Below are 115,343 nucleotides of genomic sequence, written 5' to 3'. Positions count from 1 at the left end.
CTAATGGGTTAAAACCTTGAACGATATAACCATTCATTTTTCCATCGATCATCAATTGGGTCTGCGCCATGATGTCATAGCTTTTATCCCATTTTGGTAACCAGTGATAACCCCATTCGTTTTGTGCCGTTGCGTGCTCACCCCAGAAGCTTTTTAGTAAGCTAATAAAGAAATCAGGGGTTCTTTTCCAGTAGTTAACTTGGTCTGCAACCACGGTTTTCGGTGTTACCTGAGATAAATAAGTTTCTAATGATGTTTGTTTTTCATTAGGCAGGGGCATATAGCCTGGTAGATTTAATGATAATAAACCCAGATCACTATAACCTTGAATATTCGAGTGCCCACGTAACGCATTCACACCACCACCTGGCATCCCCACGTTACCTAATAATAACTGGATCATACCTGCTGCACGGATAGTTTGAGCGCCACCGGTATGGTGTGTCCAACCGAGGGCATACAAAATAGTTGAGGTTCTGTCTTTTACACTGGTAGACGCAAGCGCTTCACAGATATAGGTGAAATCTTCTAAAGGCGTGCCACAAAGAGTGGTAACAATTTCAGGGGTATAACGTGAAACGTGCTGTTTTAAAAGATTCCACACACAACGAGGATGTTGCAGTGAATTATCTCTTAATGCTAAACCATTCTCATCAAGTTCATAGTGCCATGAGGTTTTATCATAGCTTTGGTTTTCTTTATCAAATCCACTGAAAAGACCTTCATCAAAGCTAAAATCTTCACGAACAATCAAAGAAGCATTGGTATAGGCTTTCACATATTCATGCTGAATTTTATTGTGTTCAATAAGGTAATGAATAACACCTAATAAGAACGCAGTATCAGAGCCTGCACGAATAGGAGAGTAGAGATCGGCAACCGCAGCACTACGGTTAAAACGAGGATCGACAACGATAACCTTCGCATTGTTCTTAATTTTAGCTTCGATAACCCATTTAAAACCGACAGGGTGCGCTTCAGCAGGGTTACCGCCCATGATCAGCACAACGTTAGCGTTTTTAATATCAACCCAGTTATTGGTCATTGCACCACGACCAAAAGTTGGAGCTAATGCTGCAACGGTTGGCGCATGGCAAAGTCTTGCCTGACAATCGATAGCAATCATGCCTAATGAACGAGAAAATTTATTATCTAAAATTCCGGTTTCATTACTGGCGGCAGAAGAACAAAGCATACCGGTGGTGAGCCAGCGGTTAACTTCCTGCCCTTTTTCATTATGAGTAACAAAGTTTTCATCACGATCTTTTTTCATCAGACGGGCGATTTTATCAATCGCTTCATTCCATGAAATGCGCTCCCACTTATCAGAGCCAGGTCTACGATATTCAGGATATTTCAGGCGATTTTCACTGTGAATATAATCGACAAGCCCAGCACCTTTCGGGCATAAAGAGCCACGGCTAACAGGATGATCAGGGTCGCCTTCAATGTGATAAATACTTTTATCGACATTCTTTGCACCATCCCCAAGGCTATACATCAAAATACCGCAACCTACAGAGCAATAAGTGCAGTTATTACGAGTTTCAACGGAACGTAATAATTTATATTGGCGAGTGTTCGCAATAGATACTTCAGGTGTCAAGCCTAGTAATGCAGCAGATGTACCAGCCATACCGCCTGCACAGATCTTAAAGAAAGACCTACGACTGATTTGCATCAGTGTCTCCTTGATAAATTGATAAATAACATCCGTACCGGGCGTTTAAAAAACGTCCAGTAAAGATACGATTTCATTTTTCAATCATTCAAGACAGACCTGAGTATCGTTTTGTGAACTCAATGTGATGAACTACTACTTAAAATGACGTTGGTGATTATAACGAGGAAAAAAAATAAATCCATGCTAACAATGCGGATACAAAATATATTAAAAAATAACAATTTAGTTTGATTTCCATCATGTTAAATAACCAATTTTTCAATTAACACACAAGGTAAAAATGAGGATGTAATCTATTAAAAAGGCGCTTGAAATAAAACTCCATTTTTACCTGTGTCATAAAAATTTTTTACTGTAAAAAAAGTAACATTATATTCTGCATAAAATCTCAATAATAATTTATTGAGACTGTCTTTTATTCTATTGTCAGATTTTTATTCCTAAATTTGATTTAAAGAAAGTTGTAAAAATATAAGATTAAAAAATAGACATTTTGATCGCCTTCACAATTCAGAAAAGATCAATTTGAAGTTTAACTCCGAAAATAATTATATATTGGAGTGATATTTAAGATACAAGAAAAACCCCTACTTGATGACAATAATAAGAGCTAATAAGTATGAACAGAATAAAGAAAATATCTTACTCCTGTCTTTCTGTAATGCTAATGTCGGCAATATTCACGTCTACTAGTTTTGCAGAAAAGCTGCCTAATTTACCAGTAACATTTAAAAGTGGTGCTGGAACAATTAGCGAAAATATTATTTATGTTGGTTTAGGTACAGCGGGAAAATCATGGTATAAGCTTGACCTGAATAGTTCGAAAAAACAATGGGAAAGAATAGCAGACTTTCCTGGAACACCAAGAGATCAAGCTATTGCTCTAGAGCTAAATAATGATATTTATATTTTTGGTGGAGCAGGAAAAGAAAATGAAAATAGCGAAACAATTAGTGCGCTGACAGATGTTTATCGCTATTCACCAAAAGAAAATAAATGGGAAAAGATCAACACTCGAGCACCTTACGGATTGGTTGGGCATACAGGAGTTAGTATTAACAATGATCAAGCTATTATTCTTGGTGGTGTTAATCAACAAATCTTTGACGGTTATTTCGTTGATTTAAACCGTACTAAATCGAATGAATCTGAAAATAAAAAAATTATTAGTGATTATTTTAATAAGCCTGCTGAAGGTTATTTTTTTAATCGAAATATAATGGAATATAATGCTGAAAATAATCAATGGAGATTATTAGGTATTACGCCATTTAATGGAACAGCAGGCTCTGCATTAGCTTATGATGGCAATAAAATCACTTTAATCAATGGTGAAATAAAACCAGGGTTACGCACCAGTGAAGTGCAAACTGCCACATTAAAAAATACTCAATTACAATGGGGGTCTGTTGCTCAGAAATTACCCGACCCTACGCCTAATCAGCCACAAGACGGTTTGGCTGGTGCATTTTCCGGTTACAGTATGCACACTTTACTTGTTGCTGGCGGGGCAAATTTCCCGGGAGCACAGGCAAACTATGCACAGCAACATTACTTTGCGCATCAAGGATTAGAAAAGACATGGCATAAAGAAATTTATGGTTTTATTAATAATCAATGGAAAGTCATTGGTGAATTACCTCTTCCTCTTGGCTATGGTGTTACTGTTTCATATGATAATTCACTTTATTTAATTGGAGGCGAAACAAATAAAGGTGAAGCTGTTAATTCAGTTATTACTTTAACAATGAAAGATAAACAATTAATTATTGAATAATCTCTTCCTAAATATAAATTAAAATAATTCATCAAGATCTCCTTTGTTAATTCAGGGGATCTCACCTTTTTGGAAAAATATTATGCTAAATAAAAAGAAGAAACTTTTATTGTCATGCTGTACTTTATTAATGTCATCTCAATTATATGCGACTACATTAGACTTTCGTCATGAATATGCAGACTCTACTCGAATTAATAAAGATAGAGTTGCATTTATTCACTCTTTTTCAAATGGTGTTGGTTTCTATATTGATGCTAGCGTTAAATCGGGTGGTGTTGATGGTGATAAAGATAAACTATTCAGTGATGTTGTTAATAATGCTATTGAAATGGGATTAAGTTATAACTATAAACTAAATAACTATATTACATTACAGCCTGGTCTTATTTTTGAAACCGTAACAGATACTTCTATATATAAACCTTATTTAAAAGCACAATATAACTTTGATAATGGTTTATATATTGCAGGACGTTATCGTTTTGATTATGCCCGTAAAACAAAACAAGGTGTTGATGATGAAAAAACAAATCGTCTTGATGGTTTTATAGGTTATAAATATAACAAATTTAAAGTGGAATATGATTATACTCAAATGTATAGCGACGCCATAAAATATGATAATAAAAAACGCAATTATGAGCATAACGTCGCTTTCTCTTATCAAATCAACAGTACTTTCACACCTTATATTGAAGTTGGCAATATGGCTGTAAGCCCTCTCAGTGATGATCGTCAGACACGTTATCGAGTCGGGTTGCAGTTTCATTTTTAATTTAAGTTAAGTAACACGGAATAAAAAAGAGGAAGAGTGGTGGAAACATCACTCTACTTTTTATTTTGTTTATTTATCAGTGTGTTAGAAGATATTGATTATTGTTTGATCTTCTTCACAAATTACTGTTTTTTTGATTGAGAAATTAAACTCCGTAAAATATTATAATTTGGAGTTACATTTCAAAAAAGAGAGCAGTGAGTCAAAATGGCGCTAATTGAAAAGATGACTAAAGATATTCAACAAAAAGGCGGACTGATTGTGTCTTGCCAGCCTGTTGATAATAGCCCAATGGATAAGCCAGAGATTGTTGCTGCAATGGCTCAAGCAGCGGTAAATGCAGGAGCAATCGCTGTGCGTATTGAGGGAATTGATAATTTAAGAGCAACTCGTCCTCTTATTGATGTGCCGATTATTGGTATTGTGAAGCGTGATTTACCTGATAGCCCAGTAAGGATCACTCCGTGGCTTAGTGATGTTGATGACTTAGCTAAAGCGGGCGCCGATATTATTGCTTTTGATGGTACTGATCGTGTGCGTCCTATACCAGTGAAAACACTATTAGCTCATATTCATCGTTTAGGAAGATTGGCGATGGCAGATTGTGCCACCTTTGACGAAGGTATGTATTGCCAAGAGTTAGGCACTGAATTTATTGGCTCAACGATGTCGGGTTATACCGGTGGTGAGATACCAAAACTACCTGATTTACAACTTGTCACCGCATTGGCCGAAAAGGGATGCCGAGTGATTGCCGAAGGGCGTTATAACACACCAATGATTGCCGCAAGAGGAATGCAAGCTGGTGCTTGGGCTGTCACAGTAGGCTCTGCATTGACGCGTCTTGAGCATGTCTGTGATTGGTTTACTCAGGCATTAAAGTGGCAGCAGGAGTTAGATAAATGAATACATTAGCAATTGATATTGGAGGAACAAAAATCTCGGCGGCACTAATCAGTCGAGATAACCAATTGACACAACATACTCAGATAGCCACACCCGCAAGTGCATCACCAACGCAACTTTATGAAGCTTTAGTTGCTATTACTACACCACTAAAAAGCGATGCAGATAGAGTTGCTGTCGCATCAACAGGGATTATTTGTAATGGCATTTTGACCGCATTGAATCCGGGTAATTTAGGTGGACTAAAAGACTTTCCTTTAAAAGAAACACTCGTCGCACTTACAGGATTGCCTTGTTGGCTACTCAATGATGCTCAAGCAGCCACATGGGCTGAATATGATCATCGTCGTGAAACTATTTCCGATATGGCATTTATCACCGTATCGACAGGTGTTGGCGGTGGCGTAATTCAACAAGGACAACTCTTTACAGGAAAGCGAGGTATTGCAGGTCATTTAGGTCACACGCTTGCCGATCCTCATGGCCCACTTTGTGGTTGTGGTCGCTATGGTTGTGTTGAAGCAATCGCTTCTGGTCGTGCAATTGCATCACAAGCGACACGGGAGCTTGCTGGAAAAGATGCAAAAGCGATTTTTGCTGCCTTTCATCAGGGAAACTTACAAGCAAAATCAATTATCGAACGTTCAGCAAACATCATTGCAAATTTGGTGACCGATATTAAAGCAACAACAGATGCTGATTGTGTCGTTCTTGGAGGAAGTGTTGGGCTGGCAAAGGGATATATCGAACTCGTTCAAGCAGCCCAGATAAAGCAACCAGTTGCATTACAAGTGCCGATATTATCGGCTCACTATCATCATGATGCCGGGCTCTGGGGTGCTGTCCTTTGGGCTAGAGAGCAATAAAAAACTGTCGTAAAACTTACCTTTTACCCTACATATGGCAGGACTAAAAAATGCAATTACATGATTTTGGTTTTATTAACTATGCAGTGCTGTTTGGTTATTTAGCTGCAATGTTACTCGTGGGTGTTTATTTCTCTAAACGCCAAAAAACAGCGGATGATTATTTTCGTGGAGGAGGCCGGGTTCCTGGGTGGGCCGCAGGGGTTTCTGTTTTTGCGACTACTTTAAGTTCTATTACTTTTATGTCGATCCCAGCAAAGGCCTATACTTCCGACTGGACTTTTATTATCGGGCAATATTTAGCTATCGCTATTTTGCCATTAGTTTTTTATTTTTATATTCCTTTCTTTAGAAAATTAAAAATCACTTCGGCTTATGAATATTTAGAAGCACGTTTTGATATACGCAGTCGTTTATTTGCCAGCCTTTCATTTATGTTATTCCATATTGGTCGGATTGCCATTATTACTTATTTAACTGTACTTGCTTTACGCCCTTTTATGGGTATTGACCCTGTTGTTTTAATCGTACTGATTAGCTTGCTCTGTATTATTTATACTTGGATGGGCGGAATTGAAGGTGTTATTTGGACGGACGTTATCCAAGGGTTATTGCTTTCAGGTGGTGCAGTTCTTATTTTTATTATGATCTGCTTTAAAGTTGATGGCGGAATTAGTGAAATTTTCACAGCAACATCACAAGCTGATAAATTCTTTCCTACGACTCAATTTCGTTGGAGTTGGACGGATAGCACTATTCCTGTTTTGATGATTGGATTTTTATTCGCTAACATTCAACAGTTTACAGCAAGTCAGGATGTCGTACAGCGTTATATCGTGACGGATTCTATTGAAGAAACAAAACGTACACTAATAACAAATGCGAAATTAGTTGCCATTATTCCTATCTTCTTCTTTGCTATTGGATCTGCTTTGTTTGTGTATTACAAACAGAATCCTAATTTCTTACCTGAAGGCTTTAATACAGGAGGTATTCTGCCTCTGTTTATTGTGACTGAAATGCCTGTTGGTATTGCTGGATTAATTATTGCAGCTATTTTTGCTGCGGCTCAATCCAGCATTTCGAGTAGCTTAAACAGTATCTCAAGCTGTTTTAATTCTGATATCTACACTCGTTTAAGCAAATCTGAACGCAGCGCTGAACAAAAAATGAAAGTCGCAAGATTAGTCATTATTGTTGCTGGTGTCTTCAGTAGTTTAGCTGCAATTTGGTTAGTTTTATCTGATGAATCTGAAATTTGGGATGCCTTTAATAGTCTGATTGGTTTAATGGGTGGCCCAATGACCGGTTTGTTTATGCTGGGTATTTTTGTCAAACGTGCTAATGCAGGTAGTGCAGTTGTCGGGATCATTGTCAGTATTATTGCTGTATTAGCTGCACGTTATGGCAGTGATCTTAATTTCTTCTTCTACGGAGTGATTGGTGCGATGTCTGTTGTTATCGCAGGAACAATTACAGCACCGCTTTTCGCATCAGCAAAACAAATTTCATTAGATGATAGTGAAACATCAGGAAACTAATAGGGAATAATCTATGTTATTTGGACACATATCAGATTTGGCTACAATGCCAGAAATGAATCCCGCGTTGCGTGACGCGATGGAAAAAGCATTAGCACTTGATCCTGCTTCACTTGCTCCGGGTAGTTATAAGATTGACGGTGAAACGCTATTTATGAATGTTATGACGTTTGATACACAGCCTCGTGAACAGAAGCGAGCTGAGTTACACCAGCGTTATATTGATATTCAAATATTGCTTAGTGGCGAAGAAATTATTGATTTTGGTATACAAGGCTCAGCACAAGACGTGGCGCCTTATAATGAGGCTGATGATTACCAACTAACCGACACAATAATAGGTCAACAGACCTTAACACTTTCATCAAGCATGTTTGCTGTTTTTATGCCTTATGAACCTCATAAACCGGGCATTTCGGCTGAAAATGGTGCAAACACACTGAAAAAAGTCGTTGTTAAGTTAGATGTCACCGCATTGACCGACTAATAATTACTATTTTTATTAAGCGCTTTATTTCTGATGTATCAGTAAGTTGTATTCTGATGCTATTAAGGAATAAAGCGTTTTTTATTATCATATTATTGTATGAGCAAGGCTTTTTTTAACCTGTTGGAATTGGTACTCTTGTTGGCAGAATTTTTTTCCGTGTATCTTCTGCAACCAAGGATAATCTCCATGACAGAACAGGCAACGACTCGATTAAAGCCGGGTAAAATACTTGATACGCTAGGCGCAATGAAAAATAGTCTAACGCGAGTATCACAGCGCATTGCAGACTATATCCTGTTCCATCCTACAGAAGTTACTCAGCTCTCTATTGCTCAACTTTCACAAGCAACAAAAGCGGGTGAAGCGACGGTTGTGCGTTTTTGCCGTACATTGGGTTATAAAGGGTTTCAAGATTTTAAAATGGATTTGGCGATTGAAATGGCGACCTCTGATAATGAAGAGTCACCTATTCTTGATGCAGAAGTGACCCATCAAGACGATATCCATACCATTGGTTTAAAACTTCAAGCAACGATTAATAACGTATTATCAGAGACATTAAATCTGCTCGATATGAAGCAAGTTCAAGGTGCTGTAAATGCTTTATTATCAGCAAATTATATTTTTATTTGTGGTGTTGGCTCTTCAGGAATTACAGCAGAAGATTTAAAAAATAAACTTATGCGAATTGGCTATCGTGTTGATGCTGTTACAAATAACCACTTTATGTATATGCAAGCCTCTCTATTAAAACCAGGCGATGTGGCTATTGGAATTAGCCATTCCGGTAATTCTCCTGAAACGGTCCATGCTCTTAAATTAGCTAAAGAAGCAGGAGCCAGCACGATCGCATTGACTCATAATTTAGGCTCACAAATTATGGAGTATGCTGATCATCATTTAATTAATGGTAACCGACAAGGGAAACTGCAAGGTGACTCTATTGGTACAAAAACCGCACAACTCTTTGTATTAGATCTTCTTTATACGCTATTAGTGCAAGCTCAGCCTGATATGGTTAAAGAGCAAAAACTGCGAACATTGAATGCGCTAAAACAGACTCATTCCGCATAAGTTTATCTCTACATTGTGTGATTTTTAGTGAAAATTGGCTAAAGATCACACTTTCATTTTTCTCTTCCTTTAATGCTCATTTCGTTATTGCGTTCTGAAGTATTGCTCCCTAATATAGAGTTAAGCTCCATAAAATTAATAGAAAAGAAATTAACCTCCAAAGGAAGTTATCATGAACAAACTCTCTGGACTGATTGCCGCACCTCATACTCCTTTTGCAACTGATGGTAGCGTTAATTATCCTGTCATTGATGAAATAGCTAAACACCTAATTGCAAGTGGTGTGACAGGTGCTTATGTATTAGGAACAACAGGCGAAGGTATTCATTGTTCTGTTGAAGAACGTAAGAAAGTGGCTGAACACTGGGTTAGTGCCAGTCAGGGTAAGCTTGATCTTATTATTCATACAGGTGCATTAAGTATTGCTGATACGCTAGAACTTGCTCGCCATGCCGAAACCTTAGATATCAAAGCAACATCCGTTATTGGCCCTTGTTTTTTTAAACCAGGCAATGTTGATGATCTCGTTGAATATTGTCGTTTAGCGGCTGCAAGTGCGCCATCTAAAGGTTTTTACTATTATCACTCCACCATGTCAGGCTTAAGTATTGATATGGAGAAATTCTTACAAGTAGCGGGTAAAGCAATTCCAAATTTATCTGGTATGAAATTTAATTCTCCCGATATGTATGAATTCCAGCGTTGCTTACGAGTAGATGGCGGAAAATATGATGTGCCATTTGGTGTTGATGAATTTATTCCTGCGGGATTAGCCTGTGGTGCATTAAGTGCAGTTGGTAGCACATATAACTATGCTGCACCATTATACCTTGAAATTATTGAAAAATTTAAAGCTGGTGATCATGAAGGTGTTACTGCTTGCATGGATAAAGTGATTGCTATTATTCGTGTTTTAGTTGAGTACGGCGGTGTTGCAGCAGGAAAAGTAGCAATGCAACTGCATGGTATTGATGTTGGTGACCCTCGTCGCCCATTACGTCCAATGACGGCAGAGCAAAAAGCTGATGCTTTAGCGAAGTTTAAAGCAGCTAATTTTCTGTAATCGATTTGACTTTGATTGATAATTTTATAGATAGACCCATATTTCAACATCTCCCCCTTTGATGTGACAGTGGCTTTTAGAATAAAGCCACTTTTTTATTATTGACTCTAAAACTTGATTTTAAATGCCACTCAAACCAAAGTACTAATTATTGTCTTATTTTTAATTAAGGTGTCTTGATGGCATACGAATTTCTGACACAAGCAACGCTCAAAAAATTGGCAACTGGCGAAATTTGGCAACGACAAATTAATGATGAAAGTATTATTGATGTCAGCTTAAATGCAGGGTACTTAATGATTTCTCAGCCTGAAATTGAGGAAAGCTTTATTCCCTTTAGTCAGAAGTTAATGGTTTATTGCGAACAGCTTAAGCTTAAATTTCCATTTATTGAATTTACTCAGCCCCAAGAATTTCATTCCACATTATTAACGATTTTTAATCAACAAAATGAGCAATTTAAACTACAACGGCCCGTATTATTATCGTGGTGTCATGAGATTGCAAAAATCTTTAATCAAATAAAAAGTATCGAAATTTTATTTAATGACGTTGTACTCACATCCAATGGCAGTTTGATATTAACGGGTATCTCAAAGGAATTAACACTCTTTAGGCAGCAGGTTTATCAGCAAATCCCAATTAAGAGTTCACTTCATAAAGACATTATTCATATCACACTTGGGCGATTAGGTGAAAATACGTCATCAGCAGAGATGAAGCAGCTTTATGATGAGTTAGAGCGAAACCGATCATCATTAATGCATCATGCTATTAATACCCCAATCATTATCCGACATCCCAAATTTGTGGTAAGCAAAGGTTCACTTTCATCTGAAGTACAATTGGGTTTAACGATGGAATTTAATCAGTTATGGCCATTTAGGTGTTATTAACATTAAATATTAAATGGTGATCCATCTTTTTGTGACTAAAGTGATATAGCTAATTAGTATATAATCCAACGATTCTTTTTATTCGGATTATGTGTTTGAATTATGAATGTAAAATATCGTGCTGATATCGATGGTTTAAGAGCGGTCGCTGTTATTCTGGTTATCCTGTTCCATTTGGATAATCGCTTAATTCCTTCGGGATTTATTGGTGTCGATATTTTCTTTGTGATCTCTGGTTTTTTGATCTCGTTGATAATTAAAACTTCATTGTCACAAGGTAATTTTTCATTTCGTGATTTTTATAATCGTCGATTATGGCGATTACAACCACTTTATCTTGTTGTACTAATTTCAGTTCTAGTGATATCTGGACTTTTTTATCTACCTAGTGATTATTTAGATATTACGAATAGCGAGAAATATGCCTCAGCCTTTCTCTCTAATAAATATTTTGCGAGAGCAACAACCAGCTATGCAGCGCAAGATGCACTATTTTTACCGTTATTGCATACGTGGTCTTTAGCGATAGAGTGGCAATGGTATCTTTTCTTGCCTTTTGCGCTTTATTTTCTACACAAAATTAATGTAAAAGAAAGAGTTAATCATTTTTATCCGGTGGTATTAGTCACTGTTATTTCATTTATTCTGGTGTTTTATTACCAGAAAGACCAACCGAAAAATTATTACTATTTTAGTACGCGGATCTTTGAATTTATGTTGGGAGCTTGTGTTGCCTACTTCCCAACAAAGATAAAACCTAATCGAAGAATAAATGATGTTATTAGCTTAATTGCGCTAGGTGTTATTGTTTGGGTTGCATTTCAAAACGATATTATTGCAGGTTATCCGAATCTTAATACGTTGTATGTTTGTCTTGGTGCTGCGCTAATTATTTATACTGGACAACATGGAAGTATTATTGAAAAAATACTCTCGTTAAAGCCAATCGTGATCGTTGGGTTATTATCTTATTCTCTCTATTTATGGCATTGGCCATTATTTGCTGTTGCACGCTATGTTGGTGTGTTTAATACAGAACTGCAAAAAGGATCACTGTTAGCATTAACCTTATTGCTATCAATTAGCTCTTATTTTCTGATTGAAAAACCGTTTAGAAGAAAGCGTTTAGCCTTTAAATATTCCATCACTCTCTTATTAATTGTTCCTATTTTATTCGCTTTGGGGCTAAATGCTTTGAATGAAAAATATCAAGGTATAGGAGCAAGACTTGGGCAAAATTACGTTAATTTAGAAGCAAAATTGAATCAGTTTGATTATCCCAATCGAACTAAATGTATGAATTTCGAAGCCTCTGATCCAGATAAAATGTGTCATATTGGTGAAGTAGGAAGCCAGAAAAAAGCCTTTTTATTTGGTGATTCTCATGCAAATCATTATTGGGGCTTTATGGATATTTTAGGTAAAGACGCCAAAATAGATGTATATGCACAAGCAACTTCATCGTGTATTACGCTTCCTAATATTTATCTTTATGACTGGTCTAATCATAAAAATACAGTTTATCAACGTTGTTACGATCAAACGGCGAAATATTATCAACTTATCAGGAATGGTCACTTCGATTATGTAATATTTGGGCAAGTTTGGAATAACTACGCGTCAAATCATGTCATTAATAAGATAGGTGATGTTAGAACCGTTGAAGAGTCTCGCAAACGCGTTGAGAAAGCGATGCGTGAAGCGCTTGATATAATTATTGCCACAGGGGCTAAGCCTGTTTTTATTAAAACAGTTAATTCTATGCCAAGTGGTTTTATGACCTGTTTTTATGAAAATGCAAAATTAAGAAAGGATTTTGCAGATAATAATTGTAACCCCAAAAACTATAAAGGTGAGGGAAATACATGGATGAATCAGTTATTTGTTAAGTTAAAAAAGGACTATCCAACCTTAATTATCATCGACCCTAAAGATGTGCAGTGTGATAAAAATATCTGTCTAACCGATATAGAAGGTGTGCCAGTATATCGTGATGTAGGACATATTACAGACTATGCTTCAACCATCTTTGGCATGATGTATTTAGAGCGTTTTGGTAATCCGTTAGTCGTGAAAAATCCTTAATAAGACAATTAATCGATCATCAAAATAATAAAAAAGTGCGCAGTTATCTAAGGTAGTGCGCACTTTTTACTTTTGAATATATTAATGATCTAAAGAAACAGAATGAACATGTTCAAGCTGTTTTAATGAGCAATAAAATTCGGGTAAGGTAATTTTTTGTCGGACTAACAGTTTCAAATTCACTTCAACACGCTCTTTTTTAATATCGCGAATAGTCAGATTTTCAATCACATCTTTATGGCTTTTTAAATACTCAATTAAAAGAGGAACACCGCTCTCATGGGTAAATAACATGCGTACTTTAATCTTACCTAAGCGTTGGTTTTTCATCTGAAATAGCACCACTTGTGGGCTAAGTTGAATAGCCATAAAAAAGAGAACAGTTACAATCATGGCATGCCAATAAAAACCTGAGCCACAAGCAATCCCTACACCGGCAGAAGCCCACACTATGGCTGCGGTTGTCAGGCCTGAAATGGCATCATCACGTCGATGCAATATAACGCCAGCGCCAAGAAAGCCGACACCACTGATAATTTGTGCTGCTAATCTCATGGGATCACTACGAATATTGTCTGAAATATTGGCGTAATATTCCGCAGATTGAATAGAGACAATAGTTAATAAACAACTGGCAACGGCAATAATGACACAGGTTTTAAAACCGACAGGTTTTCCCTTTGATTCACGCTCTAAGCCAATAAGGCCGCCCAAAATAAAGGCGGCCAGTAATTTAGCGATACTTGATAGTGATAAAGGGCCAATGCTGCCAACAAACTGAATTAATGCGTCCATGGTTTGCTCCTAACGTTAGCCTATTATTCTAAGACTAAGGAGTTACTGTGCCTTCTGGTACTTTCTTATCTTCGTTATTTTTCTTTTTACTCACATCATCTTTAAAGAAGAAGATAAAGAATAGGGTTACAACGGCAGCAACGATTGCTGGGTATATCCAGAATGTTGACCACTGTGGTAATGCAGCATCACCTGTTTCTGTTACGGTTGAATTAAAGATTTGACCACAAATAGTGGAAGCAAATAATAGGCCGAAACCATTAGAGACAATAAAGCGTAGGCCTTGTGCTTGAGCACGAATTTCCGGTTTGGCTTTGCGGTCAACATAGATATCACCAGCAGTAAAGAAGAAGTCCCAACATAATCCCTGTAGCATTAATCCGATAACGATAAAGTAAAACTCTGTATTTACCGCAGCATAAGAGAAGAATATTGAGCGAATGATCCAGCTAACAGCACCTAAAAGTAATGTAATTTTGAAGCCAAACTTCATTAAGAAGAATGACAATACAAACATAAACAGAACTTCGCAGGCTATACCTATTTGCATAATAGACGCTGCATTATTAAAACCTAATGCTTTAATAAAAACAGGAATATAAGCGGAGTACGCTGTTTTAGGGATCATTAAAACAAAGATACTAAACATTAAGATAGCGAAATAACGATCTTTAAATAATGAAAGCGCATCTAAACATAAAATATCACGAGTAGAGAATGGCTTACCTTTCGCTTTTGGTGGCGTGTTAGGTAAAGTAAAGCAGTAGAAACCAAGTAAAACACCTACAGCAGAAGCGATATACCAAGTCATCGTACTACCAGAGAAGCCCATTTCACCTAATATAAATCCGATAGCCATAAAACCAAACGTACCGAATACACGAATAATAGGGAAATATTTCACGCCATTAATATGGGAGAAACTAATACTATTTGAAAGCGCAGTTGTTGGATAAAACAATAATCCAATAATGAAAATTAAGAATAAAGTCATGCCACTGTTTTGTGCTTCAATAAATTGAGGAACACAAATAATGACTGCTGCATTAATTAAATGAAGGATGCCCATGACTTTTTGTGAAGCAAAGAAACGGTCAGCCACCATACCAATAAATAATGGAGAGATAATTGTAGCGACGCCTAATAAAGCGTAGGCATTACCAATAATGCTTGCCATACCATAGCTACTTAATACTAGCCCCATAGTCATATTCCACGCACCTTGCATGAAATATTGCACAAACATCATTATTAGTAAGCGAGAGGTTATTTTCATATCCATCATCGTTCTCCTCTTAATTTGTTTCTAACGTTAATCCGTCGTAGGCAACGCGGATATTATGAGGAGCACAAACAACTTCTAATTCGTGATGAAGCAATTTACCACTATGTGAAATATGCGAAACGGCAATTTGTGTATTTTGATGTAAACAATTTTGCTGTTGCAGTTTTTCTTTTGCTGCAAATACGGTTTCTAGGCTCATATGATTATCGGTACGATCTTTACCATTGAGTCCATAAGTACATTCAAAAACAACGATATCTAGTGGTTTGTTCTCTAACCATTTCCACGTTAATTCAGGGAACCAACCAGAATCATGTCCATAGAAAATAACCTTGCCATCTTTCTCAATATGATAAACATAGCAAAGTTCCCATTTCGCATGATTAGCGAGTAATGGTGTAATTTTATAGCCATTTCTTTCGACAGTAACAAAAGGAATTAAGCAGTGAAAAGCAAAACGCTCTTTACTGTAACCAGGTAAAACTTCGATGCATCCATTAATCGCGCGATCATTACCAAAAATATGAAGAGGATGGTTAATTTCAAAACCATAACCTTCCATTCGGCTAAACAGATCGCCAACATTGAAATGATCTGGATGAGTGTGAGTGAATAGAAGGCTTTCAAAATTGGTAGCATCCATTCCATCACGCATTAATTGGTAACTAAATGTAGGTGATACGTCGATTAACATAATGTCATCGACAATGGCAGAAGAGTGAGTTCTGATATCTTTCCCACCAAGTTCTCTTGCTTTCAGGCAGTGTTCACAACGGCAGAAGGGATTGGGTATGCCTTCTGAGGCAGCCGTCCCTAAAAAATGAAGTTTCATAAGAAATCCCCTTATCCTATTGTTTTATTATGATTTTATTAATTATCTGGTGTTGGCTATCTGTAAGTTATAGATTGATTTGAACGTTCCAATAATAAAATGATGAAGATTATTTGCCAATAAATGAAGATCAGATCAGTGATCTTATTCAAATTAAATTTCTTATCGTATTGATTAATATTGATATATATTTTAATTGATATTGATAATCATTTATTTGTGATAAGTAACAAGCGCTTGTTTTATAAACAAATTAAAAGTGGAACGTTCAAATCAATTAGCAGTAGTCGCGATAAATAATTCAGGTATGCTAGTGAAAGCAGAAATTGAGATGGAAAAAGGTCAATGGCAACGATTAAAGATATAGCAAAACTAGCAGGTGTCTCTCATGGAACGGTTTCTAACGTATTGAATAAACGTGGGAATGTGAGTGTTGAGAAAATTGAAGCTGTGTATCAAGCCGCCAAACAAATGGGCTATCAATTAAATACACAGGCTCAACTGTTAAGAACCAATAAAAGCCATAAAATTGCCATACTTCTACCTCAATTAGTTTCTGAAAAATATGCCGTTTTTTTTAATTCCTTAAGACAGTCTATTGCTCATTTTCCTGAGGTAACTTACGATCTTTTTTTAACCGATGATCTTGAAACCACCGAATTAGAAGCATTACAGAAAATTGCAGCAGGTGGCTATAAACAAGTGATCACCGTTAGCTGTCTTAAAGATGCAAATATTTATTTTGACACGTTAAAATTACCGCCTTCTCAAGTTGCATTTGTTTATCGTGAACCACTAAATGTTCAACGATATTTCACACTCGATTTTGCTCAAGCCGCAGAAGCTATTTGCCAACAGGTTGCAAAAACCACAGGTAAATTAGTGGGCATTTTTATGGGAAGTAGCGACTATTTAAATAATCAAAACTTTGCCAATGAATTACAAAATCGACTTTTAGAGAATGCACCCAATAAAAAAAATGTGGTGCTTTGTGCGTCAGATGAAGAAAGTTATAAAATTGCGTTTGATTTCTTTTCTATGGAGCAAATCCCAGACATATTTATTGCTCAAGATATAGAGAAAGCTCGTTATTTAACACAAGCCAGTTATTTCGGTAGCCATAATGATTGCCCTCCTATTTTTGCATTGAGCGACAATATTCCACCTGTATTAAAAGGGTTGTATTACTTTCCAATGAATTACGCTCAACTTGGATTAGAAGTCATGGATGCATTAATGCAAGAAGAGTATGAAAGTGAAATAACTGAAAAGAATGTGACTTGTGTGCGTAATCAAAGCGATCATCTTTATACATTAACGCCGGCAGTTGTCAGTGAGGATAAAGCGGATATCAGTCTTAATTTACTGATTTTACCTAGCCCTTCAACCAGTGCATTAAAAAAACTACTACCTCATTTTTATCGCCAAACAGGCATTAAAGTTAATTTAGCAATACATCCATACGATGAAGTTTATCAAATATTAAGTCAGCTACATTTACATCCATATTATGATTTATTACGTATTGATATGGCTTGTTTTCCTTGGTTTGCGGAACGAATATTACAGCCATTAGATAAAATCGGTAACGGATTAACAGATTTATTAAATAATTTTTCACTGCCTACTCAGCAGAAATTTAGTTTAGTGAATAATGTTGCTTATGCCATGCCTTTTGATGCCAGTGCGCAACTCCTATTTTATCGAAAAGATTTGTTTGAAGATCCTATTCTAAAAAGAATGTATTACGAAAAAACAGGTAATGAGTTAATTGTACCGACGACATTTGAAGAATACGATAATGTGACGCAGTTTTTTACTGAACAACATGAAGAAGGGCAATTAAGTCGCCCAATGGGAGCTTCAACAACATTGGGTAGTGCAGGATTGATCGCAACAGAATATCTATTACGTTATTACGCAAAAGGCGGGCGCTTAATAGGAAGCCATAATATTCCTAGATTAGAAATGCCTTTAGCAAGTGAAATATTAGAAGAATATTTAAAACAGTTGTCGATCACTGAGAATATTCATAATAAGTGGTGGAGTGAGTCGGTTAGACAATTTGAGCAAGGGCATCTTGCTATGCTTATCGCTTATATGAATTTATTTAACGATGTTGCTCATAGCAATATTTTACCTAAAACAGGTTTTGCACCTGTACCAGGAAGTATTCCGCAATTAGGCGGTGGCGTATTAGGGGTTTCACGTTATAGCCAAAAATCACGATATGCAGAGCAATTTTATCGTTGGCTTTATTCCCCTGTAGTTATGGATCACCTTATTTTATTAGGTGGAAACAGTAATCATCAAAATTTCAGCCATAACCAAGAAATTAGCCATCGTTACCCATGGATGACATTAGCTTATCAAGAAATTAATAAGGGAATACGAGAATCGTCAGTACCAAATGGCAAATTATTTAATTTGCGCCAAGCCGAAATTATTATCGGACAAGGTATTACTAATGTCGTTAATAATATTATGACGATAGACGAGACTATCGAATATATAAATCAGCGTTTGTTAATAGATACTCAAGGTGAGCGGTAGGGTTTACTGATTGTTATAAAAATGGCAGGGGATAATGAAATCCCCTGTATGTACACGACTACTCGCCCGCTAATGCCCTTGGAAATAATAAGTTGTTTTCTAAGCTAATATGATTCATTAAATCATCGATAAGCTCATTAATACCATTATAAAGAACTCGCCATGTGGTGCAGGCCTCAGGTGGTGGCGTGACGTTTTTGGTAATAAACTTAATCACTTCAACAATTTCACCAGCATCATCATGTTCGTGTTCCATAACACTAATGGGTGCTCCTGCTTGGCTTCCTAATCCATTTTTTATCATAGGAAAGAGAATGCGTTCCTCTTTCATCATATGGCTTGTCAGCTCATCTAATAATAGCGTTAACTGACGAGATAGCCCTTTAGGAACAGTCGGTTTTGCTTCATGAACCCGCTCTACTTTTTCTGCTTGTAGAATAAGCTCCGGTAATTGTGCTCTATGTTTGTCATGATAACGAACAATAATAAAATCAATAATTTCACTCAATGGAGCTTGTCGCCAATCTTTTTCTAATGGCTGTTCTGAAAGGGCAATTAATTTACTTTCAATTTCATCAATATTGAGTCCTGCTTTCTCTGCAGATTTGCTTAATGTTCTTTTTCCACCGCAACAAAAGTCGAGGTTATATTGACGGAATATGGCACTGGCGCCAGAAATAGATAGAGCCAGTTGGCCTAGTGGTTGATCACGTAAGTTCATAGTTTCACCTGTTTATACTCGTCATACTTCAAGTTGTAGCGTTGTTGACTGCGTTCATTCGCACTAGTCACATACTTATGTATGCTCCTAGCGACTCGCTCACTTGTCGCCTAGCTACACCTCGAATTATTTAGAGTATCTATTTGTGTCTATTCAAATTGTAGCGTTGTTGACTGCGTTCATTCGCACTAGTCACATACTTATGTATGCTCCTAGTGACTCGCTCACTTGTCGCCTAGCTACACCTAGAATTATTTAGAGTATCTATTTGTGTCTATTCAAGTTGCAGCGTTGTTTGGCGATATCACTATTAAAATTAAGCGGGCAGCGCTCTTAATAAAGCAAAGGCTTCTTTTACCTGCTCTTCTGTAACCACAAAGGCGCGTAATACATTGTTATCATCAAAGCCTTTGGCGATAACACCCGATTGTGTTGTATTAATATTCCACGTTAAGTCATTACGAGCAGTTTCACCGGCAAGATGTAGAGGCATTAACGGTGTTTTCACCCGAATAATCATTGGCGGTAAATTCAGTGGAGTATTATTTTCACCAACGAGTGATTTGGCTAAGTGCATCGCACTTAATTGTATTGGCTGCAAAAATGGTAATAAGTTACCGTCGATTTGCGCACAATCACCTAAGGCATAAATATTGCTATTACTGCTTTGCAGATATTCATTCACAACAATCCCACGATCAGTATGCAAACCCGCAAGATGAGCAAGCTCTATATTCGGCGTGAGTCCTGTTGCGGCAATAACACAATCAACAGTTAATTGATGATGTTGATTAAATGTCGCTAAAATACCGTTATCAGTTTGTGTTAATGACTGTAATGGTGATTTCAGCATTAATCGCACACCAATTTCAGTGAGGCTAGATTGCAAACGACCACTAAGATCAGACGGGATCAAGGATGATAATAATTGCCCTGAAATATCTGCAAGGATCACCTCTTTACCTGCCCGACTAAAATCCATGGCTAATTCAGTGCCAATTAAACCCGCACCTAAAATTAATACACGCTTAGCTTGGTGAATTTGAGCTTCATAAGTTCGGTACTCTTGTTGGCTATTAAGTGTAAACATTAGCTCATGGCCTGAAATAGCAGGACAATAAGTTTTGGCTCCAGTGGCTAATACCAATTTATCGTAATACCATTGCTCACCTTTGGTACTTTGAATACGTTTTTCATCCGTATTAATATCAACAATTTGCGTATAAGGATAAATGGCTAGTTGATATTGTTGTGCAAAGTCTTCAGCTGTTTGTTTTGTTAGATCATCCGCATTTTGAGCCAGACTAATAACATGGCTTAAATCCGGCTTGTTATATTCATCAATACTGTCTGATGCAATTAAAGTAATGGGAATATCTGCATTAAATTTGCGAATGTTTTTAACTAATTGGCGTGCGGCAAACCCCGCACCAATAATAACAATCCCATTATTGAGAAGGTCTGTACTCATTTTGCCTCCTTTGCAAGCGCATCAAAGACATCTTTTCCTAATGAGCATTCAGGGCATAAGAAACTATCAGGGACTTCACTCCATGGTGTATTAGGTTGAACGTTTTGTATTGGTTCACCTACTGCCGGATCGTAAATCCATTGGCATACACTACATTGCATACGTGGACCTAAGTCGATTGCTTCAATCTCTGTGATAGCTTCAGGTTGTGATGAGGTTATACAACAAGGTTGAGTTGCAGTAAGTGGCGCTAAAGCCCATTGGCGTGCAATTTCACGGCCATATTCACGACAAATCTCTTGAGCTTGCATGTCTGGACGCCATTTGGTTTTTAGCGCTAGTGCGGTTTCAAATCCAGCATCCATCAAGCGGGTTTGAATGCGGTCAACAGCACCACCATTCCAACCATAACTCCCAAAAGCAGCAGCTTTCTTATTACGAAAACGTAAGCCCGTCATCTCTTCAAGCATGGCAGCAATTTTTGGCATCATGACATTATTCATTGTTGATGAACCAACAAGTACACCTTTAGAACGAAATGCACTGGTGATAATGTCATTTTTATCACTTTTGGCGACGTTATAGCTTTTTACAAACACGTTAGGATCAATTTCATTGATACCTTGTGCAATGGCATCTGCCATCATACGGGTATTGTTCGACATGGTGTCATAGAAAATAGTGATACGATCTTCTTGGTAGTCAGCAGCCCATTTTAGATATAATTCAACGATTTGTGTTGGATTATCACGCCATACCACGCCATGAGAAGTAGCAATCATATCAACAGGTAAATTAAAGCCTAAAATTTCATTAATTTTTGGTGTCACAAGGCGACTAAATGGCGTCAAAATATTGGCATAATAGCGTTGGCATTGCTCAAATAATTCCGTTTGGTCAACTTCATCGTTAAATAAACGCTCATCACAATAGTGCTGACCAAAGGCATCATTACTAAATAAAATCGCATCACCAGTTAAATAGGTCATCATGCTGTCAGGCCAATGTAGCATTGGCGTTTCAACAAAAATTAGTTGCTTGCCATTGCCAATATCAAGGCTGTCGCCTGTTTTAACGATATTAAAATTCCATTTAGGGTGATGGTGGTGGCCATTGATTGAATCAATCGCATTTGCTGTGCAATAAATCGGGGTATTAGGAATAAAAGACATCAGCTCAGTAAGAGCGCCAGCGTGATCTTCTTCTGCATGATTAATAATAATGTAATCAATCTCTTCCAGATTAATTTGAGCTCGTAAATTTTGCACAAACTCGCGACTAAATTTATGGTCAACTGTATCAATAAGGACATTCTTTTCTTCACGTATTAGGTAACTGTTATAGCTACTTCCTAATAATGTTTTATATTCAGTGCCATGAAAATCACGAACTTCCCAGTCACGTTGTCCAACCCAATTAACATTATTTTTAACATGAATAGCCATTTTGTATTGTTCCTTCTCATTAATCTTTTCATAGGGATATGTATAGATATAATCAAGAAGCGTGCCAGTTCTTATCTTATTGTTTTAAAATGATTTTTGTTTTTGTAGTGATTTAAATATTGTCAATATGACTATCTTTATCATGTCAAAATGACCATAATAACAGTCATAATGACTATGAGGTGTTTTTATGGGCTTTTCCGTTGATGTGTTGGCTAAAATTGCCATTGAATTACAAAAAGATGTGGGTCATCAAGATAGATTTCAGCGACTGGTGACCACGCTTCGGCAAGTGCTAAATTGCGATGCAGCTGCGTTGCTTCGTTATGAGCCTCATCAATTTATTCCATTAGCCATAGATGGCCTTGTACCTGATGTTTTAGGTCGTCGATTTTTACTTGAAGGGCATCCTCGCCTTGAAACTATCGCGCGTGCAGGGGATGTGGTTCGCTTCCCTGCGGACAGTGATTTACCCGATCCTTATGATGGACTTATCCCAGATAGAGAGCATTTAAAAGTTCATGCATGTGTGGGATTACCATTATTTGCTGGGCAAGATTTAATTGGTACGTTAACACTTGATGGAATGGACCCTCATCAGTTCGATACTTTTAGTGATGAAGAATTACGTTTAATTGCGGCATTAACCTCTGGTGCATTAAATAATGCGTTATTGATTGAGCAACTCGAAAATCAAAATATGTTATTTACGCCAACCAATACGTTTAAGCCCACAGTAAAAACAGAAATTATTGGTTTATCGCCTTCGATGATGCAACTGAAAAAAGAGATAGAAATTGTTGCACCCGCAGATATGAATATCTTAGTGAGTGGTGAAACGGGAACCGGTAAAGAGCTGGTGGTAAAAGCCATTCATGAAATGTCTAATCGTGCAGATAATCCGTTAGTCTATTTAAATTGCGCGGCACTTCCTGAGAGTGTGGCAGAAAGTGAATTATTTGGGCATGTGAAGGGGGCTTTTACCGGCGCAATTAGTCATCGTAGTGGTAAATTTGAAATGGCAGATAATGGAACTTTATTTCTTGATGAGATAGGGGAGTTATCATTATCACTTCAGGCCAAATTACTGCGGGTCTTACAATATGGCGATATTCAACGTATTGGTGATGATCGTAATTTACGCGTTAATGTACGTGTATTAGCGGCAACGAATCGCGATTTATGGGAAGAGGTATTAGCGGGAAATTTCCGTGCCGATCTTTTCCATCGTTTAAGCATTTTTCCTTTGCATGTTCCGCCATTACGAGAAAGAGATGAAGATATTTTGCTATTAGTGGGTTATTTCTGCGAGCAATATCGTCAGCGTTTTAATCTCACGCAGGTGATTATTAGTCCTGAATTACGCCTTTATTTATTACACTATTCTTGGCCGGGTAATGTGCGTGAATTAGAACATACCATTCACCGAGCAATTGTGTTGGCAAGAGCTGGAAATAAAACTGATAGCCTTATTTTACAAGTTAGTCATTTTGCTTTAGGGGCTGAAAATCCAGTTCACTCTGCCTCTCAAACATTACCTTCTGAAGAAAAGAATTTAAAAGAAGCAACGGATGAATTTCAGCGGGATTTAATTAAACAAGCATTGCTACGTAATAACCAAAATTGGGCGGCAACGGCGCGAGAATTATCACTCGATCCAGCTAACTTACGCCGTTTAACAAAACGCTTAGGATTAAAGTTGTCATAATTTAAAAAGAGAATGTCTTAAACGAAAAAAGGTAATTTGGGTGCGTGGTCCAAATTACCTTAAATAATTATGTTAGGATGATAAGTTGTTAATAAATTTCTATTTTCTGAATGCGTTCACCGTGATGGTTACCAGTTCTGTTAACGTGCTATAAAATTGGCTATACCCACTCATTTTTAATTTATTTAAATAATGAGGTAGCCATGTGGTCAAATGAAGGGATAATAATTCATTAACCGCTTCTTCTCTGTTTTCCGATGCCAATACCGCTGCTTGAAATAACATCAAACCGATATGATCAACAGGCTCTGGAAAAGGCGTGTTTACTTTTAAACGTTCCCGTTTTAAAAACTCACTTAGTGCAAGGGTAGAATCCCCTTGTAATAAACCTTCAGGATCTAAATAGACTGAACCCCAAGGGGGGGCAGGTAATGCATTAGGGCCAACAAAAAGATTTTGCCATTGGATTTTTAATTGCTCTGTCTCAATAGAAACAGAATCAATTAAACGTTCACACAAGTGGCTTTCAATTTTACAAGGCCACTGTGCTGCAAAATCCCCAGTTTTAAAAAAGTTGAGTGCAGTTTTATTGGTGTCATCATCAGGTGGGAATAAATAACAAATTCCCAATAAATTAAATGCAGCCGCATAATAAGAGAGTCTGCTCATAATTTTTGATATTTCCTTAAACAAACCCCAATTAATGAGGTTTGTTTTTTATTATTTAAACCACAAGCTCAATTACAATTAGTGAATTGAGTAGAAAACATAACGCAACATAAAGTCAGCGATAATCGCGATAACGCAGCCAAGTGCAAAAATAGACTCAGTTGGTTTACCTTGATTTTTAGGGGCTAGGAATTTCACTAAACTATAGCCACAAGCCAATACTGCAAAGGTTGCTAAGATCCAGCATGTAGTACGTAACGAACCGATGGAGTAATACACTTGAACAGGTGATAACGGGAATGTCACCGATTTTTGGCTATATAACGTGCTAGTTAAATATTGCTCATAAAAAGGTTGATACAGTAATCGACCCATTAAGCTAAATGCCATTATTCCCCATAATTGCCATTTCCAGCGCATTGGGAAAGAGTCTTGTGGTATTTCAATACCTAACTTACTTCCTATACGTTGTAATACTTTGATCAGCAAAAAGAAAATAGCCGCACCAAGCGTTAGCATCGCACCGAAGAACATCACGTAAGTATTAGGATCCATCCATGTCAAAATGGAGGTATGGCGATAAATCGATGCCATGCAATAAATATCAAATAGCCCAATCAGAATACTGGTACTTAATAGAAGCATTGAGAGTTTGCGAGTGCGCCAGAGCCATAAAAAGGTTAATCCTAGGCAACCGACAAAAATAGCAGTGACGGCAACTTCACGACTTAACCAAGCAGAAAAAATATTTCTAATGGCATTAGGGGCATTTAATGGCACACCTAAGTGAGTAATTGAAGCGATAGAGCCTAAACCGGCTAATCCACAAATAATAAATAAGGCTAACAGCATAAAGTGATAGTAGCTTTCTGCATTGAGATAATGAGAAAGGCGACGAGCAAAAAGCCCTGTTGTTAGCGCAAGACCGATGGTCGAATTCATCATAAATGTGAAGATTAATAATGACCATTCATTCATTTTCTTTCTCCCTTATTATTAATTCCGTCATTATTGGCACCCTGATGTGGGTTAATAACAAGGTTTGGATGCGTTATTTCAGGGGAAGGTAAACCAGTGACATAATCTAAATCGCCATAGCGTTCACGCAATTCATCTATAGGACCAAATTGGATCGCACCTAGCGGACAAGTCGCAACACAAACGGGTTGTTCACCTTTTTGCTGTAAATCGATGCAAAAGTCGCATTTTGACATCTGTTTGGTTTCTGGATTCATTTGTGGTGCGCCATAAGGGCAAGACCACGCACAAGCACCACAACCGACACATTTGTCTGTATCTACCATGACGATGCCGTCGCCTTCACGCTTATGCATTGCTGTTGTTGGACAGTTTTTAACGCAAATTGGGTCATCACAATGATTACAAGAGATAGATAACGTGTAAGCAAAGACATTATTGACCAGCGCACCTTTAGGATTGCGGGTATAACCGCCACCAGTGATTTCATAGACACGACGAAACTTGCGTCCAACATCGAGGTTGTTTTTATCTTTACAAGCAACCTGACACGCCTTACAACCTGAACAGCGAGCGCTGTCGATATAAAACCCTAACTGTTTGTTACTCACAGCGGGATAAACGATAAATTTACTCATGCTTTTGCTACCTCGACCAATAATGTTTGGTGAGCATTGCCGTGTGCCATTGCGGTGCTACGGGATGATGTTAATACGTTGGCACATCCACCTTGATCTATGCCTTTTGCATCAGGTTGCCACCAAGCACCTGCTTGCAAGGCGACGACCCCAGGCATAATTCGTTGTGTTAATTTGACGGGAACGATCGTGATCCCACGATCGTTATACACTTTGACTTTCTCACCTTCTTTGATGTTTCTATCTTGAGCATCTAACGGGTTTAACCAGAGTTCTTGGCGCTGTACTTCTTGCAACCAAGGGTTGGCAAATTGCGTTGAGTTTGCGCGGTTACGCCCTTTCCATGTGATAAGTTGTAGCGGGAATTTATCCGTTAACGTGTCTTCAGGGCCCTCAATGGCAGGTACATAATGAGAGAGTGCAGGAATATCGACATTATTCATGTCATATAAACGCTTAGAAAAAATCTCAATTTTGCCTGATGGCGTTGGGAATGGATTATTTTCGATATCTTGGATATTTTTCTCAAACGCCACATTTTGAGTATGTGGACGATGTTTTAATAGATGTCGACGTTTAACCAACAACTCTTTAAAGGTTGGAATACCATCTTCAGGGCGTTTAATACTCGCGTCATCGACTAAATATTCAATCCAATCGCGATCAGTCTCTTTACCTTCGCTAAATTGCTCACCTACACCTAATTTATCGGCGACTTCTCGTAACCAATCGTAGTCAGTACGACGCTCAAATTCAGGCTCAATAACTTTTTCAGACAGAATAATGTAGTCGCCATAGCTCCATGTACCACCGATATTCCAGCGTTCTAAGAAGCTGGTTTCTGGCAGTAAAATATCGGCATATTTTGCACTTGGGGTTAAATAGAGATCACTACAAACGATAAATTCTACTTTTGATTCATCTTCAAGTACTTTTGCGGCATGAAGAATATCGGTATTTTGGTTTGTCATGTAGTTACCCGCCATTGAGAAAATCATCTTGATTTCAGTATCAAGTTTCTCGGCATTGAGTAACCCATTTTGTGGCGTGACTAAGTTTTTATCTTCACACGCTTGTACCCAGTTGGTGATATTGATTTTCGCTTTTACTGGGTTAGTTAATAGGCTTGGCCCTGCAATGGTTTTACGCAATTCAGAGTTTAAAGCCATACCATAGCCAGCGGCCCAACCACCACGAACACCCACATTACCAGTGATAGTCGCAAGTAATGTCGCGCCACGCGCCGTCCGTTCACCACAAATATGACGTTGAGGACCCCAACCTTGCATTAATGCAGCCGGTTTTGTCGATGCGTATTCACGAGCTAGCTGTTTAATAGTATCAGCCGGCACTTTAGTGATGGTTTCAGCCCATTCAGGGGTTTTCTTAACACCATCTTTTTTACCCATTAAATAGGCAACTAAAGACTCATTCTCACCCACACCTTCAGGCATTTGGTGTTCATCAAAGCCAACTGTGTATTTATCGATAAAGGCTTGATCGTGCAGATTTTCGCTTACGATGACATACATCATCGCATCCATCATGGCGTTATCCGTTGTTGGCAATAACGGGATCCATTGATCAGCTAAAGAAGAAGCGGTATCTGAATAACGCGGGTCAACGACAATAAATTTAGTGCCGTTTTTCTTCATTTTTTGGAAGAAATGGTTTGAATGACCAAAAATAGTTTCGTTAGGGTTATGACCCCATAAAATCACAAGAGGGGTATTTTCTAACGTATCGAGTGTGCTACCACTGGCCGCTGTGCCGTAAGTATAAGGGGTGACGGCAAGGGTATTACCGTTACTGACTGAGTGATAGTTTTCCAGAAAACCGCCTGTGAGATTAAACAGACGACGTAACATATTCGCACCAGAGAAAATACCACCAGTAACACCTGTACTTAAGCTGACAAAGCGAGATGCTGGACCATATTGCTGGTTAATACGTTGCATATTTTGCGCAATAAGAGTGGTTGCCTCTTCCCAAGTGATGCGTTCAAATTTGCCTTCGCCACGTTTACCAACGCGTTTCATTGGGTATTTTAAACGGTCTGGATGATAGACAAATTTACGATAACCACGGCCTCGTACACAGGCACGCATAATTGGCATTTCTTCATTTAAATCAGTATCTGGGCGAGTGCTAATACGGGTAACTTTGCCATCTTTTACATGGGCACGAATGTCACATTTACCGCCACAGTCAAAGCTACTACAAGTTGAAACAATGCGCTCACCATCTTCGGTTGTTATTGATTTTACTGGGATAGCGTTGTCTGTTGTCGCAGCAAAAGAGTTTGATGCGAGAAAAGGAAGGGTGACTAATGCTGAGCTCGCTTGAATAAAGTGACGGCGGCTAACATCGTTGAGAATGCTCTTTGTATCACTATCGTGATCGGACTGATTGCTCATAATGAACTCTACCTTAAACATAATAGGCGGATCCCGATATACCCGATACTTGATATAAAGAATGTGCGTGATTTTTCTAGGCTATGAATAAAGGGAATGTCTGGTATCCGCTGCATTATTATTGAATGCATAGATAATTGCAGAAGGCTCGAAATAACCTCAGCGAGAGGGATAGTAGTTGATTAATCTTTTGCCAACATTCTAAAATCAGACAACGACATTTGAATTTCAGCCTATTTACAAGAGGTGTTAAAGACTCGTTTTTTGATTGTTAATAGGGTTTGTTAAATAGATATCAAGAAGGTGAAATCTCACATAAGACATCTTCGTTGTTTATTAAAGCATATAGCGATTTTAATTATATAACTCATTATTTGTCAGTGTGTAGAGTGTGGGATAACTGTTATATTAAAAAGGACGAAAATAAAAAAGGGTAACCTAGACTGTGAGAAATGTACCGTTAAAAAGCGTTGATTCACTTGACCGAGATGTTATTGCGCTGGGTACAGACTATTTGCCCAATACATTGTTAGAAACGCATCGACATCGCCGAGCCCAATTTTTATACCCTGCCACAGGCCTAATTGAAGTGAGTACGGATGATGGTGAGTGGGTTATTCCACCGTCTTGTGGTGTGTGGATCCCGCCAGAAACAGGGCATGAAACTCGTATGTTAGATGTGAGTACTCGAAGCTTGTATATCGAGCCTTCCGCAGCCCCTCGTCATAGCAAACAATGTGAGGTTGTCAGAGTTTCCCCTCTTTTTCGTCAACTCTTGCTTGAAGCTGTAGATGTGCCTGCAGAATATGATAAAAAAGGACGAGATGGCCTTTTAATGCAGCTAATCTTATGCGAATTAGCGAAAGCAAAACCGTTACCGTTTTTTGTACCTATTCCACAAGATAGTAAATTAGCTAAATTATGTCGTGATTTTATTCGTAACCCAAAAATAGATTCTTTACCGCAACAATGGGCAGATAAATTACATAAAAGTGAGCGCTCTTTTAGCCGTTTTTTCCGCCAACAAACAGGAATGTCATTTTCACAATGGCGACAACAAGTCTGTTTATTGAATTCATTAACACAAATCTTATCAGGACGTGGTATTACTGAAGTTGCCTTTGATTTGGGTTATAACAGCGCTGGCTCATTCTCGACGATGTTTAAAAAACAGATGGGACAATCGCCTTCTCATTTTAGTATGGATGGACTGAAATTGGATCGTTTTTAATATTTAATTTCAATTATTATTCTTTTTAAGATTCTTTCCAATATTTTAAATAAAGAATAATTCTTTTTAAGATTTACCTTATATGTTAATTACGTATTTATTACTATTTCAATAAAAGAAAAGCATACTAAATTTATATTTAACTATTTGATTGATATATATAAAATAACAAACACTTTTAATATTTGTTTTATATTAATATAATTGTTGCCTGATAATGAAAAATATATCTTTTTACTTTTTATGAAGATGATTGTTATATGTATGAAATTTTAAACACTTGATTTTTTGATTCTTATCTATTGGAGTTGATCTGTTGTTGTTTATTTTCTCTAGGTTTTTAAATATTAAAAATCATTAATGTTTAAGTCATACTTTTTTCATTTATACATAATAAGTTACAATTATCGTAATAGTTTCGAGTGTGTGATTTTTATATTCCACTATACTTGTTCATTAGCTCATCATGTTAATACAGAAGTTGTTACAATAGGGTCAAGAATATGTCAAAAGGCAATTCAAATAATAATACAGGCCAGAAGATAGGACTACTTGCGTTGATTGCCATCGTAATCAGCTCAATGATAGGTAGTGGTGTTGATGGATTACCGCAAAATATGGCAGCAACATCTGAAATTGGTCCAGTCATTATTGCTTGGCTAATTTGCGGTTTTGGTATGTATTTTATTGCCCGGATCTTTATGGTGCTTTCAGATATTCGACCTGATCTTCAATCAGGTATTTATATGTATGCTCGTGAAGGATTTGGTGCTTTTGTTGCTTTTATTGTTGCTTGGGGTTATTGGTTAATGACCATTTTTAGCAATGTTGCTTTTGCTATTATGGTGATGGATACCTTAAATTATTTCTTACCTGGTGATTTTAAAGGCGGAAATAATATTCCCTCTATTATCGGTGCTTCTATTCTTATTTGGGGATTTAATTACCTTGTTTTATCCGGCACGAAATTGGCGGGTGCAATTAATATTATTGGTACGTTTGCGAAGTTAATTCCTTTAAGTATTTTCGTGTTTATACTGGTTTACTTCTTGAATTATGAAGAGTTAACTAATAATTTTTGGGGAAATTCAGCATCTATTTCAGCCGATAATTTAGGGCCTATTCCTGCACAAATTTTAGCGCCTTTAGATGTTGCTCTGTGGTGTTTTATCGGTGTCGAAGGTGCGGTTGCGTTATCTGGTCGAGCGCGCAATAAAAAAGATGTGGGCAAAGCAACATTGATAGGGTTTATTGTCTCACTGATTATTTGTATTTTTATTTCAGTATTACCTTTTGGGGTTTTACCGCAAAAAGCATTAAGCGTAATACCAACACCATCAACAGCCGGAATATTAAAAACTGTTGTTGGGGATTGGGGAGAGTGGTTAATTAATATCGGCGTATTAGTGTCCGTATTAACCAGTTGGCTAGCTTGGACGATGATTTGTGCTGAAATACCTATGGTAGCGGCTCAAAATGGTACCTTTCCTAAAGCATTTTCAGTAAAAAATAAAAATGGCGCGGCCTCTACCTCTCTGTGGGTGAGTAGCCTATTTATGCAATTGGTTGTCTTTGTTGTTTATTTTTCTAATGATGCTTGGCTAACAATGTTAGCTATTTCTGCATTAATGGTTCTACCTGCTTATTTGGCGACATCGGCTTATTTATTACAGCTTTGTTTGTCGGGTGACTTTTCAAAATATGCCAATAAAGGTAAGGCTTCTGCTTTAATTAGTGGATTTATTGGATTAATGTTCTGCTTGTTTATGTTTTATGCTTGTGAAATTAAATATTTAGCGATGGTGCCTATTTTACTGACATTAGGTATTCCCCTTTTTATTTGGTCGAGATATCAAGAGCAGAAGACACTATTTAATCCAACAGAGCGTATTTTATTTGTTTTTATTATCTTACTGGATGTATTGACGATTTTTCTATATCTCAATAATTATATTGAATTTTAATTATTGTGCATAATTATTAATTGAAATTTTTTCAATGAAATGAATCAGATAATGGCAATATCAATCAATATTGATACCTATGGAGGTGTCTATGAAGTTTAATCATCATGTATTATTTGTCTCATCTGTGGGACTAAAAGAAGATAGCCCTGCAAAACAAGCATTAGGATCATTAAAACATGCAATTACAGAGCGTGGTTTAATCGCTCAAATTGCAGATAATATTGATCATGGGATTAAATATATAAAAGAAAGCCCTAAATACAGTGCGGTAGGTATTTTCTGGGATAAAAACAATCCAAAAATGAATATAGAGAGTGAAGCCTTTATTTCATTATTTAGAAAAAGAAACCCAACGACACCTATTATTCTACTGTCTGAAGAGAATATTACCGATAGTGTTTCTATTAATATTCTTAAAGAAGTAAGTGAATATATCTATCTCTATTCAGAAACCGCAACATTTACAGCTAATCGTATTTATACTTTAATTCATCGCTATGCAGAGAGCCTTTTACCTCCATATTTTAAAACATTAAAAGATTTCACTGAGGATGGTGATTACTATTGGGATTGCCCAGGACATATGGGCGGTATGGCTTATTTGAAACATCCTATTGGTATCGAGTTCATCAATTTCTTTGGTGAAAATATGATGCGTGCTGATATTGGTGTCGCAACGGCTGAAATGGGGGATTACCTTATTCATGCGGGGCCATCAAAAACATCAGAAGAAATAGCAGCAGAACTATTTGGCGCTGATTGGACATTTTATGGTGTTTCAGGTTCATCCGGCTCCAATCGTATTGTGGCACAAGGCGCTATTGGGGCAGACGAGATTGTTGTTGTGGATAGAAACTGCCATAAATCATTGAATCATGGCTTAACACTTTCACAAGGGCGTCCAGTTTATTTAAAACCTACACGAAATGGCTACGGTTTAATTGGTCCGATCCCAACCAAACGCTTAACACAAGCCAGTATTAGCAAACTGATAAAAGAGAGTCCGCTAGCCGAAGGTGCTATCAGCCCTGAACCGACTTATGCTGTCGTGACAAACTGTACTTATGATGGTTTTTGTTACAACGTAAATGATGTGGTGACAAATTTAGCAACCAGCGTACCTCGAATTCATTTTGATGAAGCATGGTATGCTTATGCGCGTTTCCATCCTTTATATAAAAATCGTTTTACGATGGATGTATCTGAAGATATTCCTAATTGTCCTACCCTTTTTGCCGTGCAATCAACACATAAAATGTTGCCATCACTCTCTATGGCATCGATGATCCACGTGAAAAAAAGCGAACGTGCGCCGTTAAATTTTGATGACTTTAATGACTCATTTATGATGCATGGCACCACTTCGCCTTATTATCCTATTATTGCTTCTATTGATGTTGCAGTCGGAATGATGAAAGGAGAATCTGGTTATTCTTTAGTACAAGAATCGATAGAAGAAGCAATTGCATTTCGTAAGGCCGTCGTTTCTGTCAAACGCCAATTAAAAGAGCAAAATGGTGATTCTGATTGGTTCTTCGATGTATTACAGCCAACTCAAGTACGTGATCCGAAAACTGGCGAAAATTACAGCTTTGAGCAAGCACCTCTCGATTTGTTAAGCCAAGAGTCTGATTGTTGGACATTAAAAATCGGTGATAAATGGCATGGTTTTTCTGATGAAGATATTGCTGATACCGACAGTATGTTAGACCCTGTTAAAGTAACAATTACCTGCCCTGGTATTACTGCCGATGGTCAATATCAAAAGATGGGTATCCCAGGTTATATCATTACTAAATTCTTGGATGAGCGACGTATTGAAATTGCAAGAACGGGGGACTACACCGTTTTAATCCTCTTTTCTGTAGGGGTCACTAAAGGTAAGTGGGGAACGTTATTAGAAAGTTTACTGACCTTTAAAAAGCTCTATGATTCCGATGCGTTAGCGATAGATGCTATTCCCTCACTAAAAGAAATCTCTCTTCAATATGCAAAAATGACATTAAAACAACTCTGCCAATCTATGCATGAAAAGATGGATGAGCTTGATTTAATGAAACATATTAATGATGCAGTAAATAGTGATCCAGAACCTGTCATGTCACCAGCGGAGGCTTATCAAAAAGTCGTTCGCTATAAAGCTGAACATATCCCTTTAGATAATTTTTCAGGTCGTATTTCGGCGAGTATGTTAGTTCCTTATCCGCCGGGAATTCCTGTTCTTATGCCGGGGGAACGCTTACCTAAAGGAGATCAAGGTATTATTGGTTACCTAAAAGCCTTACAAATTTTTGATAAGGCATTTCCAGGGTTTGAACATGAAATACAAGGGATCAATGTCGATGAAAAGGGTGATTTTTGGGTAAGAGCGATTGTTGAAGATGAACGCATTGCGAAAGAATTACCTTCACATGTGAAATTCAAACGCCGTGTGTCAGCAATTAAAAAAGGCCGTCAGTAATTAATGACAACATTATGATGCGATGAAAATATCTGGCGTGGGATTAGGCGCCAGATATTATTATCTTAAGGTAAGAGGTTTTTATGGCAAACAAATCAGAAGCCACATCGTCAAAGAATACCACCCACGCGACGAGTGATAATGGTGCAAAGTTGGGTTTATTTGCCCTGATTGCAATTGTTGTGGGCTCTATGCTAGGCGGTGGTGTGTTTAGCTTGCCACAAAATACGGCAGCAAGTTCAGCGATAGGGCCGGTTTTGATCGCATGGATTATTGCGGGTATTGGTATTTACTTTATTGCTAATGCATTTCGCTTATTATCTGATTTACGACCTGACCTTCAAGCTGGTGTCTATATGTACGCACAAGAAGGTTTTGGGTCTTTTATTGGATTTAATGTTGCATGGGGATATTGGTTAATGACCGCATTTGGTAATGTGGCTTTTGCTGTTATCTTGATGGATGCATTCGATCAGTTTTTCCCAGGTGTATTTACCGATGGCAATAATTTAAATTCCATTATTTGTGGTTCTATTTTAATTTGGGGCTATAACTTTTTAGTATTATCAGGAACGAAAGTTGCAGGTTTTGTGAATACAATGGGTACTATAGCTAAATTAGTGCCATTGGTCTTATTTGTTATTATTCTGGGTGTGCTGAATGATTATTACCAGTTATTTAGTAACTTCTGGGGTACATCACCACAAATTATGAGTACGGTGGATAATAAGGCAGAGCCAGTGTCATTAATGTCCCAAATACTGGCACCGATGACAGTAACCCTATGGGCATTTATTGGTGTTGAAGGCGCTGTCGTTTTATCTGGTAGAGCAAAAAATAAAAAAGATGTTGGTAAGGCAACCTTATTAGGCTTTTTATTAGCATTAATTATTTATATTTTATTATCCATCTTACCTTTTGGTATTATGCCACAATCACAACTGTCTCAATTAAGTAATCCATCAACTGCGGGTGTATTAGCCAAAGTTGTTGGTAATTGGGGAGACTGGTTAATGAATGTCGGGCTGATTATTTCGGTTTTAGCAGGATGGTTAGCATGGACAATGTTATGTGCAGAAATTCCGATGGTCGCAGGGCAAAAAGGTGCATTTCCTAAAGCCTTTGCACGCACCAATAAAAACCAAGCCGCAAATACATCTCTATGGGTGAGCAGTATTGTGATGCAAGCAGCGATGTTATTGGTTTATTTCTCAAATAATGCATGGAATACCATGTATAACATTAGCGCATTAATGGTTGTTCCCGCTTACATCACTACAACGTTATATATCACTAAGATTTGTATTAACCGTCAATATGATCAATATGCAAAAACAGGAAGAGGATTAGCCTTATTAAGTGGTGTATTAGGTGTTATTTTCTGCCTCTTTATTTTGTATGCAAGCCAAATTCAATATGTTGCATTAGTCCCAATTTTATTGACATGTGGACTGCCTGTTTTTATCTGGTCACGTAAAGAGAAACACGATAATAAACCTATTTTTCAGAAAAAAGAGACGCTTTATCTCGTTATTTTATTACTACTTGATGTGATAATTATCGGTTTACTGATGAAAGGAATTATCACGCTTTAATATTCTCTTATATTGCAATCAATAACCTCACGTACCATGGTGATGCGTGAGGTTATTTATCCTATTGATCTAATAGTGAATTATGGTTAATTGTTTTTTTTCTTACAGTATGACGTAAACAATAAGGCAAAAAGAATAAACTTAATGCAGTCATAATAGCCGTGGCAATTAATACAACAAAAAAAGCATTATCAAAAGCTAAATTTGCTTGAGATATCACAAGAGAAGCCACATCATTTGGTAACTCCTCTGCCACAATCAGGGCTTCGTCTAAACTGTCATAGGCCGCATCGTTGATAGCTAATGAGTCAGGTAGTACGAGCTTTAAAGTGTACACGGTACTCATCAAACTGCCCATAAATGTCACGCCAATCACGCTCCCAAGCTCATAAGCCACGTCTTCAATGGAGGCTGCCATTCCTGCTTGTTTATCTGCCACACTCAACATAATTGAAGTTGATGCAGTGGTAAAAATAATACCTAAACCAAAGCCGATTAAGAACAAGCTACCAATTAACACCATTGGCGATGTAGTTTGGTAAACGGCAATTAACCACAGGTTTCCCACTAAAGTAAGCATAAATCCGGCAATAATTAAGCGAACTTCTCCTAAACGCACTAAGAAATAGCCAGCTAATGGAGAAGCAAGTACGGAGCCAATAGGAATAGGTAAGATCACTAATGCTGCATTAAGTGGGGTAAAACCTGCGACAAGCTGTAAGCGTTGGCTGAGCAGTAATTCAATACCTACAATGATCACCATAGAAAGCACCGCCATTAAAATACCGATACTAAAAAAGCGGTTTTTAAATAACCCAAAATCAATCATTGGGTGAGTTTGTGTACGCTGACGCAAGGTAAATAGAGTGAGAAAGATCACTGCAATCACTGTGGCAATTGTGGCTTCACTCCACTGTGTATAAGGTTTTCCTATCTCTTTTAAGGCATAAATGGCGCTGATCAAACCCACTAAAATTAGTACTGAGCTTAAATAATCAATTTTATGATCACCATGTCCTGAAAATTTAGGGATAAGCCAAAAAGAAAACGGTAGTACAAAAAGAACAATGGGAACGTTAATTAGAAAGACGGAGCCCCACCAAAAGTTATTTAATAAAATACCACCAATTAAGGGCCCTAACGCCGCACCGCCTGAGGCAACAGCAGACCAAATTCCAATCGCAATAGCACGCTCTTGTGGATCGCTAAAAACTTGGCGCACTATTGATAGTGTTGCTGGCATACTCATTGCAGCACCCACGGCTAAAAAGCCTCGAGAGGCGATTAAAGCGGTAGCCGAAGGTGAAAATGCCGCACACAATGAAGCGAGTGCAAATAGCGGTAATCCACTAATAAATAATGTTTTATGACCAATCCTATCTGTGAGCATACCTGCTGCGGGTAATAATCCAGCAACAATTAATGGATAGGCATTCATTATCCAAAGTTTTTCTGATGCACTGGCGTTTAAATCATGAGTTAAACGTGGCAATGCGGTATAAAGCACTGTGACATCAACAACAATGAGAAACAGCATGCTAGATACCAAAAGTAATACTATCCAACGTTTATAATCTTTTATCATAGAAATCTCAGTTATTTTTATGTGTATTATTTTTACTAACGGCTACAATATAAATCCATACAGCCGTATTGAAAAGAGGTTTTTTATGGGACGTCAAAGAACGATTGATAGAGAAAAATTATTAGAAGCGATCTTCGATATCGTTATGGAACAAGGTGCCGCAGCGTTAACGATTGATACCGTTGCAAAAAAAATGGGGATCTCTAAAGGGGGGGTTCAATACTGTTTTAGCAGTAAAGAGGCGATGATTGATGCTATGTTTGAACATTGGGAAGGCAGTTATGAAACTCAATTTAACGAGATAGTTAAAAATGATAATTCGCCTGACAATCGTGTTGCAGCACATATTCATGCGACTCATCATCACGATAAAGTCTCTTTTGCCAAAGGCGCGAGTTTGATGGCGGCATTGCTACAAACTCCAGAATATCTACAAAGTACTAAAGAGTGGTATCAACAACGATTAGCGGGTGTAGATACGACAACAGAAGCGGGAAAACGTGCACGATTGGCATTTTTAGCGACAGAAGGCACCTTTTTATTGCGTTATTTTGGACTAATGGGTATTGATGATAACGAATGGCAATCTATCTTTGAAGATATTGATTCAGAGTTACTTCAGCAAGGTAAAAAGCAATAAAAAAGCACGCTGTTAATGAGAAGAACAACATGCTTTTTATTGAAGATAATCGGCTAAATGGCATTAGTAATACATAGCAATTAGCTTATTATCGAGCTCTTTAACGTTAACGGGGGTGTCGAAAATATCTTCGATAATATCCGCTTTCATGATCTCTTTGGGTGAACCGTGATAATACAATTGTCCGTTACGCATGGCTAAAATATAGTCAGAGTAAACAGAGGCAAAATTGATATCATGAATAACGATAATAATGGTTTTTCCTAATTCATCTGCGGCTTTTCGCAGAAGTTTCATCATTATTACCGCATGTTTCATATCAAGATTATTCAGTGGTTCATCAAGCATGACATATTCTGTATCTTGGCATAGCACCATTGCCACATAAGTGCGTTGGCGTTGCCCGCCCGATAATTCATCGAGATAGCGATGACGAAATTCAGTGAGATTTAAAAAAGCTAATGACTCATCAATTATTTTCTTATCATCAAGCGTTAAACGTCCTTTGCTGTAGGGATAACGCCCGAAACCGACTAATTCTTCTACGGTTAAACGACTAACGAATTGATTTTCTTGGCGCAGTATTGAAAGGTTTTTTGCCAGTACGTCACTATCTGTTGCCGCAACATCCATGCCGTTAACACTGACCATGCCACTTTCAGGTATTAATAAACGTCCAATAACAGAAAGTAATGTGGATTTACCCGCGCCATTAGGGCCAATGATCGAAGTAATACCGCCACGCTGAATTGTTGTTGTTATATTATCGAGAACGGTTGTGTCTTGATAACGTTTTGATATTTTGCTGATTTCAATCATATTAAAGTCTTCTTAACACCAAATAGATAAAGAACATCCCACCAACAAACTCAATCACAACAGAAAGTGTTCCTGTCATTTTTAAGCCATACTCTAAAACCAGTTGCCCACCGATTAAAGCGATAGTACCTAGTAAGAAGGCTACAGGCATCAAGAAACGGTGCTGACTGCTGCCACTGATATGATAAGCAAGGTTAGCCACAATTAAACCCAAGAAGGTTAATGGGCCAACTAAAGCGGTAGAAACCGCAACTAAAACAGAAATCAGCAACAGGATATAAGTGGTCTGTTTGCGGTAATTAATACCAAGGTTAATGGCATTCGCTTGCCCTAATGCCATCACATCAAAGCTATAACGCATACGCCAAAGTAAAACACCAACAACTACAATAATCGCTAAGGCACAAAAGATAAGATCAGGCGTGGCACGGGTGAAGGTGGCAAACATGCGGCCTTGTAAGATGGAAAACTCATTGGGATCCATCAAGCGTTGTAATAATGTGGCGGAACTGCGAAATAGAGTCCCTAAAATAATCCCAATCATTAGGACTAAATTAATGTTAAAGCGTACAGAGCTAAACAGCCAACGGTAGAGTACAACGGAAAATAGTACAAGCAATGTCGATTCTAAGAAGAACTTTGATAGGTTCAGCATCCACGATGCAGGCATATCACCTTCAAAGAAGACAAACACGGTTTGTAGCAATACAAATAGGGCTTCTAACCCCATAAGTGAAGGTGTCAAAATGCGGTTGTTGGCAATGGTTTGAAACAGAATAGTCGAAACACCTGCGGCAAAAGCTACCACAATCATGGTGAGAATAATGTAAGCGCGGTGAGTCAGAATATAAGAGATATTGCCATTTAGGTTTATCGTCATAAATAACACAATGGATAATAACGATGCCCCTAATAATAACCAGATACGAGACATGGGGGAGAGGCGCGTTTTCTTATGTTCGACAGCGCCAGTACATTTGCTAATTATGGATGAATTAACTTTTTGCATAACGTTGCTGCTTTAGTAGTAAGAAAAGGAAAATAATGGCACCGACAGCCCCTAAAATAACACTGGCCGGAATTTCAAATGGGTAGCGAATAAGGCGACCAATCACATCACACAGTAAAACAATCCCGCCACCACTTAAGCAAACCCAAGGGATAGTTTTACGGATATTATCCCCCATCACTAAGCTCACTAAATTGGGCACAATCAAACCTAGGAAAGGCAATGCACCGACAACAGAAACCACAACACCACTGATTAGCGCGATAATCGATAACCCTATTATCATGACTTTGCGGTAATTCAGTCCCACGTTAATAGAGAACTCTCGCCCCATTCCTGCAACCGTAAAGCTATCTGCAACCCAACACGCCATGATTGCCAGCGCACCGACAAGCCATAACAGCTCATAGCGGCCTTGTAATACACTTGAAAAATCGCCACTTGTCCATGCGTCTAAAGATTGCAATAAATCGAAATAAACCGCTAAAAAGATAGTCAACGCACCGATAACAGCGCTAAGCATAATCCCCACTAAAGGCACTATTAATGTCGTTTTTAAGGTGATCCTTTGCAGAAGCAACATAAACAACAAAGTACCAAGCAGGGCAAAAACAGTGGCGACCATCATTTTGGTGAAGATGCCTGCCGCTGGAAAGAGCAACATGACGACTAATAATCCAAGACTTGCAGATTGCGTTGTTCCGGCAAGAGAAGGTTCGACAAAGCGGTTTTGGGTGAGCAGTTGCATAATCAATCCTGCAACACTAATGGCTCCACCGGCGAGTAATAATGATAGAGTTCTTGGAACACGGCTGATAAAGAAGATATCGCGCATATCGGGATCAGTAAAAAGCGAAGCAGGAGTAATATCTCCTGCGCCGACAAATAGACTGATCATTGAGAGGATAGCGATAACCCCTATCCCCAATGATAAATGGAACGTTTTCATTCAGTTACTTTATTTTTTTGATCCAAGGCCTGATTAATTGTATCCATTAAACGAGAGTAAGTTTGGATCCCGCCAGAGATATAAATGGAACTTGCATCAAGATAGATAACTTGGTCTTTATTCCAAGCATTTACTTTTCTAACTAGTGCATTATCAAGAACTTGTTGAGCTGGTTGTGAATCTTCACGACCAATTGCTGCATCACGGTCAATGACAAACAGCCAATCTGGATTAAGTTTTAACAGTAATTCAGAGTTGACAATGTTGCCGTGTGAACCTGGGCTATCAAAAACATAAGCTGGTTCAAAACCTAATACATCATAGATAAAGCCAAAGCGAGAGCTTGGGCCATAAGCCGAAATTTTACCGCCACTGACTAAAACCACCATTGCTTTACCTGCGTCTGGTGTTTTGGCTTTTACGGTATCAATTTTGCTATTGAAATCAGCCAGTAATTTTTTAGCTTGTTCTTCTTTGCCAAAAATTTGACCTAATGTTGTGGTGCGTTCAGCAAGGCTTTCAACGAAACGCTTCGGATCGATATCCATTGAAATCGCAGGTGCAATTTCACTTAATTTTGCATACGCATCACGAGCACGACTACCACTTAAAATTAAATCAGGCGCTGTTGTGCTGAGCTTTTCATAGTTTGGCTCGAATAAAGCACCTTCATTGATATAGTCGTTCGGATTGGTGTATTTCTCTAAGAATTTTGGTAAATGAACATTCGTTTGTGGAAGACCAACAATAGAAACACCTAATGCATCAATAATATCAAGGGTTTCCATATTCATCACAACCACTTTTTGCGGGTGTGCAGGGATTTCAGTTGTCCCTTGGAAATGTTCAATCGTGAGAGTTTGTTTCTCCGCTGATTGTGCTGTTGATGCGTCTTGAGCGTTATCACAACCTGCGATAACAAGTGAAGAAAGCAGTAAAAACAGTGGGCTTAATGACTTTTTAAACATTCTCTTTCCCATATTGTTGCAACACGAAATAACACGGATCTTTACAGCAGTGGCTTAAATGTCGATCCACAAAGAAGGCGATAATACCATCAAAAACATAAAGAGTAATGATACTAATTCACATTCTCATAATAATAAAGGATTAACTTGACTAAAATGGCGAAATCTTGTGAGAGATCATTAAAGGAAAATAAAGAACAAATTTTGTGACGTGAAAGAACTCTTAAGATTATTTGCTCAATTTGTGAAGAGTGTCAAAAGAGCAGGTCAAGGAGAGACAATTCTGAACCACTAAGAAATATCGTTAGCTAGTATCATTGCGTATACTTCATTCAAGCAGAAACAATCCTTATTTTAATCTTACTTCGGTTTCTGTACTGACACAGTAATGAATGCACAAGAGAAAGCCTTGTTATCTCTAGGGTAAATCGTTGCCAACTCAAGAGGGTTTTATGCAAAAGAAATATATTTACTTATTTTGTTCTGCTGGCATGTCAACATCTCTTCTCGTGACCAAAATGCGAGCACAAGCAGAAAAATATCAAGTGCCTGTGGTTATTGAAGCATTTCCTGAAACCTTAGCGGCACAAAAAGGACAGGATGCGGATCTAATTTTACTTGGTCCACAAATTAGTTGGATGTTGCCTGATATCCAAAAATTACTCCCGAATAAACCGGTCGAAGTGATCGATTCTTTGTTATACGGAAAAGTAGATGGCTTAGGTGTGTTAAAAGCCGCTGTCGCCTCTATTAAAAAAGCATCTGCAACAACAAATTAATTTTATTTTTTATTTTTTTATTATTTCTATTTCAGTCAAAGAGCGAATTTTTCAGCAAGCCGAGCAATTAGCGGCATTTTAAGGGTATTTTTCTATGAGTAAGTTTATTGGTTCACTTGAAAAGGTACTCCTTCCTTTTGCGGTTAAAATTGGAAAGCAACCTCACGTTAATGCGATTAAAAATGGTTTTATTCGTTTAATGCCGTTAACCCTTGCAGGGGCAATGTTTGTACTTATCAATAACGTTTTTCTTAGTTTTGGTGAGGGCTCCTTTTTTTATTCTTTAGGTATCCGCCTTGATGCATCAACAATAGAAACACTCAATAGTTTTAAAGCCATTGGGGGGAATGTCTATAACGGAACATTGGGTATCATGTCATTAATGACACCCTTTTTTATCGGTATGGGATTAGCCGAAGAGCGTAAGGTCGATCCTATCGCGGCTGGGTTACTCTCTATCGCTGCTTTTATGACTGTCACACCTTATAATGCTGGGGGGGCGTATGCTGTTGGCGCCAACTGGTTAGGGGGTGCGAATGTTATTTCAGGTATTATTATCGGTCTTGTTGTGGCTGAAATGTTTACCTTTATTGTGCGTCGTAATTGGGTGATCCGCTTACCTGATAGCGTGCCAGTTTCTGTTTCACGTTCATTCTCGGCCTTAATCCCTGGTTTTATTATCTTATCTGTTATGGGAATTGTTTCATGGGGATTAGGACATTATGAAACACATTTCCACCAAGTTATTTTGGACTCTATCTCAACGCCTTTAGCTTCATTAGGTTCTGTAGTGGGTTGGGCGTATGTTATCTTCACATCATTGTTATGGTTCTTTGGTATTCATGGTTCACTAGCGCTGACAGCGCTTGATAGTGGCATTATGACACCATGGGCATTAGAGAATATTGCGATTTATACAGAGTACGGTTCTGTTGAAGCTGCATTAGCGGCAGGTAAGACATTCCATCTCTGGGCCAAACCGATGTTAGACTCCTTTATCTTCTTAGGGGGGACGGGGGCAACGCTGGGGCTGATTCTGGCTATCTTTATCGCATCTCGTCGCGCCGATCATCGTCAAGTGGCAAAACTGGCATTACCAGCAGGTTTATTCCAAATTAATGAACCGATTATTTTTGGTTTGCCTATTATCATGAACCCAGTGATGTTTATTCCCTTTATTCTTATTCAGCCTATTCTTGCCGCAATTACTGTGACGGCTTATTACTTAGGGATAATCCCACCAGTAACAAATATAGCGCCATGGACGATGCCAACGGGATTAGGTGCATTCTTTAACACTAACGGCAGTATTGCAGCACTGTTATTAGCACTATTTAACTTGGGTGTTGCCACACTGATTTATCTTCCTTTCGTGATTATTTCAAATAAAGCTCAAACTGAAATTGAAAAAGAAGAAAGTGAAGAAGATATTGCCAATGCATTGAAATTTTAAGTGATAGAAAACACAAGTGCAGAGGCTTCTCTGCACTTGCCAGTGTCAAAGAGGAAATATGATGTTAGATATTGAAAATGCCGTTGATAGCAGTGCAACTGATGATGAATTTGAAGAGATCATCATGGGGCTTATCATTAATTCTGGCCAAGCCCGTAGTGTGGCTTATGGCGCATTAAAAAAAGCCAAAGAAGGTGATTTTGATGGCGCTAGAAAATTAATGGAACAGTCTCGTGAAGCATTAAATGAGGCGCATAAAATACAGACTCGTTTAATTGGTGATGACCAAGGTGTTGGCAAAACCAAAGTCAGCTTGGTATTAGTCCACGCGCAAGATCATTTAATGACATCGATGTTAGCCAGAGAGTTAGTGACAGAATTAATCGAGTTACATGAGAAGATAAAATAAGATGAATACTGTGGTGGAGTCATTGAGAGCACAAAGCGAAATACGCATGGTCTATGAAGATCAGCTATTTAATGGCAAAAACTTTCATGTCTTTATTTATAATAAAACAGAAAGTGTCAGTGGATTGCATCAACATGATTATTATGAATTCACCATTGTATTAACAGGGCGCTATTATCAAGAGATTAATGGTAAAAAGGTTTTATTAGAGCGGGGTGATTTTGTTTTTATCCCCATAGGCTCTCATCATCAAAGTTTTTATGATTTTGGGGCAACTCGCATTTTAAATGTGGGTATTAGTAAAGCCTTTTTTGATAAGCACTATCTCTCGTTATTGCCTTCTTATTTTATTGCTTCGCAAGTTTATGAATTAAAAAATGAGTTTCTTTCCTATATTGAATCGGTTATTGGCTCATTAAATTTCCGCCATACCGAATTTAATGAATTTATTGAAATTGTCACCTTTAATGTGGTGAATAGATTACGACACCATCGAGAAAATAGAACACAAGATGATATTCCTTTATGGCTAAGAGACACAGTTAGCGAGATGCATGACAAACAAAAATTTGGCGAAAATGCACTGGTTAATATGGTAATGCTATCAGGAAAATCACAAGAATATTTAACCCGAGCAACTCGGCGTTATTACGATAAAACACCAATGCAAATTATTCATGATATTCGAATTAATTTTGCGAAAAAACAATTGGAAATTACAAACTATTCGATAACAGATATTTCTTTTGATGCTGGTTACAGTAGTCCAAGTTTATTTATTAAGACATTTAAGAAAATAACTTCGTTGACGCCAAATAGTTATCGAAAAAATTTGTGCAGTATTAAAGAAACAAACTAATTCATTATTAAGCGTAAGAAATTAATCAACAATAAAGATTAATTTTATTGAAAATAGAGAGAAAGAAGAAAATAAGCTTATTTTCTTCAGGGCTCTTTACGCCTTAATTTCGCCATTAATACACAAATAACAGCACTATTACGCTGTATGGGAGTATTTTATGAGTCATAAATTAAAAGTTGTTACCATTGGTGGTGGAAGCAGTTATACGCCTGAATTATTAGAAGGTTTTATTAAGCGTTATCATGAACTACCAATCACAGAGTTATGGTTAGTGGATGTTGAAGAAGGGAAAGAGAAGCTTGATATTATTTTTGAGCTTTGCCAACGCATGGTAAAAAAAGCAGGTATTCCTTTAACCATTTATAAAACACTTAATCGCCGTGAAGCATTAAAAGATGCTGATTTTGTCACAACACAATTGCGTGTTGGTCAATTGAAAGCAAGAGAGTTTGATGAATCTATTCCTTTAAGTCATGGCTATTTAGGACAAGAAACCAATGGTGCGGGTGGTCTATTTAAAGGTTTGCGCACTATTCCTGTTATTTTCGATATTATTAAAGATGTTGAAGAAATTTGCCCTAATGCGTGGATCATTAACTTTACTAATCCAGCAGGTATGGTAACAGAAGCGGTTTATCGTCATACCAACTTTAAGAAATTTATTGGAGTTTGTAATATTCCAATCGGTATGAAGATGTTTATTACAGATGTTCTGAAGCTGACGGAAAAAGATGAACTCTCTATCGATTTGTTTGGCTTAAATCATATGGTGTTTATTAAAGATGTCATTGTAAATGGTCAATCCCGTTTTCCTGAATTATTAGACGGTGTGGCTTCAGGAACATTAACTGCAGGCTCTGTGAAAAATATTTTCGACCTACCATTTAGTGAAGGATTGATCCGCTCTCTTAATATGCTGCCATGCTCTTATTTGCTGTATTACTTCAAGCAAAAAGAGATGTTGGCGATTGAGATGGGGGAATACTATAAAGGTGGTGCTCGCGCTAAAGTGGTGCAGAAAGTCGAAAAACAACTGTTTGAATTGTATAGAGATCCTGATTTAAATATCAAACCAAAAGAGCTGGAATTACGCGGTGGTGCTTATTATTCTGACGCAGCCTGTGAAGTGATTAACGCTATTTATAATGATAAACAAGCTGAGCATTATGTGAATATTCCTCATCATGGCCATATCGATAATATTCCAGCAGATTGGTCAATTGAAGTAACGGCTATTTTAGGGCGTGATGGCGCTAAACCTCATCCACGTTTAACGCATTTTGATGAAAAAGTGATGGGATTAATTCATACCATCAAAGCTTTTGAAATCGCGGCGAGTAAAGCGGCTATTAGTGGCGAATTAAATGATGCTTTATTAGCAATGAACTTAACACCACTGGTACTTTCAGATAAAGATGCAGAAGTACTTACGCGTGAAATGTTATTAGCGCATAAGGCACATCTACCGAATTTTGCTAAAGCGATTGCTGAGTTAGAAAAAGTCTCTCATTAATTGCCGGTAGAGAAAAATAAGTAATAAGGAGACAGAATGGCTGGTTTATTAATTGTGAATGCGGATGATTTTGGGCTTAGTAAAGGCCAAAACTATGGCATTGCAGAGTGTTTTCGTCATGGTGTTGTTAGTTCAACAACGGCACTTGTCAATGCCGAAGGAATTGAACACGCAGCACAATTGCGCCATGAATTGCCCGGTTTAGGTGTTGGGCTTCATTTTACTTTGACGATGGGTAAACCGCTGTCTTCTTTACCTTCTTTAACGCGTGAAGGTGTATTAGGAAAATGGGTGTGGCAAATGGCAGAAGAGGGTGATTTACCGCTTGATGAAATTCGTATTGAGCTTAACGCACAATATCAGCGTTTTATTGAGATCTTTAGTTGTGCTCCAGACCATATTGATAGTCACCATCATGTGCATATGTTTAAGCAAATTTTCCCTATTGTGGCGGAGTTTGCCAAAGAAAAATCATTACCGATGCGAGTTGATAGGCCACTTGCACATAAAGAAGGAATTGATACTCGAGGTGTGATTAGTAGTGATGGCTTTGATAGTCAATTTTATGGAGATGAAATCACTCAAGCATTGTTTTTAAAGGTGCTTGATGAATCGAAAGCGCGTCATGAACATTCTATTGAAGTGATGACACATCCTGCTTTTGTGGATAATCCATTGCGTGCAAGTGGTTATTGTTTTCAGCGTTTAACAGAGCTTGAAGTATTAACAGATAGCGCATTAAAGCATGCGATTTTGGAAAGAGGTTATCAGCTAGGAACGTATCAAGATTTAATGTAGTGGGTTTTTAGACAATCGGTGTCTGTGTTATTACCTGGTGTGGGTCTTTGGAAATTATAATTTGAATAGTTTTTTGCCTCTGTTTTTTATTAGACAGAGGTATTTTTGTTTTTACGTGTTTTTATTAATTAATAATAATTAAGTTACTGAAAATTAATTAATTCCTTTTAATGTGAAAATAAAATAAGCACATACCATAAAATAATATGTGCTTTATATTAATTAAAAACGATAACCAATATTGGCAATAAAGCCATCTAAAATAATTTTACTATCGGCATCTTTAAATTTAAAACGGCTATTTTCATATCCAAGAGAAATAGAAACCATTTCTGCTGGGTTAACGATTAAACCTGCACCCCAACTAAATGCATTTTTCTTTAGTTTTTTTAATTCTGAACTTTCAGATTTAAATTGTATTTGGCTCATACCCGCAGCTCCATAAACACTAATAAAATCATTTAGACGTATTGTAGGGCCTGCCATAACAGAGTAATAACGTGCATTTACGTCTTTAAAGAAAGTATTAACCGGCTTATTTAAGTCGTATTCATTTTGAGCATAAGTAGCTGTTGCTAAAATACCAAATTGTGAATTGATTTCTTGGCGAATAGAAAAAACACCTCCATGCATTGGATTTTGGCCTGCCATTTTGACTTGTGCATAACCTGCTGAAAGTGTGGTTTTCTCTAATTTAAAATCGTTTTGAGCATAAACAGAGGAAGTGGCTAATAAACCAGTTATAAATAAAGTTGATAGTAATTTTCTTTTCATTAGTTATATCCCATAAGTAAAATAATAAGAACACGCTATTAAGCGGAAGGGATTATAATAATGTGTCTGTTTTTAATGGAATAAAAAAGAGCACTCTTATTGAAATAAGGCTTTTTTATTAAAGTGATCCGTTAATTATTATCAATATTATATTGTTAATTATATTATATAAATATAAATCACTATGAGAATATATAAAAGACAAGAATAAAAATAAAGAAAAGGCTCTCTAAATAATGATAGAGAGCCTTTTTAGGTTTATTTAAGCCCTAAATCACTTTGCAAACTAATTACTTGATTTTGTAAATTATCTAATTCAAGTTGCTTTTGCATGACTGATTTTGAAGGATTATTTTGCGCTGCCTTCATTTGTCTATCAATTTCATTGATCTGTTTTTGAATATCATTTTGCCCTTTCGTTTTTTGGCGAATTTGATTTAACAGATTATTCATTGATTGATTTAAAGCTTGTTGACTTGCTTGCTTACTCTTGAGAGAGGCATTAGTTTGTTGCTTTTCTTTCTCGATAGCAGCAAGAACTGCTCTAAACTCAGTATTTAATGCTTTCTCATTAGCAAGAATAGCTTGTTTTTGCTCAATACGATTGTCATAAGTCCCTGAATAATTACAATTAAACTTAGTAATTATACTAACATCACCGGTTGTTGGATCACAATCAGCGGGATTGGTGACACAACCACTTAATAGTAATGTCATACCAACAAGAGAAAGAGGTAAAAATTTCATTATCATCCTTTTTAACGTTAACTAAGTTTTATTGCTGTACGCTGAGTATAAAGGCTATCAAGTTCTTCTTGTAAAGAGGCCACTTGTTTCTTCATCCCATCAATTTGCTTATCAAGTTGAGCGGTTTTTAGGCCATCTTGGCGACTCTGTGCTGCGATATCTCGCCATTCAGCTTCGCGTTTTTTCATATCCGCTAAGCGAGAGCGCAGTGCTACAATATTGGCATCAATACCTTTCAGTTGTTTCTCAGCTGCGACTTTATTGAGACGTTGTTGCTTCATGTCTTGCTCAATTTTCGCCAGTGCTCTCTTATCGTCATTAATAACGGCTCTTGCTGTATTTGATGCTCGTTGTAGATGCTGATTTTCTTTTTTCACATCGTCTATCATCGAATTGAGCATCGATTCTTTAGAAGCATAGTTTTGGCGTTTGTTATCTAAATAGGCATTGGCACCAATACCGACACCACAACCAGCGACTGCCGCAATGAGCATACATGCGCCTTTATTGCTCGAATTTGAGACTAAACAGCCTAATGCACCGATAGCCGCCCCTCCTGCACAAGCTGTAATACCTGATTTACTGAAAAATTCCATATCGCTGTTATTTTTCAAACGGGGATCCGCCCCACTGTTACTTTGACATCCTGATAAAGCAAGTACGGCACTAATGCTAAGTACCGCCATAAGTCGTTTATTCATACACCTATCCCAAAGTCTCTGTTATTGTTTTTTGCACGCTTCAAGCCATTCGTTCCGTGAAACTTTACCGTTAGCCCAATATCCTTGGAGTCCCTGCATATATGTTGAAAGGTACGTATTTAAATTTGATTTACCTCTGGCTTCCATCAATTGGCGTACAACGTCAACTTGAGGTTTTACTAAAGAGGCATCATATGTGGTTGCCATATCCACTAATGTGTCTGCGTAATAACTCACGACAAAGTCGAGGGTTTTCTTATGTTCGTTTACTTGTTCTTGGCGTCGTTCACATGTGGCATCTTTTGTGCCCGCAGGGCAGTTTTTTTCATGCAGTGCAATTAATCGATCATAGAATTCGCCATCATCTTTTAATTTGGTACATAAAAAAGCGCCTAATTGCAGTGAAGTACGGATAGCCTGATCACGTTGCTCATCACGCAGTTGTGCATTTGCTCGAAGTGTATTTTTCAATTCAGCTAACTGTTTTTTCAGCGCTTCATCTTGTATTTGGGTTGAGAGCGTATTCAGGCTATTAATGGAGTTATCGCTATTAGTTTTTGAGTTATTGTTTGCTGGCTTCTCATTCCCTAATTGTTGCCACTCTTTTTCTATCTCTTTAATTTTGTCGCGTGATGTCAACGCAGGGGCAACAATGGCTAAACGAAAACCTGTATATTTATTTTTATTTGCACCAGTGTTGGTGTAATAAGGCTCTTCTTGACGCCATGAACTGCGCATATCGCTCTCTGGGGTGAGATAGCTACCACCACGCACAATAAAGCCACCCGCTTGTCCGTGTAAGCGGTCGAGTTTATTTAATCTAAAAGGCTCAAACATCATTTCAGCGACATTACCTAACATGTCATGTAAACCTAATGGATTGGGTGATAACAAACCGGTGAGTTGTAATGAGCCATTAGCAGATTGACTACCTGCTGACCAAATATAGTTTTTGGTACCTTCTGGCATTGGAAAACGTATATCACGAAACTCGGAGGCTGAGACTTTTAAACCGCCACGTGCCGCAAATTCCCACTCAGTTTCTGTCGGTAATCTTGCAAAACCTTTTGCGCCATCTTCAACAGGTAACGCTTCGGGATGATTGCTTCTTAGCCATTGGTTGTATTGGTCAGCAAATTGCATCGCCTCATACCAACTGATGTTCACTTTTGGTAACCGTAATTTATTTGAAGCAACGGGGCACTCTTTACCATTAATTACGCTCTGCATGGCGTTATATTGCAGATCGGTAACGGGGTATTTCGCCATAAGGTAGTAACGGCCTTTTTCTTTGCCTTTTAATGGAAAGCTACCTGCAATATGTTCTGCTCGAGATTGTTCTAAATAGCCCCATTCATCACCTTCTTGCCCTAAGGTCACACTGTAATCTTGTAATGGCTGGCTTAAGGGTATGGTGACTTGGCGAAAAACCATTGAACCTTCACAAGGGAAAGGCAAGGTAACATCATCAGGCAACGCTTTTGGATTAACGAATTTATCGTCCCATTTGGCAGATGCGGTAAAACTGCTAGATAACAGCGCGAATGATAAAGTTAGAAGCGATAAATTAAATTTCACGTAAGCTCTCCGCAGGTTCAATCGAAACGGCACGCAGTGCGCCAATACTTGCCACGACTAAGGCCACCAGTAAGGCACTGCACATGGCAATCAATAAATCCCAAAACGTTAACTGACAAACAAAGGCTTGTTCAGGTAAATGTGTGCCTAATAATGTGGTGAATAAGGTACTACCGATGCCATAAAGCCCAAGGGCTAAAATAAAGGCAACGCTCGTTAATAACAGTGCTTGCAGTACAATATATAAAGAGACTGCAAATTGACGAAAACCCAACAGGCGTAATACCGCCATATCTTTACGTTTACGGTCAATATTGGCAAGGAATGCGCCAATTAATGAGGCAATACAGCCTAACAGTGATACCCAAGCAATCACGGAAAAAATAACATTAAGCACGTAGCTGATTGCTTTTACAGAGTCTATTTGGCTTTTTTGTGTCATCACATCAATGTGTTGTTGTCTAAACCAATCATCTAGTGGTGCAATGGCATCTAAATTTTTTGCATAAAGACGAGCTTTAGCAAACTGGGTTCTTGGCTTCGCTTCAGTGCCTTCTGTTACGCCAAAAATAGGCGCTTGATAACCATCTCGGTAATCTTCCATTGCCACTAAAACATCAAGAGAAACAAAGGCTGCCGCTCTTGAGAATTTGCTATCACTGATAATGGCGCCAACAGTAAAGGTACGTTTGGCTCGTTCATTAACGCCATTAAGCTTACGGCTAATAAATAAGCGCACATTATCGCCTACATTCGCCTGTAGCTTTTGTGCTGCATTGGCAGAGAGCACTAAGGTGTCTGTATTTTGGGGAATTTCGACATCTTCTAATAAAGGATCGTTTTTTGCTGTTGGGATAATTTCTGCATTATCAATAAAACGTTGACCATCAATCACAATATCAGCTTGAGTGTTTAAGCTGCGTGTTAATGGGATAACAAATCGAACTTCATCTTTGCGTGCAATGTCATTAAACCAACTTTGTGGATAATTGCCATTGCCTAACATACGTATTTCAAGGTTACGCGGATCATTTAAGAGTTGGTTGTGAAGTTGCGTCACAATGCCGTTTTTTAGCCCAAATAGCAGTAACAGTGGAGCAATAACGGAGACTAAAGAGAACACAATACAGAGCGCAACTTTGCGATCATAAATTAAGTCTCGCCAAGCGAGTGAACTGAGTAAGCCAAGGCGATTGGGATTAATGTTATTGTTTGATAAAGACACTACCGCCCCCTTGTAGTTGTGCATGATAGTGGCTAAATCCAAAACGCTCGACTAAAGACCAATCGTGACTGACAACCAGCGCAGAGATACCGAGCTGTTTTACCATTTCAACAATCAATGCATACAACGCTTGCGCATTATGAGGATCGAGAGCGGCTGTAGGCTCATCAGCCAGTAATAAAGCGGGCTCATGAGCGATTGCACGAATAAACGCTGCGCGTTGACGTTCACCAATGGAGAGTTGGCGAGGAAGACGACTAAGTAAAGGGCGTAATTGTAAATAGTCAATGGCGTGATCAAGCCAAGCGGAGTGTGGTGTTAATCCCAGCATCTTACGAGGTAATTGAATATTTTGCATGACGGTTAAAAAGGGAAGTAATCCGCCACTTTGGAGCATAAAACCCAATTTCTCAGCACGTAATGATGCGAGTTGAGCTTGTTCATTACTGAGTACTGCTTGTGTGATAATTAAATCATCACTGAGTTGAAAATGGGTTAATTCATTTGGGTGCAAGATTAACCCTATCATTTCTAATAAGGTACTTTTACCACAACCACTTAATCCGGTTAGTGCGCCGATTTCCCCTTTTTCAAGAGTCAATGAAGGAAGCGCAACACGAAAACCATGTTGCGCATCACCACGCGTAATTGCCATGCCTTCAATCTGGATCATTAAGGCAAGTTTTCTAGTGGAACAGGGTAAACATGATCGCGAGGATCGCTTTGTGGTGCAAGGGATATCCAACGATCAACATCTTCATTATAACGTTGATAATACTGTAATTTCGTATTTAGACGACGAATAAATTTCTCTTGCGCAAGACCATCCCAGCTTTTCCATGTCTCTTCATCTAAGCCAAGCACTTCACTTAAATAAGGGAGATTCTCGACATATTCACCGAGTAAGCCCATTTCACCCAATTTGGTCGCTGAACCTTGTTTGATTTGATTTGGATCGTTACCCATAGTGGCTGCAATCGAGCGTAAATCAGCAAACATATTGTCAGGAGAGATCAAACCTTCATTAGCGGCATTAACGATTTTTTTCATCACATCACTTAAATCGCTAAGCTCACTTTTAGTCAGTAAAACCTGCACTTCTGTCGTTGGGATATTTTGCTGTAATAAATCTCGATCACTTATCCATGCTTTAAAAACAGGAGGTGCTTTTGTGCCTTGCTTCTCACCTAAATAAGCTAAACGCATTGCATAACCTAAATCGTGTGCATCACTTAGTAAGGCATCTGTTTCTTTATTTTTGCTATAGGCAGGATCGGCATTTAATGCACTACCTACGGTGGCTTCACCACGATAAGCCGTTTGAATTTGAGTGGTTACAGCGGTTGCTAAACTATCTACCATACGACCAAAACTATTTACATCCCCTGAGTTGATAGGGTAGTAAAGGGATTTGTGTAAGAATGGATTAAGCGTTAATGCTTCATATTGCGTTTGAGCAGACGCATGATTTTTTGCACCTGATGGAGTTTTTAAATGCAGAGTATAAAGTGCAACACCGCGATAAGCCGCTTCTTGGCGAATTTGTTCCGCATCGAGTTTAGTGGATGAAAGAGGATCATCTCCCGTTAATGCGCCTGCATCGGTGATTAAAATAACGTAACGCGCACCAAAGCGTGTCCAATCAACATCATCAAGAGCTTGCATTACACCAGCATAAGCATCTTCATCAAAACGACTACTTGAGACTTTAGCTTGGCGTAATTCTTTAACTTTATTTAGGAAATCAGGGCCGTCTTTTACATCATTGGGATTTACAAACATTTTGCTGTCGTATTCCAATGCAGGAACGGCTTTGATATTAGAGCGAAATGCCACTAAACCAAATTTAACCTTATCCAACATGTTGTCTTTTTCGACTTGCGCATAAACCTTTTGAATCGCTTCTTTGGTTCTATCAATGTAAGGATCCATTGATATGGTTGAGTCGATAACAAACACGACTGCGGCAGAAAAGCCTTGCATCATATTGTCAGCATCTTTGCTGTTAGGTGTTGTAGGTTTTGCACTGTTTGGCGTTGCATTCGCATTCTGTGCGTCTTTGCTGTCTTTAGTTTGAGAAGAGACAGAGGCCACATTGAGTACTCGCACTTTATAGCCTGCATCAGTAAAGATTTCATCTGAGCCTAATACAGGTAACAGATAGAAATTACTTTTCTGATCAATCATATAATCTGGCTCTTTTGCTAAAACAGCCGGATTCACTTTCTGGTTTTTGATATCTGCTAAAAAGGGTTTGTACTGTTTTTCAGGGGTTGGACTTTCAAGTAAGCTTTCAACTGTTTGCTTATCTTTGAAAAACAGCATTGGGTTACGACCCGCAGGGTTAGTAAATGCGAGTGTTAGCTGCATTTTCCACTCTGATGTGCAACTTGCATTCATCCAACCACTGATATGCCCTAAGCTATCAGGGCCAACTTGTAGCCACTCGTTGGCACCTTGTTTTTGGCGTTGATAAACATAAAAACGGCTAAATGCAGGTTGCTCTTTACCTTTTGCGCCAATAGTGTCAGCTACTTGGCAACCTGGATAAGTTAATACACGTTGATAGAGAGTCTTTTTACCCTCTTGTAGTAACGGTTTTTTCTCTTCAGCACTTGCTGGCGCTGTCAGAATTAAACCGCTAAGAATAAGAGTAAGCCAATGCGCCTTTTTCATGAGACTTTCCTATTTTTTCAAAGCTTCAAGACGCGCTTTTGCGTCACTGTTTTGTGAGTCATGATTAAGAACCGCTTCGTACCAATAAATAGCCGTTTCTTTGTCTGCACTAAAGCAACCTTGTGCCGATGCGGTTTCAGGATCATATTCACGAGCGTAATTCAGTGCGATATCAACATCACCTGATTGTGCTTTATAAGCATATAAACGCTGAGCAACATCACATTGATTGTTCTGTTTCGCTTGTTCAATAGTGGCAAGAATAGTTTTGCTATCCGGTTGGCTCTGTATGCAACTTTGTACAAAGGCTAATGCTGTACCCGATTTCATATTTTCAACACTACATACACTAGGTGTTGCGGGTTCTGGTGTTGGTTGTGGTGCAGGTTCGCCAGCAGGATTTCCTCTTAGCAAGAAGAACCATGTTAAGACACCTGCTAAAATTAAGATCAAGATAATGGCCAAAATTAAGCCAATTTTCGATTTCTTCGGTGCAGGTGGTATTGGTCGTTGTGGTGGTTCATCTGCCTTGATTTCAGGGATAATCGGCTCTATTTCTTCAGGTTCAATTTTGAGTGGCTCTGGCTCCGGCGGAGTTTCTTCAATAATAGGAGCAGGCGGAACTGGCTGATTATCTAATGTCGCCGTTGATTTTAATGCTTCACTCTGACCTTGTGCTTGTGAGGCTAATACGCCATCACGAATACGTAATCGTCCGATATCTTGTGTTTCGTTATCGTCTTTTAACGTAAATTGATACGCCATCTGTAAGTTGCTAACGAGGGGATCAACGAGCGTTTTATCAAGAACGATTTGATAACCATCATCAGCATCTTCAAGTGAAAGTTGGTGGAAAAAGGCATTACCTACCCATTCCCCTTTATCATTTAAGAAATAGCGATCTTGGTTACGCTGAATACTTAAATAAACGGGGGAAGCGTCACCTTCCCAATTACGAATACTTAATACCGCAAAGCCGGGACGAGCAGGTTGTACGGGTTTTAATTCTGGATTAAACACGAATTATGACTCCACGACGGATGATTTCATGGTTTGAATTATTTGGCCTAATAGTGCGTTTTGCTCAGCACTGATCTCTCTTCCCGCAGAATGCCCTGCATTCTCAGTAATAACCGCTGATAAAGCGATAAGCCAATCAATCACAAATAAAAGGGTATAGTTAACAGGGTTGGTCGGTAAGCGGACTAAACGCTCATCATCACCCCATTGCACGCTAGTACTATCGGGTCTTTCAAAGATCTTATGACCAGCATTGATTTTGCTATCAGGCTTCTCAACACCGTTATCTTTGAAATTAAACCAAGTAATAAAATCACCCAGCACATTATAAACTCGAGATGATTGTTGTTCAGCTAAGTCATCACGACGAGCAATGGCTTCTGTCCCTGCAAGGGTTTTTAGCATGCGTTGTTCAACACCAAGGCGGTTGATAGCAGTGATAAGTTCATCAACTAACAGCACCATAATTTCTTGATCGATGCCTAAATAGGTTAACAAAGTACTGTTATCAGGCAGGCTACGCAGATGGTTTATCCATAATGCCATCACTTTTTTAGGGTAAGTAACCTCGTTGCCGTGACCTTTAGGGGCTTCATCTTCTTCTGGTACTAGAGAGATTGGCGCATCACTAAAGAGATCAAAAGCGGGTTGTTCCATAGCTGCAAAGGCGGAAACAGGGGCTTGTGTTGCCTTCTTGTCTGAAAGTGTATCGATAACCTCTTTATCCTGCATATACAGGTCGTAGAGTGATTTGCGAGACGGTAACAGGTAATCCAGTAACGCACCTTGTAAATAAGGGCGACTTTGCATAAAGCGTAAAATAGTGGCGGCATTGCGGCGTTTTACCTGTAATTCCTCTTCACCACCTGATTGATACCATTTTTCAAGATGATGACCGATTAAATCACGCTGAATTTCTTGCAGTTGCTCACTGATACGTTCAAGTTTTAGTGGTTTTAAGGCAACGGTTTCAAGATAATCAGCAAGGCGTTGCATACCACCATCGTTAAGCGACAACATGGCATCCCATGCTTGGTCTGGTTCACGAATATAACGTTGGACAGTTTCATCTTCAGCAAAGGTTTTTTTCATCAGATGTAGCTGAGAAATACTGTCTTCATTTAGAAACGTCTCTTTGCCATTACTGATTTGAATAAACGGTGTTGGTACGCCCGGTTTACGTACTAAAAAGGTGTTATTAAACGCTTCACCGTTGATCCAATCTGATGACATCCATTCATATTGGCCAAAGCGCTCTAACATCGCCATTTTGATCATGCCACCTTTACCCCATGATTGGCGTAATAACGCTTCATTCATGGTTAAGGAGTTGGTAATACGCATATCAAACATGGTCATAGCCCAAATCAAGCCAGAAGGGCGTTTAGCACGAGTTTGTGCATCTTTACCTTGCGTGTTATTGATCCATTCTGTGAGGACTGCACCGACTTCTTTTACATCGGATTGTTTGTTTGATGCGGTACATACCACTAACACATTCATCTCTTGGTTATCGGTATAACGCTCAAATAGATAGGCGACTTTACCCCGTAGAATAAGCTGTGCCAGCGGGTTTGCACTGTCATCGTTAACCTGACGACGCACATCAGCCATAGTTTCAACCCCTAAACGACCGCGATAGCCCGGAAAATCGAGCAGTTCAACGTGTTCAAACAGGGCTTTACTTGGTGCATCTAATAACGGAACGACTAATTCAACCGTCAGCGCAGTTAACTCTGCTAATGAAAGAGTCACAGGGGCATCAATACGATCCCCATGAACAGGACAAATGCTTATCTGGCTATCATTGGCAGTATTGAGACGTTCTAACATATCTACGTTCATAATACTGTCTTTTTGTACTAACACGCCGTCTTGCTCTTTGACTAAAGAAGAGAGCGGAGCCAAAACAAGAGATGCATTACCTAAAGAGGCAAGTGTGGTGCTAAAACGTTGATAAGCGGATGTCAGCTCTGCAATATCGCCCCATAAAACAGAAAAAAGTTTAGCTCGTTGCGCAATGCTGAGATAAGGCGCTAATTCAATCGCTTTAGGCCAATAGGTTGCTGCTAATTTTTTCTGGCTTTTTTCGGCGTGACGTTGCAGATAATCCCATAATGAAACGACATCATCGTGGGTGATACCCGCAACAGCAGTGGCACTACGCTGTGAACTTAAAGAATTGATTAAACGAGAAATTTTTTCTTCATCTAATTCAAAATCAATTTTTTCCTGATTAAAGTCATACAGATAAGCATTAGCAAGAATTTTAACAATTTCAATTTCGCTAAAAAGGTGTAGCTCAACAGGAAATTCTTGCGTACCTTTTGTGGCGTTGCGACTAAAGCGAGTCACTAAGCCTGTTGCCTCTTTACCGCCACCCGGTGGGTTGATATGGTCGATAAAATCAAGGGTTTTACCTGACATACTGGTTCTTAAACGACCTTCTTGTCCTGCAGCAAGGGCTGAAATCAGGTACGATTTTCCTGCTTGAGAAAGACCAAAAAAGCCCACAGACATTGGTCGTTGTGTCGCTAAACTGAGATTTTTTGCCATGTTACGGCTACGTCGTAGACGATAGATAAGGCTATCGGCTTCGGTATTTAAACGAGGTGCATTACCTCTTACTGCCGTTACCCAATCAATGGCTTTACCCGCGCCTTGATAAATGGCATCCCATTTGGCTGTTAACTGTTTTTCATCCATCATATTCATTTACCTAATACACTCCCGCTATCCAGCCAATAGGATGTTTCACCAATTCCACTATCTGCTAACGTATTGAGTTTGAAGCTTAAACCGTTCTTATTAACGCCACCTTTGCCATTAATAAGCTCCATCTCTTCAATACGTAATTTTTCAGATTTATTGTCATCATTATGGCCAGAAGCGCCTCTTTCTTCTCCAAGCTTGATATGCAATACGCTGTCTTCTTGGCTAAGTTGCTGTGCCAATTTTGGATTTTTAATGCGTAAGGTATAAAGTGGAGATGCTGGCCAACGGGCATTATCTAATTGACGGAAGCCTAAACGGATCCCGCCTCTGACTTCAAAATAGGTATCAGGATCGGGCTCAAATTTATCCTGAATATCACGGTAGTAAACGTCATTATCAGAAATGGTGTTGTTATTATCCAACATCCCTAAATAACGTACTGTTGAGTAAGTTTTAAAGTTACCTGTCGAGAAGTAGAAGTTGAGTAAACGTGCATTTTCAGCCATTAAACACAACATTGCACCGACCGCTGCTGTTGATTTTGGATCGTCAATACGGCCTTTTTTGTTGAATGGATACCAACCACCCGTTTTGTAGCCATGTAATGGCAGAATACGAGAAGGCGGTACCGGCTGTAATACTTTTAACAGTGCTTGAATACCCGGTAAGCGAGAAGGGCGACCCGTCAGTAGTAAAACATCACAGGAGTAGTAATAAAGGACTTCACACAGGGCTTTTAAACTACGCGTGATATTAATGCGTTCACCTGAAATAAATTCGGCGTGCAATTGCGCAAAGTTAATTTGTACAGGCACATTTAAAATGGAGAAACTCTCGCCACCACCAAGCTCTTTATTGGTTGCGTCATCAATATAACGACGTACATGCTCTGTCGGTAGAACGTTAAGTAATTCACCAAAAGTGCTGTTAATGCCTTCATGTGGAATTAATGGATCGTAGTTTTCGTATTGGCTTAAAATCTTTAACCCAATCGGATTAAAAATTTGTAGGGTAAGTTGTTGGCGCAATACTTGCTGACCCGCATCTAAACCTTCACTACCAAAAAGAGACGACATCAGGGCATCGGCATCAGAAATACCCGCATCCGTTAATGCGGTGCGTAATGCTGGCAGTACACAAATTTGGATGATATCTAATAAAATATCATCACCCGCAATTTTGAATCCTTCACGGAATAATTGTGTTGGAATAATTTTGACGTTGCTACCTGTGCCCGTATCCAGTTTATAACGAGTGATAACGAGATCGGTTGTTCCACCACCAATATCAATTGAGGCAATTTTTAACGTGCTATCACCCGTTAATGCGCGGTTATCTTCACGCACTTGGCTAGCAAAGAAGGCTTCAGTACGTTCACCAAATTTAATTTGTGTTTCGTTGTAGAGGTAAACTAACTGGCCACAAGTGGCTTCATCCCACTTCACATGGATGTTTGGCATTGGGATACGACATTGCTCATCTTTGCCATCAAAACGCAGTTTTTCGTCAGTTGGATCCCAACTCATTGCTTTCCAAATGAGTCCTAATGCGTTTTCCATGCACGTTTCAAAAATGGCACGCTCTGGTTTTGGCATCGCTGGCGGAATAGTCAAAATGATATTGCGCAATTGACGAGGTGCACTTGCGTGGCTCATTTTAAGGCGTTGAGCAGGGCTGTTCATTTGCGTTAATGCCTGCGCTAACACTTCGGTTAACATCATGGTCATTAATGAACTACGGGTATAGTTTGGCGTAAATACTGGCATGCGAAAGTCAGGCTCTAAACGGAATAACGGCTCACCGTGATCGTTTAGAAGGTATGTCATCGGAACCGCGGTTGCCAGTGGCTCTCTGTCTGTCTGACCAAAAGAGCGACTAAAGCGCCAGCCCGGAGAATACGGGGAATCATCCCATAAGTAGCGTTTAGGGCTTGAAATACCCGTTGAGCCTTCAGTACCTAAGCGTTGCGCAGCCATGCGGTTGGCTTCAGGGCCAACGCGGCCAATCGTCGGCCACATAAAGGCATTATTGCGACCGCTATTTACTGAGAAATCTTGTTTACCAAATTCAGCTTGCGCAAATTCAACACGGCTTTCAAATGGCTCATTATAGATTTGATAAGGGTGGCTTAAATCACGCAGCGTCATTTCATAGAGTTGCGTTAGCCCTTTATTATCATTGATGTGATCTTCAATTAAGATCCCACAGGTGCGTGAGTTACCCACATCAAGAATAAGATCAACTTCAATCGCGGGCTCTTGCGGTTTGGTTTCGTTAATTTTGATTTCAGGTAAGCGTAACTTCTCACCTAAGATATTGAGTAAATTAAGGTAATGTGCCTGATGTTGAAACTCTTTAAGTGCATCTTCAAGTTCATCATGGTACATCTTGGTCACTGCCAGCGCTCTTTCGCTAAAGACTTCCTTTAACCAACCATCAATCCACGGTGTTTCAAGGAAGTTCTCAACTTCATAGCCCAAATAAGCCAACGCAAAAGCGACACCAGAGCGAACATCTTCTTCGTTTGGCGCCAGATAAGCTGTATTGGCGCGATTCGGTTCAATTCGAGTATCAAATGCCACAACAACGCGGTGTGTATGTCCATCTTCATCTGGCTCAGATAGTTGATGGAACATCATTCTTACCCAGTTATCAGGGCCTTGAGAGAATGCGCGTGGTGGATTAAAACGGAAGAATGGCACCGGTAGCCATGTGTCATTTAATAGGGTTAATGACTCTTCAAGGGAGAAGCTAAATTCAGCCTCTCTCGGTGTTTGAGGCTGGTTTTTAGGTGCTGGGTAAAGATAGTTATCATCTCGTTCATTATAGATGAGTCGCATTAACGGGCCGTTTTCACCTTTTTTAACAAACTCACCGTACTCTTTGCGCTGTGGTAGCGTAAAACCGAAATCCAGAAACTGAATATTGCTGTCACGGATAAGGGTAATTTTATCTTTATAATCGGTCAGTGGTGCTAACATGAATTAATTATTCTCCCGCTTCATTGATAATGGGAATGGCTGACTGTTCTCATATTTCCCTTGGCAATCAGCAATATTTTGGCTTCCTGGTTGGCAAATAATATTTGGCATCAAATAGTTTGAGCCATCACTACACAGAGCCTGACCTTGGTTATCTATATTCAGGCCACCTTGATTGACGGCTGCGTTCACAGGGGCTTTACAGGTCACGCCATCACTGCGTGTCATGACGACTTGTCCTTTACCATTATCTAATTGATAGTTCAGGCTCAGTGGTTTACCTGTTTTTTGATCTTGAATACCTGCACCTGCTTTCCATTGGCCATTAAGGAATTGGGTTGAGCCATTGGCTAACGCATTTGCAGGGATAGTCAGTGGTGTTGTGTTATCAGCCGTAGCTGGTGGCGTGACATCTGGTGGTGCATTGGGATCAACAGGAGGGTTAGCCGTGTTGTTCTCATTCCCTGCGTTTTGAGGAGTATCTGTTTTCGGTTGCTCATTTTGTGTTGCGGGATCAACAGGAGGTACATTCGGTTTTTGTGCATTGTCGGGCGTTGCGCCTTCAGGTAAAGCACCTTGGTTATTATCTATTTGAGGATCAACCACAGGTAAACCAGTATTAGGATCAATTACTGTGCCGTTCCCATCAGTGCCATTAATCACATTCCCATTGGCATCAACGGTGCCTAATGTTCCTGTGTGAACTGTACCTGTTGGTATACCAACGGTATGGTCATGAGTCACCACCGTGGGGACTTTGGGCTTTTCAAGCGTAGGTTCGGGCAATTTAGACACTTCAATATCTGGCGTTTTAATATCAACTGTAGGCAGTGCTGGCGTTGAAAAACAGCCTCTTAAGAAGAAAATTGCGAGTAGAAGTAATAATAGAGGTAACAGCCACCATAAGAAACGCCACCAAGGGCGCTTAGTGTCAGTAATAATGACTTTTTCTTGCACTGGTGGAGCTACGGTTGATGTTGGTGCGATTGGCGCTACAGCAGGTTTTAAACAAGCAACAGGATCAACCCTAAGTTGTTGATTAGCACTGACAAAACCCCAGAAGGTAATAATAGGTTGGCCATCAACAATAAAAATATGGTTTTCGTCAGGAAATTGGATAGTTTTGCTGAGCAGGGCACCAAAAAGCTGACTTTCTTTACTTCCAGCCCTTTGCTGTTCTTGTTCACTAAAGGCGATTAAATCATCTTGATTCTTTTTCAGTCGCGCATAAGCGGCGGTGCGTTCTTTTTCTGAAGCCGCAGACCAAGGAATAACAGAGCCATCAATCGGTGAATACCAGTCAATGCGCTCGCCAGTTTCATTTGGTTGAGGAATAGCAAGACATTGAGAAATATGAGCCTTTCCTCTTAAACGCAGGGTTTCACGTAGCTGCAGAGCAGAGATATAAACAGCCTGTCCATTTTCTCCCATAGGGAGGTAACTTTCTAATTTACCACTTCGTAAGAATGCTTTATTCACGACGATCATTCCGCTAGGCAAGATTATCTATGGGTAAGTTGGCTTATCCGTAAATAGGCTTTAAGGCTAAAAATAAAGATATAAAATTTATATTCATTTTATATTATCAGAAATTGGGTGTCTATCTAGCGGATTATTTAGAGTTAATTAACTGATTATTATTAAAGGATTTTTTATTTTTCTTGAGTGAAAGGGGGAATATTAAGATGACGATTATCATAATTAAATAATGACATTACAGGTTGCGCTATATTTTCTTAAATACATGGATTAAATCACCGATATATTGGCTTTTACATTAAAAAATAATGAAATAGAAGAAAAAAAAGACAAATTATAAAAGAATAAACTATTGATGATCATCTCATCGTTGTGATTATAATCACAAAATAGGTTTATTCTGAATAATGAGAGAATGAGAAAAGAAAAAAACAGGCAATTAAGGAATGGTCTTAAATAGATAAGATATAGAGTTTGTCAGTGCCAATATAATAATAAAATACACGTAATACGTGAAAAATTCACCCTCAATGTGAAACCAAAGAGGGTGAATTAAATATTAGAAACCGTAATCAATCATTATTTACAGTTCTTTGGAATATAATCTTCAATCGCTTTTCGAGTCATTAAAGTAACTTCATTAGCATTACGCGCCGTGAAGACTTTTCCACCAGTGGTACTCGCCACACAGTTACCTGCACCTGTACCTAAAATATCAACCACATTAATGACGGCACGAGGGTGAGCGCGTTTTAATGTACGTGCTGCTGCGCATGGATCTTGATCGCATGATTCTAACCCATCAGATAACAAGACAATAATCGTGTCACGATTGTTGCCCTTGATGAGAGAGCCAGCTCGTTGAATAGATTCGGCTAACGGTGTACCACTATCAGGTTCAATACGTTTAATGTAGTTAAGCAATTTTGAGCGTTCATTACCGCCATAAGCTGGACTTGATTTCACTACACCGCAGTCTGATGCCACAACCGTGGTGACCTTCATATCAGAAGGAATGCTATTAATAATTTTTGTTGCTGCATTTCTTGCCACGGTGATACGACGAGGTTCTGCATCATAGCCCGCGAACAGTTTTCCTGTGCTTGAAATAAAGTCTAAATCGTCTTCCGTTAAACTCATACTCAATGCCATTGAGCCTGAAGCATCAAAAATAATGATCACTTGAGGTGCTAACTCTGGTGGACGTTCAGCTGGGCACATTTGCTTTATTTTACTGGCTAAGCGATTTTCACAGGTTGCATTTGCTGTTTTCTCTGTCACACCCGATTTTTTCAGTTCATCTTGCACACAAGCTTCTAGTGGCGTGAGTTTTTTCACTGGCACAGGTTTAGGCGCAGGTACTGGAGCCGGTTCTGGTACAGGTTCTGGGATAGGCTCTGGCTCCGGTACAGGCTCTGGAACGGGTTCAGGAATAGGCTCTTGCTCAGGGATAGGTTCTGGTTTTGGCGGTATGACAACGGCTGGTTTCTCTTCAATCACAGGAGGAACCACTTTCGGATCAAAACAGCCTTTTAGCCAAGATGCCAGTAAGACCAAAAACAGTAAGAATAACAGCAGTAATAACCAACGTAGCCAGCGATTACGTGTTTTGGCGGGCACATCGGCAAGTGCGGCACCCGCAGCCGCGGCACTTGCACCCGCAGTAACTTGTGCAATAGGGGGGGGCAATGGTGTGGTGCGTGGCCACCATGTAATAACGGGCTGTCCATTAATAACATAGACACTCTCGCTATCAGGAAGCGTTGATGCCGTATCTAAAAGATGGCGCTCTTCATCCGTGATCCTATTTTGTGATGCTAATAGTGCCGTTTGCGTTTTAATATCGTTAAGGCGTTCATCTAAAATACGTCTTATTTCTTGTTGTTCTTGTCCTTGTAACGATGTTAAAGCGACAGGATTACCAGAAACTGGAGAATACCACTCCACCACGTCATCCGATTTTTTCTCTGGCATTGCAAATAGAGAGCGGTACTTAGTCGGAAAATGTTGAGTCAGCAATTGAAGTAATTGCTGTTGATGCGTTAAGGCAAAATCGGCGCGGGTAATATCAGCCGTTAATCGTGAGATTCGATTCATATTTTCGAGAGCCTTATGTGACGGCTATATTCGTTTAAAGAAAGAAATTTAAGATAGTAATATTATTGACTATAACGGTTTTATAAAAAAGGTGAAATTAAAGCGCTCACTTTTTTAATATAAGACAGAATTACTTTTTATTTCTAAATTCGCTCAATTTATTTCTCTATTTTAACAGGGAAAATAATCCATTTGCTTATTTATCTTTACACCCATTAGGATGACGCATTTATGTTAAAGAGGGAGATCGCAAATTGGCAGATCTTCCTTATTGAGTACTGGTGAATATTGATATAGCACATAGAGCATCTTGGGGTTACAGGGTATGTTACCCACACTAAAAAATAGCCAAATCATTCGCTTTTAGGGGAATTTATTCCTCTCTTTACGTTGATATAACAGCAGGTTTCTGATGACAAATAAAATAAATAATAACCAATTACTTAATGATGTAACTCGCTACTGGAATATCCGAGCTGAAAGTTATAGTGAGTCGAATCAACAGGAATTGCTGAGCGAGAAACAACAGAAATGGCGTCATCTATTATTGGGGCATACCAAAGTAGGTGAAACCTTAAAAGTGCTTGATATTGGAACGGGGCCTGGTTTTTTTGCCATTTTATTAGCGTTATCAGGTCATGAGGTTACGGCAATTGATGCAACGGAAGGCATGTTGCTGGAAGCCAAACAAAATGCGCAAACGCACAAAGCAAATATTCAATTTGTTCGCGGTGATGTACACCAATTGCCTTTTGCCAGTGAACAATTCGATTTAGTGGTCAGTCGTAACGTGACATGGAATTTAAAAGCACCTCAAAAAGCGTATTCGGAGTGGTTTCGAGTATTAAAACCGGGTGGTAGTTTAATTAATTTCGATGCTAACTGGTATTTACATCTCTTTGATGAAAGCTACTGGCAAGGTTTTGTGGCGGATAGAGAGCGTTCAATTGAAAAGCAAGTTGAAGATCACTACGTCAATACAGATACCAAAGAGATGGAACGAATTGCTCGCCAATTACCATTAAGTCAAATTAAACGTCCGCAATGGGATATAAACACCCTGTTAGAAATCGGTTTTAGTCGATATATGATAGATACTCGTATTGGTGATTTCGTGTGGAACGAAGAAGAAAAAATCAATTATGGTTCAACACCGATGTTTATGATCCACGCACAAAAACAAAGAATAGATAATTAAAGGAGAATAACGTGAAGCCCTTACTTTCAGTGTTCCCAACGCTATTATTAACACTGGCATGTGCTTTTCCTGCATTAGCAGACAAAAGTAATAATATGTTGGATTATGCCAGCACAAAAGATATTCGTGATATCAACCCGCATCTCTACTCTGGTGAGATGGCAGCTCAAAACATGGTATTTGAATCCCTTGTATTAAATACCGAAAAAGGCGTTGCACCTTATTTAGCGGAGCGTTGGGATATTTCTCCTGATGGAAAGAGCTACACTTTCTTTTTACGCCATGATGTGAAGTTTAGTGATGGTGAGCCCTTTAATGCTAAAGCAGTAAAACTAAACATTGAGGCGGTACTAGACAACTATGAACGTCATGCGTGGTTAGAGTTAGTTCGTCAGATTGATAGCGTTGAAATTGTTGATGAATTCACTGTTAAATTAAATCTAAAAAATCCTTACTACCCAACATTAACGGAATTAGGTTTAACTCGCCCATTCCGTTTTATTTCGCCGAATTCTTTTATTAATGGCAAAACCAAAACAGGTGTTACGAACTATGTGGGCACAGGGCCTTGGATATTAACTGAGCATAAAAAAGACCAATATGCTGAGTTTAAAGTTAATCCCAACTATTGGGGAGAGAAGCCAGTATTAAATGGTGTGATATGGAGAGTGATCCCCGATAGACAAACTATGTTACTTTCTCTGCAAAAGGGGGATATTCAGCTTATTTTTGGTGCAGATGGCGACATGTTAGATATGGATTCATTTGAAGCTCTTATGGCATCAGATAAATTCAAAACTGAAATGAGTGCACCGATCGCGTCTCGTGCCATTGTGCTCAATAGTAGCCGTGCAATGACATCCAGCCAAAAAGTACGCCAAGCATTGCAATATGCGGTCGATAAAGAAGGAATTGCACAAGGTATTTTAGCAGGTAGCGAAAAAGTTGCTGATACTTTAATGGCGCGAAGTGTGCCTTACTGTGATTTTGCTTCGCCAACCTATATTTATCGCCCTACAAAAGCGGCTGATCTATTAGAGGCTGAAGGTTGGGTATTACCAAAAGGTAAGACTATCCGTGAGAAGCAAGGTGAGAAATTACAGTTATTACTCTCTTATAATGTAAATAATGCTGTTGAGAAAGAGATAGCTGAACTTATTCAAGATGACTTTAAAAAGATTGGTGTCGGCTTAACTATTTTAGGTGAAGAAAAACAAGCCTATTTAGATAGACAAAAAAATGGTGATTTCGATTTGCAATATTCGCTCTCATGGGGAACACCTTACGATCCGGCTTCGTTTGTTTCATCATTTAGAATACCTGCTCACGCGGATTATCAAGGGCAAAAAGGATTGGCAAATAAAGCTCAATTGGATGCAATGATTGGTGAGTTATTAATTACACCTAATGAAGCACGTCGTCAGGAATTATATAAAACCTTGTTTACCTCATTAGCAGAGCAAGCAGTTTATATTCCATTAACTTATTCACGTACCAAAGCTATCCATCGTAGTGAATTAGAAAATGTGGGCTTTAATCCATCTCAATATGAAATACCGTTTGAAAAGATGCGCTTTAAGCCTTAATTAATGCATCGATGGGATTAACTAAAATAAGCATGGCTCGTAATATTAACGAGCCACGCTGATCAAACCTTATGCTACGTTATATATTCTGGAGAGTGCTGGCTATCTTCCCACTGGCACTAATGATTTCATTTATAGCCTTTATTCTGTTGGAGTTAGCCCCATCTGATCCCGCGGAAGTCGCGTTACGCGTCAATGAAATAGTACCAACACCCGAAGCCATTGAAGGTATGCGCCATGAGTTAGGGTTAGATAAACCTTTTTTCACGCGTTACTTTTTATGGTTAATGTCAGGTTTACAACTCGATTTTGGTACTTCTTTTCTTACAAGAACCCCTGTTATTCAAGAGATGCTAAGAGCATTACCGCCAACACTTTGGTTAGCCTCAACGGCGCTATTCTTTACGATTATTCTGGCATTACCTTTAGCATTATGGTGTGTGGCTAAACCTCAAAGTTTTACGGATAAATGCATTCGTTTCATTGTGTTTATTTTAACGGCAATTCCTAATTACTGGTTAGGGTTGCTTTTAATTTGGGGAGTCGCTGTTTATTTAGATTGGTTGCCTGTCAGCGGGATGTTATCGCCACAGTCTGTTATTTTGCCTGCATTGGCACTCTCTTTAGGGTATATCGGTACTTATTTACGGTTATTACGGGGTGCGATGTTAAATCAATGGCATCAGCCTTATGTCTTTTATGCCAAAGCGCGAGGATTACCCGATAACCTTATTTTACGTCGCCATATTTTGCGTAATTCGTTGTATTCTAGTTTAACGGCATTGGGAATGAGCATTCCAAAGCTTATCGCTGGTACGGTGGTGATTGAAAATATTTTTGCTTGGCCGGGAATAGGACGACTATGTATCAGTGCTATATTTGGTCGTGATTATCCGATGATACAAGCCTATATTTTATTAATGTCACTGTTATTTCTCTTTTTTAATTTTCTGATGGACGTTATTCAAATGATGACTGATCCACGGTTAAGGAGATAATGATGTGGCAACTGTTTTGGCAACGACTTACAAAAGATAAAAGCGCACAATTGTGCTTATTGGTGATTATGATTGTGGTTATTGCAGGAATATTCGCCCCTTGGTTGGCACCGCATGATCCCACATTAACCTCTATACGTTTGAAATTTAAGCCAATGAGTTTTGATTATCCGTTAGGTACGGATAATTTAGGACGCTGTATCTTTTCAAGATTATTGTTTGGTGTAAGAACAACGGTATTTTATGCCTTATTAGCCATGAGTGTGACATTAATAATTGGTTGGTTAATGGGAATGTTAGCCGGATTTTTTCATGGCAAGACAGATACATTAATTATGCGGTTATGTGATGTGGTTTTGTCATTTCCAGCAGAAATTATGATCTTAGCGTTAGTGGGAATAATGGGACCGGGTATTGGTAATATCTTAATTGCCATTATTTTAGTGAAATGGGCATGGTATGCCAGAATGATCAGAGGGGTTGTTCGTCAATATTCTCATCGTAATTACATTGCATATGCACAGGTCATTGGCGCACCATCTAGTCATATTTTACGGCGACATCTATTACCTGTTACCTTTGCTGAAACTATTGTCTTAGCATCAACGGATATTGGTAGCGTTATTTTAATGATATCTGCTCTCTCCTTTTTAGGGTTAGGTGTACAACCACCCACGCCAGAATGGGGAAATATGCTCAGTGAAGCAAAAAATGTCATGGTACTACATCCAGAGCAAATGTTACCCGCAGGGATCGCGATTACCCTTGTTGTCACCGCATTTAATTTTTGGGGTGATTTTTTACGTGATGTGTTTGATCCCGATAATCGTCAGTCAGTAGGAGAAAAGCATGAACAACTTACTGACGTTTGAGCATGTTTCTATTTTTCATCAAGAAAGTGGAAAAAAACTGATTGATGATATCTCTTTCTCGATAAAACAAGGACGTACATTAGCAATTGTCGGAGAAAGCGGTAGTGGTAAAAGTTTGATGAGTAAAGCCATTATGGGATTGCTACCTGAACAATTAGCGATGTCAGGAGAGATTTTCTTTGAAGGAAAGAAAATCAGTCATGAAGCACTTTCTCAACGTCGAGCTTTATTAGGAACATCTTTAGGTGTGATTGTGCAAAATGGTATGAGTGCCTTCGATCCCTTGATGAGAATAGAAAAGCAATTTTGCCAAACTTTAACCTACCATTTTTCCTATTCTAAAAAGCAAGCCAGAGAAGAAACTCAGTCGGCATTATCTCATGTTTTTCCTTATCAATTTCAATCTATTATGCAGGCGTTTCCTCATCAATTAAGTGGTGGACAACTGCAACGTGTGATGATTGCGATTGCGCTTGCTTTATCACCGAAGTTATTAATTGCTGATGAACCGACAACGGCGCTTGATGCACCACTTCGCCAAGATATTTTAAAATTGCTTCATCATGTCGTCACAACTCATCACTCAACACTGATTTTTATTTCTCATGACTTAGGGCTAGTTAATGAAATTGCCGACGATATAGTCGTCATGCAAAGAGGAAAAATGGTTGAATGTGGCGATAAAATAACCGTTTTATCACACCCAACACAAGAATATACGCGTTATTTAATTAATGCACGCCGGCAGCTTTCATTACGCTTTGAGCAATTGATTAATAAAAAAACAGATTAATATCATCATAATAAAAGAGGGTTTATGTTATTAAACGTTGAGAATATTAGTAAGTTTTATACTCAAAAAAATAACACACTATTTGGTGAAAAAGTGAAAGTTATCGACTCACTCTCTTTTAATATTCATTCAAGTGAAGCCTTTGGTTTAGTGGGGGAAAGTGGCAGTGGGAAAAGTACGTTAGCGCGTTTAATTTGTGGATTAGAATTACCTGATAGTGGTGCTATCGCTTTAAATAATAAGCCTGTTACAAAACGACTTCATCGCCAAGGTATAATTAGTATCGTTTTTCAAGATTATATGACTTCCGTTAATCCGACATTAACGGTAGGCGAAATTATTGCTGAGCCAATTAAAATCATTAATCCAAGTATTAGCCATCAAGCATTGAAAACACTTATTTTTGCTTTTTTAGATAAAGTAGAATTACCTAAAAGTTGCTATACACGTTATATATTTGAACTTTCTGGTGGGCAGGCTCAACGAGTCTGTTTATGTCGTGCATTAGCGTCTTATCCAAAACTTATTGTATTAGATGAAGCACTTAGCTCTTTAGATATTCCCACGCAAGTTCAAATATTAGATTTATTAAAACAGTTAAAAGAAGAGTTTACACTCTCTTATCTTTTTATTAGTCATGATATTCAAACGGTGGCTTATTTCTGCGATAAAGTGATGTTTTTTTTACAAGGTAGGAATATTGAACTATGTGAGATAAATAGTTTAGGCAATGTTTCTCATGATTATTCTAAAAAGCTTATTCAATCTGTTATCTAATTAATAAACAGCAATACTTAAAAGTATTGCTGTTTGCCGAATATAATCTATTTAGAGATTATTCATTAAATGTTCTTGAACCGCTTTTGCATCGTTTGCGGCATTGAAATCAATACCAAAATTCAGCGTACCTTCTTTAAGTTCAATACTACGAGGCGTTGCTTTAGAGCAGGTAATATTCTGTATTTTTTCTTTTACTGTTTCTTGTGCGATTTTAGAGCTTTCACAGGTATTTATTACACCTTTTAGTCCCTCACTACAATAACTATCAATCCCTGTTGTTTTTAAATCATCAGTAGTAAATGCAGACCAATCAAAAGCGACTTTTATATTGGCATCGCAGCTTTTATTTAAATCAACAACACGAGATTGAATATTATCTTCAAATTTTTGGTGTAATTCTTTTTCTGCTAATGTCGCTGAAAAAGCAGAAGAGGAAATAAACAGCAGAGAAAGACTGATAGCAATATTTTTCAACATAATTAAATGCTCCAAAAAAGAATATATAAATTTAAATTAACTTATTAAAAATAAAGTAATAACTCGCTATAGCAATAGGAATATTATTGTTTTTCCTTTTTTCATTATTTTTTGAATAATATCTCTCATTATTAGTGAGATATCTTTTTATAAAAGGATGTTTATTGTTGAGATATTAATATTTTTATAAGTGATTTTACTTATTCAATTAGTTAAATGTTCGTTAGTTTTATAACGAACATAATCGATTCAGTACACCATTTAAATAACCCACAAAGCCAAATAAATAAATATCTATTAAAAACATGCAATTACATTATCTATGTAGATCTACATCACAAACTAATCTTATTGTGATTGTTTTTTCGTCATGCTCGAATTAACTTGCTAACTCGAAGTAGCAAAAATTAGCATAGCGTTAGCAAATGATGAGGGTTCGCATGGAACAACAATATTTTATTGGCGTTGATGTTGGCTCAGCCAGTGTCCGTGCAGCGGTATTTGATAGCAATGGAAAGCGTTTGGGCTTTTCTGTTCGCCCTATTGCTCAATTCCGTCCAAAAACGGATTTCGTTGAGCAATCGTCTACCGATATTTGGCAGCAGGTTTGCACTACCGTAAAAGAGTCGGTGGCGTTATCTGCTATTGATCCTATCCATGTGAAATCTATTGGTTTTGATGCCACTTGTTCTTTGGTTGCGGTGGATAAGGACGGTAAAGGGCTTTCTGTTTCACCAAGCGGTAAAGCTGAACAAGATATCATCATGTGGATGGATCACCGTGCTGTACAAGAAACAGTCACTATCAATCTCACCAATGATCCTTCACTGCGATATGTCGGTGGTGAAGTAAGTATCGAAATGGAATTGCCAAAAATTCTGTGGTTAAAAAATAATTACCCAGAGCGTTATGAGAATGTATGGCGATTCTTTGATTTAGCTGACTTTTTAGTTTGGAAAGCAACATCAGGGGATGTCGCAAGCACTTGTACATTAACCTGTAAATGGAACTATTTAGCACATCAGGGACAATTTAGTGAGAGTTTGTTAGCCGATGTAGGTTTGGATGAATTATTAGAAAAAGTACCACAAACCATTCTTGCGTTAGGTGAACAAGCGGGTTGTTTAGATGAGTCGGTTGCCAATGCATTTGGCTTGCACACGGGGGTCATTGTTGCTTCAGGCATTATTGACGCACATGCAGGTGGCTTGGCATTAACGGCATCACAACCTGAAGGTAGTTTGGCAATTATCAGTGGTACGTCTAACTGCCACATGATTGTGAGCCAATATCCAATTATGGTACCCGGTGTTTGGGGGCCTTATTTTGGCGCGATGTTACCCGAATTATGGCTAAACGAAGGCGGTCAAAGTGCTGCGGGTGCGTTAGTTGAATGGTCTATCCGCCGTCATGGATCTTGGGCTGAATTAGAGCAAGAAGCAAATGAAAAAGGTGTTAACTACTATGCCTTATTAAACGAAGCTGTCGCCGAATTGGAAGAGAATGAACAATATCCAACAGCACAGTTTCATGTTTTAGCTGACCATCATGGCAATCGTTCTCCGCGCGCAAATCCTGCAGCCAAAGGCATGGTAAGCGGATTAACGCTGGAAAGTGGTCGAGTTGCATTGGCTCGTTATTATCTCGCGACACTGCAATCTATTGCTTATGGTACACGCCATATTATCGACACGCTTGAAGATGCTGGACATCAAATCAATCGCATCGTGATGTGTGGTGGTGCAACGAAAAATCCATTGTGGCTACGCGAATATGCCAATGCGACAGGTCGTGAAATTCATTTAGCGCAAGAAGAAGATGCAGTGAATTTAGGGGCTGCATTATTAGGTGCAGTGGCATGTAAAGCCTTTGATGATTTCTCTAAAGCTGCCAGTGCAATGGTGCGAGAAGGTGGCATTATCACACCAGATAGCGACACGTTTGCCTTCCATCAGGCCAAGTACCAAGTTTATTTGCAGATGTATCAAGATCAGCAGCGTTATAACGAAATGATGTCAGATTATTGACCACTAATTTTTCCGATTATGAACCGAGTTTACCTTACCAGGGATATCTTATGTTGAACTTAAATCTACCAAAATTACCGACAACCATCACAGCAGGTCAGAAAGAGATCCTGATGGTTACCAACGCAGACTTACGCGAGCCTGCAAACGTAACGTGCTGGCCTGTACAGAAAAAATTTGAAGATAAACTGGCAGCAGCATTAGAAGCCCAAGGTTACAAAATGAAGCGTGCTCATGAAATTAATGAAGCTCGCGGTCATGGTTTTATCAGTAGTCAGCGTGAAGGTTGCGATATGTTTGCTGCAATCGATCCTGATGCACCAGTTATCGTGTTATTAACCGCATGGCAATATTCACACCATATTGCGTCTTCATTAGCACACCATCGTGGCCCTATTTTACTGCTGGCTAACTTTGATGGTACATGGCCGGGTCTGGTGGGCATGTTGTGTTTAGCGGGCACGATGACTAGTTTAGGTAAAAATTATTCACGTTTATGGTCAGAAGAGTTTGATGATGAATTCTTTGTAGATGGTTTAGCAACTTGGTTGAAATATGGTTATGTAAATCATAAGCTTAGCTATCTTACAGATATTGCGCCAACACACAGGGTAATGGCGACAGAAGCCGGCGAAGTGGGTCGTAAAGTCGGCGAATATATAATTAAAAATAAAGAAATAATCGGTTTGTTCGATACATTCTGTATGGGAATGATTAACGGGGTCTTCCCACAACAGGCAATGATCAATATTGGTATGCCAATTGAATCCCTTTCTCAATCTGCGTTACTGGTCGAAATGGCGAAAGTACCGACAGAATTAAGAGAGGCATGTTTACAGTGGTACGAAGATAACGGGATGACGTTTATGTTTGGTCAAGATGACAAAACTGAACTCACTCGTGAACAAGTGATGGAGCAGTGCGCCATGATGATTGCTATGGCGCGTTTCGTAAAACGTTTTGGTCTAACAGCGGTGGGTGTGCAATATCAGCAGGGCTTAAAAGATTGTTGCCCAGCGTCTGACTTTGCTGAAGGTGCGATTGGTTCAACCGCGCGTTTCCCACTGCCAGATGAAAACGGTGAGATTATCTGCCCTAACACACCAATTCCTTGTATCAACGAAGTGGATATGGGTACGGCTATTCCTCAAACGATGTTATGGCGTTTATTAACATCATTAGGATTACCTGCTGAAACCACACTACATGATATTCGTTGGGGTAGTGAGTATGAAGGAACATTCTACTGGGATATGGAAATTTCAGGCTCTGTTCCTTTTGAACACCTCAAAGGTGGCCTAAAAGGTGCAACAGGTTATCGCCAACCTCCGATGTTCTTCCCTAAAGGGGGTTCAACTATCGCAGGTCAAGGTAAAGCAGGGCGCTTATTATGGGGCCGTGCACACTATGAAGGTACTGATGTAATTATGCATATTGGTACAGGTGTGGCTGTGGAGTTACCTGAAGCAGAATTTGAACGTCGCCGTAAAGCAACTAACTACGAATGGCCATTATTGAACTGTACGTTAGATGGCGTAACTCGTGATGACCTTATGGCGGGACATCAAAGTAACCACATTACTGTGGCTTATGTTGATGAAGATAAATTGGCGTTTGTGCTAAAAGCATTTGTTGCTCAAGCACTGACTCAAGGTATCCAAGTGAAAGTGGCAGGCGATGCCATTAACTTACTGTAAGGAATTGATGATGAGTCAGCAAAAATACGTCGGTATTTGGCCTGTTATGCTAACCCCTTTTGATGCCAAAGGGGAGATTGATTGGGCGTCATTAGAGCGCCTTGTAGACTGGTATATAGATTCTGGTGTACATGGACTCTTTGCCGCCTGCCAATCAAGCGAAATGTTTTATTTAAGTGATGAGGAAACTCTAGCACTCACCCGTTTTATCGTTGAAAAAGCAGATGGAAGAGTACCTGTAGTTGCTTCTGGTCATACTGCAACAGCATTAAGTCAGCAAAAAGAACAATTGCAGGCAATGGCTGGCACAGGCGTCGATGGCGTCATAATGATCAGTAATCGCTTGGCTCTAGTCGGGGAGTCGGATGATAAAGCGCTGGAAACACTGCAAGTCTTAACCAATGTGGTACCAAAAGAGATTGATTTGGGTATCTATGAATGTCCTTATCCTTACAAACGCTTGTTATCGGAAGAAATTGTAGAGTGGTGTGCTCAAAGTAATCGCTTTACCTTTATCAAAGATACGTGCTGTTCTCTTCCGATGATAGAACGTCGTTTGGCATTATCAAAAGGGACTCGCTTGCATCTTGCAAACGCCAACAGTCAAACGCTATTAGCTTCCTTCCAAGCTGGATGTCAGGCATATAGCGGTGTAATGGCAAACTTTCATCCAGAGCTTTATGTTTGGCTTTATGAGAATTGGAAGGATAAACCAGAGCAGGCTGCGGTATTAGCAGATTATTTATCAACAGCAGCGATGACCGAAACACTGGATTATCCAGCATGCGCGAAATATCATCAGCGCCTGATTGGTAACTTCAGTACGCTGGTCTGCCGTTCCCGTAACAGCAGTCAGTTTGAAAACTCATTTTTCCCTTCTGCCGTCAATAGCATGACTGCATTGGGTGAGAATATGAAGAAGTGGCTTTCGTTAGATTAATTTAGGACACAGGAGTAGGAATATGCCTTTCGTGATGAAGGAAACCCAGTTTGTGCTTGATAATGCACATTCACTTTTTAATCACTGCCATGCTTCAACGATTGTGCGTGTGCCTAACTCTGAGCGTTTGTTAACCGCTTTTTTTGCTGGCGATAAAGAAGGTAGCGGTAATACCGCTATCTGGCTGGTAATGAAAGAGGGTGATCATTGGCAACACGCTCAACCTGTTGTTAAAAATCCGGGTGTTGCGCACTGGAATCCAGTTTTACATGTTGACCCATCAACAGGTAATATCTGGCTGTTTTATAAAACGGGTCCCGACGTACATAGTTGGACAACCCAATACGTTATCTCGAAGGATGGCGGAAATAGCTGGAGTTTACCGAGTGAATTGGTTTCTGGTGATGTAGCACCTAGAGGTCCTGTGAAAAATAAAGTGTTAGTGATGTCGAATGGCGAGTGGTTGGCACCAGGATCGGTTGAGGATGACCAATTCTGGGATGCGTTTGTCGATATTTCGAGTGACAACGGTCAACACTGGTTGCGAGTAGATATTCCAATTGAACATCATAAAGGTGAGCAAGCGGAACATGAAATCTGGCAGGGTTTAAAGGACGATGCCTTATGGGAGACTGATCTACAACGCGTTTTTCAATGGGATGGCGTGATACAGCCAACACTATGGGAATCCCGGCCTGGGCATGTGCATGCCATGATGCGGAGTACGCGCGGTACTATTTATCGTAGCGATTCAACGGATTATGGGCGCAGTTGGTGTCCAGCTTATGCAACAATATTACCAAATAATAATAGCGGCATTGATGTCGTCTCCTTCGCAGATGGTCAACTGGCATTGGTGTATAACCCGAACTCAGGTAACTGGAGTCGTCGTTATCCTATCTCTGTCAGTCTTTCATCCGATAATGGCAGTACTTGGTCTGAACCATTCGATTTACTCGATGGGGAAGGCGAATTTTCATATCCGGCTATTATTGCTGAAAACAATACCCTACACGTGACCTTTACTTGGAATCGAAAAAACATTGTTTATCAGCAATTAATGGCTACTCAATAAAAATGTGGAGAAAGGGTTTTATGAAAAAGAGTCTACTCGCAGCGTTGGCGATTACGATGACACTGGGCATGGGGAACGCAGTTGCCCAACAGTTAACGTATCCTACAAAAAATATTGATGTTGTCATCCCGAAAAATCCGGGCGGTGGTACTGATACTTCAGCGCGTACTATTACTGAATTTGCAAAAGATGTGATGCCAGCCGGCCGTATTTTCGTACCAGTCAATAAACCCGCAGGTAATGGTTTAACTGGGCTGATTGAAGTTGCGAATGCACGTCCAGATGGTACTAAATTAGTGATGACTACCGTTGAATTAGCTATGTTCCCACATCAAGGTAAATCACCGGTTACTTATAAAGACTTCACTCCAATAGCAACAACAATTGCTGACCCTGTCGTATTAGTTGTTAATGCTGATTCACCTTATAAAACGTTACAAGAGTTTATTGATGGTGCTAAAGCAAACCCAGGTAAGTTAAAAGTGGGTAACTCAGGTATGGGCGCAATTTTCCATCTAGCGGGTGTGAATATTGAACGTACCACTGGCACTAAATTTAACCACATTCCTTATAACGAAGGTACAGGTCCTTCAATCGCAGCATTAGTGGGTAACCACATCGATGGCGTATTAACCACACCAGGTGCGGTTAAATCTCAAGTTGATGCGGGTATTCTACGTGTTCTTGGTGTAATGGATGAGCGTCGTTTCCCATTATTCCCAGCAGTACCTACTTTCAAAGAAGCATTAAAATTAGACACTAACGTGAAAATGCGTGCTTGGGCAGTATTAGCAACAACCGCTAATGTGCCTGATAACGTGAAGAAAGAGTTAGTTGGCGCATTCTCTGAAGTGGTTCAAAAACCTGAATATCAAGAAGCACTGAAAAAACAAGGTATTATGCCTGTATTTATCACTGGTGACGATGCTTACCAAATGATGAAAGAAGACCATGAGATGTATGCTGAGTTAATTTCAGCAACCCTGAAAAAATAACTTTTCTATTATTATAAACCACCCTACCTGTTACGGCAGGTAGGGTCGGGGAGATCCCGACATGACAAAAATCAATACAATCATCGGTGCGATTTCAGTGGCTTTCGGGGCACTAATTATCTATCTCTCCCGTGATATGAGCATGTTTGATGATTATGGTGTGCCTGGGGAGCGTTTTTGGCCTTATGGTCTTGCCATCTTATTTATTTTACTGGGGATTTTTCAATGGATTAGTATCGTGGTTGATAAAATCAAACATGTACATAAGTCTGTTGACCTGAGTTCTACTGCAGTTAAACGCGCTTATGGCTTAGGCCTCTTTATGCTGGTCTATGCCGCAGGTCTGCACTTTTTTGGCTTTATTATTCCGTCACTGCTTCTTATCCCGGTCATTATGTGGCTGATGAATGAAAGAAAACCTATTGCACTGGTTGTTATTCCGGTTGTGATGGTTGCCGCCGTTTATGTCTTCTTTGACATTATCTTTAATTCACCTCTGCCAACCTCCGTCTTTTTTGAGTAAGCGGTAAAGGAGCTTTGAGATGGAAATACTAGACGCTTTAATGGTCGTTTTCACTCTGGAAACGATAACGATGATCCTGTTAGGGGTATTCGCGGGTATTATTATCGGCGCATTACCGGGACTAACAGTGAATATGGGAATTGCATTGCTTCTCCCATTAACTTACTCCTTCCAAGGAATGACTGGGATCCTCCTGTTATTAGGAATGTATTGTGGTGCCGTTTACGGTGGCTCTATTACTGCGATATTGATTAGTACGCCGGGTACTCCCGCTTCTGCTGCAACGGTATTGGATGGTTATCCAATGGCGAAAAAAGGCGAAGCAGGACGCGCGCTGGGTTTATCTACGATGGGCTCTATGTTCGGGGGGATCTTTAGTACGATTGCCCTGATTGTGATAGCACCTCAATTAGCAAAAGTGGCAACAGGTTTCTCTGCTGCTGAATATTTTGCACTCGCGGTATTTGGCATAAGTATTATTACCAGTGTATCATCGCAATCGATTGTGAAAGGATTAATGGGGGGGGCGATAGGTTTAGCTATTGCAACAATTGGACTTGATCCAATGACATCTGGACCTCGATTCACCTTTGATACTGTGTACCTAATGGGTGGGGTTTCATTTATTCCTATCTTGGTTGGTCTGTTCGCTTTCTCTCAAGGCTTGATTAGTTTTGAAGAAGAGTACCGTGAACGTAAGCAGAAGAAGAGCGAAAAAATTAACGCGCGTATTCACCGTGTATTACCGACATGGGCTGATTTTAAACGTGTGTTACCGACTTATTTCCGTTCATCTGCTATTGGCACAACGATTGGTGCAATTCCGGGAACAGGCGGAGATATCTCATCATTTATCTCTTATAACGAAGCAAAACGTTGGTCTAAACACCCTGAAGAGTTTGGTCACGGTTCACCAGAGGGTGTTTCTGCACCAGAAGCCGGTGCAAACTCAGTAACAGGCGGAACCATGGTGCCTTTAATGACCTTAGGTATTCCGGGTGATGGTGCAACTGCCATTATCATGGGTGCATTTATGGTTCAAGGATTGGCATTAGGGCCTCAGCTTTTTACTGACAATCCAGTTGAAGTTAACAGCATCTTTATTGGCTTGATGATGGCGAATATTTTCCTCGGTATCTTAGGTTTCTTATGTATGAAACTCTTTGTTCGAGTGATGGATGTTCCGCGTCGCGTATTAGTACCAATTATCTTTGTATTATGTAGTGTAGGTGCTTATTCTGTGAACCATAGTATCATTGATGTATTCGTGATGATGGGGGCAGGGTTACTCGCTTACATTATGATTAAGCTCGATTTCTCCATGTCTCCTGTGGTTATCGGGATTATCTTAGGGCCGATGGCTGAATCAAATTTACGTCGTGCTTTAATGATGTCTCAGGGTGATTTATCGATTCTGTATACACGCCCGATTACAGCGACATTCTTAGGTATTGCGATACTGACGTTGATCCTACCTATTATTGGACCTTCGTTAAAAGCGATGTGGAAGAAATGCCGGGCTAAGCCTGCTCAGTAAAGGTTAACTGGCCCTCATCATTAAGATGAGGGCAATATCAATATGGAATATTAATGGCAAAAACAGTTGAACAGATTGCAAATGACCTGAATTTGTCTATTACCACAGTCAGATTGGTATTAAATGGCAAAGGTGATCAATACCGGATCAGTGCAAAAACACAAAAGAAGATAGCGGACTATGTTGAGGTGTTTGGTTATACCGTCAATCATGCAGCTCGAAGCTTAAAACTCAATAAAACAGATACCTACGGATTGGTTATCCCTCGTCTTTCTAACCCATTCTTCGCCGCTTTGGCTGAAAAATTAGAGATGCATTGTCACCAGATTGGTTGTCAGCTCACGATTAGCTGTACCTATGGTGATATCAAAAATGAAAATAAACTCGTTAAATCAATGGATGAGCGTAATGTTGATGGTATTTTCATTGTCTCATCAAGCCGAAAAAATCAGCTACATCATGTGAAGCATCGTCAAAAACCATTGGTTTTTTTAGATAGAGATTTCTCTGTCAGTGAGGCTATTTGTGTCGCTTCAGATAACTGTGACAGTGGTGCTCAACTGACAAGAGCGATGATAAAGCTAGATGCGCCAATTCATTTTTTTGCGGGTGATGCATTATTACCCACCATCGCAGCGCGTTTGCGCGGTTATGTGCAAGCCATAAAAGGGCATTATGGTGATGATAACCGTGTCACTGTCTCTTATGCTGAGCATAATACGACTAAAGATGGTGAGCAGATGATGAAACAGTATCTGGAGCAACATCAGCAAATACCTTCTCATTTTATTGCCTCATCATTGCCTATTCTTGAAGGTTTATTGAGTGTTATTCGTCAGCGTGAAGGAAGTATTCCGGCTCATCTTCATATTGGTACCTTCGATGATCATGTGATGCTCAGTTTTTTACCTAATAATGTGTGGTCAATGAAGCAAGACGAAGCGTTATTAGTCGAAAAAGCCTTTGAAATCATGTCTGCAAAGATAGCTGGCACCGCAGTTAAATCCCCTGCATTAATAAAAACACAACTTATCGAGCGCCTAATCTCTACTCAATGAGTCAATTAAATCTCTTATTCGCCTCACTTTGTGAGTCGATTAGTAAGATTAATTGACTCATCATTGTATAAATAAAACACAATAGGAACATTTGTCTGCTCGTTTTATTGTTATTCTTTTTTTTACTTTTATAAATGCGCGCTACTCTACTTATCTCGTTTTAACAAAAATAGGGGCTCTTGATTATCTGCAATCAGAGGCTCATAATTTAAGCGGATAGTTCCATTTTATTAATATAAAAGGATATTAAAGAAAGATGAACGATGATGTTGACCGATGTCCTGAGTGTGAAGTAAGGGCATATTATACGAATGATTTTGTTCGTGTTTATCAAGCCTATTCAAATACTATTGCTCAGAGCGCAGTCGCAAACGGAACATTTGTTTCGCCCCCTTTTAGTATGACCCGTATGACTTGGGTAAAACCTTCCTTTCTTTGGATGATGTACCGTTCTGGTTGGGGACGTAAAGACGCTAATCAAGCTTCTATTCTTGCGGTTGATATTACGCATGAAGGCTTTCAAGAGATGCTGACACAAGGTGTTGTGAGTCATTTTGATCCAGACCGCTATACTACTGCTGAAGCTTGGAAAGAAGCGTCAGAAAACAGTAATATCCGCATTCAGTGGGATCCTGAACGTGATATTTATTTGAATCGACTCAGTTATCGTACTATCCAAATTGGTTTGCGAGATCAAGCAGTTGAAAAATATTGCAAAGAGTGGATTGTGAATATTACGGATATTACCGATAAGGTACGTAAAATTGATGCTTGTATTGCTAATGGTGATCTCGACACCGCATACAGCCTATTACCAGTAGAAAAATCGTATCACTTTGGTGAGTAATTCATCAAGATGTCACCCCGCTTAGTTGGCGGGGTAATTGTAAGATTGGATCAGGCTTGCACAAGTTCAGGACGAACACCTAGCGTATGGCAAATAGCATAGGTTAATTCTGAACGATTAAGTGTATAAAAATGGAAGTCTTTGACTCCTTCACGGCTTAAAATCTTCACCATATCAATAGCAATCGAAGCACCTACCAGACTACGGGTTTCAGGATCGTTATCTAACCCATCAAACATTTTATGCATCCAACCTGGAATTTTCACATTGGTTAAACCCGCAAAGCGTTTTAGTTGTTTAAAATTCGTGACAGGTAAAATTCCTGGTACAATCTCAACATCAATACCCGTTGAAACACAGCGATCACGAAAACGTAAATAGCTTTCGACATCAAAGAAAAATTGAGTGATCGCGCGATTTGCTCCCGCATCTACTTTTCTTTTTAAGTTAATTAAATCGGCTTGTGCGCTTTTTGCTTCAGGATGCATTTCAGGATAAGCCGCAACCGAGATATCAAAATCACCCACCCCTTTGAGTAAGTGAACTAAATCTGTAGCGTACATATCAGGTTTTTGAGTGTTATCTGGCAAATCGCCTCGTAAGGCAACAATATGGCGGATGCCACTTTGCCAATAATCTTGCGCGATATGTTGTAGCTCTTCACGGCTAGCATCAACGCAAGTTAAATGCGGTGCAGCTTCTAATCCTGTGCGCTCTTTAATTCCTTTGATAATCGAGTGCGTTCTATCTCGCTCGCCTGAGTTTGCACCATAAGTCACAGAAACAAAGCTCGGTTTTAAGGTATTTAAGCGCGCAAGAGATTGCCAAAGAGTATTTTCCATCTCTTCGGTACGAGGTGGGAAAAACTCAAAGGAAACTTGGATCTGACCATCAAGTTCGGCAAGATTTTGATTTAATGCTTCATGTTGGCTTGCGTGATAAAAGCTCATACCTGTACCTCATCAATCATGTCACTGTGTTGTTATTCTTATTTAAGTATCACTACTTATTTACCCATCTAACCATTTAGACGTCTAGATGTAGATTCTCTTAATTAGGTTATTTAGTCAACAACTATTCACCCTATTTTTGATGAGGATAATTCAATAGAAATGAGAGAAAACTTCATGTTGAAGTCTTCTTTATAAAGAAAATCAACTTCACCATACATAAGCTGTATAATTTTTCTTCTATAATTAAATGAATTAACTTATTGAAGGGCGGCGAAATGATCACCTGTAAGCGTGTGTATAACGATAAAGAGGGAACCCATGAAGGTTATCGCGTATTAGTGGATAGATTGTGGCCAAGGGGCGTGAAAAAAACAGATTTTCATTATGATGAGTGGAATAAAGAAGTTGCACCTTCGACCGAATTACGAAAATGGTTTCATGCTGGTGGCGGTGATTTTACTGAATTTACCCAACGTTATATTGAAGAATTGACAGGCGCTCCTGAACATTGGCGACCTCTTCTTGTAATAGCAAAAGAGCAACCGCTAGTATTACTTTATTCAGGTAAAGATGAGCAACAAAATAATGCAACCGTGTTAAAAGCTTTTCTAGAAAAACAATTAGCTCACTGTTAATAATGAACAATTTGAGCGTTTTGGTAAAAAAAGCAAAAAAAAGTGGCGCGGTATTAGGCGCCACAAAAATTGCTAATAAAAACATCGAACAGAGTCAGAGAATATTTTTACTACTCTTATGCAGTGTGTGTATTTGCCGCTAACCATTGACTAATACGCTGTTTTTGTTCGTCATTTAGCCACATGCCGAGTTTGGTACGACGCCAAATAGCATCATCAACTTCGATAACCCACTCATGTTTCACTAAATAACGTAATTCTGCTTCATACAGATTATGACCGAAGTTTTCACCCATACCTGCTAAATCAGTAATACCTTCAAGCAGTAATTCAGTGTTGCTACCGTAAGTGCGAGCAAAACGTAGTGCCAGTGCTTCTGGTAACCAAGGGTGACGTTGACGAATTAAACGAGAATAACCATCACGATCACAACCTTCTAAATTACCACCCGGTAATTGACCATTTTTAGTCCACGGTTTACCCATGTTAGGGAAGTAGCTCACGAGTTTATCAACAGCGTGTTCACCTAATTTACGATAAGTCGTTAATTTACCACCAAATACAGATAACAATGGTGTTTGGCCATTATCATCATGAACATCTAAGGTGTAATCACGGGTGATCGCTTGTGGAGAATCTGATTCATCGTCACATAATGGGCGCACGCCAGAGTAATCCCAAACCACATCTTCTTTAGTTAACTGCTTCTTAAAGTGATCGTTATAGACTTTCAGTAAGTACTGAATTTCGTTGTCATCAATCGCGACATCTTTAGGATCACCTTTATATTCAACATCCGTAGTACCGATGATAGAGAATTCATCCATCCAAGGAATAACGAAAACAATACGGTTATCTTCGTTTTGTAAAATATAAGCTTGTGGTTCGTTATGAGCGCGAGGAATAACAATATGGCTACCTTTAATTAAGCGGATGCCATAAGGTGATTTCAGTTTTAAGCCTTCATCAAACAGCGTTTTAACCCAAGGGCCAGCGGCATTGACAAGTGCTTTTGATTGATAGAGCGATGTTTCACCCGTGCGTAAATCTTGTGCTTCTACCATCCATAAATTATTTTCACGCCAAGCGCGAGTGACTTTAGTACGGGTACGTACTTCACCACCACGACGAACAATTTCTTGTGCGTTGAGTACCACTAAACGTGCATCATCAACCCAACAGTCTGAGTATTCAAAACCGCGTGTTAATTCTGGTTTTAAAACAGAGTTTGCACCGAATTTAATACCTTTACTGCTTGGTAGGCTGACACGTTTTCCTAAATGATCATAAAGGAATAGGCCAATACGGATCATCCAAGCTGGGCGTAAGTGTGCTTGATGTGGCAGGCGAAAGCGCATTGGAAATGCGATATGTGGCGCTAAGCGTAATAATACTTCACGCTCCGCCAGTGCTTCGCTCACTAAGCGAAACTCATAATGTTCTAGATAACGTAAGCCACCATGAATAAGTTTAGAGCTCGCGGAAGATGTCGCACTTGCTAAGTCTTGAGCTTCCAGCATAAGTACTGAAAGGCCTCGGCCAGCTGCATCCGCCGCAATTCCAGCGCCGTTTATTCCGCCGCCGATGACAATCAAGTCTTGAGTTTTCATAACATCCTCCTACGAATGCGCGAAACAATTCTTTAATGTTCGTTTTCGCTCATAATTGTAATGAAGTTTGATGAAAATGCCAACTATATAACTGATAAAAAACATAACCGCGTGATATGGATAACAATTTATTATCATATCCACATGTTTTGTGTGTTTATTAAAAATAAACAACATTGTTAATGTATTAATAAAAAAAGAGAGTCGGCATATCAGAAAAGAGAGTAAATAGAGTGAGTTAAATTGATTTCAGTAGAAAATAGGTGAAAAAAAGTACCTAAGAAGGTACTTTTTGAGGAGTTTATTCAATTAACATAATTCGAGTTGAACGTTGTGTTGCTCAACAATTTTTTGGATCCCTGCTGGTGGTTCTTGATCGGTAAATAAGTAGTCGATCAAATTCATATTGCCTAAATTCACCATTGCATTACGACCAAACTTAGAATGGTCTGTCACCAACATTACACAGCGTGAGTTTTCGATAATTGCGCGTTTAGTTCGAACTTCATGGTAATCAAACTCAAGTAGAGAACCATCCATATCGATGCCACTTATCCCTAAAATGCCGTAATCAAGACGGAATTGAGAGATAAAATCAAGTGTGGCTTCACCGACGATACCACCATCTCGTGTACGCACTTCACCACCCGCAAGAATTAAGCGAAAGTCTTCTTTGCCCATCAGTAACGTTGCCACATTGAGATTGTTGGTCACGATACGTAGGTTTTTGTGGTTAATTAAAGCATGCGCAACGGCTTCAGGTGTTGTACCGATATCAATGAACAGTGTTGCACCATCAGGAATTAAGCTTGCGACTCGTTGTGCGATACGTGATTTTTCATCAGACCACATGATTTTACGATCATGATAAGCCGTATTCACTGAGCTTGAAGGTAATGCAGCACCACCGTGATGACGTTGGATTTTGTTCTTTTCCGCTAATTCGTTTAAATCACGTCGGATTGTCTGTGGGCTGACTTCAAAATGCTCCACCAGTTCTTCAGTGCTGACATAGCCTTGTAGGCGTACCAGTTCAATGATGGCATCATGTCGTTGCGTTTGCTTCACAGGTATCCCCTAATGTTAAAAATATCATGTTAATTTTATTATGATCTACGAGATAATTGATGTCGATTATCCCACAAAGCCATCAATAAGCCGATAAGGAAGCCTGCAAAATGTGCAGTATTTCCGATAGAGTCACCTAAAACGCCCATGTAACCCGCAACAATCCACAAAATCGAAAAGCCGATTAAGCCTGTTGGAACACCAATACCTTTTTCTGGATTACGTATTCCTGTTAAGCCTACATAGCCAATTAATGCGTAAACAACACCAGAAAGTCCACCAAAATTAGAGTCTGTAAACAGTGATTGTGCCCAATTACTAAAGAGCGCAGAAACGAGCATGATGACAAATAATTTACCCGTACCTAATCGCTGCTCTGTTTGACTTGCGAGATACCACCACATCGCAAGGTTAAAGGCGATGTGCATGAGTGAGAAGTGAACAAATGCAGGGGTGATGTAGCGCCAAACTTCAAAGTTCAGGCTCTCTTTATAAGGCCATGCCAAATGGAGCATAACGTTATAATCGCCTACTACTTGTTGCCAAATAAAAATAAGGATACATAAAATGACCACCAGAACCGTTAATGGGCCTGAGCGTTGCACCATATTTTTTATCGAAAAGGCTGGGCGATATTTTATACCCGTATTTTTCGGATCTCCGGTTTGCCAACTTGCTGCTTGGTAACGTGGGTGAAAAGGCTCACGTAAAAAAGTATTTAGTTCTTTTTCAACCATATCCAACTGATGTTGGTCTTCTAACCAAAGTGAGATCTGCTGATTTTCATTTTTTGTGTGAATTCGCACACCTTTCGTTGTCATATAATTGACAAACAAATCAGCTGCTTGAGGGTTAGAAAGCGTAATAATGTGGATCATTAACAAAACTCATCTGTAGTTATTGCAGAGAAGTTATCGCTTGTGGAAACTCTCTTAGCCATGCTTCAAAACCCCCGTTGATACTATAAACGGTTTCAAAGCCCATATTGACCAGATATTGAGCTGCGCCTTGGCTGCTATGACCGTGATAACACATCACCATCACAGGAACATCAAAGTCAGCATCTTGTAAAAATTGGTTTAGCGTATCATTGGTGAGATGAAATGCGCCGGTAGCATGACCAATGCGGTAACTCTGAGGATCTCTAACATCAACTAAGATTGCTGATTGAGATGTCCAGAATTGATAGGCTTGTTCAATGCTGAGAAATTGAAACTTATCCATAATTGTCTTATTTATTATATTGTTAATTGATTTATTTGTTCTGAGCGAGAGAACGATACATTTATCATAACGTCAAATAGGTAAAGATGACGTTACACTTTGTAAATGATTATTTTAATAAACAAATCCCCCATGATATCAGTGCAGGTGAGTATCATAGGGGATGTGATACTGAGGGATCAGTAGTAGGAGTGTTCGCCACGTTGGTGTTCAGTTAAATCTTTCACACCTTTCAATTCATCTGGGAACAGGTTTAACAGCTCTTTTTCGATACCATCTTTTAAGGTGACATCAATCATTGAACAGCCGTTACAGCCACCACCAAATTGTAAGATAGCATAACCATCTTCAGTGATTTCCATCAGACTAACGCGACCACCATGGCCGGCTAATTGTGGGTTAATTTGTGATTGCAGTATGTATTCAACGCGTTCAATTAACGGTGCATCAGCATCGACTTTACGCATTTTTGCGTTAGGTGCTTTCAGCGTTAATTGTGAGCCCAGTTGGTCAGTGACAAAGTCAATTTCTGCATCTTCTAAGAAAGGTGCGCTGATGTCATCAACATAAGCAGAAAGCTTTTCGAACTTAATTTCAGTATCGTTTGGCTCTACGGCATCAGGTGGGCAGTATGAAACGCCACATTCAGCATTAGGTGTACCTGGATTGATAACGAATACACGAATTTGGGTGTTGGGTTCTTGGTTAGCCAGTAGTTTGGCAAAATGCGCCTGTGCGGCATCAGTAATAATAATCATATCGTCTTGCTCAATAGTTGACTGTTCTGGTTGGTTATCATACGCCCAATTGGCGGTTAACTACAAGGTTCGGCAAATCGCCCATACCTCAACAGAGCGTGCTCCCGCACGAAATAACAAGGGGACAATACTCTTTAATGTCGCGCCTGTAGTGATAACATCATCAATTAGTGCCAGATTTTTCCCTGATACCGACACTGTGTTATTTAATACAAATGCATTCTTTAAATTTTGTTGCCTTTGTTTGGCATTAAGATGCGTTTGCACCAGTGTAGCACGAGTTCTTATCAGGGTATCCGGTTGATAAGCACAATCTAGCCATCTTGCCAAAGGCTTAGCGATAGCTTCTACTTGCTCAAAGCCTCTAGACCAACGGCGATGATGATGCGAAGGAACGCTAATAATTCTGTCAGGTTTCTGCACCAAATTTTCTCGCCGATGTGAAAGCCATCGCAATAGAAAAAGTCGTGCAAGACATAAAGCTATTTGAGGGCGAGGTTGGTATTTATAAAGGTGTAATAATTTATTTAATGGCGGTTTATAGTCAGTGACCGTCAACATCTGTTTCCATAATGGAGGCGATTGCAAGCAGCGCCCACATAGCATCATAGAGTGAGATGAGGGATGTAAACAGCATGGGCAGCGGTTATGCTGTTTAGGTAAATGTCGAATACAACTCGAACAAATACCTTTAGTATCATAATGTAAGGGTTGGCGACATAACCAACAATATCCTGCTATTGTTATCCACATAATGAAAATCCCTGTACTAAGAGAAGAGAGCATAACAATGAACAAATTGTATTGGCAGACAATGGGTGAAGGAAAAACGCATCTTGTGCTATTACACGGATGGGGATTGAATGCAGAGGTCTGGCAATCATTAATACCGCGACTAAGCCCGCATTTTACACTGCATCTTGTTGATCTCCCAGGATATGGTCGTAGCCAAGGTTTTCCTGTTCTCACATTAAAAGAGATGGCGGACATTGTTTTTGCCAAAGCCCCCGATAATGCCATTTGGTTAGGATGGTCTTTAGGTGGATTAGTCGCTAGCCGTGTTGTATTAGATAATCCTAATAATGTGCAAGCATTGATTACGGTGGCTTCTTCGCCTTGTTTTGGTGCTCATGGGGATTGGCCGGGTATCAAATCTGAAGTGTTAAAAGGGTTTGAGCAGCAGTTAAACGAGAATTTTCATCGCACAGTTGAGCGTTTTTTAGCACTGCAAACATTAGGTACGCAAAGTGCGCGTGAAGATATGAAGGCATTAAAGTCAGTAGTATTAGAGCAACCACTGCCTTCTGTCGAAGTACTTAATGGCGGACTAGAAATTTTGCGTACTGAGGATTTACGAGAAGAGTTAAAAACGTTGAATTGTCCTTTTATTCGTTTTTACGGCTATTTAGATGGTTTAGTTCCTCGGAAAGTGGCTGGATTATTAGATGCTATTTATCCACATTCACCTTCTGTTATTTTCCGTAATGCAGCTCATGCGCCATTTATTTCACATCCAGATGAATTTACTCAAGCGTTAATTGAGGGTTGTGAGATAACGTTATAATTATCTTCAAAGATCTGTCTTTTTATAAGGGCAGATCTTTTTATGCTGATGTTATTTATCCAATGTCAATAGAAGTATGAAACGTGGGGGCATTTTTGATGGTGTCAGAAAGTGGGCAAGTGTGTTCAATAAAATCAATAAATGTCTGTATTTCCTCTTTTGTATTATCAGCTTGAATAAAGTAATGTGTTGAAATACGACTTAAACCGATTTTTACACGCTTATTCTTTCCCATATATCCATCAGGGTCGATCTCACCTTTCATCTCAATACGGATATTTTTAAGGTTAATACGGTGAAGCCGTGCAAAACTCTTAGCAACAATTCCTTTACAGGCGCCAATTGAGGCGAGTAACGCTTCAATTGGATTAACGCCACTGTCTTCCCCCCCATAAGCAACTGGCTCATCAACAATTAACGTAAATTGTCGTGAAGCACATTGCATTTGTAAGGGAGAAGATGCGTCATTAGTGATAACAGATGAAAACTCAATAATTGGCATAATATTATCCTTTAAAAAGGGAATGTTATTTTTATCACCCAATAAGTGATATTACTTATCATGCCAATTAAGCGTAGGTCATAGTCTAAAAATAACGAGTTTAGAGCGCATTTTTCGATAAAGTTAATTCTTATTTTATGTCAGCTGTAATAATGCTGCCCCTTTATTAAGGGCAGCAATAACTACATGATTATGCGAGTACGTTTTCGAGATGAAATGACGTTTCTAGGATCGGTGTATTTTTTATTGTGTCTGCAACAGGGCAAGTGCGTTCAATAAAAGCGATAAATGCAGCGATCTCTTCCTCACTATTATCTGCTTCAATAAAGAACTCGGTTGTAATTTTGCTAAAACCAATTTTGGCTTCTTTATTTTTTCCGGTAAAACCATCGGTATCTAATTCGCCTCTGACTTCAATGCGAATATTTTTAAGATTAATTTGGTGCATACGTGCAAAGCTTTTTGCCACGATACCTTTACAAGCACCTAGCGTACCTAATAGTGCTTCCACAGGGTTCATTGCACTGTCTTTACCTCCCAGTGATACAGGTTCATCAAGTAAAAATTGAAATTGGCGCGACGCGCATTGCATTTGTAATCTGCCTTGCTCGCCTGTGGTGATCGTTGATGAAAATTCAGTTATTGGCATAATTTTTATATTCTTATAAAGTGAAATTAAATAGACGTCTTTACGTCTATAGTTAATGGATTATGCCGTGATAGTTAGGAAAGTAAATCATTAAATAGGAAGATGAAAATGATTCATCTTGCGCATTAGATAAAAAAAATCCCCTACATAAAGTAAGGGATTTTCATGATGGTATTTATCAATTTGTTAGACTATTTGATAAAGCTTTGTCTGGCAGGCCGTGGCTTCTGGGCAACTTTTACAGCTGCCCGTAAGACAATCTTCAACATCGACTTCTTGAAGCTTCCCCATCAATGTGAGCCGCTCTAACATTGCTTGCACCAACGGTTCAGGCATATTGAGTTGATGGCTGATAAGACGGGCATCGGCTCGACCATTAAGGGCGATACAATCACGTACTTCTATCAAACTGGCCATCTTACTTTTCCTTTGTCACTTAGTGACAGCTACCTTTTGAACAACATTGTTTAGCCAATGATGGCTTATTGCTTAAGTTAATTGTTAGACGATTACGAGCATTACGCAACAAGATAAATAGAACTAAGTTAAATATAACAACCGCAGCAATGGTGATTGTACTGCTTTGTGGATGCTCGCTAAAGGTTGCGGTTTGATAGAACAGCGCAGCCAGTGAGTAAGCAATATTTAATCCCCAAAGAATAGAGAAGGTCATCCAGCCACGACTGGTTTCACGAGCGATAGCACCCATTACTGAAACACAAGGTACATACAGTAAAACAAAGATTAAGTAGCTATAAGCTGCAATGCCTGAGCCAAATTTAGCACCCATGGTTCCCATTGTGCCAGTATCCATTTCACCATCACCTTTACTAGCTTCAATTGGGTTAGAAAGTGCAGCTAAAGTGAAGGTCTCTTTTAAGCTATCCCATGTTTCACCAAAGGCATCACCAATTTCTCCCCATAGGTCGAATTCTTCAGGATCAAATGGCTCATTAACAATGCTTTCTGCGGTATAGAGGGTATTTAATGTTCCCACAACCACTTCTTTTGCCATCGCACCAGTAACTAAACCAACCGTTGCTTGCCAGTTATCATTGTGAACACCAATAGGTTGCAGTAATGGTGTGATCACTTTACTGACAGACGCTAATGCAGAATCATTGATGTTATCTGCAGGTTTACCAGAGAAGGTAAAGCTATTTAGCGCACCAATAAACATACTCGCAATAATGATGACTTTACCAGCTCGTACAACGAAACCTTTTAGACGTTGCCATGTTTGCATGAGTAACGTTTTTAGGTGAGGAACGTGATAAACAGGCAGTTCCATCACGAAAGGTGACGCTTCACCGCGCATAATGGTGTGTTTTAGTAGTAAGCCGGTGAGGATAGCAACCACAATACCAAGAAGATAAAGTGAGAAAACAACACTCGCACCGTTTTTACCAAAGAAGGCTGCCGCAAATACCGCGAAGATAGCTAAACGAGCACCACAAGACATAAACGGTGCCATTAATACCGTGATTAATCGTTCTCTTGGTGCATCAAGAGTACGCGCACCCATAATAGAAGGTACGTTACAACCAAAGCCGACAATCAGTGGTACGAATGATTTGCCGGGTAAACCCAGAGCCTGCATCAATCTATCCATAACAAACGCAGCACGAGCCATATAACCCGAGTCTTCAAGGATAGATAAAAAGAGATACATCATCCCGATTTGTGGCACTAATGGAAGAACTGTATTGATACCACCACCGACACCTTGAGCAAGGAAAATTGTCAGCCATTCAGGGAAGCTAAAAGTTGCGCCAATCCATTGAATACCATGAATAAAGATAGCTTCAGAGCCACCTTCAAAAGCAGGTTGTAATGCACCACCGATATTAATTGCGAGTACGAACATTAAATACATGACAAATAGGAAGATAGGCACGCCTAACCAACGGTTTAATATCACTTTATCGATATTTTGTGTCAGGAGATTGGGCTTAATGGACTCCATATTAATCACAGCATGACAGATGCGCTCAATATTTTGATAACGGGCATCAGCAATGACTAATTCTGGCTCATTATTATGTTCGTCTTGAATTCGTTGACGAATGGCTTTGATATCTTCACTGGTGACTTGAGCGCGTTGATGGGTATAGATATCCCCTTCTAAACACTGTAATGCCATCCAACGACGTTGCTGTAAATTAAACTCATCATGATTAATTTTTTCAGCAAGTGTCTCGACTTCATTTAATAGCCATAGTGGGTAAGAAGTCAGTAATTCTTGTGGTTTTTTCTTTTCAGCAGGGAAGGTATCAATAGCTTCTTTGAGTTTATCAATACCAGATGCTTTGGTTGAAACCATTGGAATAACAGGGCAACCCAGTTGCTCTGAAAGTGCGTTGATATCAATTTGCATATCTTGGTGTTCTGCAATATCGAGCATGTTTAATGCCACAATACATGGAATGCCAAGCTCAAGCAGTTGCAAGGTCAAATAGAGGTTACGCTCAAGGTTTGATGCATCAACCACGTTAATCAGCATGTCTGCTTCATTACTTAAAATGAAATGGCAGGCAATTTGCTCATCAAGAGATGTCTGTTCTGAAATTGTCGTTAAAGAGTAAGTCCCGGGTAAATCGACGAGCTCAATTTTATGATTTGCAGTTGTGAAACGACCAACTTTGCGTTCAACCGTTACACCTGCCCAGTTACCCACACGCTGACGAGAGCCTGTTAACTGATTAAAGAGTGTTGTTTTACCGGCATTGGGATTACCGATAAGGCCTATAGTGAGAGGAGTCATAATAGTGATGCCAATAGTTGTCTTGCCAGGTTGAATGAGAAATAACGATTATTTTTCGTTATGAACCACTTCGCTAAGATTAATGAGTGCGAGATCTTTTTTTCTCAAAATTAGGGACACTCGGTGCGTTTCTATTTGAATAGGATCACCCAGTGGTGCGATACGAATAACGTTAAACACAGCGCCAGGTAACATACCTAAAGATAATAGTTTCTGTCTGTATGCAGGGCTAATCTGAGGTGAGTAGCTCAAGATTTTATAACTGTGATTTGGGATCAGAGACATAATCGTCCTTCCACGAATATTGATACAAAAAATAATGATACTGATAATTATTAACACGTATGAGAATTCACACAATAATAGTCAGGATAATTATAATAAATATTTTTAATGCTAATGAGAATTATAATTATCCTTATTGGGTATAATTTAGCCTAGTCTGTGCTTATCTGCACTTGATTTAAATCAACCAGAGAAAAGATATTGGGATGAAAATAGGCTGTTTACCTTATCTGTTACTAGACAAAAACAAAATGTGAAGAGTTGAAATGTCAACGTAGCAACAAAATAACAATCAGTTAATAATGTTAACGGGTAATAATATAAAAGTAGATTTCAAGAATATGAAGAACGCGAGCTTAAGTAAAAAGCTCACGTTGTCATGGTGAATACCCGCTAATTAGTGGGTTTGCTGGTGGCTAAAAAGTTGGTAAATATTATTAGGGGTATAACTATCAGCTTCGTATGAAACGACCCAATCTGTTATTAGTGCAGTGTTGATAGGATAGGTTTCACCTTCTTGCATATCCTCAACATAAAATGGCACGTTGAGTAATTTTGCATAAATCGTGTCTCCATCTCTAGACTGTGGCACGAACCACATATGCTCTAGTTCTTTTTCTTCCCCTTCACCATAAGGAATGCCAAACTTGATCATAAACTGCCAAGGGTTTTCGGTCTCTTCAGTTTTGTCTTTTCCTAATAACTTAGAGAGAAAACCACTTTTTTTCTCAACAGGCGGTTGATTGTAGTTATCAAACATAGAAACGAAGTATTCCCAGCGTCGCTTGGCTTTTTCAGACATCTCGTAGGTTTCTTCATTACTGCGCAGTAGCATCATCGCTTGTTGTTCTTCATAACCTCTAAAGAAGGTTTCTAAAACAGGGTTTTCTTCATTGGTTCTAAATAGCATAGAAGAAGGATGTTGATGGTATTCATCACGATCAGCTAAATCACCCAAGAAAATACCATTTGGTGCGCCTTCCGTGTCATAACGCATTTCCTCTAAAGGTCTAAGGTTTTCAAGTGGTGTTGATTGATTGACATGGCGGATACCTTCTTCAAAAGGTAATGCGACAAGATACTCCAATCCTGATGATGTTTGGCCACAAAGCATCGGTTCACCAAATTCAATTTGGCGATGATTAATACTATTGTTAACAAAGCAGCGGAAGAGATCAGGAATACCATAGTAAGACTCAAGCATACTGGGAATAACTAAATCGACTTCGGTTAAGCCACAGCGCGCTAATCCATGAGTGTGAAACCAGAACATGGTTGGTGGGTCATTTTCTGTGTCATAGACAGCATGAATAACATATAAGCTTTCTACTTCGGGATAGAGATCTGGGGTCTCTAATTGAAAGCGTATCCACTCAGGCGTTAATGCCTTACCTGCCGCTGATTCATCTAATGCTAAGACCATTTCAGGTGCAATGATATTGAGAAAGTTCAGTTGATGGCGATAACTTGCCAAAGGATGCAAGGCTTCAGTAAAGAGTGTTTCTAATAATAAATCTTGAGTTGTCGCATTCGCATGTGCCAATAGTTGTGGTGTGAGTTCGTCAGTCGAATACATTGGGCGTATTTCGTAATCTTCATCACGAGGGTAAAGACAAACGAAAAAATGTAACTCGGCATCACCATGCTGGCAGCGATAGAAAAAACCGTCATCAATATTTTCACTTAGATAATTTATCTCACCATCAGTGTAATCGGTTTGTTCTTCTAGGCGTTGTTCAATAAGCGCATAGTTTAGTGGCTGTGCAGGGAAAGCCACTATACGAGAGGGCACTTTTTCTCCTTGCCCGGCTGCGATATCTAAGTACTGCTGTTTGTTATCCATATTTTTTATCACTCGTATATTAAAGATAGAAAAATAGGATATCAGGGATAACAAGAGAGGAATAGATGGAGTTATCTGAGCTTGAGGTGGTTAATTAATCTATTGTTAATAGTGAGGATTAATGAAAAATAAAAAAGAAAAAATAATGGATATCAATAAGTTATTGATATCCATTAGATGTAAGGTAATTAAGGCAAATGATTAGCCTTTTGATTATTTACCTTTCAGTAATTGCATGATGTCTTCAGTTTTTTCTTCATCGTCATCATCTTCAAACTCAATACCTAGCTCAACCATTAATTCGTCAATGCGATCAAGGGTTTTCTCAGTATAAACCTGCTCTTCTGCATTGAGTTTTTCACCGTTTTCAAGACGAGACAGTAATTCATCTAAACGTGTGTCGTTTTCTAACAGGTCTAATTCTTGCTCAGGCGTTAAACGAACCGGCTCTGCTTTAACTGACGCAGGTTTTTTCTTCACAACTTTTGGTGCATCGCCCACAATTAGAGGGATCGGTTTTTTGCTGCCAATGCGTGGATCTTTCGGCGCTGTATTTTTAGCTTGCTGTTTATTTTCCGCTTCCTGCTGACGGTTACCGGCAGGATTGCCACGGTGTTTCTTTTGACGTTTACGTTCACGTCCTTCCGCGTTCAGCTCTTCACGTGATTTCTTACGTGCTTTAGCTGCGGGCTTTCTTTTAATCATATTCATAATGGTAACTCGATAGTGATCTTCTTGGTTGCGCAATCTATCAGAAACAAATTTTCAATAAAAGCGCAAATTTAAGACAATTTAATTTTTGCTCACGTACAATGTGTGGTTCGTTTCACTATACTTTACTGTGTTGTGATATCAATTAACGACCAAACTAAATCAATTAACTTAAATTTCTATTTATTATGACATTATCATCTGCGCAATTACGTAAACCAGTATATTGGTGGGTTATTGGTTATGCGGCAATTTGGATCTTAGTGAGTTATCTTTTTGACCCTACTGTGCCTTATGATGCCGTAGAGGCTGTCAATTGGGGCACTAATGGAGGGTGGGGTTCCCCTAAAAATCCTTGGTTTGTTGGCTTTATAATGACACCAGCTATTTACGGTAGTATCGATTTTAGCTTTTATTGGTATTTTATCCACTTTATTGTCATTGCTGTTGGGTTATTAGGGGTTTGGAACTTAGCTTATAAGTTGACACAAAATACTAATTTAGCTTGGTTTGCTATGTTGGCGCTTAATTTATCTGGCGTTATCAACTTTGATATTATCCCTTATAACGATAATTATATTCTAGTTGGTTGTTGGGCATGGGCGTTCTATTTTTTCCTTTGTGCTATTAATGACAATCAAAAATATTGGATTGGTTTTGCGATTACGATGGGTATTGCCACAATGGGGAAATATTCATCATTAGCTTTTATTGGTTCTGTATTTTTATCAAGCCTTTTTGTACCTAAAGTTCGAGCAAGTTATTGTTCACCTTATTTCTATTTAGCATTGGCTATTTGGTTTGCTTTTGTTATTCCCAACTTTATTTGGTTATGGCAAACCGATTTTGCCGCTTTTAAGTGGGTCGATTCACAAATCGAAAACCGTTTTAATTTACGTACCACTCGTGCTGCACTCACTGTTTTTTACCCTGTGATTTTAATGTGGGGGATTTTACGTTTTTATGGTGGACGTGTAAGTTGGTCTGCTTCTAAAGATAGCCAATTACTCAATTTTATTTTTCTGTTTCCATTAACGATTATTTTTATTTGGTTTAGTTTTCATGAAGGGGGGCGTATCAGCGAGTGGCTACAACCCTTTATGTCGATTGCGACTGCGCTTTTTGTCGGCTCAATTAGTGTTATGCCCACACGTTCATTACGCGGTGCACTGTATGGTTTAGGTGTTTTCGGAATGTTGGTTGTTTCTGGTTATACCGTCGTTCAAGCCGCTAATGTGCGTAATGCAGGTCAAAAATTTATTGGTGTAAAAACCTTTGTGCAAGATGTTGAGCAAGCTTGGTATCAGCATTATCACACACCACTTGTGTATGTGGGTGGCGAGTATATGCATGAATGGATAACTTTTTATGGCAAAGATAGACCATTATCTTCACAGCCTTGGATATTAGAAGCAAATGTGCAGCCTCCTAATATTTATAATCGACATATTACACTTCAACAATTAGAAGAAAAAGGTGTCGTATTGATCAGTAAAGTCGGCTATTACTGTGAGAAAGCACATTTTGATGAAGGCTTAAAGCACTGGCCGAGTTTAAAAATAGCCGATACTCAAGAGATAATGTTTCGCGCTGAGCCCGATGCCATTGCCGAGCCAGTTTGTATTGCTTTTGTGCCGCCAAAAATACATAAGGATAAGTAGAGATGCGTTACGCTGATATTCAGGTTGAAACAGAAAGATTAAGATTGCGTCCTTTTGAAATGGGGGATGCTGAAGATTGGTTTAAGATCATGAGTTCAGCTGAAGTGACGCGTTATTGGAGCCATCTCCCTTGGCAATCACTGCAAGAAGCGCAAGAAGATATTATTCAAGATATCACGCATATGGAAAGAAAAGAGTATCTGCGCTTAGCGGTGATAGATAAAGCAACAAATGCACTGATGGGTATGTGTGTTTTCTTTAATCATTACCCAAATTCACGACGTGGTGAAATTGGGTATTGTCTTGATACCGCTTATCAAGGTAAAGGTGTTATGAAAGAAGCGATGGTGGCGTTTATTGCGTATCTTCAAACACATCTATCTGTTCGCCGTTTAGAAGCGGATATCCACCCTGATAATAAAGCATCAGCTGCATTGTTAGCAAAATTAGGTTTTGAGCAAGAAGGGTATCTAAAACAACGTTGGATAGTCGGTGATGAAGTCTCTGATTCTATTGTTTTTGGTTTGTTGTTACCCATAAAAGCAGAGTAATTGCAGAAAATAGAAAGGCACAAGTGGCATATAACACTTGTGCTTTTAGCTACTTAGCCAAAAAAGAGGCCTGATTTTTTAAGCTTAAAGCTTGGTTTACTGCAAAAATATCACCATGAACTTCTGGAATACCAAACGATTTTAACCGAGCGCTGTGTTTCTCTAAATAAGCTTGAGCATTTTCTTTTGAATCAAAAAGATAAATCCCACCCGCTTTTTGGGCTTCTTTATTTTCAGTCCAAATTTTCCAAATAAAACCAGGTTCTTGGTTGATTGATGCAGATAATGCATCCATAGCTTGTGTCATTTCATCATCGAAAGGACCATGATAAGGAAAATCTACTTGTAGAAGTACGTGCATAATCACCTCTTTTCTTATAAAAAACGGCACGTTATTGGTGCCGTTTTGTCTGTATCATGATGATCTTAATTTATTGAATATTAGAATAAAGAATTCAAATCAATCACATGAGTATCAATCAGCAATATTTTTAAAATAAATAGCAGTGAAACAATCACAACACATAGATTAATTTCTTTCCAGCGGAAAGTACCCACTTTCATAACACAATAAGCAATAAAGCCTAGTGCGATACCTTCGGTAATTGAGAAGCTAAATGGCATCATAACTGCGGTGATAAAAGCAGGAACGGATTCTGTTAAATCATCCCATTTAACGCGTGTAAGGCTGGATGTCATTAATACACCCACATAAATCAGTGCCCCTGCTGTTGCATAGCTTGGCACCATACCTGCTAGTGGTGACAAGAAGATAGCGAGTAAGAAAAGAATACCCACAACAACGGCAGTTAAACCTGTACGACCACCGACAGAAACCCCGGAAGTACTTTCGATAAAGGCTGTTACAGAAGATGTTCCCATTGCAGAGCCTGCAACAGAACTTAAGCTATCGACATATAACGCTTGTTTCATTCGTGGAAACTTGCCTTTGTCATCAGTTAAACCTGCTTTATCAGTAACACCAATTAATGTGCCTGAAGAGTCAAATAGGTTAACCAACATAAAAGCAAAGATCACGCCAGAAAGACCGATATCTAAGGCACCCATAATATCAACTTTACCAACAACGGTTGTGATAGAAGGAGGAACAGCGAAGATACCTTGATATTGAACATCACCTAAAAGAAGACCAATTACAGTGGTGATAACAATTGAGATAAGAATTGCGGCATGAATATTACGAGCAGCAAGAATAGCGATAATAAAAAAGCCTAATGCACCTAATAATACGTTATGAGAAGCAAAATTACCGATAGTAACGATGGTATCGTTGTTAGGAATAATAATACCGGAGTTTTTTAAGCCCATCATGGCGATAAAAAGACCGATACCACTAGTAATACCAACACGTAAACTCAGTGGAATATGGGCAATTATCCAGTAGCGTATACGAAAGAGAGTCAGTAAAAATAGCCCTACAGCACCCCAAAAAATCGCACCCATAGCGACTTCCCATGAGTAACCCATAGCACCAACGACTACGAAGGCAAAGAATGCGTTTAAGCCCATCGCAGGAGCAACAGCAATAGGTAAATTTGCCACTAATCCCATTAAAATACTGCCGAAAGCTGCAATTAAACAGGTCGTCACGAAGACGGCTTTGATATCCATATTGGCAGCAGCAAGAATTTGAGGGTTAACGAAGATAATATAAACCATCGTTAAGAAAGTCGTGATACCCGCAATCAGTTCGGTGCGAGCGTTTGTGCCGTGTTCTTGTAGCTTAAACAGGCGTTGGAGCAAACCCTGTGATCCAGAATTTGGTGATGACATGCTCATAGACAAAAGATCCCAAAAAAAATGTTTTTCGCTTTATCCTACACAAATAAAACAATGACTGCACCTAAAAAAAGTAATCGATTGCGTGGGGCGCTACAGTGAAGGCATCAAAAATAGATGGAGATATTTAATAAACTAAGTTTAGTTTAGTGCTAATAATTGTATGACGTCAAAATGGCACATTTTATTTGCTTTGTTAAAACTTGATTATATTATCTTGCTTGAAAAGTGAGCTGTTTTGAAGTTTTACTAGTTTTATAAATAACAGCTATTAAATAAGTTTTAATAAAGAGGTGGAGAAATTATGCCTACTTTATCAAATGAAAGGATCACGACATGTATTAGTCCCGAAATGAAAATTTTGTTAGAAAAGGCGTTATCATTATCAGGTTATACGAGTTTAAATGGTTTTATTGTACAAGCCGCTATTGCTGAAGCTAAACGGCTAATCGAGCAAGATATGCGTATTAAACTTTGTCAGAAAGACGCTTTAGATTCTATTAATGCATTAGAAAAACCAATCGAAATAAATAATCGCTTCCTTCGTGCCGCGCGCAAGCATAAGGAAAAAATTCTCGATGAAAATAAGTTCTCTGAATAAAAAAATACATGATAGAACATCTTTTGATTGTGGCGATAAAACACCTAATAACTACTTGAAAGTAATATTCAATCAACATCATAAAAAAGATTTAGCACGTATTTTTGTATTAACAAGTGAAATCGAACCTACAAAATTAAAGGATCTATTTTATTAATTGATGCTGTAAGAAAAGCAATAAATTCATCAGGTAATATTCCAATACCTATGATTATCGTAGGTGCAAAGCATGATATTGCAAAAAATCTGTATCAAGGATTAGGTTTTTTCTTCATTTAGCCAAAATGCATATCGTTTATTTATGACTATGGCGAATGCTAAAGCGGTAATAAGTCTAGTTGATAATGAATAAATTAATTATAAAGAGACTAGCTTATTTTATTAAAACAATAAGTTAGTCTCTTTTGTTTATCCCATTTCTTTCTTAACAAATGATTGTTGTTTAAACGGCAACACCATTTGCCAAAAAGGGCGTTTCTCTTTTTGTATTGAGAATAATTTAGCCACTCTATTGGCAATAATTTCCAATGAAAAACAGAGAATAAAATAGATAAAAGCAACGAATAGAAAAACTTCCATTGGATAAACCATACTACGGTTATTAACTTGGGTCGCCAAGAAAGAAAGTTCACCCACACCCACTACATAAGCTAGAGAAGTATCTTTAATCAAGGCTATCCACTGATTAATAAACGAAGGTACCATCATGCGTAATGCTTGTGGTAATACGATATACCACAACACTTGCCAGCGATTAAAACCTAACGATAATCCTGCTTGCCATTGCCCTTTTCCAATCGCCAAAATACCTGCTTTAACGCCATGCGCAATATAAGACGATGTAATTAAAGCTAACGCACAAATTACCGTGGTGATTTCAGGTATTTCCATCCCTAATACAACAGGCAATAAAAAATAGACCCAAAATATCAACATAATGACGGGAATTGCACGGAAAAAACCTAAAAAAGCCGCAAAAAGGTTAACCCAGCCCCCCCTAAGCATAGCCAAAGCAATGCCACCTAATGTACCCAAAATAATTGATGCAATACCTGCAATGATACTGATAAAGATGGTCAGTGTTGCACCTTCTAAAGGTCCGTCAGGATAAGCACCAAAGAGTAAGTACTGCCAGTTATCAGCAATAACAGTAAAGTCCATATTAATACCCTTGTGCTAGTTTACGTTGCTGATGCCATTGTCCCCAAGCTTCCATCAATGCGATTGCTGCAATATAGAGAACCGTTGCAACACCAAAGGCTTCAAAGGTGCGTAAAGACTCTGTTTCGACTTGTCTTGATGCGTAAGAAAGCTCCGCAACACCAATAGCCATAGTCAGTGATGAGTTTTTTATCACATTCATGTATTGGCCCAATAAAGGGGGCAGAGCAATACGAAAGGCTTGGGGTAAAATCACATAACGCATAGATTGCCATTGCGTTAGACCTAATGCTAAAGAGGCATACTTTTGCCCTTGTTTAACACCTTGAATTCCGGCTCTTAGCTCTTCGGCAATAAATGGCGTTGAGTAAAATGTCAGACCCACAATGCCCGCTAAAAACTCAAAAGAAGGCCAAGAAAGCGTTACACCTAAAAATGCAATCTCATGAGGGGTGTTTAACCATATCATGGCGCTTTGTGGCAAAATTTCGCCTGATGCGAAATACCAAAAGAATAACTGTACTAACAGCGGAGTGTTACGAAACAGTGAAGTATAAGCCGTGGCTAACCAGCGTAATGGTGCAAAAGCGCTATCTCTTGCAGCACTAAGGGCAAAGCTCATTAATGTTGCAATGACAATAGTCCAAAAAGAGATAAGCAAGGTGATTAGAAAACCACTCCAGAGCCAACTTAAATAGTGTGGCTCAAGAAGGTAATGTGAAAGAAATTGCTCAAACATATAATAGGCCTATTGTAGACACCAAACCCCGCAAAGGCGGGGTAGGTGTTTTAATAAAGGAATAACTTTGTTTTGATGAAAGAAGAAAGTTATTACACTTTAAAGATCAAGATTGTGGTGTTTGCTCTGATAGTGGGGCAAATTTAAAATCACCACGAGGTTGAGCCGATTTTGTTTCAGGGCCAAACCAACGATTGTAGATCTCGTCTGCTTTACCTTCTTTTTCCAATCTTAATAGGGTGTTATTGATTTCGTTAATTAAACGCTCTTCACCTTTAGCTGCTGCAACTGCTTGATATTCACGGGTGATGCTAAATGATGACACTTCAAAATCGGCTTTAATGGCATCAGGAAGATTTGCTAATAAACCCACTAATTTCGCATCGTCTTGTGTGATGGCTTGTACGTTACCGTTACGTAATGCAGCGAAGGCCAGTGGTGTATCGTCATAAGAGATAACTTTGGTGTCAGGATAGCGTTCACGTAATGTGATTTCTTGAACGGTACCTTTATCAGCCCCAATACGCAGTGAGTGAATTTGTTCTGGGTTGGTTAAAACCCCTTTACGTGCAATAAATTTTTGTCCAGTTGCAAAGTAAGGAACAGAGAAATCGACTTGTTTAGCTCGTTCATCGGTAATGGTGAAATTTGCAGCGATTAAATCAACTTTTTTAGAGCTTAAAAGTGGAATACGGTTTGCTGGGTTTGTTGGACGCAGTTCCAGTTTTACATCTAGATCTTTGGCGATCTCATTGGCGATATCTGCATCATAACCTGCGAGTTTTTTAGTTTGAGGATCAATAAACCCAAACGGAGGATTACTGTCAAAAATCGCGATACGTACTACACCTGCTTTTTTTATATCATCGAGCTTATCTGCTTTTGCAATACCAGAGAAAAGTACAGAGCTTGCAATTAATGCGGTTGCCAAGACACGTAATTTCATTATTCACCCCAAAGAAAAGAATTATCATCGTTATGTTGGATATCACGCTATCAAGTTGATCTAAGTTCATAAAATAATAAAAATTGATATGGATATGCTTTTAAGGAATAAGGTGAGAAAAAGTGTTGAGCTAGAATGGTATTAATTTATGAGTGAATAAAAAAACAGCGACATAAGCGTCGCTGTTTTGAAGAGAAGGAAAAGAGAGAAAAGTTTATTTAGAAGCGTTGCTGTCGTCACTTTTTGTTAGCATTTTTTCTACTTGGTCGCCCCCTAAATGGCGGAAATCATGACCTTTTACATAATAGAAAATAAACTCACAAATGTTCTGACAACGGTCGCCGATACGTTCAATTGAACGCGCACAAAATAGTGCTGTTAGTACACTAGGAATGGTGCGAGGATCTTCCATCATATAAGTCATTAATTGACGGACGATACCTTCATATTCGTTATCAATTTTAGCGTCTTCACGGTAGATGCGCACAGCTTCATCCAAGTCCATACGCGCAAACGCATCAAGAACATCGTGAAGCATTTGTATAGCGTGTTGACCTAAAGATTCTAAGCTCACGAGCAGTGGTTGATGCTGGTGTGAAAACTTTTCAAGTGCGGTTTTACAGATTTTTTCAGCAACATCACCAATTCGTTCTAGCTCAGCGATCGTTTTTGATATCGCCATAATTAAACGTAAGTCACTCGCTGTTGGCTGGCGTTTAGCAATAATTCGCATACACGCATCATCAATAGCGACTTCCATCATATTGACGTTATGGTCACCTTGAATAACTTCGTTTGCCAATGCTTGGTCTTGATTATGCATTGCCATAACAGCTTTTTTCAGTTGCTCTTCAACAAGCCCACCCATAACCATCAGCTCAGTACGGATATGCTCTAACTCAGCATTAAATTGACCAGAAATATGCTTATTGTGATTTAAATTATCCATTTATTGCCTCGTTATCAGCCATAACGCCCAGTGATGTAATCTTCAGTTTGTTTTTTCGCAGGACGCGTAAATAACGTATCCGTATCGCTAAATTCAATTAACTCACCTAAATACATAAATGCAGTGTAATCAGAACAACGTGCTGCTTGTTGCATGTTATGTGTCACGATAACTACGGTATATTCTGATTTGAGTTCGCTGATAAGTTCTTCAATACGACCTGTTGAAATTGGATCAAGTGCCGAACAAGGCTCATCAAGCAATAACACTTCAGGGCGAATAGCGATACCGCGTGCAATACATAAACGCTGTTGCTGACCGCCAGATAGACTATATCCACTTTGATGTAATTTATCTTTGGTTTCGTTCCATAATGCGGCTTTAGTCAAAGCCCACTGCACACGTTCGTCCATATCAGCGCGAGATAACTTTTCGAATAAACGTACACCAAAAGCGATATTGTCATAAATTGACATCGGGAAAGGGGTTGGTTTTTGGAACACCATACCGACTTTGGCACGTAATAGCGCGATATCTTGCTTATCAGTCAAGATATTGTTGCCATCTAACAAAATTTCACCTTCTGCACGTTGTTCGCCATAAAGCTCATACATTTTATTAAAAGTACGCAGTAAGGTGGATTTACCACAGCCAGAAGGTCCGATAAAGGCGGTCACCTTATTTTTGGCAATATCTAAAGAGATATTTTTCAGCGCATGGAATTTACCGTAATAGAAGTTCAAATCACGAACTTGGATTTTATTTCCTGCGTTATCATTAGCCATAATCATTTAACGTTCTCTCTTGCTTAACTTACTGCGGTTAACCGTGCTTGCGTTTAGCAAATAGCACGCGCGCGATAATATTGATAAATAGAACACAGAGGGTGATAAGTAATACGCCAGCCCAGGCAAGCTCTTGCCATTCTGCGAAAGGACTCATGGCGAACTTAAAGATAGTCACTGGTAAGTTAGCTATCGGTTCGTTTAAGTCTGTGCTCCAGAATTGATTTGATAGTGAAGTAAATAACAGTGGTGCTGTTTCACCTGCAATACGTGCAATCGCTAATAAAACACCGGTAATAATGCCTGATACCGAGGCTTTTAAGGTGATTTTAGAGATCATCTTCCACTTTGGTGTACCTAGTGCGTAAGCAGCTTCACGTAAGCTATCAGGTACTAACTTCAACATATTTTCAGTAGTACGAATAACGATAGGAATTTGCAGTAACGCTAATGCGATAATTCCTGCCCATCCTGAAAAATGCTGCATCTGTGCGACAACAATGGTGTAGACAAAGAGCCCGACAACAATGGATGGTGCTGACAGCAATATATCGTTAATAAAACGTGTGGTTTCAGCAAGCCATGAACGACGACCATATTCAGCAAGATAAATCCCTGCAAGAATACCAAGTGGTGTTCCAATCACCGTTGCCCATAAAATCAATAATCCACTACCGACAATGGCGTTAGCTAATCCACCACCTTCCGTATTAGGTGGCGGAGTCATCTCTGTGAAAAGGGCTAATGACATACCATCAAAGCCTTTGGTGAAGGTGGAGAATAAAATCCACGTTAACCAAAAAAGACCAAATGCCATGGTTGAGACAGACAAAAACAGTGCGATACGGTTTTTTTGACGACGCCAAAGTTGGCGTTTATGGCGTACACGCAGTTCGCTTTCGGTTTGAACCTGTAATGAAGAAGAGGATATTTTAGACATATCAGCGTGCCCCTTCATTTTTTGATAAACGTAATGTCATAAACTTAGAAATCGCAAGGACGATAAAGGTGATGACAAACAGGATAAGCCCTAATTCCATTAATGCAGCGGTGTGTAATCCTGTCTCTGCTTCAGCAAATTCGTTCGCTAATGCTGAGGTGATACTGTTACCCGGCATAAACAGCGAGGCGGAGTCTAACTGGTAGGTATTACCGATGATAAAGGTTACTGCCATAGTTTCACCTAAGGCGCGTCCTAATCCCAACATCACACCACCGATAACGCCATTTCGGGTATAAGGTAGAACGATATTCCAAATCACTTCCCATGTTGTACAGCCAATGCCGTAGGCAGACTCTTTCATCATAACAGGCGTTTGTTCAAACACATCACGCATAACAGAAGCGATATAAGGAATAATCATGATAGCGAGGATCACACCCGCCGCTAAGATACCGATACCAAAAGCAGGGCCAGAGAAAAGCTCACCAACGATAGGAATGGAAGAAAGCACATTGCCTACGGGTTCTTGGAAATAGGTTGCAAAAAGCGGCGCGAAGACAAACAGCCCCCACATACCATAAACAATACTAGGAATAGCTGCGAGTAACTCAATAGCAATACCTAACGGGCGTTTTAACCAGTTAGGGGCTAATTCAGTTAAGAAAAGAGCGATACCAAAACTGACAGGAACGGCAATAACCAGCGCGATGATTGACGTTACAATGGTGCCGTAAATAGGCACTAATGCACCGAATTCCTGCGCAGGAGGATCCCATTCTTTTGTCCATAAGAACGAAAAGCCAAATTGTTGAATACTTGGCCATGAAGCGAAAATCAGTGAAACAATGATACCTGTTAAAAGTAAAAGTGTAATCAACGCAGCTGTACGAACCAGTGCGCTGAAAATAACGTCCCCTCGTTTACTAGGGGCCTTTATTACCGTTGTATGCTCGGCCATAAAGCCTCTTTTAATTTATTACCCCCTGTTTAGCAGGGGGTGAACGTTAACTTATCTCTTAATGGTTACCGGTTTTATTAGTAAATCGGTTTACCATTACTGTCTTTAATGCTTGTTTTCCATGCGGCACGAATTTGTTCTACAACTTCGACAGGTAATACGGCGTAATCTAGATTTTTCGCTTCTTGATTACCTTTGTCGTAAGCCCAGTTGAAGAAATTCAGTACTTCTTTACCTTTTTCTGCATTTTGCTGTTTTTGATGCACTAAGATAAAGGTAGTTGAAGTAATCGGCCATGCATTTTCACCTTTCTGGTTAGTTAGGTCTTGTGCAAAGCTTTTGCTCCAATCAATTTTTCTTGCTGCGGCACTAAAGCTATCTGCTGTTGGTGCAATTACTTCGCCGTCAGCGGTGACTAATTTAGTATAAGCAAGGTTGTTTTGTTTCGCATAAGCATATTCAACATAACCAATTGAACCCGGTACACGTTGAACGAATGCAGCGATACCATCATTACCTTTTCCACCTAAGCCTGTCGGCCACTTAACAGTCGAGCCAGCGCCGACTTTATCTTTCCATGCGCTATTTACTTTTGATAAGTAGCTAGTGAAAACGAAAGATGTTCCTGAACCATCAGCACGGCGAATAACCGCGATATTCTGGTCTGGTAATTTTACGCCCGGATTGAGTTTGCTAATGGCAGGATCATTCCATTTTTGGATCTTACCTAGATAGATATTACCGATAGTATCGCCGTCTAAGGTCAGTTCACCTGATTTGATACCAGGAATATTGACTGCCATAACAACGCCACCAATTACGGTAGGAAATTGGAATAAACCATCAGCTTGTAATTTTTCGTCTGTTAATGGTGCATCAGAAGCACCAAAATCAACAGTATTTGCATTGATTTGTTTAACACCACCAGAGGATCCAATGCCTTGGTAGTTAATTTTGTTACCCGTTTCTTTCTGATAGGAATCTGCCCATTTAGCATAAACTGGGGCAGGGAACGTTGCGCCAGCACCAGTCAGCGAGGTCGTTGCCTGTGCAGAAAGAGCGGTCATTGAAAACGCAGCGGCAATGACACTAGTCAGGGTGGTACGCATCAGTTTCATAATCCCTCCTGTGGGATAGGTAGAATAATTTTCGACATCTATCAACTTCGGTTACGGTACGCACAGACAATAGGTCAGTTTGATGACAATTAAATGTCTTAATTGTGACAGTTTTATGACAAAGCAAAAAAATGATGAAATATTTATAGGAGGAGAGAAATTAGAATGGCAATGGCGTAATAAAAAAGCACTTCAATACTTGAAATAGAGAGGATTAATCATCCTCATCTTCACGTTCTTTTAATGGGAAATTCGCTCGAATCAATAATCCACCTTTAATGCTATCATCAAGCTCAACATAACCACCATGAGCATCCATAATACGCCGAATAATGGATAAACCTAAACCCGCACCTGTTGAGCTACGCGCTTGTTCACCTTGAACAAAAGGTTGGAAAAGACGTTGTCTATCTTCTTGTGGGATACCGGGGCCATCATCTTCAACTTGGAACCAAGCATATTCTTCATTTTTTCCACTTGAAACGCTTATCCAGCCATTGCCATAGCGAGTGGCATTCACAACCATATTGGCAAGTGCTCGTTTTACAGCAATGGGGTTAGCTGTGATATTAATGGGCTCAGGATGAAGATGTTCTTCGCTGATTTTTCCCGAATTAGATTCGGCTGAAATGACTTCTTGTAATAAGTTATTCATATTACATAGTTCTAAAGACATCTCTTTACCTGTGCGCATATAGTCTAAGAATTGCCCAATAATGGCATCACAATCTTCAATATCTTTATTGATAGAGTCTGCGAGGTAGCTATCTTCGGGACTCATCATTTCAGTTGCCAGACGAATTCGAGTCAATGGCGTACGCAAATCATGGCTGACACCTGCCATAACGAGTGTTCTATCATTATCTAATGAGCGAATTCCTGATGACATCTGGTTAAAGGCACGAATAATTGAGCGCATTTCAGAAGAGCCAGATTCAGGAATAGGAGGAGGAATAACCCCTTTTCCAATGCGGCGAGCTGCATATTCCACTTCATTTAGTGGGCGATTTTGAAAACGACTATAGAGCCAGAAAAAAGCGACAACGATAATAATAAAAATAATCGCTTGTCGATAAACAGGGAGTAAGAAATTTTGCCCTAACTCAGTCAACGGAACACGTATCCAAAGCGAGGGAGACATATGCGTATTGACCCATAAAACTGGGTATTCCAGTGTATTCTCGATCCAAATTTCGGTTTTTCCCCCCAGATATTCAGCCATCTGCTCACTTAACTCATCATCTATTTTTGCCCAATAAAGCCCTTCTTCAAGTGCTGCTTTTTTATCAAAGAAAGAAATGCCTAATTCGTTATAGATTTTATTGCGTAAAGCAGGGGAAATTTTTAGCGGGGTGCCATCAACGAGGATTAATTCTTCAGGCATCAAAGTGCGTATTTCATACGCTAATACTTTATTAAATTGCTGAAGGCTTGGCCCAACAATAAGGTGCTGTACAACGATATAACTGGCTATCAAGCTAAAAAAAAGTAGCGAGATAACCAGAAATAACGAACGTGTCAGTTTATTGTGAGGGGAAAGCCTCAGCCTTCTCATTGAGCGCTGGTTCCATCAGGAACAAAGACGTAACCAAGACCCCAAACCGTTTGAATGTAACGAGGGTGTGTTGGATCTTCTTCAATCATGCGACGTAAACGAGAGATTTGAACGTCAATTGAACGTTCCATAGCACTGTATTCGCGTCCACGAGCAAGGCTCATTAATTTGTCACGAGAAAGTGGTTCACGAGGGTGCGATACCAGCACTTTCAATACAGCAAATTCACCACTAGTCAGAGGCATATGCTCTTCTTCGTGGAACATTTCGCGTGTACCAAGGTTCAGCTTGAACTTACCAAAAGAGATAATGGCGTTATCTTGTGAAGGTGCGCCCGGTAATTCATTTGCTTGGCGACGAAGAACGGCGCGAATACGTGCCAGTAGTTCTCTTGGGTTAAATGGTTTTGAGATGTAATCATCAGCACCAATTTCAAGCCCAACAATTCTATCAACCTCTTCCCCTTTCGCAGTTACCATAATAATAGGGATAGGGTTATTTTGGCTTCTTAAGCGACGGCAAATAGATAGGCCATCTTCACCTGGAAGCATTAAATCGAGCACAATAAGATGGATAGATTCGCGAGTGAGCAGACGATCCATCTGATCGGCGTTTGCAGCAGTACGGATTTGAAAACCCTGCTCTGTCAAATAGCGCTCTAAGAGTGAACGCAGACGTAAATCATCATCCACGATTAGCACTTTATAACTTTCTTGCATTTTTTTAAGCTCCCGAAGTGCAAATGCTTTTATTAGCGAATTCTATCATCGATAAGAATATTAAACCAAAACCAAAGAATAAATGTTAATAATTTATAGATAAAACTTGTTCATTGACTTTAGGGAAGGACATAAAACTATTTATTTGTCTTATTCCGAATGATATTTGATAGATAATACGCAGTAATTAACTTCACCACCTGGTGTTTGCACACTGATTTCATCATCAACTTGTTTACCAATAAGCGCTCTGGCAACAGGGGAATCAATAGAAATCCACTGTTTTGCTGGATCAAACTCATCGGGACCCACAAGCCTAAAGGTTTTGACGTTATCGTCATCATCTTCAAGTGTGACCCAAGCACCAAAATAGATTTTTCCTTCTTGGCGAGGATCAGGATCAACGATTTTTAATTCATCAAGGCGTTTTGATAAAAAACGAACACGTCTATCAATTTCACGTAATCGCTTCTTTCCATAAATATATTCAGCATTTTCTGAACGGTCACCTTGTGCTGCTGCTTCTGAAACCGATTGTGTAACACGCGGTCGCTCTTCTTTCCAAAGATATTTTAGCTCTTTGTCTAAGGCATACCAGCCATCACGAGTAATATAGTTACTTTTTGCCATTACGAATAAAAATTATCATCAACATTGAATTTCATAAAGGTACTATAGCGTGAATGTTAAAATAATCTGTTAATTTCCTCATAATTGTCGAGCTAGATGGGAAATTTGCCAAATTTTTTTAGTGCTCTGCGTGTATAATAGCCATCTTTTTTAACTATTCCTCTCGGTAGGTAAATATTTTATGAATGAATCATTAAGCCGAATTATTGCAGATGAGCTCTCGGTTAAGCCCCAGCAAGTCCTTTCGGCCATAACGTTACTGGATGAAGGGAATACGGTGCCATTTGTTGCCCGTTATCGTAAAGAGGTCACAGGCGGATTAGACGATACGCAATTACGTCAATTAGAAACTCGCCTCGGTTACCTACGGGAACTCAACGATCGCCGCCAAACAATTTTAAAATCAATTGAAGAACAAGGAAAGCTGACGCCCGAATTGCACTCTTCAATTAATGAAACTCAAAGTAAAACAGAGCTCGAAGATCTCTATCTTCCTTATAAGCCTAAGCGCCGTACTCGTGGTCAGATTGCGATTGAAAATGGATTAGAACCCTTAGCGGATTTACTGTGGAATGAACCACAAAATAATCCAGAAGAAGTGGCAACCGCTTATATCAACACAGAAAAAGGTGTTGTTGATACGAAGGCTGCTTTAGATGGTGCGCGTTACATTTTAATGGAGCGTTTTTCAGAAGATGCTGGATTATTGGCAAAAGTTCGTCAATATTTATGGAAGAATGCGCATCTTGTTGCCAAAGTGATTGAAGGAAAAGAAGCCGAAGGAGCGAAATTTAGTGATTATTTTGATCATCATGAGCCTATCGCGAATGTTCCTTCTCACCGCGCATTAGCTATGTTTCGTGGTCGAAATGAAGGGATCCTTCAATTATCACTCAATCCAGATCCACAATTTGAAGAAGCGCCTAAAGAGAGCTACGGTGAACAACTGGTCACGGAACATTTAGGATTACGTTTAAATAATCAACCTGCTGATAGCTGGCGTAAAGCTGTTGTTAGTTGGACTTGGCGCATTAAAGTTTTAATGCATATTGAAACAGAATTGATGAGCCAATTACGAGAAAAAGCGGAAGAAGAAGCGATTAATGTTTTTGCTCGTAATCTTAATGATCTACTGATGGCGGCTCCTGCTGGTATGCGTGCCACAATGGGGCTTGATCCTGGTTTACGCACCGGTGTTAAAGTTGCGGTTGTTGATAGCACTGGTAAATTAATTGCCACAGATACCATTTATCCACATACAGGGCAAGCTGATAAAGCGTCGGCAAGTGTAGCTGCGTTATGTATTAAGCATAATGTTGAACTGGTGGCGATTGGTAATGGTACAGCATCTCGTGAAACAGAGCGCTTTTTCGCTGAAACAGTAAAACGTTACCCAGAAGTTAAAGCGCAGAAAGTGATTGTCAGTGAAGCAGGTGCATCGGTGTATTCAGCATCAGAGCTTGCGGCCAATGAATTCCCTGATTTGGATGTTTCTATCCGTGGTGCGGTTTCTATCGCGCGCCGCTTACAAGATCCGTTGGCTGAACTTGTGAAAATTGATCCTAAATCGATTGGGGTTGGCCAATATCAGCACGATGTTAGTCAAACATTATTAGCGAGAAAACTTGATACAGTCGTTGAAGACTGTGTGAATGGTGTTGGTGTTGATTTAAATACAGCATCAGTGCCGTTATTAACGCGTGTTGCTGGGCTTAGCCAATCTATTGCTCAAAATATTATTAGCTGGCGTGATGAAAACGGTCGTTTTGTTGATAGAAAACAGCTGCTTAAAGTGGCACGCTTAGGGCCGAAAGCCTTTGAGCAATGCGCCGGTTTCTTACGTATTCGTGATGGTAAAAATCCGCTAGATGCCTCAACGGTTCACCCTGAAGCATACCCAGTAGTTGAAAATATCCTGCAATCTACACATCAAAAAATTGATGATTTGATGGGCAATAGCGCCCTAATTTCACAAGTAGATGCTAGAGCATTTATTACAGAGCAATTTGGTTTACCAACAATTAATGACATCTTAAAAGAGTTAGCAAAACCAGGGCGTGACCCTCGTCCAGAGTTTAAAACTGCAACCTTTGCTGAAGGTGTTGAAACAATGAATGATTTAGTCAGTGGCATGATCCTTGAAGGAACTGTGACTAACGTGACTAATTTCGGTGCATTCGTTGATATTGGTGTACATCAAGATGGCTTGGTTCATATCTCTTCTTTAGCCGACCGATTTATTGAAGATCCGCATACTGTGGTGAAAACGGGCGATATTGTTAAAGTTAAAGTTCTAGAGGTTGATTTAGCTCGTAAGCGCATTGCACTGACTATGCGTTTAGATGAAGTCGCAGGTGATAGTGATAAAAAACAATCATCATCAAATAACACGAATTCATCTAGAAACAACAAAGGACAGAAACCAGCTCGTAATAGCCGCCAGCCAATAAATAATGGTAATAATGCGGGAAATAGTGCAATGGGTGACGCTTTAGCTGCGGCATTTGGAAAAAAACGCTAAGAGCGTATTTATTGCTACCGTATTCGTCGGTAAA

General features: G+C 39.1%; 100 protein-coding genes (1 of these 100 cut by a window edge). 44 read left to right on the top strand and 56 right to left on the bottom strand.

All coding sequences use genetic code 11. The features are described 5' to 3' along the window. Positions 1–1,681, bottom strand: the 5' portion of a protein-coding gene (fdnG, locus tag DK857_RS04445) for a formate dehydrogenase-N subunit alpha (RefSeq protein WP_109401651.1). 1,367 nt of this gene lie to the left of the window's left edge; 1,681 of the gene's 3,048 nt are visible here — the first part of the coding sequence; it begins with the start codon at positions 1,679–1,681; the stop codon falls past the left edge of the window. Between the two features lie 622 nt (positions 1,682–2,303). On the opposite strand from fdnG, the gene DK857_RS04440 reads away from it, so the two are divergent. From DK857_RS04440 to DK857_RS04395, 10 genes are all read left to right on the top strand, one after another. Continuing rightward, positions 2,304–3,461: an N-acetylneuraminate epimerase gene (locus tag DK857_RS04440; protein WP_109401650.1), complete on the top strand. Its 1,158-nt coding sequence runs from the start codon at positions 2,304–2,306 to the stop codon at positions 3,459–3,461. Between the two features lie 82 nt (positions 3,462–3,543). Next, positions 3,544–4,239: an oligogalacturonate-specific porin KdgM family protein gene (locus DK857_RS04435; protein WP_109401649.1), complete on the top strand. Its 696-nt coding sequence runs from the start codon at positions 3,544–3,546 to the stop codon at positions 4,237–4,239. 207 nt (positions 4,240–4,446) lie between these two features. Beyond that, the gene (locus DK857_RS04430; protein WP_109395244.1) at positions 4,447–5,145 is read left to right on the top strand and encodes an N-acetylmannosamine-6-phosphate 2-epimerase; all 699 of its coding nucleotides are present in this window, start codon (positions 4,447–4,449) and stop codon (positions 5,143–5,145) included. Further along, positions 5,142–6,011, top strand: coding sequence for an N-acetylmannosamine kinase (gene nanK / locus DK857_RS04425; RefSeq protein ID WP_109401648.1), 870 nt, complete (start codon positions 5,142–5,144; stop codon positions 6,009–6,011). Before DK857_RS04430 ends, nanK begins: the two co-directional genes overlap by 4 nt. A gap of 50 nt (positions 6,012–6,061) precedes the next feature. Continuing rightward, positions 6,062–7,552, top strand: coding sequence for a sodium:solute symporter (locus DK857_RS04420; protein ID WP_109395246.1), 1,491 nt, complete (start codon positions 6,062–6,064; stop codon positions 7,550–7,552). A gap of 13 nt (positions 7,553–7,565) precedes the next feature. Beyond that, complete coding sequence (gene nanQ, locus DK857_RS04415) at positions 7,566–8,039, top strand: N-acetylneuraminate anomerase (protein ID WP_109401647.1); 474 nt, start codon at positions 7,566–7,568, stop codon at positions 8,037–8,039. Positions 8,040–8,228: 189 nt separating this feature from the next. Next, entirely contained in the window at positions 8,229–9,116 is an 888-nt protein-coding gene (locus DK857_RS04410) for a MurR/RpiR family transcriptional regulator (protein ID WP_088494247.1), read from the top strand. A gap of 172 nt (positions 9,117–9,288) precedes the next feature. Further along, positions 9,289–10,179, top strand: coding sequence for a dihydrodipicolinate synthase family protein (locus DK857_RS04405; RefSeq protein WP_109401646.1), 891 nt, complete (start codon positions 9,289–9,291; stop codon positions 10,177–10,179). A 179-nt stretch (positions 10,180–10,358) separates the two neighbouring features. Next, positions 10,359–11,075 carry a hypothetical protein gene (locus DK857_RS04400; RefSeq protein ID WP_109401645.1) on the top strand — a complete coding sequence of 239 codons (717 nt, stop codon included), beginning with the start codon at positions 10,359–10,361 and terminating at the stop codon, positions 11,073–11,075. A 102-nt stretch (positions 11,076–11,177) separates the two neighbouring features. Next, entirely contained in the window at positions 11,178–13,160 is a 1,983-nt protein-coding gene (locus tag DK857_RS04395) for an acyltransferase family protein (RefSeq protein ID WP_109401644.1), read from the top strand. An 81-nt stretch (positions 13,161–13,241) separates the two neighbouring features. Here DK857_RS04395 and DK857_RS04390 read toward each other — a convergent pair whose 3' ends face one another. The 3 genes from DK857_RS04390 to DK857_RS04380 are packed head-to-tail and all read right to left on the bottom strand — an operon-like array spanning position 13,242 to position 16,072. Beyond that, positions 13,242–13,955: an MgtC/SapB family protein gene (locus tag DK857_RS04390; protein WP_088494251.1), complete on the bottom strand. Its 714-nt coding sequence runs from the start codon at positions 13,953–13,955 to the stop codon at positions 13,242–13,244. A 34-nt stretch (positions 13,956–13,989) separates the two neighbouring features. After that, on the bottom strand, positions 13,990–15,237 hold the full coding sequence (locus DK857_RS04385) for an MFS transporter (protein WP_109401643.1): 1,248 nt from the start codon (positions 15,235–15,237) through the stop codon (positions 13,990–13,992). A gap of 13 nt (positions 15,238–15,250) precedes the next feature. Then, positions 15,251–16,072 (bottom strand): MBL fold metallo-hydrolase, encoded by an 822-nt coding sequence (locus DK857_RS04380; protein WP_109401642.1) that lies wholly within the window; start codon positions 16,070–16,072, stop codon positions 15,251–15,253. A gap of 345 nt (positions 16,073–16,417) precedes the next feature. Here DK857_RS04380 and DK857_RS04375 point away from each other — a divergent pair, with 345 nt between their 5' ends. Continuing rightward, complete coding sequence (locus tag DK857_RS04375) at positions 16,418–18,625, top strand: extracellular solute-binding protein (RefSeq protein ID WP_109401641.1); 2,208 nt, start codon at positions 16,418–16,420, stop codon at positions 18,623–18,625. 58 nt (positions 18,626–18,683) lie between these two features. Here the strand turns inward: DK857_RS04375 and ytfE are convergent, their stop codons facing one another. The 3 genes from ytfE to norV all read right to left on the bottom strand — a co-directional run bounded on the left by ytfE (position 18,684) and on the right by norV (position 22,262). Next, complete coding sequence (gene ytfE, locus DK857_RS04370; RefSeq protein WP_098941606.1) at positions 18,684–19,346, bottom strand: iron-sulfur cluster repair protein YtfE; 663 nt, start codon at positions 19,344–19,346, stop codon at positions 18,684–18,686. A gap of 316 nt (positions 19,347–19,662) precedes the next feature. Next, the gene (norW, locus tag DK857_RS04365; protein WP_109401640.1) at positions 19,663–20,817 is read right to left on the bottom strand and encodes an NADH:flavorubredoxin reductase NorW; all 1,155 of its coding nucleotides are present in this window, start codon (positions 20,815–20,817) and stop codon (positions 19,663–19,665) included. Next, complete coding sequence (norV, locus tag DK857_RS04360; RefSeq protein ID WP_109401639.1) at positions 20,814–22,262, bottom strand: anaerobic nitric oxide reductase flavorubredoxin; 1,449 nt, start codon at positions 22,260–22,262, stop codon at positions 20,814–20,816. The genes norW and norV overlap by 4 nt, the downstream gene beginning before the upstream one ends. Before the next feature lie 190 nt (positions 22,263–22,452). On the opposite strand from norV, the gene norR reads away from it, so the two are divergent. After that, complete coding sequence (norR, locus tag DK857_RS04355) at positions 22,453–23,970, top strand: nitric oxide reductase transcriptional regulator NorR (protein ID WP_075673994.1); 1,518 nt, start codon at positions 22,453–22,455, stop codon at positions 23,968–23,970. A gap of 99 nt (positions 23,971–24,069) precedes the next feature. Here norR and dmsD read toward each other — a convergent pair whose 3' ends face one another. The 4 genes from dmsD to DK857_RS04335 form a co-directional block, all read right to left on the bottom strand. After that, positions 24,070–24,639, bottom strand: coding sequence for a Tat proofreading chaperone DmsD (gene dmsD, locus DK857_RS04350; protein WP_109401638.1), 570 nt, complete (start codon positions 24,637–24,639; stop codon positions 24,070–24,072). Between the two features lie 78 nt (positions 24,640–24,717). Then, positions 24,718–25,617 carry a dimethyl sulfoxide reductase anchor subunit family protein gene (locus DK857_RS04345; RefSeq protein ID WP_109401637.1) on the bottom strand — a complete coding sequence of 300 codons (900 nt, stop codon included), beginning with the start codon at positions 25,615–25,617 and terminating at the stop codon, positions 24,718–24,720. Then, a complete protein-coding gene (locus DK857_RS04340; RefSeq protein ID WP_075673997.1) occupies positions 25,614–26,255 on the bottom strand; it encodes a DMSO/selenate family reductase complex B subunit in 642 nt (213 codons plus the stop codon). The genes DK857_RS04345 and DK857_RS04340 overlap by 4 nt, the downstream gene beginning before the upstream one ends. After that, positions 26,252–28,672 carry a DMSO/selenate family reductase complex A subunit gene (locus tag DK857_RS04335; RefSeq protein WP_109401636.1) on the bottom strand — a complete coding sequence of 807 codons (2,421 nt, stop codon included), beginning with the start codon at positions 28,670–28,672 and terminating at the stop codon, positions 26,252–26,254. The genes DK857_RS04340 and DK857_RS04335 overlap by 4 nt, the downstream gene beginning before the upstream one ends. A 445-nt stretch (positions 28,673–29,117) precedes the next feature. Between DK857_RS04335 and DK857_RS04330 the strand changes: the two genes are divergently transcribed. The 4 genes from DK857_RS04330 to DK857_RS04315 all read left to right on the top strand — a co-directional run bounded on the left by DK857_RS04330 (position 29,118) and on the right by DK857_RS04315 (position 35,926). Next, positions 29,118–29,903, top strand: coding sequence for an AraC family transcriptional regulator (locus DK857_RS04330; protein ID WP_109401635.1), 786 nt, complete (start codon positions 29,118–29,120; stop codon positions 29,901–29,903). 503 nt (positions 29,904–30,406) lie between these two features. Continuing rightward, positions 30,407–31,867, top strand: coding sequence for a basic amino acid/polyamine antiporter (locus tag DK857_RS04325; RefSeq protein ID WP_109401634.1), 1,461 nt, complete (start codon positions 30,407–30,409; stop codon positions 31,865–31,867). 91 nt (positions 31,868–31,958) lie between these two features. Further along, on the top strand, positions 31,959–34,331 hold the full coding sequence (locus DK857_RS04320) for an Orn/Lys/Arg family decarboxylase (RefSeq protein ID WP_109401633.1): 2,373 nt from the start codon (positions 31,959–31,961) through the stop codon (positions 34,329–34,331). 83 nt (positions 34,332–34,414) lie between these two features. Next, positions 34,415–35,926: a basic amino acid/polyamine antiporter gene (locus tag DK857_RS04315; RefSeq protein WP_109401632.1), complete on the top strand. Its 1,512-nt coding sequence runs from the start codon at positions 34,415–34,417 to the stop codon at positions 35,924–35,926. A gap of 61 nt (positions 35,927–35,987) precedes the next feature. Here the strand turns inward: DK857_RS04315 and DK857_RS04310 are convergent, their stop codons facing one another. Then, the gene (locus DK857_RS04310) at positions 35,988–37,511 is read right to left on the bottom strand and encodes an MFS transporter (protein WP_109401631.1); all 1,524 of its coding nucleotides are present in this window, start codon (positions 37,509–37,511) and stop codon (positions 35,988–35,990) included. A gap of 85 nt (positions 37,512–37,596) precedes the next feature. Between DK857_RS04310 and DK857_RS04305 the strand changes: the two genes are divergently transcribed. Then, entirely contained in the window at positions 37,597–38,151 is a 555-nt protein-coding gene (locus DK857_RS04305) for a TetR/AcrR family transcriptional regulator (protein WP_109395105.1), read from the top strand. Positions 38,152–38,214: 63 nt separating this feature from the next. On the opposite strand, the gene DK857_RS04300 is transcribed toward DK857_RS04305, so the two are convergent. Genes DK857_RS04300 through DK857_RS04285 form a run of 4 tightly spaced genes read right to left on the bottom strand, consistent with a single transcriptional unit; the run spans position 38,215 to position 41,896 of the window. Further along, positions 38,215–38,970: an iron ABC transporter ATP-binding protein gene (locus DK857_RS04300; RefSeq protein WP_109395104.1), complete on the bottom strand. Its 756-nt coding sequence runs from the start codon at positions 38,968–38,970 to the stop codon at positions 38,215–38,217. 1 nt (position 38,971) lies between these two features. After that, the gene (locus tag DK857_RS04295) at positions 38,972–39,979 is read right to left on the bottom strand and encodes an iron chelate uptake ABC transporter family permease subunit (RefSeq protein WP_109395103.1); all 1,008 of its coding nucleotides are present in this window, start codon (positions 39,977–39,979) and stop codon (positions 38,972–38,974) included. Beyond that, complete coding sequence (locus DK857_RS04290) at positions 39,966–40,928, bottom strand: ABC transporter permease (protein WP_109401630.1); 963 nt, start codon at positions 40,926–40,928, stop codon at positions 39,966–39,968. Before DK857_RS04290 ends, DK857_RS04295 begins: the two co-directional genes overlap by 14 nt. Then, entirely contained in the window at positions 40,925–41,896 is a 972-nt protein-coding gene (locus DK857_RS04285) for a siderophore ABC transporter substrate-binding protein (RefSeq protein WP_072064961.1), read from the bottom strand. The genes DK857_RS04290 and DK857_RS04285 overlap by 4 nt, the downstream gene beginning before the upstream one ends. Positions 41,897–42,348: 452 nt before the next feature. Here DK857_RS04285 and DK857_RS04280 point away from each other — a divergent pair, with 452 nt between their 5' ends. The 6 genes from DK857_RS04280 (at position 42,349) to chbG (ending at position 47,710) form a co-directional block, all read left to right on the top strand. After that, positions 42,349–42,675, top strand: coding sequence for a PTS sugar transporter subunit IIB (locus DK857_RS04280; protein WP_006534491.1), 327 nt, complete (start codon positions 42,349–42,351; stop codon positions 42,673–42,675). A 94-nt stretch (positions 42,676–42,769) separates the two neighbouring features. Beyond that, entirely contained in the window at positions 42,770–44,128 is a 1,359-nt protein-coding gene (gene chbC, locus DK857_RS04275) for a PTS N,N'-diacetylchitobiose transporter subunit IIC (protein ID WP_006534492.1), read from the top strand. A gap of 61 nt (positions 44,129–44,189) precedes the next feature. Then, the gene (chbA, locus tag DK857_RS04270) at positions 44,190–44,537 is read left to right on the top strand and encodes a PTS N,N'-diacetylchitobiose transporter subunit IIA (RefSeq protein WP_088494268.1); all 348 of its coding nucleotides are present in this window, start codon (positions 44,190–44,192) and stop codon (positions 44,535–44,537) included. Position 44,538: 1 nt separating this feature from the next. After that, entirely contained in the window at positions 44,539–45,396 is an 858-nt protein-coding gene (gene chbR / locus DK857_RS04265; protein ID WP_109395101.1) for a transcriptional regulator ChbR, read from the top strand. A gap of 160 nt (positions 45,397–45,556) precedes the next feature. Then, a complete protein-coding gene (locus DK857_RS04260) occupies positions 45,557–46,912 on the top strand; it encodes a 6-phospho-beta-glucosidase (RefSeq protein WP_109401629.1) in 1,356 nt (451 codons plus the stop codon). A gap of 36 nt (positions 46,913–46,948) precedes the next feature. Beyond that, positions 46,949–47,710, top strand: coding sequence for a chitin disaccharide deacetylase (gene chbG, locus DK857_RS04255; protein ID WP_109401628.1), 762 nt, complete (start codon positions 46,949–46,951; stop codon positions 47,708–47,710). A 222-nt stretch (positions 47,711–47,932) separates the two neighbouring features. On the opposite strand, the gene DK857_RS04250 is transcribed toward chbG, so the two are convergent. The 12 genes from DK857_RS04250 to DK857_RS04195 form a co-directional block, all read right to left on the bottom strand. After that, positions 47,933–48,484 (bottom strand): Ail/Lom family outer membrane beta-barrel protein, encoded by a 552-nt coding sequence (locus tag DK857_RS04250; RefSeq protein ID WP_109401627.1) that lies wholly within the window; start codon positions 48,482–48,484, stop codon positions 47,933–47,935. Positions 48,485–48,742: 258 nt separating this feature from the next. After that, entirely contained in the window at positions 48,743–49,231 is a 489-nt protein-coding gene (locus DK857_RS04245) for a hypothetical protein (protein ID WP_227003118.1), read from the bottom strand. A gap of 17 nt (positions 49,232–49,248) precedes the next feature. Further along, positions 49,249–49,932: a hypothetical protein gene (locus tag DK857_RS04240; RefSeq protein ID WP_109395096.1), complete on the bottom strand. Its 684-nt coding sequence runs from the start codon at positions 49,930–49,932 to the stop codon at positions 49,249–49,251. A 21-nt stretch (positions 49,933–49,953) separates the two neighbouring features. After that, positions 49,954–51,510 (bottom strand): formylglycine-generating enzyme family protein, encoded by a 1,557-nt coding sequence (locus DK857_RS04235; RefSeq protein ID WP_193528585.1) that lies wholly within the window; start codon positions 51,508–51,510, stop codon positions 49,954–49,956. Beyond that, positions 51,500–52,735 carry an ABC transporter permease gene (locus DK857_RS04230; protein WP_227003117.1) on the bottom strand — a complete coding sequence of 412 codons (1,236 nt, stop codon included), beginning with the start codon at positions 52,733–52,735 and terminating at the stop codon, positions 51,500–51,502. The genes DK857_RS04235 and DK857_RS04230 overlap by 11 nt, the downstream gene beginning before the upstream one ends. Continuing rightward, positions 52,716–53,408, bottom strand: coding sequence for an ABC transporter ATP-binding protein (locus DK857_RS04225; protein WP_109401625.1), 693 nt, complete (start codon positions 53,406–53,408; stop codon positions 52,716–52,718). The genes DK857_RS04230 and DK857_RS04225 overlap by 20 nt, the downstream gene beginning before the upstream one ends. Next, positions 53,408–55,411, bottom strand: coding sequence for a vWA domain-containing protein (locus tag DK857_RS04220; RefSeq protein WP_109401624.1), 2,004 nt, complete (start codon positions 55,409–55,411; stop codon positions 53,408–53,410). The genes DK857_RS04225 and DK857_RS04220 overlap by 1 nt, the downstream gene beginning before the upstream one ends. A 9-nt stretch (positions 55,412–55,420) precedes the next feature. Further along, complete coding sequence (locus tag DK857_RS04215; RefSeq protein WP_109401623.1) at positions 55,421–56,431, bottom strand: hypothetical protein; 1,011 nt, start codon at positions 56,429–56,431, stop codon at positions 55,421–55,423. A 3-nt stretch (positions 56,432–56,434) separates the two neighbouring features. Next, complete coding sequence (locus tag DK857_RS04210) at positions 56,435–59,146, bottom strand: putative virulence factor (protein WP_109401622.1); 2,712 nt, start codon at positions 59,144–59,146, stop codon at positions 56,435–56,437. Then, on the bottom strand, positions 59,143–62,127 hold the full coding sequence (locus DK857_RS04205; protein WP_109401621.1) for a virulence factor SrfB: 2,985 nt from the start codon (positions 62,125–62,127) through the stop codon (positions 59,143–59,145). The genes DK857_RS04210 and DK857_RS04205 overlap by 4 nt, the downstream gene beginning before the upstream one ends. A 3-nt stretch (positions 62,128–62,130) precedes the next feature. Continuing rightward, positions 62,131–63,606, bottom strand: coding sequence for an SrfA family protein (locus DK857_RS04200; protein WP_109401620.1), 1,476 nt, complete (start codon positions 63,604–63,606; stop codon positions 62,131–62,133). 579 nt (positions 63,607–64,185) lie between these two features. Beyond that, a complete protein-coding gene (locus DK857_RS04195) occupies positions 64,186–65,703 on the bottom strand; it encodes a vWA domain-containing protein (RefSeq protein WP_109395088.1) in 1,518 nt (505 codons plus the stop codon). Between the two features lie 412 nt (positions 65,704–66,115). Between DK857_RS04195 and DK857_RS04190 the strand changes: the two genes are divergently transcribed. The 6 genes from DK857_RS04190 (at position 66,116) to DK857_RS04165 (ending at position 71,927) form a co-directional block, all read left to right on the top strand. Beyond that, the gene (locus DK857_RS04190) at positions 66,116–66,901 is read left to right on the top strand and encodes a class I SAM-dependent methyltransferase (RefSeq protein WP_109395087.1); all 786 of its coding nucleotides are present in this window, start codon (positions 66,116–66,118) and stop codon (positions 66,899–66,901) included. 11 nt (positions 66,902–66,912) lie between these two features. Further along, positions 66,913–68,487 (top strand): nickel ABC transporter substrate-binding protein, encoded by a 1,575-nt coding sequence (gene nikA / locus DK857_RS04185; protein WP_109401619.1) that lies wholly within the window; start codon positions 66,913–66,915, stop codon positions 68,485–68,487. 71 nt (positions 68,488–68,558) lie between these two features. Next, positions 68,559–69,485 (top strand): nickel/cobalt ABC transporter permease, encoded by a 927-nt coding sequence (gene opp1B, locus DK857_RS04180; RefSeq protein WP_109395085.1) that lies wholly within the window; start codon positions 68,559–68,561, stop codon positions 69,483–69,485. A 2-nt stretch (positions 69,486–69,487) separates the two neighbouring features. Beyond that, positions 69,488–70,357: a nickel/cobalt ABC transporter permease gene (gene opp1C, locus DK857_RS04175; protein WP_109401618.1), complete on the top strand. Its 870-nt coding sequence runs from the start codon at positions 69,488–69,490 to the stop codon at positions 70,355–70,357. Continuing rightward, the gene (locus tag DK857_RS04170; RefSeq protein ID WP_109401617.1) at positions 70,335–71,150 is read left to right on the top strand and encodes an ABC transporter ATP-binding protein; all 816 of its coding nucleotides are present in this window, start codon (positions 70,335–70,337) and stop codon (positions 71,148–71,150) included. The genes opp1C and DK857_RS04170 overlap by 23 nt, the downstream gene beginning before the upstream one ends. A gap of 24 nt (positions 71,151–71,174) precedes the next feature. Next, complete coding sequence (locus DK857_RS04165) at positions 71,175–71,927, top strand: ABC transporter ATP-binding protein (protein WP_109401616.1); 753 nt, start codon at positions 71,175–71,177, stop codon at positions 71,925–71,927. A gap of 51 nt (positions 71,928–71,978) precedes the next feature. On the opposite strand, the gene DK857_RS04160 is transcribed toward DK857_RS04165, so the two are convergent. Continuing rightward, positions 71,979–72,407 (bottom strand): hypothetical protein, encoded by a 429-nt coding sequence (locus DK857_RS04160; RefSeq protein WP_109395081.1) that lies wholly within the window; start codon positions 72,405–72,407, stop codon positions 71,979–71,981. Positions 72,408–72,847: 440 nt separating this feature from the next. Between DK857_RS04160 and DK857_RS04155 the strand changes: the two genes are divergently transcribed. The 9 genes from DK857_RS04155 to DK857_RS04115 all read left to right on the top strand — a co-directional run bounded on the left by DK857_RS04155 (position 72,848) and on the right by DK857_RS04115 (position 83,106). Next, a complete protein-coding gene (locus DK857_RS04155; RefSeq protein WP_109401615.1) occupies positions 72,848–74,434 on the top strand; it encodes an FGGY-family carbohydrate kinase in 1,587 nt (528 codons plus the stop codon). Positions 74,435–74,484: 50 nt separating this feature from the next. Then, positions 74,485–76,131: a signal transduction protein gene (locus DK857_RS04150; RefSeq protein ID WP_075671193.1), complete on the top strand. Its 1,647-nt coding sequence runs from the start codon at positions 74,485–74,487 to the stop codon at positions 76,129–76,131. 10 nt (positions 76,132–76,141) lie between these two features. Continuing rightward, positions 76,142–77,071, top strand: coding sequence for a dihydrodipicolinate synthase family protein (locus DK857_RS04145; RefSeq protein ID WP_099659213.1), 930 nt, complete (start codon positions 76,142–76,144; stop codon positions 77,069–77,071). Positions 77,072–77,093: 22 nt separating this feature from the next. After that, the gene (locus tag DK857_RS04140; RefSeq protein ID WP_088494293.1) at positions 77,094–78,146 is read left to right on the top strand and encodes a sialidase family protein; all 1,053 of its coding nucleotides are present in this window, start codon (positions 77,094–77,096) and stop codon (positions 78,144–78,146) included. Between the two features lie 20 nt (positions 78,147–78,166). Then, entirely contained in the window at positions 78,167–79,141 is a 975-nt protein-coding gene (locus tag DK857_RS04135) for a tripartite tricarboxylate transporter substrate binding protein (RefSeq protein ID WP_227003115.1), read from the top strand. Positions 79,142–79,202: 61 nt separating this feature from the next. Continuing rightward, positions 79,203–79,664 (top strand): tripartite tricarboxylate transporter TctB family protein, encoded by a 462-nt coding sequence (locus DK857_RS04130; RefSeq protein WP_109401613.1) that lies wholly within the window; start codon positions 79,203–79,205, stop codon positions 79,662–79,664. Between the two features lie 19 nt (positions 79,665–79,683). Further along, positions 79,684–81,201, top strand: a complete 1,518-nt coding sequence (locus DK857_RS04125) for a tripartite tricarboxylate transporter permease (protein ID WP_109401612.1) — start codon at positions 79,684–79,686, stop codon at positions 81,199–81,201. Positions 81,202–81,254: 53 nt separating this feature from the next. Beyond that, entirely contained in the window at positions 81,255–82,259 is a 1,005-nt protein-coding gene (locus DK857_RS04120; protein WP_109401611.1) for a LacI family DNA-binding transcriptional regulator, read from the top strand. Between the two features lie 256 nt (positions 82,260–82,515). After that, the gene (locus DK857_RS04115) at positions 82,516–83,106 is read left to right on the top strand and encodes a DUF4291 domain-containing protein (RefSeq protein WP_109401610.1); all 591 of its coding nucleotides are present in this window, start codon (positions 82,516–82,518) and stop codon (positions 83,104–83,106) included. A 50-nt stretch (positions 83,107–83,156) separates the two neighbouring features. On the opposite strand, the gene metF is transcribed toward DK857_RS04115, so the two are convergent. After that, entirely contained in the window at positions 83,157–84,056 is a 900-nt protein-coding gene (gene metF, locus DK857_RS04110; RefSeq protein WP_109401609.1) for a methylenetetrahydrofolate reductase, read from the bottom strand. A 278-nt stretch (positions 84,057–84,334) separates the two neighbouring features. Here metF and DK857_RS04105 point away from each other — a divergent pair, with 278 nt between their 5' ends. After that, entirely contained in the window at positions 84,335–84,694 is a 360-nt protein-coding gene (locus tag DK857_RS04105) for a DUF488 domain-containing protein (RefSeq protein ID WP_109401608.1), read from the top strand. Positions 84,695–84,810: 116 nt separating this feature from the next. Here DK857_RS04105 and glpD read toward each other — a convergent pair whose 3' ends face one another. From glpD to gntX, 6 genes are all read right to left on the bottom strand, one after another. Then, positions 84,811–86,304 carry a glycerol-3-phosphate dehydrogenase gene (glpD, locus tag DK857_RS04100; RefSeq protein WP_109395073.1) on the bottom strand — a complete coding sequence of 498 codons (1,494 nt, stop codon included), beginning with the start codon at positions 86,302–86,304 and terminating at the stop codon, positions 84,811–84,813. 309 nt (positions 86,305–86,613) lie between these two features. After that, positions 86,614–87,372 carry a DeoR/GlpR family transcriptional regulator gene (locus DK857_RS04095; protein WP_006534541.1) on the bottom strand — a complete coding sequence of 253 codons (759 nt, stop codon included), beginning with the start codon at positions 87,370–87,372 and terminating at the stop codon, positions 86,614–86,616. Between the two features lie 38 nt (positions 87,373–87,410). Continuing rightward, positions 87,411–88,250 carry a rhomboid family intramembrane serine protease GlpG gene (glpG, locus tag DK857_RS04090; protein WP_109395072.1) on the bottom strand — a complete coding sequence of 280 codons (840 nt, stop codon included), beginning with the start codon at positions 88,248–88,250 and terminating at the stop codon, positions 87,411–87,413. Positions 88,251–88,269: 19 nt separating this feature from the next. Then, positions 88,270–88,596 carry a thiosulfate sulfurtransferase GlpE gene (glpE, locus tag DK857_RS04085; RefSeq protein ID WP_069369522.1) on the bottom strand — a complete coding sequence of 109 codons (327 nt, stop codon included), beginning with the start codon at positions 88,594–88,596 and terminating at the stop codon, positions 88,270–88,272. 179 nt (positions 88,597–88,775) lie between these two features. Next, complete coding sequence (gene nfuA, locus DK857_RS04080) at positions 88,776–89,354, bottom strand: Fe-S biogenesis protein NfuA (protein WP_109395070.1); 579 nt, start codon at positions 89,352–89,354, stop codon at positions 88,776–88,778. A 60-nt stretch (positions 89,355–89,414) separates the two neighbouring features. Further along, on the bottom strand, positions 89,415–90,107 hold the full coding sequence (gntX, locus tag DK857_RS04075) for a DNA utilization protein GntX (protein ID WP_109401607.1): 693 nt from the start codon (positions 90,105–90,107) through the stop codon (positions 89,415–89,417). Positions 90,108–90,144: 37 nt separating this feature from the next. Between gntX and bioH the strand changes: the two genes are divergently transcribed. Beyond that, positions 90,145–90,918: a pimeloyl-ACP methyl ester esterase BioH gene (gene bioH / locus DK857_RS04070; protein ID WP_109401606.1), complete on the top strand. Its 774-nt coding sequence runs from the start codon at positions 90,145–90,147 to the stop codon at positions 90,916–90,918. Positions 90,919–90,973: 55 nt separating this feature from the next. On the opposite strand, the gene DK857_RS04065 is transcribed toward bioH, so the two are convergent. From DK857_RS04065 to yihI, 7 genes are all read right to left on the bottom strand, one after another. Next, positions 90,974–91,420, bottom strand: a complete 447-nt coding sequence (locus DK857_RS04065; RefSeq protein ID WP_109395067.1) for an OsmC family protein — start codon at positions 91,418–91,420, stop codon at positions 90,974–90,976. A gap of 190 nt (positions 91,421–91,610) precedes the next feature. Continuing rightward, positions 91,611–92,069, bottom strand: a complete 459-nt coding sequence (locus DK857_RS04060; RefSeq protein WP_109395066.1) for an OsmC family protein — start codon at positions 92,067–92,069, stop codon at positions 91,611–91,613. 186 nt (positions 92,070–92,255) lie between these two features. Next, a complete protein-coding gene (locus DK857_RS04055; RefSeq protein WP_109395065.1) occupies positions 92,256–92,486 on the bottom strand; it encodes a FeoC-like transcriptional regulator in 231 nt (76 codons plus the stop codon). Positions 92,487–92,505: 19 nt separating this feature from the next. Next, on the bottom strand, positions 92,506–94,833 hold the full coding sequence (feoB, locus tag DK857_RS04050) for a Fe(2+) transporter permease subunit FeoB (RefSeq protein ID WP_109401605.1): 2,328 nt from the start codon (positions 94,831–94,833) through the stop codon (positions 92,506–92,508). Between the two features lie 48 nt (positions 94,834–94,881). Continuing rightward, positions 94,882–95,118, bottom strand: a complete 237-nt coding sequence (gene feoA, locus DK857_RS04045) for a ferrous iron transporter A (RefSeq protein ID WP_036914344.1) — start codon at positions 95,116–95,118, stop codon at positions 94,882–94,884. Between the two features lie 397 nt (positions 95,119–95,515). Further along, entirely contained in the window at positions 95,516–96,961 is a 1,446-nt protein-coding gene (locus DK857_RS04040; protein ID WP_109401604.1) for a DUF4026 domain-containing protein, read from the bottom strand. Between the two features lie 213 nt (positions 96,962–97,174). Next, a complete protein-coding gene (yihI, locus tag DK857_RS04035; protein ID WP_109401603.1) occupies positions 97,175–97,672 on the bottom strand; it encodes a Der GTPase-activating protein YihI in 498 nt (165 codons plus the stop codon). A 188-nt stretch (positions 97,673–97,860) separates the two neighbouring features. Between yihI and DK857_RS04030 the strand changes: the two genes are divergently transcribed. Next, complete coding sequence (locus DK857_RS04030; protein WP_109395062.1) at positions 97,861–99,333, top strand: glycosyltransferase family 39 protein; 1,473 nt, start codon at positions 97,861–97,863, stop codon at positions 99,331–99,333. 2 nt (positions 99,334–99,335) lie between these two features. Beyond that, entirely contained in the window at positions 99,336–99,884 is a 549-nt protein-coding gene (locus DK857_RS04025; RefSeq protein WP_109395061.1) for a GNAT family N-acetyltransferase, read from the top strand. Between the two features lie 49 nt (positions 99,885–99,933). On the opposite strand, the gene DK857_RS04020 is transcribed toward DK857_RS04025, so the two are convergent. Then, the gene (locus DK857_RS04020) at positions 99,934–100,245 is read right to left on the bottom strand and encodes a monooxygenase (protein WP_109401602.1); all 312 of its coding nucleotides are present in this window, start codon (positions 100,243–100,245) and stop codon (positions 99,934–99,936) included. 80 nt (positions 100,246–100,325) lie between these two features. Next, complete coding sequence (locus DK857_RS04015; RefSeq protein ID WP_075671246.1) at positions 100,326–101,684, bottom strand: NCS2 family permease; 1,359 nt, start codon at positions 101,682–101,684, stop codon at positions 100,326–100,328. A gap of 304 nt (positions 101,685–101,988) precedes the next feature. On the opposite strand from DK857_RS04015, the gene DK857_RS04010 reads away from it, so the two are divergent. Beyond that, entirely contained in the window at positions 101,989–102,285 is a 297-nt protein-coding gene (locus DK857_RS04010; RefSeq protein ID WP_109401601.1) for a type II toxin-antitoxin system TacA family antitoxin, read from the top strand. Positions 102,286–102,693: 408 nt separating this feature from the next. Here DK857_RS04010 and DK857_RS04000 read toward each other — a convergent pair whose 3' ends face one another. The 11 genes from DK857_RS04000 to greB all read right to left on the bottom strand — a co-directional run bounded on the left by DK857_RS04000 (position 102,694) and on the right by greB (position 112,788). Continuing rightward, the gene (locus DK857_RS04000; RefSeq protein ID WP_109401600.1) at positions 102,694–103,446 is read right to left on the bottom strand and encodes an amino acid ABC transporter permease; all 753 of its coding nucleotides are present in this window, start codon (positions 103,444–103,446) and stop codon (positions 102,694–102,696) included. A 1-nt stretch (position 103,447) separates the two neighbouring features. Next, positions 103,448–104,185, bottom strand: a complete 738-nt coding sequence (locus DK857_RS03995; RefSeq protein ID WP_109395057.1) for an amino acid ABC transporter permease — start codon at positions 104,183–104,185, stop codon at positions 103,448–103,450. A 106-nt stretch (positions 104,186–104,291) separates the two neighbouring features. After that, positions 104,292–105,131 (bottom strand): ABC transporter substrate-binding protein, encoded by an 840-nt coding sequence (locus DK857_RS03990; protein ID WP_109401599.1) that lies wholly within the window; start codon positions 105,129–105,131, stop codon positions 104,292–104,294. 214 nt (positions 105,132–105,345) lie between these two features. After that, positions 105,346–106,080 (bottom strand): phosphate signaling complex protein PhoU, encoded by a 735-nt coding sequence (phoU, locus tag DK857_RS03985; RefSeq protein ID WP_109395055.1) that lies wholly within the window; start codon positions 106,078–106,080, stop codon positions 105,346–105,348. A 14-nt stretch (positions 106,081–106,094) separates the two neighbouring features. Further along, the gene (gene pstB, locus DK857_RS03980) at positions 106,095–106,871 is read right to left on the bottom strand and encodes a phosphate ABC transporter ATP-binding protein PstB (protein ID WP_006534565.1); all 777 of its coding nucleotides are present in this window, start codon (positions 106,869–106,871) and stop codon (positions 106,095–106,097) included. A gap of 31 nt (positions 106,872–106,902) precedes the next feature. Next, the gene (pstA, locus tag DK857_RS03975) at positions 106,903–107,805 is read right to left on the bottom strand and encodes a phosphate ABC transporter permease PstA (protein ID WP_109395054.1); all 903 of its coding nucleotides are present in this window, start codon (positions 107,803–107,805) and stop codon (positions 106,903–106,905) included. A gap of 1 nt (position 107,806) precedes the next feature. Beyond that, on the bottom strand, positions 107,807–108,766 hold the full coding sequence (pstC, locus tag DK857_RS03970) for a phosphate ABC transporter permease PstC (protein ID WP_109395053.1): 960 nt from the start codon (positions 108,764–108,766) through the stop codon (positions 107,807–107,809). Positions 108,767–108,843: 77 nt separating this feature from the next. After that, on the bottom strand, positions 108,844–109,884 hold the full coding sequence (gene pstS / locus DK857_RS03965) for a phosphate ABC transporter substrate-binding protein PstS (protein ID WP_109395052.1): 1,041 nt from the start codon (positions 109,882–109,884) through the stop codon (positions 108,844–108,846). A 214-nt stretch (positions 109,885–110,098) separates the two neighbouring features. Next, positions 110,099–111,439, bottom strand: coding sequence for a two-component system sensor histidine kinase EnvZ (gene envZ / locus DK857_RS03960; protein ID WP_109401598.1), 1,341 nt, complete (start codon positions 111,437–111,439; stop codon positions 110,099–110,101). Next, the gene (ompR, locus tag DK857_RS03955; RefSeq protein WP_036933800.1) at positions 111,436–112,158 is read right to left on the bottom strand and encodes an osmolarity response regulator transcription factor OmpR; all 723 of its coding nucleotides are present in this window, start codon (positions 112,156–112,158) and stop codon (positions 111,436–111,438) included. Before ompR ends, envZ begins: the two co-directional genes overlap by 4 nt. Before the next feature lie 150 nt (positions 112,159–112,308). Beyond that, positions 112,309–112,788 (bottom strand): transcription elongation factor GreB, encoded by a 480-nt coding sequence (gene greB, locus DK857_RS03950; RefSeq protein ID WP_109401597.1) that lies wholly within the window; start codon positions 112,786–112,788, stop codon positions 112,309–112,311. A 181-nt stretch (positions 112,789–112,969) separates the two neighbouring features. On the opposite strand from greB, the gene DK857_RS03945 reads away from it, so the two are divergent. Then, on the top strand, positions 112,970–115,309 hold the full coding sequence (locus tag DK857_RS03945; RefSeq protein ID WP_109401596.1) for a Tex family protein: 2,340 nt from the start codon (positions 112,970–112,972) through the stop codon (positions 115,307–115,309). Positions 115,310–115,343 lie beyond the last annotated feature (34 nt).

This window comes from Proteus terrae (assembly GCF_003144325.1).
In the GTDB taxonomy this organism is placed as follows: Bacteria; Pseudomonadota; Gammaproteobacteria; order Enterobacterales; family Enterobacteriaceae; genus Proteus; species Proteus terrae.
The sequence above is the reverse complement of the archived record's forward strand: the minus strand, read 5'-3'. Positions and strand labels throughout refer to the sequence as shown.

Excerpts from the sequence above, each read along its gene's own strand:
- DK857_RS04440 (WP_109401650.1), top strand. The coding sequence starts at position 2,304 with ATGAACAGAATAAAGAAAATATCTTACTCCTGTCTTTCTGTAATGCTA.
- DK857_RS04435 (WP_109401649.1), top strand. The coding sequence starts at position 3,544 with ATGCTAAATAAAAAGAAGAAACTTTTATTGTCATGCTGTACTTTATTA.
- DK857_RS04430 (WP_109395244.1), top strand. The coding sequence starts at position 4,447 with ATGGCGCTAATTGAAAAGATGACTAAAGATATTCAACAAAAAGGCGGA.
- nanK (WP_109401648.1), top strand. The coding sequence starts at position 5,142 with ATGAATACATTAGCAATTGATATTGGAGGAACAAAAATCTCGGCGGCA.
- DK857_RS04420 (WP_109395246.1), top strand. The coding sequence starts at position 6,062 with ATGCAATTACATGATTTTGGTTTTATTAACTATGCAGTGCTGTTTGGT.
- nanQ (WP_109401647.1), top strand. The coding sequence starts at position 7,566 with ATGTTATTTGGACACATATCAGATTTGGCTACAATGCCAGAAATGAAT.
- DK857_RS04410 (WP_088494247.1), top strand. The coding sequence starts at position 8,229 with ATGACAGAACAGGCAACGACTCGATTAAAGCCGGGTAAAATACTTGAT.
- DK857_RS04405 (WP_109401646.1), top strand. The coding sequence starts at position 9,289 with ATGAACAAACTCTCTGGACTGATTGCCGCACCTCATACTCCTTTTGCA.
- DK857_RS04400 (WP_109401645.1), top strand. The coding sequence starts at position 10,359 with ATGGCATACGAATTTCTGACACAAGCAACGCTCAAAAAATTGGCAACT.
- DK857_RS04395 (WP_109401644.1), top strand. The coding sequence starts at position 11,178 with ATGAATGTAAAATATCGTGCTGATATCGATGGTTTAAGAGCGGTCGCT.
- DK857_RS04390 (WP_088494251.1), bottom strand. The coding sequence starts at position 13,955 with ATGGACGCATTAATTCAGTTTGTTGGCAGCATTGGCCCTTTATCACTA.
- DK857_RS04385 (WP_109401643.1), bottom strand. The coding sequence starts at position 15,237 with ATGGATATGAAAATAACCTCTCGCTTACTAATAATGATGTTTGTGCAA.
- DK857_RS04380 (WP_109401642.1), bottom strand. The coding sequence starts at position 16,072 with ATGAAACTTCATTTTTTAGGGACGGCTGCCTCAGAAGGCATACCCAAT.
- DK857_RS04375 (WP_109401641.1), top strand. The coding sequence starts at position 16,418 with ATGGCAACGATTAAAGATATAGCAAAACTAGCAGGTGTCTCTCATGGA.
- ytfE (WP_098941606.1), bottom strand. The coding sequence starts at position 19,346 with ATGAACTTACGTGATCAACCACTAGGCCAACTGGCTCTATCTATTTCT.
- norW (WP_109401640.1), bottom strand. The coding sequence starts at position 20,817 with ATGAGTACAGACCTTCTCAATAATGGGATTGTTATTATTGGTGCGGGG.
- norV (WP_109401639.1), bottom strand. The coding sequence starts at position 22,262 with ATGGCTATTCATGTTAAAAATAATGTTAATTGGGTTGGACAACGTGAC.
- norR (WP_075673994.1), top strand. The coding sequence starts at position 22,453 with ATGGGCTTTTCCGTTGATGTGTTGGCTAAAATTGCCATTGAATTACAA.
- dmsD (WP_109401638.1), bottom strand. The coding sequence starts at position 24,639 with ATGAGCAGACTCTCTTATTATGCGGCTGCATTTAATTTATTGGGAATT.
- DK857_RS04345 (WP_109401637.1), bottom strand. The coding sequence starts at position 25,617 with ATGAATGAATGGTCATTATTAATCTTCACATTTATGATGAATTCGACC.
- DK857_RS04340 (WP_075673997.1), bottom strand. The coding sequence starts at position 26,255 with ATGAGTAAATTTATCGTTTATCCCGCTGTGAGTAACAAACAGTTAGGG.
- DK857_RS04335 (WP_109401636.1), bottom strand. The coding sequence starts at position 28,672 with ATGAGCAATCAGTCCGATCACGATAGTGATACAAAGAGCATTCTCAAC.
- DK857_RS04325 (WP_109401634.1), top strand. The coding sequence starts at position 30,407 with ATGTCAAAAGGCAATTCAAATAATAATACAGGCCAGAAGATAGGACTA.
- DK857_RS04320 (WP_109401633.1), top strand. The coding sequence starts at position 31,959 with ATGAAGTTTAATCATCATGTATTATTTGTCTCATCTGTGGGACTAAAA.
- DK857_RS04315 (WP_109401632.1), top strand. The coding sequence starts at position 34,415 with ATGGCAAACAAATCAGAAGCCACATCGTCAAAGAATACCACCCACGCG.
- DK857_RS04310 (WP_109401631.1), bottom strand. The coding sequence starts at position 37,511 with ATGATAAAAGATTATAAACGTTGGATAGTATTACTTTTGGTATCTAGC.
- DK857_RS04305 (WP_109395105.1), top strand. The coding sequence starts at position 37,597 with ATGGGACGTCAAAGAACGATTGATAGAGAAAAATTATTAGAAGCGATC.
- DK857_RS04300 (WP_109395104.1), bottom strand. The coding sequence starts at position 38,970 with ATGATTGAAATCAGCAAAATATCAAAACGTTATCAAGACACAACCGTT.
- DK857_RS04295 (WP_109395103.1), bottom strand. The coding sequence starts at position 39,979 with ATGCAAAAAGTTAATTCATCCATAATTAGCAAATGTACTGGCGCTGTC.
- DK857_RS04290 (WP_109401630.1), bottom strand. The coding sequence starts at position 40,928 with ATGAAAACGTTCCATTTATCATTGGGGATAGGGGTTATCGCTATCCTC.
- DK857_RS04285 (WP_072064961.1), bottom strand. The coding sequence starts at position 41,896 with ATGTTTAAAAAGTCATTAAGCCCACTGTTTTTACTGCTTTCTTCACTT.
- DK857_RS04280 (WP_006534491.1), top strand. The coding sequence starts at position 42,349 with ATGCAAAAGAAATATATTTACTTATTTTGTTCTGCTGGCATGTCAACA.
- chbC (WP_006534492.1), top strand. The coding sequence starts at position 42,770 with ATGAGTAAGTTTATTGGTTCACTTGAAAAGGTACTCCTTCCTTTTGCG.
- chbA (WP_088494268.1), top strand. The coding sequence starts at position 44,190 with ATGTTAGATATTGAAAATGCCGTTGATAGCAGTGCAACTGATGATGAA.
- chbR (WP_109395101.1), top strand. The coding sequence starts at position 44,539 with ATGAATACTGTGGTGGAGTCATTGAGAGCACAAAGCGAAATACGCATG.
- DK857_RS04260 (WP_109401629.1), top strand. The coding sequence starts at position 45,557 with ATGAGTCATAAATTAAAAGTTGTTACCATTGGTGGTGGAAGCAGTTAT.
- chbG (WP_109401628.1), top strand. The coding sequence starts at position 46,949 with ATGGCTGGTTTATTAATTGTGAATGCGGATGATTTTGGGCTTAGTAAA.
- DK857_RS04250 (WP_109401627.1), bottom strand. The coding sequence starts at position 48,484 with ATGAAAAGAAAATTACTATCAACTTTATTTATAACTGGTTTATTAGCC.
- DK857_RS04245 (WP_227003118.1), bottom strand. The coding sequence starts at position 49,231 with ATGAAATTTTTACCTCTTTCTCTTGTTGGTATGACATTACTATTAAGT.
- DK857_RS04240 (WP_109395096.1), bottom strand. The coding sequence starts at position 49,932 with ATGAATAAACGACTTATGGCGGTACTTAGCATTAGTGCCGTACTTGCT.
- DK857_RS04225 (WP_109401625.1), bottom strand. The coding sequence starts at position 53,408 with ATGATCCAGATTGAAGGCATGGCAATTACGCGTGGTGATGCGCAACAT.
- DK857_RS04220 (WP_109401624.1), bottom strand. The coding sequence starts at position 55,411 with ATGAAAAAGGCGCATTGGCTTACTCTTATTCTTAGCGGTTTAATTCTG.
- DK857_RS04210 (WP_109401622.1), bottom strand. The coding sequence starts at position 59,146 with ATGAATATGATGGATGAAAAACAGTTAACAGCCAAATGGGATGCCATT.
- DK857_RS04205 (WP_109401621.1), bottom strand. The coding sequence starts at position 62,127 with ATGTTAGCACCACTGACCGATTATAAAGATAAAATTACCCTTATCCGT.
- DK857_RS04195 (WP_109395088.1), bottom strand. The coding sequence starts at position 65,703 with ATGAATCGAATCTCACGATTAACGGCTGATATTACCCGCGCCGATTTT.
- DK857_RS04190 (WP_109395087.1), top strand. The coding sequence starts at position 66,116 with ATGACAAATAAAATAAATAATAACCAATTACTTAATGATGTAACTCGC.
- opp1B (WP_109395085.1), top strand. The coding sequence starts at position 68,559 with ATGCTACGTTATATATTCTGGAGAGTGCTGGCTATCTTCCCACTGGCA.
- opp1C (WP_109401618.1), top strand. The coding sequence starts at position 69,488 with ATGTGGCAACTGTTTTGGCAACGACTTACAAAAGATAAAAGCGCACAA.
- DK857_RS04170 (WP_109401617.1), top strand. The coding sequence starts at position 70,335 with ATGAACAACTTACTGACGTTTGAGCATGTTTCTATTTTTCATCAAGAA.
- DK857_RS04165 (WP_109401616.1), top strand. The coding sequence starts at position 71,175 with ATGTTATTAAACGTTGAGAATATTAGTAAGTTTTATACTCAAAAAAAT.
- DK857_RS04160 (WP_109395081.1), bottom strand. The coding sequence starts at position 72,407 with ATGTTGAAAAATATTGCTATCAGTCTTTCTCTGCTGTTTATTTCCTCT.
- DK857_RS04155 (WP_109401615.1), top strand. The coding sequence starts at position 72,848 with ATGGAACAACAATATTTTATTGGCGTTGATGTTGGCTCAGCCAGTGTC.
- DK857_RS04150 (WP_075671193.1), top strand. The coding sequence starts at position 74,485 with ATGTTGAACTTAAATCTACCAAAATTACCGACAACCATCACAGCAGGT.
- DK857_RS04145 (WP_099659213.1), top strand. The coding sequence starts at position 76,142 with ATGAGTCAGCAAAAATACGTCGGTATTTGGCCTGTTATGCTAACCCCT.
- DK857_RS04140 (WP_088494293.1), top strand. The coding sequence starts at position 77,094 with ATGCCTTTCGTGATGAAGGAAACCCAGTTTGTGCTTGATAATGCACAT.
- DK857_RS04135 (WP_227003115.1), top strand. The coding sequence starts at position 78,167 with ATGAAAAAGAGTCTACTCGCAGCGTTGGCGATTACGATGACACTGGGC.
- DK857_RS04130 (WP_109401613.1), top strand. The coding sequence starts at position 79,203 with ATGACAAAAATCAATACAATCATCGGTGCGATTTCAGTGGCTTTCGGG.
- DK857_RS04125 (WP_109401612.1), top strand. The coding sequence starts at position 79,684 with ATGGAAATACTAGACGCTTTAATGGTCGTTTTCACTCTGGAAACGATA.
- DK857_RS04120 (WP_109401611.1), top strand. The coding sequence starts at position 81,255 with ATGGCAAAAACAGTTGAACAGATTGCAAATGACCTGAATTTGTCTATT.
- DK857_RS04115 (WP_109401610.1), top strand. The coding sequence starts at position 82,516 with ATGAACGATGATGTTGACCGATGTCCTGAGTGTGAAGTAAGGGCATAT.
- metF (WP_109401609.1), bottom strand. The coding sequence starts at position 84,056 with ATGAGCTTTTATCACGCAAGCCAACATGAAGCATTAAATCAAAATCTT.
- DK857_RS04105 (WP_109401608.1), top strand. The coding sequence starts at position 84,335 with ATGATCACCTGTAAGCGTGTGTATAACGATAAAGAGGGAACCCATGAA.
- glpD (WP_109395073.1), bottom strand. The coding sequence starts at position 86,304 with ATGAAAACTCAAGACTTGATTGTCATCGGCGGCGGAATAAACGGCGCT.
- glpG (WP_109395072.1), bottom strand. The coding sequence starts at position 88,250 with ATGATCCACATTATTACGCTTTCTAACCCTCAAGCAGCTGATTTGTTT.
- glpE (WP_069369522.1), bottom strand. The coding sequence starts at position 88,596 with ATGGATAAGTTTCAATTTCTCAGCATTGAACAAGCCTATCAATTCTGG.
- nfuA (WP_109395070.1), bottom strand. The coding sequence starts at position 89,354 with ATGATTATTATTACTGATGCCGCACAGGCGCATTTTGCCAAACTACTG.
- gntX (WP_109401607.1), bottom strand. The coding sequence starts at position 90,107 with ATGTGGATAACAATAGCAGGATATTGTTGGTTATGTCGCCAACCCTTA.
- bioH (WP_109401606.1), top strand. The coding sequence starts at position 90,145 with ATGAACAAATTGTATTGGCAGACAATGGGTGAAGGAAAAACGCATCTT.
- DK857_RS04065 (WP_109395067.1), bottom strand. The coding sequence starts at position 91,420 with ATGCCAATTATTGAGTTTTCATCTGTTATCACTAATGACGCATCTTCT.
- DK857_RS04060 (WP_109395066.1), bottom strand. The coding sequence starts at position 92,069 with ATGCCAATAACTGAATTTTCATCAACGATCACCACAGGCGAGCAAGGC.
- DK857_RS04055 (WP_109395065.1), bottom strand. The coding sequence starts at position 92,486 with ATGGCCAGTTTGATAGAAGTACGTGATTGTATCGCCCTTAATGGTCGA.
- feoB (WP_109401605.1), bottom strand. The coding sequence starts at position 94,833 with ATGACTCCTCTCACTATAGGCCTTATCGGTAATCCCAATGCCGGTAAA.
- feoA (WP_036914344.1), bottom strand. The coding sequence starts at position 95,118 with ATGTCTCTGATCCCAAATCACAGTTATAAAATCTTGAGCTACTCACCT.
- DK857_RS04040 (WP_109401604.1), bottom strand. The coding sequence starts at position 96,961 with ATGGATAACAAACAGCAGTACTTAGATATCGCAGCCGGGCAAGGAGAA.
- yihI (WP_109401603.1), bottom strand. The coding sequence starts at position 97,672 with ATGAATATGATTAAAAGAAAGCCCGCAGCTAAAGCACGTAAGAAATCA.
- DK857_RS04030 (WP_109395062.1), top strand. The coding sequence starts at position 97,861 with ATGACATTATCATCTGCGCAATTACGTAAACCAGTATATTGGTGGGTT.
- DK857_RS04025 (WP_109395061.1), top strand. The coding sequence starts at position 99,336 with ATGCGTTACGCTGATATTCAGGTTGAAACAGAAAGATTAAGATTGCGT.
- DK857_RS04020 (WP_109401602.1), bottom strand. The coding sequence starts at position 100,245 with ATGCACGTACTTCTACAAGTAGATTTTCCTTATCATGGTCCTTTCGAT.
- DK857_RS04015 (WP_075671246.1), bottom strand. The coding sequence starts at position 101,684 with ATGAGCATGTCATCACCAAATTCTGGATCACAGGGTTTGCTCCAACGC.
- DK857_RS04010 (WP_109401601.1), top strand. The coding sequence starts at position 101,989 with ATGCCTACTTTATCAAATGAAAGGATCACGACATGTATTAGTCCCGAA.
- DK857_RS04000 (WP_109401600.1), bottom strand. The coding sequence starts at position 103,446 with ATGGACTTTACTGTTATTGCTGATAACTGGCAGTACTTACTCTTTGGT.
- DK857_RS03995 (WP_109395057.1), bottom strand. The coding sequence starts at position 104,185 with ATGTTTGAGCAATTTCTTTCACATTACCTTCTTGAGCCACACTATTTA.
- DK857_RS03990 (WP_109401599.1), bottom strand. The coding sequence starts at position 105,131 with ATGAAATTACGTGTCTTGGCAACCGCATTAATTGCAAGCTCTGTACTT.
- phoU (WP_109395055.1), bottom strand. The coding sequence starts at position 106,080 with ATGGATAATTTAAATCACAATAAGCATATTTCTGGTCAATTTAATGCT.
- pstB (WP_006534565.1), bottom strand. The coding sequence starts at position 106,871 with ATGATTATGGCTAATGATAACGCAGGAAATAAAATCCAAGTTCGTGAT.
- pstA (WP_109395054.1), bottom strand. The coding sequence starts at position 107,805 with ATGTCTAAAATATCCTCTTCTTCATTACAGGTTCAAACCGAAAGCGAA.
- pstC (WP_109395053.1), bottom strand. The coding sequence starts at position 108,766 with ATGGCCGAGCATACAACGGTAATAAAGGCCCCTAGTAAACGAGGGGAC.
- pstS (WP_109395052.1), bottom strand. The coding sequence starts at position 109,884 with ATGAAACTGATGCGTACCACCCTGACTAGTGTCATTGCCGCTGCGTTT.
- envZ (WP_109401598.1), bottom strand. The coding sequence starts at position 111,439 with ATGAGAAGGCTGAGGCTTTCCCCTCACAATAAACTGACACGTTCGTTA.
- ompR (WP_036933800.1), bottom strand. The coding sequence starts at position 112,158 with ATGCAAGAAAGTTATAAAGTGCTAATCGTGGATGATGATTTACGTCTG.
- greB (WP_109401597.1), bottom strand. The coding sequence starts at position 112,788 with ATGGCAAAAAGTAACTATATTACTCGTGATGGCTGGTATGCCTTAGAC.
- DK857_RS03945 (WP_109401596.1), top strand. The coding sequence starts at position 112,970 with ATGAATGAATCATTAAGCCGAATTATTGCAGATGAGCTCTCGGTTAAG.